At 71.7% G+C, this 112,632-nt stretch carries 103 protein-coding genes, 1 tRNA gene and 1 riboswitch (2 of these 105 only partly in view); of the genes, 68 read left to right on the top strand and 36 right to left on the bottom strand.

Features of this window, described 5'->3' with window-relative positions; genetic code table 11:
• From ABD481_RS02730 to ABD481_RS02715, 4 genes are all read left to right on the top strand, one after another.
• On the top strand, positions 1–507 hold the 3' portion of the coding sequence (locus ABD481_RS02730) for an MFS transporter (protein ID WP_344663864.1). It extends 1,038 nt beyond the left edge of the window; the window shows 507 of its 1,545 coding nt (coding positions 1,039–1,545); its start codon lies beyond the left edge, outside the window; the stop codon is at positions 505–507.
• A gap of 100 nt (positions 508–607) precedes the next feature.
• On the top strand, positions 608–1,255 hold the full coding sequence (locus ABD481_RS02725) for a futalosine hydrolase (RefSeq protein ID WP_344663863.1): 648 nt from the start codon (positions 608–610) through the stop codon (positions 1,253–1,255).
• Positions 1,256–1,263: 8 nt separating this feature from the next.
• Positions 1,264–2,085 carry a 1,4-dihydroxy-6-naphtoate synthase gene (locus ABD481_RS02720; RefSeq protein WP_344663862.1) on the top strand — a complete coding sequence of 274 codons (822 nt, stop codon included), beginning with the start codon at positions 1,264–1,266 and terminating at the stop codon, positions 2,083–2,085.
• Positions 2,086–2,168: 83 nt separating this feature from the next.
• Entirely contained in the window at positions 2,169–3,020 is an 852-nt protein-coding gene (locus ABD481_RS02715) for a hypothetical protein (RefSeq protein WP_344663861.1), read from the top strand.
• An 82-nt stretch (positions 3,021–3,102) separates the two neighbouring features.
• Here ABD481_RS02715 and ABD481_RS02710 read toward each other — a convergent pair whose 3' ends face one another.
• Positions 3,103–5,451 carry a helicase-associated domain-containing protein gene (locus ABD481_RS02710; protein ID WP_344663860.1) on the bottom strand — a complete coding sequence of 783 codons (2,349 nt, stop codon included), beginning with the start codon at positions 5,449–5,451 and terminating at the stop codon, positions 3,103–3,105.
• Between the two features lie 103 nt (positions 5,452–5,554).
• Here ABD481_RS02710 and ABD481_RS02705 point away from each other — a divergent pair, with 103 nt between their 5' ends.
• Positions 5,555–6,559 carry a hypothetical protein gene (locus tag ABD481_RS02705; RefSeq protein ID WP_344663859.1) on the top strand — a complete coding sequence of 335 codons (1,005 nt, stop codon included), beginning with the start codon at positions 5,555–5,557 and terminating at the stop codon, positions 6,557–6,559.
• A gap of 54 nt (positions 6,560–6,613) precedes the next feature.
• Here ABD481_RS02705 and ABD481_RS02700 read toward each other — a convergent pair whose 3' ends face one another.
• Positions 6,614–7,288 (bottom strand): sucrase ferredoxin, encoded by a 675-nt coding sequence (locus ABD481_RS02700; RefSeq protein ID WP_344663858.1) that lies wholly within the window; start codon positions 7,286–7,288, stop codon positions 6,614–6,616.
• 123 nt (positions 7,289–7,411) lie between these two features.
• Positions 7,412–7,705, bottom strand: coding sequence for a hypothetical protein (locus tag ABD481_RS02695; RefSeq protein WP_344663857.1), 294 nt, complete (start codon positions 7,703–7,705; stop codon positions 7,412–7,414).
• Positions 7,706–7,771: 66 nt separating this feature from the next.
• Here ABD481_RS02695 and ABD481_RS02690 point away from each other — a divergent pair, with 66 nt between their 5' ends.
• The 6 genes from ABD481_RS02690 to ABD481_RS02665 all read left to right on the top strand — a co-directional run bounded on the left by ABD481_RS02690 (position 7,772) and on the right by ABD481_RS02665 (position 12,107).
• Positions 7,772–8,389 (top strand): HAD family hydrolase, encoded by a 618-nt coding sequence (locus tag ABD481_RS02690; protein WP_344663856.1) that lies wholly within the window; start codon positions 7,772–7,774, stop codon positions 8,387–8,389.
• A gap of 147 nt (positions 8,390–8,536) precedes the next feature.
• The gene (locus ABD481_RS02685; protein ID WP_344663855.1) at positions 8,537–8,932 is read left to right on the top strand and encodes a cold-shock protein; all 396 of its coding nucleotides are present in this window, start codon (positions 8,537–8,539) and stop codon (positions 8,930–8,932) included.
• Between the two features lie 76 nt (positions 8,933–9,008).
• A complete protein-coding gene (locus tag ABD481_RS02680; protein WP_344663854.1) occupies positions 9,009–10,208 on the top strand; it encodes a trans-sulfuration enzyme family protein in 1,200 nt (399 codons plus the stop codon).
• A gap of 60 nt (positions 10,209–10,268) precedes the next feature.
• Complete coding sequence (locus ABD481_RS02675; RefSeq protein ID WP_344663853.1) at positions 10,269–10,766, top strand: hypothetical protein; 498 nt, start codon at positions 10,269–10,271, stop codon at positions 10,764–10,766.
• Positions 10,767–10,851: 85 nt separating this feature from the next.
• The gene (locus ABD481_RS02670) at positions 10,852–11,466 is read left to right on the top strand and encodes a MarC family protein (protein WP_344663852.1); all 615 of its coding nucleotides are present in this window, start codon (positions 10,852–10,854) and stop codon (positions 11,464–11,466) included.
• Between the two features lie 29 nt (positions 11,467–11,495).
• The gene (locus tag ABD481_RS02665; RefSeq protein WP_344663851.1) at positions 11,496–12,107 is read left to right on the top strand and encodes a DUF7003 family protein; all 612 of its coding nucleotides are present in this window, start codon (positions 11,496–11,498) and stop codon (positions 12,105–12,107) included.
• A gap of 69 nt (positions 12,108–12,176) precedes the next feature.
• Here the strand turns inward: ABD481_RS02665 and ABD481_RS02660 are convergent, their stop codons facing one another.
• Positions 12,177–13,718 (bottom strand): DHA2 family efflux MFS transporter permease subunit, encoded by a 1,542-nt coding sequence (locus ABD481_RS02660; RefSeq protein ID WP_344663850.1) that lies wholly within the window; start codon positions 13,716–13,718, stop codon positions 12,177–12,179.
• Positions 13,719–13,831: 113 nt separating this feature from the next.
• Here ABD481_RS02660 and ABD481_RS02655 point away from each other — a divergent pair, with 113 nt between their 5' ends.
• Entirely contained in the window at positions 13,832–14,488 is a 657-nt protein-coding gene (locus ABD481_RS02655; protein WP_344663849.1) for a TetR/AcrR family transcriptional regulator, read from the top strand.
• 53 nt (positions 14,489–14,541) lie between these two features.
• On the opposite strand, the gene ABD481_RS02650 is transcribed toward ABD481_RS02655, so the two are convergent.
• On the bottom strand, positions 14,542–15,366 hold the full coding sequence (locus tag ABD481_RS02650; RefSeq protein WP_344663848.1) for an alpha/beta fold hydrolase: 825 nt from the start codon (positions 15,364–15,366) through the stop codon (positions 14,542–14,544).
• Positions 15,367–15,506: 140 nt separating this feature from the next.
• Between ABD481_RS02650 and ABD481_RS02645 the strand changes: the two genes are divergently transcribed.
• The gene (locus ABD481_RS02645) at positions 15,507–16,367 is read left to right on the top strand and encodes a helix-turn-helix transcriptional regulator (protein ID WP_344663847.1); all 861 of its coding nucleotides are present in this window, start codon (positions 15,507–15,509) and stop codon (positions 16,365–16,367) included.
• A 25-nt stretch (positions 16,368–16,392) separates the two neighbouring features.
• Here the strand turns inward: ABD481_RS02645 and ABD481_RS02640 are convergent, their stop codons facing one another.
• Entirely contained in the window at positions 16,393–16,776 is a 384-nt protein-coding gene (locus tag ABD481_RS02640; protein WP_344663846.1) for a hypothetical protein, read from the bottom strand.
• A 311-nt stretch (positions 16,777–17,087) separates the two neighbouring features.
• On the opposite strand from ABD481_RS02640, the gene ABD481_RS02635 reads away from it, so the two are divergent.
• From ABD481_RS02635 to ABD481_RS02620, 4 genes are all read left to right on the top strand, one after another.
• Positions 17,088–18,605 (top strand): beta-N-acetylhexosaminidase, encoded by a 1,518-nt coding sequence (locus tag ABD481_RS02635; protein ID WP_344663845.1) that lies wholly within the window; start codon positions 17,088–17,090, stop codon positions 18,603–18,605.
• A gap of 146 nt (positions 18,606–18,751) precedes the next feature.
• Positions 18,752–20,404: a DNA repair helicase XPB gene (locus ABD481_RS02630; RefSeq protein ID WP_344663844.1), complete on the top strand. Its 1,653-nt coding sequence runs from the start codon at positions 18,752–18,754 to the stop codon at positions 20,402–20,404.
• Between the two features lie 179 nt (positions 20,405–20,583).
• Positions 20,584–22,725 (top strand): HelD family protein, encoded by a 2,142-nt coding sequence (locus ABD481_RS02625; protein WP_344663843.1) that lies wholly within the window; start codon positions 20,584–20,586, stop codon positions 22,723–22,725.
• A gap of 70 nt (positions 22,726–22,795) precedes the next feature.
• Positions 22,796–23,803: an SPFH domain-containing protein gene (locus ABD481_RS02620; protein ID WP_344663842.1), complete on the top strand. Its 1,008-nt coding sequence runs from the start codon at positions 22,796–22,798 to the stop codon at positions 23,801–23,803.
• Positions 23,804–23,891: 88 nt separating this feature from the next.
• Here the strand turns inward: ABD481_RS02620 and ABD481_RS02615 are convergent, their stop codons facing one another.
• Together ABD481_RS02615 and ABD481_RS02610 are read right to left on the bottom strand one after the other, a co-directional pair.
• Complete coding sequence (locus ABD481_RS02615; protein ID WP_344663841.1) at positions 23,892–24,413, bottom strand: hypothetical protein; 522 nt, start codon at positions 24,411–24,413, stop codon at positions 23,892–23,894.
• A 68-nt stretch (positions 24,414–24,481) separates the two neighbouring features.
• Entirely contained in the window at positions 24,482–25,180 is a 699-nt protein-coding gene (locus ABD481_RS02610) for a copper homeostasis protein CutC (protein ID WP_344663840.1), read from the bottom strand.
• A 109-nt stretch (positions 25,181–25,289) separates the two neighbouring features.
• On the opposite strand from ABD481_RS02610, the gene ABD481_RS02605 reads away from it, so the two are divergent.
• Positions 25,290–25,652 (top strand): DUF4389 domain-containing protein, encoded by a 363-nt coding sequence (locus ABD481_RS02605; RefSeq protein WP_344663839.1) that lies wholly within the window; start codon positions 25,290–25,292, stop codon positions 25,650–25,652.
• 39 nt (positions 25,653–25,691) lie between these two features.
• On the opposite strand, the gene ABD481_RS02600 is transcribed toward ABD481_RS02605, so the two are convergent.
• Complete coding sequence (locus ABD481_RS02600) at positions 25,692–27,014, bottom strand: PTS transporter subunit EIIC (RefSeq protein WP_344663838.1); 1,323 nt, start codon at positions 27,012–27,014, stop codon at positions 25,692–25,694.
• A 71-nt stretch (positions 27,015–27,085) separates the two neighbouring features.
• Positions 27,086–27,844, bottom strand: a complete 759-nt coding sequence (locus ABD481_RS02595) for a GntR family transcriptional regulator (RefSeq protein WP_344663837.1) — start codon at positions 27,842–27,844, stop codon at positions 27,086–27,088.
• A gap of 209 nt (positions 27,845–28,053) precedes the next feature.
• Here ABD481_RS02595 and ABD481_RS02590 point away from each other — a divergent pair, with 209 nt between their 5' ends.
• The 5 genes from ABD481_RS02590 (at position 28,054) to ABD481_RS02570 (ending at position 31,721) form a co-directional block, all read left to right on the top strand.
• Entirely contained in the window at positions 28,054–28,284 is a 231-nt protein-coding gene (locus ABD481_RS02590; RefSeq protein WP_344663836.1) for a PTS sugar transporter subunit IIB, read from the top strand.
• 87 nt (positions 28,285–28,371) lie between these two features.
• The gene (locus tag ABD481_RS02585; protein ID WP_344663921.1) at positions 28,372–28,821 is read left to right on the top strand and encodes a PTS sugar transporter subunit IIA; all 450 of its coding nucleotides are present in this window, start codon (positions 28,372–28,374) and stop codon (positions 28,819–28,821) included.
• Positions 28,822–28,924: 103 nt separating this feature from the next.
• A complete protein-coding gene (locus ABD481_RS02580) occupies positions 28,925–29,191 on the top strand; it encodes an HPr family phosphocarrier protein (RefSeq protein ID WP_344663835.1) in 267 nt (88 codons plus the stop codon).
• Complete coding sequence (gene ptsP, locus ABD481_RS02575) at positions 29,184–30,962, top strand: phosphoenolpyruvate--protein phosphotransferase (RefSeq protein WP_344663834.1); 1,779 nt, start codon at positions 29,184–29,186, stop codon at positions 30,960–30,962. The genes ABD481_RS02580 and ptsP overlap by 8 nt, the downstream gene beginning before the upstream one ends.
• Positions 30,963–31,094: 132 nt before the next feature.
• A complete protein-coding gene (locus tag ABD481_RS02570; RefSeq protein ID WP_344663833.1) occupies positions 31,095–31,721 on the top strand; it encodes an HD domain-containing protein in 627 nt (208 codons plus the stop codon).
• An 80-nt stretch (positions 31,722–31,801) separates the two neighbouring features.
• On the opposite strand, the gene ABD481_RS02565 is transcribed toward ABD481_RS02570, so the two are convergent.
• Positions 31,802–32,389 carry a helix-turn-helix domain-containing protein gene (locus ABD481_RS02565; protein ID WP_344663832.1) on the bottom strand — a complete coding sequence of 196 codons (588 nt, stop codon included), beginning with the start codon at positions 32,387–32,389 and terminating at the stop codon, positions 31,802–31,804.
• A gap of 78 nt (positions 32,390–32,467) precedes the next feature.
• On the opposite strand from ABD481_RS02565, the gene ABD481_RS02560 reads away from it, so the two are divergent.
• The 3 genes from ABD481_RS02560 (at position 32,468) to ABD481_RS02550 (ending at position 34,285) form a co-directional block, all read left to right on the top strand.
• Complete coding sequence (locus tag ABD481_RS02560) at positions 32,468–33,469, top strand: NAD(P)/FAD-dependent oxidoreductase (protein ID WP_344663831.1); 1,002 nt, start codon at positions 32,468–32,470, stop codon at positions 33,467–33,469.
• 69 nt (positions 33,470–33,538) lie between these two features.
• Positions 33,539–33,811 (top strand): DUF4031 domain-containing protein, encoded by a 273-nt coding sequence (locus ABD481_RS02555; RefSeq protein ID WP_344663830.1) that lies wholly within the window; start codon positions 33,539–33,541, stop codon positions 33,809–33,811.
• 60 nt (positions 33,812–33,871) lie between these two features.
• On the top strand, positions 33,872–34,285 hold the full coding sequence (locus tag ABD481_RS02550; protein WP_344663829.1) for a helix-turn-helix domain-containing protein: 414 nt from the start codon (positions 33,872–33,874) through the stop codon (positions 34,283–34,285).
• A 158-nt stretch (positions 34,286–34,443) separates the two neighbouring features.
• Here the strand turns inward: ABD481_RS02550 and ABD481_RS02545 are convergent, their stop codons facing one another.
• The 6 genes from ABD481_RS02545 to thrC all read right to left on the bottom strand — a co-directional run bounded on the left by ABD481_RS02545 (position 34,444) and on the right by thrC (position 42,406).
• Positions 34,444–37,362: an ATP-binding protein gene (locus ABD481_RS02545; protein WP_344663828.1), complete on the bottom strand. Its 2,919-nt coding sequence runs from the start codon at positions 37,360–37,362 to the stop codon at positions 34,444–34,446.
• A 108-nt stretch (positions 37,363–37,470) separates the two neighbouring features.
• Positions 37,471–38,010 (bottom strand): Uma2 family endonuclease, encoded by a 540-nt coding sequence (locus tag ABD481_RS02540; protein WP_344663827.1) that lies wholly within the window; start codon positions 38,008–38,010, stop codon positions 37,471–37,473.
• 212 nt (positions 38,011–38,222) lie between these two features.
• Complete coding sequence (groL, locus tag ABD481_RS02535) at positions 38,223–39,845, bottom strand: chaperonin GroEL (protein ID WP_344663826.1); 1,623 nt, start codon at positions 39,843–39,845, stop codon at positions 38,223–38,225.
• A gap of 400 nt (positions 39,846–40,245) precedes the next feature.
• Entirely contained in the window at positions 40,246–40,449 is a 204-nt protein-coding gene (locus ABD481_RS02530) for a cold-shock protein (protein WP_344663825.1), read from the bottom strand.
• Between the two features lie 356 nt (positions 40,450–40,805).
• Positions 40,806–41,081: a MoaD/ThiS family protein gene (locus tag ABD481_RS02525; protein WP_344663824.1), complete on the bottom strand. Its 276-nt coding sequence runs from the start codon at positions 41,079–41,081 to the stop codon at positions 40,806–40,808.
• A 62-nt stretch (positions 41,082–41,143) separates the two neighbouring features.
• Complete coding sequence (gene thrC / locus ABD481_RS02520) at positions 41,144–42,406, bottom strand: threonine synthase (protein WP_344663823.1); 1,263 nt, start codon at positions 42,404–42,406, stop codon at positions 41,144–41,146.
• A 15-nt stretch (positions 42,407–42,421) separates the two neighbouring features.
• A riboswitch (SAM riboswitch) is annotated at positions 42,422–42,553 on the bottom strand.
• Between the two features lie 145 nt (positions 42,554–42,698).
• On the opposite strand from thrC, the gene ABD481_RS02515 reads away from it, so the two are divergent.
• On the top strand, positions 42,699–43,685 hold the full coding sequence (locus ABD481_RS02515; RefSeq protein ID WP_344663822.1) for a glucosyl-3-phosphoglycerate synthase: 987 nt from the start codon (positions 42,699–42,701) through the stop codon (positions 43,683–43,685).
• Here ABD481_RS02515 and ABD481_RS02510 read toward each other — a convergent pair.
• Positions 43,651–44,406 carry a helix-turn-helix domain-containing protein gene (locus ABD481_RS02510; protein ID WP_344663821.1) on the bottom strand — a complete coding sequence of 252 codons (756 nt, stop codon included), beginning with the start codon at positions 44,404–44,406 and terminating at the stop codon, positions 43,651–43,653. The genes ABD481_RS02515 and ABD481_RS02510 overlap by 35 nt on opposite strands.
• A 116-nt stretch (positions 44,407–44,522) precedes the next feature.
• On the opposite strand from ABD481_RS02510, the gene ABD481_RS02505 reads away from it, so the two are divergent.
• Both ABD481_RS02505 and ABD481_RS02500 read left to right on the top strand, forming a co-directional pair.
• A complete protein-coding gene (locus ABD481_RS02505) occupies positions 44,523–46,016 on the top strand; it encodes an MFS transporter (RefSeq protein ID WP_344663820.1) in 1,494 nt (497 codons plus the stop codon).
• 380 nt (positions 46,017–46,396) lie between these two features.
• On the top strand, positions 46,397–46,549 hold the full coding sequence (locus ABD481_RS02500) for a hypothetical protein (protein ID WP_344663819.1): 153 nt from the start codon (positions 46,397–46,399) through the stop codon (positions 46,547–46,549).
• 51 nt (positions 46,550–46,600) lie between these two features.
• On the opposite strand, the gene ABD481_RS02495 is transcribed toward ABD481_RS02500, so the two are convergent.
• Positions 46,601–46,942 (bottom strand): DUF3263 domain-containing protein, encoded by a 342-nt coding sequence (locus ABD481_RS02495; protein WP_344663818.1) that lies wholly within the window; start codon positions 46,940–46,942, stop codon positions 46,601–46,603.
• Between the two features lie 140 nt (positions 46,943–47,082).
• Here ABD481_RS02495 and nagA point away from each other — a divergent pair, with 140 nt between their 5' ends.
• The 6 genes from nagA (at position 47,083) to ABD481_RS02465 (ending at position 52,466) form a co-directional block, all read left to right on the top strand.
• Positions 47,083–48,252: an N-acetylglucosamine-6-phosphate deacetylase gene (gene nagA / locus ABD481_RS02490; protein ID WP_344663817.1), complete on the top strand. Its 1,170-nt coding sequence runs from the start codon at positions 47,083–47,085 to the stop codon at positions 48,250–48,252.
• 658 nt (positions 48,253–48,910) lie between these two features.
• On the top strand, positions 48,911–49,105 hold the full coding sequence (locus ABD481_RS02485) for a DUF2304 domain-containing protein (RefSeq protein WP_344663816.1): 195 nt from the start codon (positions 48,911–48,913) through the stop codon (positions 49,103–49,105).
• A gap of 53 nt (positions 49,106–49,158) precedes the next feature.
• Complete coding sequence (locus tag ABD481_RS02480; protein ID WP_344663815.1) at positions 49,159–50,772, top strand: ATP-binding protein; 1,614 nt, start codon at positions 49,159–49,161, stop codon at positions 50,770–50,772.
• 175 nt (positions 50,773–50,947) lie between these two features.
• Entirely contained in the window at positions 50,948–51,583 is a 636-nt protein-coding gene (locus ABD481_RS02475) for a hypothetical protein (RefSeq protein ID WP_344663814.1), read from the top strand.
• A gap of 272 nt (positions 51,584–51,855) precedes the next feature.
• Complete coding sequence (locus tag ABD481_RS02470; RefSeq protein WP_344663813.1) at positions 51,856–52,107, top strand: hypothetical protein; 252 nt, start codon at positions 51,856–51,858, stop codon at positions 52,105–52,107.
• A gap of 113 nt (positions 52,108–52,220) precedes the next feature.
• On the top strand, positions 52,221–52,466 hold the full coding sequence (locus ABD481_RS02465) for a DUF2630 family protein (RefSeq protein ID WP_344663812.1): 246 nt from the start codon (positions 52,221–52,223) through the stop codon (positions 52,464–52,466).
• Positions 52,467–52,593: 127 nt separating this feature from the next.
• On the opposite strand, the gene ABD481_RS02460 is transcribed toward ABD481_RS02465, so the two are convergent.
• Both ABD481_RS02460 and ABD481_RS02455 read right to left on the bottom strand, forming a co-directional pair.
• Complete coding sequence (locus ABD481_RS02460; protein ID WP_344663811.1) at positions 52,594–55,158, bottom strand: ABC transporter permease; 2,565 nt, start codon at positions 55,156–55,158, stop codon at positions 52,594–52,596.
• Between the two features lie 3 nt (positions 55,159–55,161).
• A complete protein-coding gene (locus ABD481_RS02455) occupies positions 55,162–55,935 on the bottom strand; it encodes an ABC transporter ATP-binding protein (protein WP_344663810.1) in 774 nt (257 codons plus the stop codon).
• A 410-nt stretch (positions 55,936–56,345) separates the two neighbouring features.
• Here ABD481_RS02455 and ABD481_RS02450 point away from each other — a divergent pair, with 410 nt between their 5' ends.
• Together ABD481_RS02450 and ABD481_RS02445 are read left to right on the top strand one after the other, a co-directional pair.
• Positions 56,346–56,948: a hypothetical protein gene (locus ABD481_RS02450; RefSeq protein WP_344663809.1), complete on the top strand. Its 603-nt coding sequence runs from the start codon at positions 56,346–56,348 to the stop codon at positions 56,946–56,948.
• A gap of 82 nt (positions 56,949–57,030) precedes the next feature.
• The gene (locus ABD481_RS02445) at positions 57,031–57,717 is read left to right on the top strand and encodes a hypothetical protein (protein WP_344663808.1); all 687 of its coding nucleotides are present in this window, start codon (positions 57,031–57,033) and stop codon (positions 57,715–57,717) included.
• Between the two features lie 30 nt (positions 57,718–57,747).
• Here ABD481_RS02445 and ABD481_RS02440 read toward each other — a convergent pair whose 3' ends face one another.
• Positions 57,748–58,263, bottom strand: a complete 516-nt coding sequence (locus ABD481_RS02440) for an Rv1352/Rv1906c domain-containing protein (RefSeq protein WP_344663807.1) — start codon at positions 58,261–58,263, stop codon at positions 57,748–57,750.
• A 488-nt stretch (positions 58,264–58,751) separates the two neighbouring features.
• On the opposite strand from ABD481_RS02440, the gene ABD481_RS02435 reads away from it, so the two are divergent.
• The 5 genes from ABD481_RS02435 to ABD481_RS02415 all read left to right on the top strand — a co-directional run bounded on the left by ABD481_RS02435 (position 58,752) and on the right by ABD481_RS02415 (position 61,574).
• A complete protein-coding gene (locus ABD481_RS02435) occupies positions 58,752–58,949 on the top strand; it encodes a hypothetical protein (protein WP_344663806.1) in 198 nt (65 codons plus the stop codon).
• Positions 58,933–59,445, top strand: coding sequence for a DUF6879 family protein (locus ABD481_RS02430; protein WP_344663805.1), 513 nt, complete (start codon positions 58,933–58,935; stop codon positions 59,443–59,445). Before ABD481_RS02435 ends, ABD481_RS02430 begins: the two co-directional genes overlap by 17 nt.
• Entirely contained in the window at positions 59,391–60,272 is an 882-nt protein-coding gene (locus tag ABD481_RS02425) for a helix-turn-helix domain-containing protein (RefSeq protein ID WP_344663804.1), read from the top strand. The genes ABD481_RS02430 and ABD481_RS02425 overlap by 55 nt, the downstream gene beginning before the upstream one ends.
• Positions 60,273–60,371: 99 nt before the next feature.
• On the top strand, positions 60,372–60,677 hold the full coding sequence (locus ABD481_RS02420; RefSeq protein ID WP_344663803.1) for a hypothetical protein: 306 nt from the start codon (positions 60,372–60,374) through the stop codon (positions 60,675–60,677).
• A gap of 18 nt (positions 60,678–60,695) precedes the next feature.
• Positions 60,696–61,574, top strand: coding sequence for a tyrosine-type recombinase/integrase (locus tag ABD481_RS02415; protein WP_344663802.1), 879 nt, complete (start codon positions 60,696–60,698; stop codon positions 61,572–61,574).
• 31 nt (positions 61,575–61,605) lie between these two features.
• Here ABD481_RS02415 and ABD481_RS02410 read toward each other — a convergent pair.
• Positions 61,606–61,678: transfer RNA gene (locus tag ABD481_RS02410), tRNA-Thr, on the bottom strand.
• Positions 61,679–61,809: 131 nt separating this feature from the next.
• On the opposite strand from ABD481_RS02410, the gene ABD481_RS02405 reads away from it, so the two are divergent.
• A complete protein-coding gene (locus ABD481_RS02405; protein WP_344663801.1) occupies positions 61,810–62,523 on the top strand; it encodes a ribonuclease H family protein in 714 nt (237 codons plus the stop codon).
• Positions 62,524–63,084: 561 nt separating this feature from the next.
• Here ABD481_RS02405 and ABD481_RS02400 read toward each other — a convergent pair.
• Positions 63,085–67,476 (bottom strand): type VII secretion EssC family protein, encoded by a 4,392-nt coding sequence (locus tag ABD481_RS02400; protein ID WP_344663800.1) that lies wholly within the window; start codon positions 67,474–67,476, stop codon positions 63,085–63,087.
• Between the two features lie 132 nt (positions 67,477–67,608).
• Between ABD481_RS02400 and ABD481_RS02395 the strand changes: the two genes are divergently transcribed.
• Entirely contained in the window at positions 67,609–68,337 is a 729-nt protein-coding gene (locus ABD481_RS02395) for a prepilin peptidase (RefSeq protein WP_344663799.1), read from the top strand.
• 113 nt (positions 68,338–68,450) lie between these two features.
• Here ABD481_RS02395 and ABD481_RS02390 read toward each other — a convergent pair whose 3' ends face one another.
• Positions 68,451–68,987, bottom strand: coding sequence for a hypothetical protein (locus tag ABD481_RS02390; RefSeq protein ID WP_344663798.1), 537 nt, complete (start codon positions 68,985–68,987; stop codon positions 68,451–68,453).
• 332 nt (positions 68,988–69,319) lie between these two features.
• Entirely contained in the window at positions 69,320–69,574 is a 255-nt protein-coding gene (locus tag ABD481_RS02385) for a hypothetical protein (RefSeq protein WP_344663797.1), read from the bottom strand.
• A gap of 323 nt (positions 69,575–69,897) precedes the next feature.
• Between ABD481_RS02385 and ABD481_RS02380 the strand changes: the two genes are divergently transcribed.
• From ABD481_RS02380 to ispF, 3 genes are all read left to right on the top strand, one after another.
• A complete protein-coding gene (locus tag ABD481_RS02380; protein ID WP_015796693.1) occupies positions 69,898–70,380 on the top strand; it encodes a CarD family transcriptional regulator in 483 nt (160 codons plus the stop codon).
• Positions 70,381–70,612: 232 nt separating this feature from the next.
• Positions 70,613–71,512 (top strand): 2-C-methyl-D-erythritol 4-phosphate cytidylyltransferase, encoded by a 900-nt coding sequence (gene ispD, locus ABD481_RS02375; protein WP_344663796.1) that lies wholly within the window; start codon positions 70,613–70,615, stop codon positions 71,510–71,512.
• Positions 71,509–72,027 (top strand): 2-C-methyl-D-erythritol 2,4-cyclodiphosphate synthase, encoded by a 519-nt coding sequence (ispF, locus tag ABD481_RS02370; RefSeq protein WP_344663795.1) that lies wholly within the window; start codon positions 71,509–71,511, stop codon positions 72,025–72,027. Before ispD ends, ispF begins: the two co-directional genes overlap by 4 nt.
• A gap of 171 nt (positions 72,028–72,198) precedes the next feature.
• Here ispF and ABD481_RS02365 read toward each other — a convergent pair whose 3' ends face one another.
• Positions 72,199–73,833 carry a phytoene desaturase family protein gene (locus tag ABD481_RS02365; RefSeq protein WP_344663920.1) on the bottom strand — a complete coding sequence of 545 codons (1,635 nt, stop codon included), beginning with the start codon at positions 73,831–73,833 and terminating at the stop codon, positions 72,199–72,201.
• A 153-nt stretch (positions 73,834–73,986) separates the two neighbouring features.
• On the opposite strand from ABD481_RS02365, the gene ABD481_RS02360 reads away from it, so the two are divergent.
• The 3 genes from ABD481_RS02360 to ABD481_RS02350 all read left to right on the top strand — a co-directional run bounded on the left by ABD481_RS02360 (position 73,987) and on the right by ABD481_RS02350 (position 76,391).
• A complete protein-coding gene (locus tag ABD481_RS02360; RefSeq protein ID WP_344663794.1) occupies positions 73,987–75,348 on the top strand; it encodes a tetratricopeptide repeat protein in 1,362 nt (453 codons plus the stop codon).
• Positions 75,349–75,479: 131 nt separating this feature from the next.
• Positions 75,480–75,746, top strand: a complete 267-nt coding sequence (locus ABD481_RS02355; RefSeq protein WP_344663793.1) for a hypothetical protein — start codon at positions 75,480–75,482, stop codon at positions 75,744–75,746.
• A gap of 48 nt (positions 75,747–75,794) precedes the next feature.
• Complete coding sequence (locus ABD481_RS02350) at positions 75,795–76,391, top strand: hypothetical protein (protein WP_344663792.1); 597 nt, start codon at positions 75,795–75,797, stop codon at positions 76,389–76,391.
• 138 nt (positions 76,392–76,529) lie between these two features.
• Here the strand turns inward: ABD481_RS02350 and ABD481_RS02345 are convergent, their stop codons facing one another.
• A complete protein-coding gene (locus ABD481_RS02345) occupies positions 76,530–77,759 on the bottom strand; it encodes a Bcr/CflA family multidrug efflux MFS transporter (protein ID WP_344663791.1) in 1,230 nt (409 codons plus the stop codon).
• Positions 77,760–77,824: 65 nt separating this feature from the next.
• On the opposite strand from ABD481_RS02345, the gene cysS reads away from it, so the two are divergent.
• The 7 genes from cysS to ABD481_RS02310 all read left to right on the top strand — a co-directional run bounded on the left by cysS (position 77,825) and on the right by ABD481_RS02310 (position 87,514).
• On the top strand, positions 77,825–79,234 hold the full coding sequence (cysS, locus tag ABD481_RS02340; RefSeq protein ID WP_344663790.1) for a cysteine--tRNA ligase: 1,410 nt from the start codon (positions 77,825–77,827) through the stop codon (positions 79,232–79,234).
• Positions 79,235–79,381: 147 nt separating this feature from the next.
• Complete coding sequence (rlmB, locus tag ABD481_RS02335; RefSeq protein ID WP_344663789.1) at positions 79,382–80,398, top strand: 23S rRNA (guanosine(2251)-2'-O)-methyltransferase RlmB; 1,017 nt, start codon at positions 79,382–79,384, stop codon at positions 80,396–80,398.
• Positions 80,399–80,496: 98 nt separating this feature from the next.
• A complete protein-coding gene (gene speB, locus ABD481_RS02330) occupies positions 80,497–81,480 on the top strand; it encodes an agmatinase (RefSeq protein WP_344663788.1) in 984 nt (327 codons plus the stop codon).
• A gap of 43 nt (positions 81,481–81,523) precedes the next feature.
• A complete protein-coding gene (locus ABD481_RS02325; protein ID WP_344663787.1) occupies positions 81,524–82,372 on the top strand; it encodes a PHP domain-containing protein in 849 nt (282 codons plus the stop codon).
• A 102-nt stretch (positions 82,373–82,474) separates the two neighbouring features.
• Positions 82,475–83,305 (top strand): carbon-nitrogen hydrolase family protein, encoded by an 831-nt coding sequence (locus ABD481_RS02320; RefSeq protein WP_344663786.1) that lies wholly within the window; start codon positions 82,475–82,477, stop codon positions 83,303–83,305.
• Positions 83,302–85,020, top strand: coding sequence for a flavin monoamine oxidase family protein (locus ABD481_RS02315; RefSeq protein WP_425559095.1), 1,719 nt, complete (start codon positions 83,302–83,304; stop codon positions 85,018–85,020). The genes ABD481_RS02320 and ABD481_RS02315 overlap by 4 nt, the downstream gene beginning before the upstream one ends.
• A 100-nt stretch (positions 85,021–85,120) precedes the next feature.
• Positions 85,121–87,514 (top strand): TolB-like translocation protein, encoded by a 2,394-nt coding sequence (locus ABD481_RS02310; protein ID WP_344663785.1) that lies wholly within the window; start codon positions 85,121–85,123, stop codon positions 87,512–87,514.
• Positions 87,515–87,589: 75 nt separating this feature from the next.
• On the opposite strand, the gene ABD481_RS02305 is transcribed toward ABD481_RS02310, so the two are convergent.
• The 8 genes from ABD481_RS02305 to ABD481_RS02270 form a co-directional block, all read right to left on the bottom strand.
• Positions 87,590–88,483 (bottom strand): IclR family transcriptional regulator, encoded by an 894-nt coding sequence (locus tag ABD481_RS02305; RefSeq protein ID WP_344663784.1) that lies wholly within the window; start codon positions 88,481–88,483, stop codon positions 87,590–87,592.
• 7 nt (positions 88,484–88,490) lie between these two features.
• Complete coding sequence (locus tag ABD481_RS02300) at positions 88,491–89,624, bottom strand: GDSL-type esterase/lipase family protein (protein WP_344663783.1); 1,134 nt, start codon at positions 89,622–89,624, stop codon at positions 88,491–88,493.
• A 10-nt stretch (positions 89,625–89,634) separates the two neighbouring features.
• Entirely contained in the window at positions 89,635–90,438 is an 804-nt protein-coding gene (locus ABD481_RS02295) for an SDR family NAD(P)-dependent oxidoreductase (RefSeq protein ID WP_344663782.1), read from the bottom strand.
• 25 nt (positions 90,439–90,463) lie between these two features.
• A complete protein-coding gene (locus ABD481_RS02290) occupies positions 90,464–91,600 on the bottom strand; it encodes an LLM class flavin-dependent oxidoreductase (protein WP_344663781.1) in 1,137 nt (378 codons plus the stop codon).
• Positions 91,601–91,729: 129 nt separating this feature from the next.
• Positions 91,730–94,015, bottom strand: coding sequence for an alpha-N-acetylglucosaminidase (locus ABD481_RS02285; RefSeq protein ID WP_344663780.1), 2,286 nt, complete (start codon positions 94,013–94,015; stop codon positions 91,730–91,732).
• 179 nt (positions 94,016–94,194) lie between these two features.
• On the bottom strand, positions 94,195–96,141 hold the full coding sequence (locus ABD481_RS02280; RefSeq protein ID WP_344663779.1) for a hypothetical protein: 1,947 nt from the start codon (positions 96,139–96,141) through the stop codon (positions 94,195–94,197).
• A gap of 186 nt (positions 96,142–96,327) precedes the next feature.
• Complete coding sequence (locus ABD481_RS02275) at positions 96,328–98,394, bottom strand: arabinofuranosyltransferase AftB family protein (protein ID WP_344663778.1); 2,067 nt, start codon at positions 98,392–98,394, stop codon at positions 96,328–96,330.
• 132 nt (positions 98,395–98,526) lie between these two features.
• Positions 98,527–99,621, bottom strand: a complete 1,095-nt coding sequence (locus tag ABD481_RS02270) for an ABC transporter ATP-binding protein (protein WP_344663777.1) — start codon at positions 99,619–99,621, stop codon at positions 98,527–98,529.
• Between the two features lie 432 nt (positions 99,622–100,053).
• Here ABD481_RS02270 and ABD481_RS02265 point away from each other — a divergent pair, with 432 nt between their 5' ends.
• From ABD481_RS02265 to ABD481_RS02215, 11 genes are all read left to right on the top strand, one after another.
• Positions 100,054–102,255 carry a hypothetical protein gene (locus tag ABD481_RS02265; protein WP_344663776.1) on the top strand — a complete coding sequence of 734 codons (2,202 nt, stop codon included), beginning with the start codon at positions 100,054–100,056 and terminating at the stop codon, positions 102,253–102,255.
• Positions 102,256–102,328: 73 nt separating this feature from the next.
• A complete protein-coding gene (locus ABD481_RS02260) occupies positions 102,329–102,469 on the top strand; it encodes a hypothetical protein (RefSeq protein WP_344663775.1) in 141 nt (46 codons plus the stop codon).
• 103 nt (positions 102,470–102,572) lie between these two features.
• On the top strand, positions 102,573–104,654 hold the full coding sequence (locus ABD481_RS02255) for a hypothetical protein (protein ID WP_344663774.1): 2,082 nt from the start codon (positions 102,573–102,575) through the stop codon (positions 104,652–104,654).
• Between the two features lie 87 nt (positions 104,655–104,741).
• A complete protein-coding gene (locus ABD481_RS02250) occupies positions 104,742–105,953 on the top strand; it encodes a nucleotide sugar dehydrogenase (RefSeq protein ID WP_344663773.1) in 1,212 nt (403 codons plus the stop codon).
• Entirely contained in the window at positions 105,950–106,723 is a 774-nt protein-coding gene (locus ABD481_RS02245; RefSeq protein WP_344663772.1) for a glycosyltransferase family 2 protein, read from the top strand. The genes ABD481_RS02250 and ABD481_RS02245 overlap by 4 nt, the downstream gene beginning before the upstream one ends.
• Before the next feature lie 70 nt (positions 106,724–106,793).
• On the top strand, positions 106,794–107,828 hold the full coding sequence (locus ABD481_RS02240; RefSeq protein ID WP_344663771.1) for an NAD-dependent epimerase/dehydratase family protein: 1,035 nt from the start codon (positions 106,794–106,796) through the stop codon (positions 107,826–107,828).
• Between the two features lie 211 nt (positions 107,829–108,039).
• Complete coding sequence (locus ABD481_RS02235) at positions 108,040–108,726, top strand: glycosyltransferase family 2 protein (protein ID WP_344663770.1); 687 nt, start codon at positions 108,040–108,042, stop codon at positions 108,724–108,726.
• Between the two features lie 5 nt (positions 108,727–108,731).
• On the top strand, positions 108,732–109,166 hold the full coding sequence (locus ABD481_RS02230) for a DUF2304 domain-containing protein (protein ID WP_344663769.1): 435 nt from the start codon (positions 108,732–108,734) through the stop codon (positions 109,164–109,166).
• A complete protein-coding gene (galE, locus tag ABD481_RS02225; protein ID WP_344663768.1) occupies positions 109,163–110,140 on the top strand; it encodes a UDP-glucose 4-epimerase GalE in 978 nt (325 codons plus the stop codon). Before ABD481_RS02230 ends, galE begins: the two co-directional genes overlap by 4 nt.
• Positions 110,137–111,384, top strand: coding sequence for an acyltransferase family protein (locus tag ABD481_RS02220; RefSeq protein WP_344663767.1), 1,248 nt, complete (start codon positions 110,137–110,139; stop codon positions 111,382–111,384). The genes galE and ABD481_RS02220 overlap by 4 nt, the downstream gene beginning before the upstream one ends.
• Before the next feature lie 78 nt (positions 111,385–111,462).
• Positions 111,463–112,632: the 5' portion of a hypothetical protein gene (locus ABD481_RS02215; RefSeq protein WP_344663766.1), read on the top strand. 528 nt of this gene lie beyond the right edge of the window; 1,170 of the gene's 1,698 nt are visible here — the first part of the coding sequence; the start codon lies at positions 111,463–111,465; its stop codon lies off the right edge, out of view.

The raw sequence follows: 112,632 nt of genomic DNA, 5'->3' as shown, positions 1-112,632 counted from the left end.
TACCACCCGCTGGCCGGCTACAAGGACCTGGTCGCGATCGGCATGATCGCCACCGCCGCGGCCGTCGGCAACGCGCTGGGCACCTCGATGGGCTCGATGCTCAAGGCCCGGGCCCCGGAGGGCGTGATCTCGGCGATGCTGGCGCTGACCACCGGCGCGGTGCTGGCCTGCGCGTTCTACTACAACCTGATCACGGTGCTCACCGTGGCCGCGGTGTCGGCGATGAGCGCCTCGCTGGCCAAGCTGTCGCTGGACGCCCTGCTGCAGCGTGACACCCTGGAGCGGGTCCGCACCTCGGCGTTCGCGCGCTCCGAGACGATCCTCCAGCTGTCCTGGGTGATCGGCGGCGGCCTGGGCATCGCGATGTCCTTCCCCGGCAACGGCAACGGCACCCTGGCGTTCATCGTCGCGGCCGTCGCGCTGCTGGCCGTGTGCCTGGTGACACTGAAGGCGCTGGCGGACTTGCGGTTCGTCGCGCCCAACCCCGCGCAGAGCTTCGGGGTCTGACGGACGGCACCTACGGGAACACGGTCCGCGCGCGGACCGTTTGTCCGCCGTGCGGACACTCGACCACGCAAACCACCCACAGAACAACGGGGAGTGACGAATGTACGAGTTCTTGCTGGCGGCCGCCGTGGAGGCCGAACGGGAAGCGCTGCAACAGCGCGCCCACGGCCTCACGGTGATCGTCACCGGCGCCGGACCCGCCGCCGCGGCCACCGGCGCGGCCTGGGTCCTGGCCACCGAACCCTACGAACTGGCGCTATCGGTCGGGATCGGGGGCGGTTTCGCCCCGCGCGCGCCGATCGGCTCGGTGGCGGTGTCCACCCGGGTGGTGGCCGCCGACCTCGGCGCCGACTCCCCGGACGGCTTCCTGCCGGTCGAGGAGCTGGGCTTCGCCCCGCGGGTGGAGCAGCCCGACGAGCGCTGGAGCAAGCGGATCGCGACCGCGCTGAGCGAGGCCGGGCTGAACGTGGTGACCGGCACGGTGCTGACGGTGTCCACGGCCACCGGCACCGCGGCCCGGACCGAGGAGCTGGCGCGGCGCCACCCGGACGCGGTGGCCGAGGCGATGGAGGGCTTCGGCGTGGCCAGCGCGGCGACGATGGCGGAGCTGCCGTTCGTGGAGATCCGGGCGATCTCCAACACGGTGGGCCCGCGGGACCGGGAGGCGTGGCGGATCGGCGCCGCGCTGGAGGCCCTGACCACGGTCGGGCAGACCCTGAGCGCCTTGCAGGCGCCCGACGTCGCATAATCGGCGCTATGCCTGAAGCGCACCCGAACGTCCTGCCCGACAAGCTCTCCATCGCCTATTCGCCGTGTCCCAACGACACGTTCGTGTTCCACGCGCTGGCGCACGGCCTGGTGCCCGGCGCCCCGGCCCTGGACGTCACGTTCGCCGACATCGACGTGACGAACTACTGGGTGCAGGAGGCGGACGCGCCTGACGTCCTGAAGATCTCCTATCCGGCGCTTCCGCTCGTGGCGGACCGGTACGAGCTGCTGCACTGCGGCGGCGCCCTGGGGCGCGGGTGCGGGCCGCTGGTGCTCTCGCGGGGCGCCTTGGACGCCGAGGCCCTGTCCGGCGGCGTGGTGGCCGTGCCGAGCCTGCTGTCGACCGCCTATCGCCTGTACGAGCTGTGGGCGGCCCGGAACGTCCCGGGCGGCATGCAGGTCGAGGTCCTCCCGTTCCACGAGATCATGCCGGCGGTGGCGGCCGGCGAGGTGGCCGCCGGGCTGGTGATCCACGAGGCCCGGTTCACGTACCAGAACTTCGGCCTGACCTGCCACGCCGACCTCGGCCAGTGGTGGGAGGCCGAGACCGGCCTGCCGATCCCGCTGGGCGCGATCGTGGCCCGCAAGGCGTTGGGCGAGGCGGCGCTGGCCGAGCTCAGCGGGTTGATCCGCGCGTCGGTCGAATACGCGTGGGCCGATCCCCGGGCTTCGCACGAATACGTGATGGAGCACGCGCAGGAGATGGATCCCGAGGTCGCCGAGCAGCACATCGGGCTGTACGTGAACGAGTTCACCCGCGACCTCGGGCCGGACGGCCTCGCCGCGGTGGAGGCGCTGCTGGCACGCTGAGCGCCGGGCGGCACCTCCGCATCGGGCTCCGCGCGGACGCGGAGCCCTTTCAGGGGTTTTCCACAGCGGTTCGAGGGGGCGGCATGACGGCGTATCCGGGGTTCGCAGTGATACTCCAGCGGGTGCTGGAGCATCGGGGCGCCGACGAGGACTGGCTGGCCGACTCCTCCGGCCTGGCCCCGGCCGCGGTGCGGGCGGTGCTGGACGGCGCGGTGCCGGATCCGGAGCAGCTGCACGTGCTCGCTCACGCGCTGGGCTACCACGTCGAGGACCTGTTCGTCCTGGCCGACATCCCAGTGCCGGTGGAGCTGACGCCCTTGGACCCGCAGGCGAGCGGCCCGGTGAACGGTCTCGTGGAGCGGGTGGACCTGCTGCCGCCGGACCAGCGACGGACGATCCACGCCTTGGTGGCCGGCCTGCCCCAGGAGCCGCGACCGGTCCCGGACGGTCGCGTTCGACCCGTCCCCAGCGTGGCGGAAGCCGGTTTCAGCGCGGCGCTGATGACGCTGCTAATCCACAATCGGAACCTGGGTTCGCGCGTCGCGTACGCCATGGCCTGCATGACGCACGGCCGCATGTACCTGGCCCGGACCACTTACCGCTCCATGACTGACCGCCCGACACAGCTGAAACCCGACTGGATTCTCAGTATCGCGGCCGTAGTGGGCATTCCGGCCGGGGACCTGTCGGCGATGACCGGCGTCCCGCTGCCGGAGGAACCGCTGCGCGGCGAGCGGCGGACCGCGGAGCTGAGGGACCTGCTCTGGAACTGCCGGCGCCTGACGGCCGACCAGGCCACGCAGGTCCGTGACACGGCGGACGCGATGTTCGTCCCGGTCCCGGAGGACGCCTCCAAGGAGGAATGGAGGCGGTACTACCGTGCTGCCGACGGCGTCTGGTGGGGCGCGCCGCGGGTTCCGGAGGACCAGGACTGAGCGTCCGAGCAGACCGCTCCGTCGCCGGACGTACGACCCTGCCGACCGTGCGACCTGCCGGCCCTACGACCTGCCGGCCGTGTTATCCGCCGGCCGCCAGATCCTCGGCCAGCGCCACCACCGCCGCGGACCCCGGCAGCGCGGGCCGCTGCACCGCGTAGGGGTGGAACGAGGTCGCGCGCCGCGACCGCGGCGTCGCCACCACCGGCGTGGCGCCGCTGCCGTCCTCGTTCTCGGCCATCGGGGCGTAGCCGTTGGCCCGCAGGCCCTCCAGCAGCTCCTCCGGCGGCAGTTCGGAGACCGCCACGCCCGGGGCGATCCGGCGCAGCCCCAGGCCGCCGGTGCGGCGGTCGGCGAGCATCTCGGACAGGGCCGCGTCATTGTCGGCGCGCACGTAGCTGACGGCGGCGCCGACGCGGATCCGGCCGTGGCGGCGGGCCACGTCGTCGACCAGGTAGGTGAGCGCCTGCGGGATCTCGTGCAGGGAGTGCTCGGCGAGGAAGGCGTGCAGGTCGTCGGCGGCGCGGCCGGCGTCGAAGGCGCGGCGCACCGAGGCGGTGGTGAAGCGGTAGACGGTCGCGGCGCCGGCCGACTCGATGTCGGCGACCAGCGCCATCTCGCGGGCCACGTCGGGGGCCAGCGGTCCGGGGGCGATCGCGGTCAGGTCGCCCTGGATCAGGACGTGCCGCACCGGGTCGGGCAGGGCCGCGGACAGCGCGGCGGCCAGGGCGTCGCGGGGCAGGCCGAGCAGCGCCGCGCGGCCGTGCGCGGACAGGATCCCGGCCGCGCCGCGCACCGGCGCGACCAGGCCGAGCCACACCGCCTCGCGCAGCGTCCAGTCCACCAGCTGCCGCACCGCCGGGCCGCTGCGGCGCGGCCGCTCCCAGAACAGCCGGTCCACGAGCGCGTCGACGGCGGCGGTGCCGCCGGCCGGCAGCCGGTCCAGCTCGCCGAGCAGGTCCCGGCGCAGTTCCGGGACGGCCCAGGAGGCGACCTCCGGCGACAGCGGGGCCACCTGCCGGTTGCGGTCGTCGGGCACGCCGACCCGCCCGGCCGCGCGGTCCGACACCAGCCAGGCCGCCGCCAGCTCCGCCCAGCGCCGGTCCGGCGTCAGGTCGAGCCAGCGGTCGTAGGCGGGCGTCGGCAGCCAGAAGCCGGAGGCCAGGTCGGCGGCCACCAGCCCGGCGGAGTAGGCCAGCTCGGCGAAGAACGCCGCCTCCTCCTCGGAGACGTCGAGCAGCAGCGCGGTGCGGCGCAGGTCCCGGATGCCGGCGCCGCCGGAACGCAGGACGCCGGGCGGGCCGGAGGCCCAGGCGTCGAGCAGCTCCTCGACGCGGCGCGGCGCGGCGGTCGCGGCGGCCGCCGCGGCCTCGTCGGCGTGCCGCGCGTCGTGCCGGGCCACCGGCACCGCCGGCGGATCGGCGGCCAGGTCGCGGTGCAGGCCGGAGCCGAAGACGTGGCGCCGCAGGAAGAACGCGATCTCGCGGGGCAGCACGACGGTGTCCTCGGTCCAGCGGCCGAGGATGCCGCGCTCCAGGAGCCATTCGAGCGGGGAGCCGCCGTCGGCCGCGGTGCTTTCGGGGGAATCCCCTAGCGGCTCGGCATCGGGGCCGGGGGCCGCGTCGGGATCGGCGGCGGGAGCGCCCGGCCGGCTCCCGCCGATCCAGGGCCCGACCCGGCCGAACGGCGGGCCCCACACCAGCTTCTCCAGCACCGCCTCGGCCCCGGCCGGGGCCTGGTCCAGCACCGCCCGCATGCGCGGCGGGTCGGCGGCCAGCGCCGCCAGCGCGCCCACGGCGGTCACCGGGTCCGCGGTCGCGTGCAGCCCCAGGCGCCGCAGCACCCCCTGGAGCCAGGCCGGGGAGGAGTTGTTCAGCGCCGAGACCAGCGGCGGGCCCAGGCCGACCGGGTTCTCCCCCAGCGCCTCGCGGGCGTTGACCAGCGGCCGCAGGCCCTCGTCCGGGCCCCAGACCAGGGCCGCGTCCCGGAGCGTGGCGACGGCCTCGGGCACCCGGCCGTCGTCGGGCACGCCCAGCAGCGCCGTCGTCGAGGCCGCCGTGACCGGCTCCGGGGACACCGCCAGGGCCTGGAGCACCTGGAGGGTGAACGCGTCCAGCCGGTCCATCGCCAGGGCCACCGAGGCCCGCTGCGAGGCCCGCTCGGCCAGCGCCGCGATCGAGGCCGGGGGCGGCACGGCCAGGTCCGGCCGGGCGGCCAGCAGCTCGGCCAGCCGGTCCGCGGACCAGGACCGCAGCTCGTCGGCCAGCGAACGGCGGCGGACGACGGGGGCGCCCGCCGGCGCGGCCGGCGGCCCCGCCGTGTCCGAACTCTGAGACACACCGCCCGGCGCCGGGTCCCCCACGGCGCGCGTCTTCGCCCGCGCACCTGCGCGGGTGGTTTCTGCGGAATGGCCGGGCTGTTCGGTGGGCATCACCCATAACGGTAGTCGAGTCCCGGCGATCACAGCGTCCGCATACGATACGCATGCGGGCAGTGGGGCTCGTGTCAGCAGAACAGGCAGGGGGATCCCAGCGGTGACGGCCGAGACCGACCAGGAGATGTTCCGCTACCTGGCCGAACTGTCCACGCTGGCGGAGGGCCGCATGTCGCCCACGTCGCGGAACCAGCTGGTCTCGCGCACCCGCGCCGAGATCGAGTCCCGGGTGTCGGCGCGCAAGGCCACGAAGGCCGCCGACGTCCGGCAGATCCTGCTGGGCCTGGGGCGGCCCGAGGCGCTGGTGATGGCGGAGGCCAACAAGGACCCGCTCTACGGTGCCCGGGAACGGCAGCGCCGCGGCGCCGACGTCGGCGTCAACGCCTACGGCGCGGCTTCGGTGTTCTCCCCGGAGGTGGACCCGGCGGTGGGCCGCCTGGTGACCCCGGAGACCGTCGGCAACCCGCCCTCGGACCGGTACGGCGCCTCCGGCTCCGGCGGCGAGTCGCTGCCCGGCCCGGAGATCCCGGCCGAGCCGGACCCGTTCGGCGCCGGGAGCGCGGACTGGAACTACGGCAGCGAGGCCGAGGAGTCCGGCGGCGGGGGCGGCGGCGGCGCCGGACCCCAGATACCGATCGAGGCCGGCGGCAGCTTCACCCCGGCGTCCACGCCGGCGGCGCCGGTGTCCGTGCCCGCGCCGATGGCGCCGGGCCCGCTGATGCGCCGCACGGCCCAGGGCCATGCCCAGGGGCTCGCGGCGGTCGTGGTGCTGTGCCTCGGCGCGATCGTCAACGCGGTGGCGATGTCGCCGTACACGATCGCCATAGTCATCGTCGGCTACCTGCTGGCCGTGACCTCGTACTCGTTCACCCCGGGCGAGAAGCGGTTCGCCCTGATCGGGGTGCCGATCGGGGCGCTGCTGTTCTACGCGTTCGGCCTGTTCCTGGCCCGCGGCCGGTCCACGGGCCACAGCGGCCCGCTGGACTCCAGCGACACCTGGCAGGCCGCCAAGGACGGCCTCACCGCGGTGCCCACGATGCTCGGCCTGCTCGGCGCGCTGTACCTGGTGTGGCGGTTGTTCAAGGCGGTCGCCAAGTCCGGTTGAGCACGGTCCGGTTGAACCCAGCCCGGTTGAGCCCGGTCCGACCGGGGCCGACCCTCACGCCGGGCCGACTCCGGCCCGGCCGCGAAAGTGCGCGGGCGTCACCTCGCCGCGCAGGCAGGCCGCCGCGACGTCGGCCGCCGAGGCCCGGTCCAGCAGCCCGTGATAGGTCCCGTCCGGCAGGCAGGCCAGGTTCGCGGCGAACTGGTCGCCGCCCAGATGCGTGGTCTCCCACACCGGCAGTCCGCGTCCGGCCAGCTCGCGCGCGACCGGCGCGCCGTAGCGCGCGCAGCACGCGTCGCGCTTGCCGTGCGTGCACACCAGCAGCAGCCGTTCCCCGACCGGCGCGCCGAATCCCGGCGCGGCGCCGCCGGGCAGCGCCGCCAGGTCCAGCTCGGCCAGGTCGCCGAGGTCGCCGGTGACGCGCCGTTCCAGCCAGCGCCCGCCGGGCGGCCCGCCGGCCACGTAGACGGTCCGAGCTGCGGCCGGGGCGCGGCCGGCCCGGTCCGGGCGGCGGATCAGCTGCGGCCGCACGTCGTAGGCCGGCGCCACGGTCAGCACCTCGGCCGCGGCGTCGGGCAGGTCGGCGGGCCAGCCGAAGGCCGGCCACGGGCCGGGGTGCTCGACGGCCAGCCAGGCCTTCGCGCGCGGCGGCGCGGTGCCCGCCATCGGCTCACGGACCGCACGGCACAGGGCGGCGCAGCCGCCGAGGACGGAATCGCAGACGGACACGGACGGATCTCCGGCGGTGGTGCGTGGGCCTGTGAGGGTAGCCTCACCTTACCCCGGAGCGTCCCGCCCTATCCGCGCCGACCCCGTCCGCTCGGCCGAACCGGTGACCGGCGCCGGCCGCCGTCAGGCCAGCGCGTCGTTGAGCACCCGGCGCAGGATGCCGCCCACCGCGAGGTAGACCAGCGTGGCCAGCCCGTAGTTCAGGAACACGTTCAGCTTCGGACTGTCCGGGGTGAACAGGTCCTTGAACCAGGTGGCCAGCCAGCCGGCCCAGTCCGCGTCCGTCCGGACGATGTCGTTCCCGCCGTTGGCGTCCAGCAAAACGAAGATGATGTGCAGGATCAGGATGATCGCGATGATGACGGCTGCCACGAACACCAGATCGCCAGCCGCGCGCTTGCCACCAACTCCAGCCATGGCCCCCCGATAACCCGTTCGAGTCGGCGAAAACTCCCCGCGGCGGCCGGGCAATATGCTCCTCCCATGATCGCAGCACCCTTCACCGTGGGCTTCGACCTCGACATGACCCTGATCGACTCCCGGCCCGGCGTGCACGCCACGATGACCGAGCTGTCCCGCGAGACCGGCGTGCACATCGACGCCGACGCCGTCGTCGGCCGGCTGGGGCCGCCGCTGGACGAGGAGCTGGCGTACTGGTTCCCGGCCGAGGACATCCCGGCGGTCGGCGACCGCTACCGGGAGCTGTACCCGGAGTTCGCCATCGAGCCGACCACGGCCATGCCCGGCGCCGCCGAGTCCTACGCGGCGGTCCGGGCCCGCGGCGGCCGCGTCCTGGTGGTCACCGCCAAGTACGGCCCGAACGCCGCCCTGCACCTGGAGCACCTCGGCCTGGTGCCGGACCTGCTGGTGGGCTGGCACTGGGGCCCGAAGAAGGGCGAGGCCCTGCTGGCGCACGGCGCCACCGTCTACGTCGGGGACCACGTCGCGGACATCCGCGGCGCCCGGGCGGCCGGCGCGGTCGCGGTCTCGGTGGCCACCGGACCGGTGCCGGCCGCGGACCTGGAGGCCGCCGGAGCCGACGTGGTGCTGGCCGACCTGCGGGGTTTCCCGGCCTGGCTGGACGGGTATCCGACCGCCTGATCGACGCGCCGTCCGCCGGCGGCGCCCGCCCCCGGGAGGGCTCCGGCCGCCGCCCCGGATAACGCTGCCCACGGGGGACGTTCCCTCGTTACGCTTACCCCGCAAGAGTGAAACACCGACGACGACAAGCAGACGCGAGGGTCCACCGTGCCTACCGGCAAGATCAAGTGGTACGACACCGAAAAGGGTTTCGGCTTCATCACCCGCGACGACGGGCCCGACGTGTTCATGCACTCCTCCGCGCTGCCCGCCGGCATGACCGACATCAAGGCCGGCCAGCGCGTGGAGTTCGGCGTGGCGGCGGGCAAGCGCGGCGACACCGCCATCGGCGTGCACCTCCTGGAGACCCGGCCGAGCGTGGAGACCGCCATCGCGGCCCGGGACCGCAAGCCGGCCGAGGAGATGGTGGTCATCGTCGAGGACGTGATGAAGCTGCTGGACGGCATGTCCGAGACGTTCCGCCGGGGCAAGTACCCCGACCGGGCCACCTCCCGGAAACTGGCCGGCGTGCTGCGCGCGGTCGCCGACCAGCTGGAAAGCTGAGCCCGGCGGCGCCGAGCAGGCCACCGCATCGTGAACGGCCCTGCCCCGGACCCGGCATCGCTCGCATAATCGCAGCATGAACGCCGATCGGAACATAGCCCGGGTAACCGCCACAGCAGCCGTCCACGCCGGACGGACCACCACCAATCCGACGCCGCCGATCGACCTGTCGGCGACGTACCACCTGCCCGGGGTCGACGCCGGCGGCGAGAGCTATGCCGAGCTGGTCGCCGGCCGCGGCCCGACCGCCGACGGCGGCCTGGTCTACCAGCGGATGTGGAACCCGACCACGGCCGGGTTCGAGCAGGCGCTGGCCGAGCTGGAGGGGCTGCCGGAGGCGGTGTCCTTCGCCAGCGGGATGGCCGCGATCAGCGCCTGCCTGCTGGCCGCCACGGCGGTCCCGGCCGCCGCCGGGAAGCGGCACGTGGTGGCGGTGCGGCCGATCTACGGCGGTACCGACGGGCTGCTGAGCAAGGGCACCCTGGGCACCGAGACCACCTGGGTCGACGACGTGGCGGGCATCGCGCGGGCGGTCGCCGCCCGGCCGGACACCGCGCTGGTGGTGGTCGAGACCCCGGCCAACCCGACCGCGCGGCTGCTGGACCTGGACGCCGTGGCCGCGGCCAGCGGCGACGTGCCCTACCTGGTGGACTCCACGTTCGCGACCCCGGTGCTCCAGCAGCCGGCCCGGCACGGCGCCACGCTGGTCGTGCACAGCGCGACCAAGTACATCGGCGGGCACTCCGACGTGCTCGGCGGCGTGGTGGCCACCACCCCGGAGTGGGCGGCGCGGCTGCGCGAAATCCGGATCCAGACCGGCGCGCTGCTGCACCCGCTGGCCGGATACCTGCTGCACCGCGGGCTCCAGACGCTGCCGCTGCGGGTGAAGCGCTCCTCGGAGACCGCGCAGACGATCGCCGAGTGGCTGGCGGCGCATCCGGCGGTGGAGCGAGTCCACTACCCCGGGCTGCCCGGCGGGGACCCGGACGGCCTGATCGGCCCGGACCGGCAGCAGCTGCTGCCCGGCGCGATGATGTCGTTCGAGATGCGCGGCGGCTACGACGCGGCGGCGACGGTGGCCGAGAACGTCCGCCTGATCCTGCACGCCGCCTCGCTGGGCGGCGCCGAGTCGCTGATCACGCACCCGGCCTCGCTGAGCCACCGCCACGTGACGCCGGACGCCCGGCCGGACGCCGGGCTGCTGCGCTTCTCGGTGGGGCTGGAGGACGCGCCGGACCTGATCGCCGACCTGGAGACGGCGTTCGGGAAGCTGTAGCGCCTCACCCGTTTCCCAGCCCGGCATGCGGGAACGCGCGACGTGTCGCATAACTGCCTCATGAAGGCAACCGAGCCGATCCGCCTCGACTGGCTCTGGGCCCTGGTGCGCGCGCTGCTGGGCTGGACCTTCGTGTGGGCCTTCCTGGACAAGCTGTTCGGGCTGGGCAAGGCCACGCCGACGAGCAAGGCCTGGATCCACGGGGGCTCGCCGACCACCGCCTACCTGACGAACGTCAAAGGGCCGTTCCAAGGGTTCTTCCACGGCCTGGCCGGCCAGGCCTGGGCCGACTGGCTGTTCATGATCGGGCTGGCCGGGATCGGGGTGGGGCTGGTGCTCGGCATCGTCATGCGGGTCACCGCGGTCTGTGGTGCGCTGTTGCTGGTGTTCATGTGGATGGCGTCGCTGCCGATCAGCAGCAACCCCTTCCTCGACGACCACCTGATCGACGCCCTGGTCGTCCTGGGGATCGGCTTCACCACCCTGGGCTGGCAGTTCGGGCTGGGACGCTGGTGGTCCGGGACGCCGCTGGTCCAGCGCTATCCCTGGCTGGCCTGAGGCGCCCCGGCGATCAGTACTCTTGGACAAGCCCGCTTCGGCGGACCCGTGATCGCCGGTCCTGAAAGGTGGTAGGTCGTCCAGCGTGTTCGACGCGAAACTCTTCCTTGAGGCCTACATCACCCTGTTCGTGATCATGGACCCGCCGGGCACCCTCCCGATCTTCCTGGCGCTGACCAACGGCAAGTCCAAGGCCGAGCGGACCCGCGCGGCGTGGCAGGCCGCCCTGGTCTCGTTCTGCGTGATCTGCGTGTTCGCGCTGTTCGGCCAGCAGATCCTGGACTACCTGGGCGTGACGCTGCCCGCGCTCCAGGCCGCCGGCGGCCTGCTGCTCCTGCTCATCGCGCTGGAGCTGCTGACCGGCAAGAGCGAGGAGCCGTCGAACGCCAACGAGTCGGTGAACGTGGCGCTGGTGCCGTTGGGCACCCCGCTGCTGGCCGGCCCGGGCGCGATCGTCGCGGTCATGGTGTTCTCCAAGCGGGCCGGCACCGCGCACCTGGCCGGGATCGACGCGGTGGCCCTGGCGATCGTGGCGATCCACCTCACGCTCTGGTTCACGATGCGGTTCTCGGTCCCGGTGATCCGGGTCATCAAGGACTCCGGCGTGACCCTGGTGACCCGGATCGCGGGCCTGCTGCTGTCCGCGATCGCGGTGCAGATGGTCGCCGATGCGGTGCGGGCCTTCGTCAAGGCCGGGTGACCTAGGAATCGATCACCTAGGCTTTCCCTGTGAGTTTCGGACAGCAGTTCCTCGACCAGGTCGACGCCTCGGCGCAGGACTTCACCTTCCCGTTCCTGGACCACGGCAACTACCACGCCGTCGACGTCCGGCTGCACGTCTACCGCGACGAGAAGCGCTGGGCCGTGGTGATCGAGACCGTCGGCTACAACGCCGGCGCCCGGTCCGTCACCGACGCCCTGACCGGCTACGGCGTCCGGGCCGGCAGCCAGCTCCAGCGGGTCGAGAACCTCGACGAGCTGCTCGACGACGACGGCAACTACGTCGGCGGCAAGCCGCTGCGCGTGCGCGGCCAGGACCTCCCGGTCGAGGCCGGCCCCGGCGAGTACTTCCCCGAGGTGGTGCGCGAGCTCGTGCCCGCGCACCGCGACCTGCTGCTGGCCGACGAGGCGGAGCTGCGGGCCCTGGTGCCGGCCGACCTGCCGGAGGTCCTGCGCCTGGAGTCCTGGCACCACCCCGACGTGCTGGTCGAGCGGCCGAGCCGGGAGGAGGCCTTCCAGCTGATCGCCAAGGTCCTCGACACCGGCAACCCGCACGAGTACCGGCCGACGCGGTCGCCGAACACGCACTGGGCGAACTGGCCGGAGTCGGGCACGGCCTGAGCGCCGGAGCCGGGCCGGGGACCGCCTGAGCGGCGGAGCCGGGTCCGGCTGCGGCGCGCCGAGCAAGGATCAGGCCGCTGCCGGGACCGGCTGCTTCTCGGCGGCTCCGTTCGGTACCGGGATCGAGGCCGGGGTCCGGGCCAGGGCTTCGCGCATCGCCCGGGCCCCGGGCAGGAACGCCGCCGCGACCAGGGTCACGGCCGTGCAGCCGAGGGCCCACCAGAACGTCGCGCCGTAGGCGGATGCCGCCGTGGCCGCCGTCGGGGTGCCGCTGCCGAGGCCGCGCACCAGGATCACCGCCAGCACCGCGGTCCCGATCGAGCCGCCGACCCGGTTCAGGATGTTGAAGGTGGTGGTGGCCTGCGGGATCAGGTCGCGGCGCAGCGTCGAGTAGCCGGCGGTGATCAGCGGGGCCATCACCAGGCCGAGTCCGAGGCCGCGCAGGAGCAGCGGCACGGCCAGTGACAGCGCCGACGTCGACGCGCCGACCAGGGCGAAGGGGATCGTGGCGACGGTCGCCAGCGCGGTCCCGGCCACGACCAGCACCCGCGGTCCGACCCGGTTCGTCAGCCGGCCCGCGACGAACGTCGACACCGCCGTACCCAGTCCCTGCGGCGCCAGCACCAGTCCGGCCCGCAGCGGGGAGAACCCGTGCGCCTGCTGGTAGTACAGCGGCAGCAGGAACATCGCGCCGAACAGCGTCGCGCCCATCAGCAGGGCGTTGAGCATCGCGACGCTGAACGCCTTGTTCAGGAACAGCCGCAGGTCGAGCAGCGGCGTGACGGTGGTGCGCAGGCTGTAGACCACGAACAGCACCAGCAGCACCGCGCCGCCGGCCATCGGGAGCCACGCCGCCGACGAGCCGAACCCGCCGTGGTCGCCGGCCGCCGAGCAGCCGTAGACCAGGGCCGCCAGCCCGGGGGCGATCAGCGCGAAGCCGCGTACGTCGAACCGCGCGGCACCGCCGCCGGCCGAAGCGGCTGCCGCCGACCCCGCCGCTCCCGCCGGCCCCGTCGCCCCCGCCTCCACGGCCGGCACCCACCGCCGTACCAACACGATCGCGAGTACACCGATCGGCAGGTTGATGAAGAAGATCCACCGCCACCCGAGCCCGGCCAGCAGCAGTCCCCCGGCCGCCGGGCCGAGCACCGGCAGCAGCGCCATCGGCACCGACATCACCGCCATCACCCGGGCCATGTACCGGGGCCCGACGTTGCGCCCGAGCAGCGCCTGGCCCACCGGCTGGATCAGCCCGCCGCCCAGGGCCTGGACCACGCGGAACGCGACCAGGCTCGGGATCGACCAGGCCAGCCCGCACAGCAGCGAGCCCGCCAGGAAGGCCCCGACCGCGACCAGCCACACCCGGCGCCCGCCGAAACGGCCCATGGCCCAGCCGGACAGCGGCACCACCACGGACAGCGTCAGCAGGTAGGCGGTCGACACCCAGGCCACCGCGGACAGCGTCGAGCCGAACCGCTCGGCCAGGGTCCGCGTCGCGGAGGCGACGACGGTCGCGTCGAGCATCGCCATGGCCGCGCCCAGCACAAGGGCGCCGCCGATCCTGAGGTACTCGCGGGGCAGCCGATCGGCGGCCCGGTCCCGAGCGGACATGGTCTCTCCTCCCCGATGGACTGAGCAGTCCATTGTTTTAGACTCTACAGTCCAAGAGATTAGACTCGATAGTCTAATTCTGGCAACCGGCCCGGCAGGAGAGAATGACCGTCATGACCGCGACCGCCCCCGAACTCCAGGGCAACCCCCGGAAGCGCCGCGCGATCCTGGACGCCGCGGCCACGGTGTTCCTGCGCGAGGGCTTCACCCGGGCGAGCGTCGACGCGATCGCCGCCGACGCCAACGTCTCCAAGCAGACCGTCTACAACCACTTCGGGGACAAGAACGGCCTGTTCATGGCGGTCACCGACGCCGTCCAGGACGAAGCGGTCCTGCGCATCATGGACCTGATGGACACCGGCTTCCCGGATCCGGCGACGCTGACCGGGCCCGGAGACCTGCGGGCCGCCCTGCTGCGCCTGACCGGCGAGTGGACCCGCGCGGTGTACACCGGACGGCTCGTGGACCTCCGCAAGCTGGTCGACTCCGAGGCCGAGCACCACCCGGAGCTGCGCGAGCGCTGGTTCGCCAACGGCCCGGGACGCACCTACCCGCGCCTGAACCGGCTGCTGACGGAGCTGGCGCGCGCCGGGCTCCTGGACGTCCCGGACGCCGTGCTGGCGGAGCCGGACCTGCTGGCCCACCAGCTGACCGCGGTCACCGGCACGGACGTGCGGCAGATCCGGCCGGAGATGGATTTCGAGGCGGAGTTCGACCGGCGGGTCGCCCGCGGGGTCGACTTCTTCCTGCGGGCCTACGAACCGCGCTAGACCGGCGCACCGGGCCGATACCGCGCCGCGGTCAACGCTCAGCCGGCAGCGAATCAGGCCAAGAACTCGCGCACCACAGCGACCAGTTCCTCCGGCCGCTCGATCCGCGCGACGTGGCCGGAGTCCAGCTCGGCATACCGGCTGCCGGGAATCGCCGCGTGCAGATCCTTGGCGTTCCGGACCGGGACCAGGCCGTCGTCCGCGCAGCCGATGACCAGCGTCGGCGCCGTGATCCGAGGGATCAGGCCGCTGAGGCCGTCGTGGCGGATCGCGTGCCGCACCGCGTCGAGCTGACGGGCCCGGCCGGGCGTCGAGGCGAAGGCCCGGGCCAGCTCGTCGACCGCCGGGCGGCCGATCTCCTGGAGGTACCGACGGCTGAACGCGGTGAGCATGGCGAACTGCGCGAAGTCCTCGGGGCGGTCGGCGAGCGAGCGGAACAGGTCCATCGTGTTCCGCATGTACTCGTCGCGGTTGTGGGCCCAGCCGGACAGCGGAACCAGGCGGCGCACCAGGTCGGGGCGGCTCCCGGCGAGCGCGACGACGACGCCGGCCCCGAGCGAGTGGCCGAGGACGTCCATCGGCGCCGGGACGCCGAGTTCGGCGCCCGCGTGCTCGATGACCGCGGCGACCTGCTCGGCCAGCGTCGCGACGGTGAACGGGGCGTCGTCCTCGACCGCGTCGCTGCCGGACAGGTCGGGCAGCACGACGGTGAAGTCGTCCGTGAGCCGGCCCAGGAGGCGGTCCCAGGTGACCGATCCGGCGCCGGTGCCGTGCACCAGGACCAGAGCCGGACCGGAGCCGAGGACGCGATAGCGGACGGCGGCCGATCCCACGGTCAGGGTCCTGGTCTCGGCGGTGATCATCTCTGTTGTGGTCATGGCCTCAGCCTGCGCCGCCGGCGGCCGCGGCGAAATCGGACCGCGTTGCCTAGGATCGGCGATCCCAGGCTGGCGATCCCAGGCTCCGGACCGTCCGGCCCCGCCCGCCGCAGTCGGCGATCCTGGCGCAGGATGAAGGCATGTCCTTCGATCGCCGGGAACTCGCCGACTTCCTGCGTCGCGCCCGCGAGCGGCTCACGCCCCCGGAAGTCGGGCTGCCGGAGGGTCCGCGCCGGCGCACACCGGGACTGCGGCGGCAGGAGGTGGCGGAACTGGCCGCCATGTCCGCCGACTACCTGATGCGCCTGGAACAGGCGCGGAGCCCGCAGCCCTCGCCGCAGATGCTCGCCGCCCTGGCCCGGGCGCTCCGCCTGACCGGCGACGAGCGCGACCATCTGTACCTGCTGGCCGGCCATCGCCCGCCGGCCGGGGAACTGGCCGGGCACCACGTCCGGCCCACGCTGCTGCACCTGCTCGACCAGCTCGCCGGGGTCCCGGCGCAGATCCTCACCGACCTCGGGGACGTCCTGGCGCAGAACGCGCTGGCGGAGTCGCTGTTCGGCTGCATGTGCACGATCGAGGAGGGGCCGGACCGGAACGTGGCGTGGCGGTGGTTCACCGATCCCTTCGTCCGCGAGGCGTATCCGGAAGAAGACTGCGAAGGGCGGAGCCGGGAGGTGGTGGCCGATCTGCGCGCGGTCGTGGCGCGGCGGGGCACCGATCCGGCGGCCACCGCGCTGGTGAACCGGCTGCACGAGGCCAGCGAGGAGTTCACCACGTTGTGGGAGCGGCACGAGGTGGCGCTGCGCCGACGCAGCCGGACCCGGCTGGCGCATCCGGCGGTCGGGCTCGTCGAGTTCGATTTCGAGGCTCTGTTGACGCCCGCGGAGGATCAGAAGGTGCTGCTCTACACGCCGCCGACGGGGTCACCGTCGTGGGCGGCCGTGGAGACGCTGAGAGTGGTGGGACCGGAGACGGCACATCGGCGGCACCGCGGCTGAGAGGGCTCGAGAGCGGCCCGGAGCCTTACGGGTGCGACCCGATGGCCACCGATATCGAGCCGTCGAGAGGACACGTCCACAACGGGGTCCGGCGGCCGCGGGTGGCCATCATCGGGTGGCTGTGGCTGGGGACGCAGGGCGGCCATTCGATCACCCGGCCGCCGATCCCGAGGTTGGCCTGGACCAGGCGCTGGGTCTGGGCGGCCAGGTACAGGGTGCGGGAGTCGGTGTCCAGGATCGCCGCGCCGAGCGTCAGCAGTCCCACCTTGACGCCGGAGACGATCAGTTCGGCGGTGGCGCCGAGGCGGGGGTCCGAGCCGGAGGCGTCATCAGCGAGCTGACAGTCCAGACCAGCCGCGCGCAGGTCGCGGGCCACCGGTTCAAAGGCCTCCACCAAGGACTCGTCCACGCTATCTAGCGTATGCGTGGAATCCGCAGATGCACAGACCCTTTGCACGTGCAGTTCTCAGCCCTTGCCGAGGGTGTCCGAAAAGTGATCAGTGTACTGTTTCCGGGGTGTCAAGAGTTGATGACTGGACGGAATCGTGGCGGGTGGCGGCCGGTGGAGTCCGTGTCGTGCCGCGCATGGACAGCTGAGAATTTGTCTGGACCACTGCCGGACAGCCGGACGCGATTCTGATCGCTTGTTCGCAGATTCGCTCAAAGACACGCGGAAAAGTTTTCATTTCATCGATGAACGATCCGTGAGATCTTGTCGCCATGGACGCTCCTGAGATCTCGATCATTCCGAAGCCTCTGCACATCGAGCGCGGGGCCGGGGAACTCCTGTTCAGCTCCGAGACGCCGGTGACGCTGCGGGACGGCCTGCCGGAACTGGGCCCCGAGGGGTACCGGCTGACCGTCGACGACAGCGGTGTCACCTTCGAGGCCGGAAGCCCGGCCGCCGTCCTGCACGCCGAGCAGACGCTGCGGCAGCTGCTGCCGCCGGCGGCGCTGCGGGAGGCCGGCGACGGCGGGCCGTTCCCGGTCCCGCACGTGCAGATCATCGACGCCCCCCGGTTCCGGTGGCGCGGCGTGCTGCTGGACGTCGCCCGCCACTTCCTGCCCAAGCGGGAGGTGCTGCGGTTCCTGGACCTGATGGCGCTGCACAAGCTGAACGTCCTGCACTGGCACCTCACCGAGGACCAGGGCTGGCGGATCGAGATCAAGCGCTACCCGCGGCTGACCGAGATCGGCTCGTGGCGCACCGAGAGCATCGGCGACGGCAAGCCGCACGGCGGCTTCTACACCCAGGACGACATCCGGGAGATCGTCGCCTACGCCGCCGCGCGGAGCATCACGGTCGTCCCGGAGATCGACGTCCCCGGGCACTCGATGGCCGCCATCGCCGCCTATCCCGAGCTGGGGAACCAGGACGTGCCCTCGGCCGCCGAGCCGCGCGCGGTGTGGACGCTGTTCGGCGTGGCCACCGAGGTCCTGAACGTCGAGGACGCGACCGTCGAGTTCTACAAGAACGTCATGGACGAGGTCTGCGAGCTGTTCCCGGGCGAGTACCTGTGCCTGGGCGGGGACGAGTGCCCGAAGGACGAGTGGAAGGCCAGCCCGCGGGCCCAGCAGCGCAAGGCCGAGCTCGGCCTGGAGACCGAGGAGGACCTCCAGGCCTGGTTCCTGCACCAGGTCAGCGCGCACGTCGCGGCCAAGGGCCGCAAGCTGCTGGGCTGGGACGAGATCCTGGAGGGCGAGCTGTTCCCGGGCACGGTCGTCTCCTCCTGGCGCGGGACCGAGGGCGCGGTCGAGGCGGCACGGCGCGGCCACGACACGCTCACCAGCCCGTTCAACTGGACGTACTTCGACTACCGGCAGTCCGACGCCGACGGCGAGCCCGGGGCGCCGTGGGCCGCGCCGACCTCGCTGGAGCGGGCGTACGCGTTCGAGCCGGTCCCGGAGCAGATGCCCACCGAGCACGCGCGGCACGTCATCGGCTCCGAGGCGGCGCTGTGGAGCGAGTACATGTCCTCGCCGCGGATCCTCGACTACCAGGCGTTTCCGCGCCTGGCGGCCTTCTGCGAGACCGTCTGGTCGGCCGCCGAGCGGGACTTCACCGAGTTCCAGGGGCGCCTGGTGCGGCATCTGGAGCGGTTGGACGCGCTCGGGGTCGAGTACCGGCCGCTGGACGGGCCGCGGCCGTGGCAGAAGCACCCGGCGCCGCGCTGGCGCTCGAATCCGCTCACGGAACAGGCGGAGCAGAACGAGCAAACCGAGCAGACCGCGGAATAACCACCCCCGGGGCACGCTTGATCTCTTCGTTCGCCGAGCTAACCCCGACCGCGCCGGCCGCGCGCGGTCGGGCCGCGTGCCCAAGCACCACCCGAAGCCGTGCGACACTAGTAAATCTCGCTCGGCGACCTCGGAGGTGCCCCCAAGTGCCCGACGGCCCCCTCATCGTCCAGTCCGACAAGACGCTCCTGCTCGAAATCGACCACGCGCAGGCCGACGACTGCCGCCGCGACATCGCGCCGTTCGCGGAGCTGGAGCGCTCCCCGGAGCACATCCACACCTACCGCGTGACCCCGCTCGCCCTGTGGAACGCGCGCGCCGCCGGCCACGACGCCGAGCAGGTCATCGACGCGCTGATCCGCTACTCGCGCTATCCGGTGCCGCACGCGCTGCTGGTCGACATCGCCGACACCATGGACCGCTACGGCCGGCTCAAGCTGCTCCAGCACCCGGTGCACGGCCTGGTCCTGGAGACCACGGACGTGCCGGTGCTGGAAGAGGTGGTGCGCCACAAGAAGGTGCAGCCGCTGATCGGCACCCGCGTCGACGAGCACACCATCAAGGTGCACCCGTCCGAGCGCGGCACCCTGAAGCAGGTGCTGTTGAAGGTCGGGTGGCCGGCCGAGGACCTGGCCGGCTACGTGGACGGCGAGCACCACGAGATCGCGCTGCGGCAGGAGGGCTGGACGCTCCGGCCCTACCAGAAGGAGGCCGCCGAGGGCTTCCGGCACGGCGGCTCCGGCGTCATCGTGCTGCCCTGCGGCGCGGGCAAGACCATCGTCGGGGCGGCGGCCATGGCCGGCGTGGAGGCCACGACGCTGATCCTGGTCACCAACACCGTCAGCGTGCACCAGTGGCGCAACGAGCTGCTCAAGCGCACCTCGCTGACCGAGGACGAGATCGGCGAGTACTCCGGCGCCCGCAAGGAGATCCGGCCGGTCACGATCGCCACCTACCAGGTGCTGACCCGCAAGACCAAGGGCGTCTACGCGAACCTGGAGCTGTTCGACGCCCGCGACTGGGGCCTGATCATCTACGACGAGGTCCACCTGCTGCCCGCGCCGGTGTTCCGGTTCACCGCGGACATCCAGTCGCGCCGCCGGCTGGGCCTGACGGCGACGCTGGTGCGCGAGGACGGCATGGAGGGCGAGGTCTTCTCGCTGATCGGCCCCAAGCGCTTCGACGCGCCGTGGAAGGACATCGAGGCGCAGGGCTACATCGCGCCGGCGGACTGCGTGGAGGTGCGGGTCACCCTGACCGACCACGAGCGGCTGCGGTACGCCAGCAGCGAGCCGGAGGAGAAGTACCGGCTGGCCTCCACCGCGGACACCAAGGCCAAGCTGGTCGAGGCCCTGGTGAAGAAGCACACCGGGGAGCCGACGCTGGTCATCGGCCAGTACCTGGAGCAGCTGGACAACCTCGGCGCGCGCCTGAACGCGCCGGTGCTGAAGGGCACGACGCCGGTGAAGGAGCGGGAGCGCCTCTACGAGGGCTTCCGGACCGGCGAGATCCCGACGCTGGTGGTGTCGAAGGTCGCGAACTTCTCGGTGGACCTGCCGGAGGCCAGCGTCGCGATCCAGGTGTCCGGCACCTTCGGGTCCCGGCAGGAGGAGGCCCAGCGCCTCGGTCGCGTGCTGCGTCCGAAGGCCGACGGCCGGGGCGCGCGGTTCTACGCGGTGGTCTCGCGGGACACCGTGGACCAGGAGTACGCCGCGCACCGGCAGCGGTTCCTGGCCGAGCAGGGCTACGCCTACCGGATCGTCGACGCCGACGACGTGTTCGCGGGCAAGGACATCTGAGGACCTCCGCCGATTTACCCGTGCCGGGCAGGGCCTGCTAGGCTGCTGCGCCTTGCCCGGCACGTACGGCGGTTCCGCCTCTTACGGAACCTGCGCGGACCTCTGCCTGAAGAACTTCCCAGCGACACCGCGCCGATGCGCCGTGTGCGCTTCTGTCTCTCTTTCTTCAGGAGTCCGGCATGCCCGAAATCAGCGACGATCCGATCGTCGCCAAGGAGCAGTCCCATCTCGACGAGTCCCGTGCCGCGCTCAAAGCGATGCGGGAAGACGCGCTGACGCTGCGCGCCCAGGGCGGCAACGCCGTCTCGACGGAGAACCTGCTGGCCGCGCTGCGGACGCGGGCCAAAGCCCTGATGGACGATCCGAGCGTCCCCCTCTTCTTCGGCCGGCTGGACTACGGCGACGTCGCGGACGCCGGCGAGTTCCGCGACGAGCACTACTACATCGGCCGCCGGCACGTGCACGACGCCACCGGCGAGCCGATGGTCATCGACTGGCGCGCCCCGGTCTCCACGGCCTTCTACCGGGCCACGCCGAAGGCCCCGATGGGTCTGGACCGGCGGCGCCGCTTCGGGTTCGCCCACGGCGCCATCACCGGCTACGAGGACGAGCCGCTGGCCGGACCGGCGGCCGCCGCTGCCGGGCCGGCCGGGACCAGCCGGATCCTGACCGAGGAGATCGAGCGGCCGCGCTCCGGGCCGATGCGGGACATCGTCTCGACGATCCAGCCGGAGCAGGACGAGATCGTCCGGGCCGACATGAGCGTCAGCGTGTGCGTGCAGGGGGCGCCGGGGACCGGGAAGACCGCCGTGGGCCTGCACCGCGTCGCCTTCCTGCTGTACGCGCACCGGGACCGGCTGCGCCGGGGCGGATCGCTGGTGATCGGGCCGAACAAGGAGTTCCTCAAGTACATCGAGCAGGTGCTGCCGGCGCTGGGCGAGATCGAGGTCGGGCAGACGACCGTCGACGACCTGGTGGCCCGGGTGAAGGTGACCGCGCAGGACCCGCCGGAGTCCGGCGTGGTCAAGGGCGACGCGCGGATGGCCCAGGTGCTGCACAACGCCATCTGGTCCCGGCTGCGCCGCGCGCAGGACGCGCTGCCCGACGGGATCATGGTCGTGCGCGGGTCGCGCCGGTGGCGGGTGCCGGCGTCCGAGATCGACGAGCTGATCGAGGCGACCAAGGAACGGGACGTCCGCTACGGGGCCGGGCGCGCCATGCTCGCGCCGCGGATCGCGCACGCGGTCCTGTACCGGATGGAGGCGGCCGGGGAGACCACCGACGACCGGACGCAGAACGCCGTGGCGCGCACCAGCGAGGTCCGCAAGGCGGTGGACCTGCTGTGGCCGGCCATCGACCCGGTGAAGGTGGTCTTCGAGCTCTACTCCGACCCGGAGCTGCTGGCCCGCGCCGCCGAGGGCGTGCTGTCCGACGCGGAGCAGGCCGCGGTGCTGTGGACCGCCACGCGTCCCAAGGCGCCGCGCACGCCGGGGACGGCGAAGTGGTCCAGCGCGGACGCGGTGGTCATCGACGAGGCCCACGACCAGCTGGACCGGCTGCCCTCGCTGGCGCACGTGGTGCTCGACGAGGCCCAGGACCTGTCGGCGATGCAGTACCGCGCGGTCGGGCGCCGGTGCTCGACCGGCAGCGTGACCGTGCTCGGCGACATCGCGCAGGGCACGACGCCCTGGGCCACGCCGTCCTGGGACGAGACGCTCAAGCACCTTGGCAAGACCGACGCGGTGGTGGAGGAGCTGACCCTCGGCTTCCGGGTCCCGCGGCAGATCATCGAGTTCGCAGCCAGGCTGCTCCCGGCCGCCGCGCCCGGGCTCCGGCCGCCGACGTCGGTGCGCCAGCAGGGCGGCTCGCTGGAGATCGACGCGGTCGCCGACGCCGCCGACCTGGTCGCCACCCTGGTCACCGCCGTCGAGCTGGCCCTGGCCGCGCACGAGGGCTCGATCGGCCTGATCGCCGCCGACGCCCGGATCGCCGAGGCCGCCGCCGCGCTCGCCGCCGCCGGGTTCGAGCACACGGTGCTGGGCTCGGAGCCGGCCGCGCCGCCGCTGGAGGGCGCCACCGCGACCGAGGCCGAGCTGGTGGAGTCGCTGCTGGCCGGGACGCCGGGGCCGCGGCTGGTCCTGGTCCCGGCCACGCTGGCCAAGGGCCTGGAGTACGACCAGGTCCTGGTGCTGGAGCCGGCCGAGATCGTGGCCGCCGAACCGCGCGGACTGCGGCGCCTGTACGTGGTGCTGACCCGGGCCGTTTCCCGATTGCACATCCTGCACAGTGAACCTCTGCCGGAGCAGCTGACGGCGGTCTGACCGGCGGAGTATCGTCGCCCCCTGATTCGGCCCGGGGCCGACCCGGGCCCAGGGGGATCAGGAGTCGGACATGAGACTTTCGGTAGGGGGGCGCGGCCCGCGGTTCTTCGCGGTGGTCGCCGCCGGGCTCACCGCGCTCATCGTGGCGCTGTCGCTGTTGTCCTCGTTCGTCGACGGCTGGGACCGGACCGACGCAGGGCAGATCGCGGTGGTCCGCCACGGCGGCTGGTTCGGCGACCGCAACATCCGCGCGGTGATCGACCCGTCGTCGTCGCTGCGCTGGACCGGCATGTGGAGCGTCGTCCACAAGTACCCGGCGCAGCAGCGCTTCTACACCATCACCTCCGACGCCGGGCACGGCGACCGCCCCGGCGTCGACGTGGTCGAGACGCCCTCCAGCGACGGCGTCCAGATGGGCATCGAGGGCACCTTCTACTTCAGCCTCAACCTGGACCACCAGGTGATCTCCGACTTCGACAACAAGTTCGGCACCCGGCAGTTCCTCGGCTCGGACGGCAAGGCGCACTACGCCTACGACAGCGACGCGGGCTGGTCCGGCTTCCTGGACCAGATCATCCGGCCGGTGATCGACAACGACCTGCGCGAGCAGATCGGCGACTTCCGCTGCGCCGACCTGGTCTCCTCGTGCGCGCTGGTGCAGAACAACCCCAACGCGCAGACCGGCGGCAGCCAGCCGGGGGCGAACAACTCCAACATCGCCAAGATCCAGGACGCCATCAACCAGTCCCTGGAGGCCGATCTCAAGGCCACCCTGGGCAACGCGTTCCTGACCAACGTCCACTTCAACCTGGTCCGGATCACCCTGCCGGCCAACGTCCAGGACGCGGTCAACAAGGCCCAGGCCGCCTACGCGCAGGTCAGCGAGGCCCAGGCCCGGGTCGCGCAGGCGCAGGCCGACGCCGACGCCAACGCCGCCCGGCAGAAGGGCTACGAGGCCTGCCCGGCCTGCGCCCAGATCGACATCATGAAGGCGATCCCGCCGAACGTGACGACCTTCGCGCCCGGAGCGGGCTTCGCGGTGACGCCGGGAGCGCCGACGGCGAAGCCTTCGCAGTGAGCTGCGAAGGCTGGGCCGAGAGCGGCTCCGGGGGCGGGGTTGGGGCCCGGCGAATCAGGGCTTGATCCGAATCAGGGCTTGAACCGAATCAGGGCTTGACCTTCAGCCCGGGGTGGACGCGGGCCATCGTGGCGACGACCTCTTCCAGGGGGACGGTGAACAGTTGCTCCGGCAGCCACATCGGCCCGCGTCCCTGCCGCATCGCGGACTTGGCGTACCGCTTCACGGCCAGGCCCGAGCGCGCGACGTAGGCCTCGGGGTCACGCAGCTTGAAGTCGATGGCGCGGCGGTTCCCCGCCGCGTCCCTGGAGATGATGCGGACCGAGACGATCTCAGACCACTTCGCATAGGAGCCGTTCCAGATCCGCACCTCGTCGGCGGTCAGCACGACGACCGGCCGTTTGCGCGCGACGCGGACGATCAGTTTGACCTGCCACCCCGCGATCAGCACGGCGAGCGCCCCCGCGATCACGACGCCCGGGCCGTGGCCGGCCACGGCCATCCAGCCCAGCGCCACGACCCCGAGCCAGCCGAACACCAGCGTCTGGAAGTTGGTGCCGGCCGGCATCTGGTACTCCACGGGCTCCGCCGCTATGTGATCAACCGTCATGGCGCCACACACTAGTGCGGCCTGCGAAGTGTCGCAGGGCTATTCCATGACGGCCCGGCGCCGGGCCGTCAGCCCAGCAGTTTCCGCCACTCGGCGACCTTCTCCGCCTCCACCGGGGAGTCCCAGGTGCCGTCGGCCCGGACCGCGGTGCCCACGTGGAAGGCGTCCAGCCCGGCGGCGCGCAGCGACGGCAGGGCCTCCTGCGCCAGGCCGCCGCCGACCAGGATCCGCGGGCCGCCGAGGCCGCGCTCCCGCTCGGACTCCGCGCGCAGCACGTCCACGCCGTCGCCGGAGGCCGGGAAGCCGCCCGAGCTGAGCACCGTGTCCAGGCCCGGCAGGGTGCGCACCGCGTCGTAGACCGCGTCGCGCTGGTTGGTCGCGTCGATCGCCTTGTGGAACGTCCACTTCGCGCCGCCCAGGGCGTCCAGGACCGCGCGGACCGCCTCCAGGTCGACGGTGCCGTCCGGGTCGAGCCAGCCCAGGACGAACTCCTCGGCGCCGGCCCGGCGCAGCGCCTCGGCGGTGTGTACGAGCTCTGCGACGCCCTGCACCCCGCCGGCGGAGAAGCCCTCGCGGCGGCGGATCATCACGCGCAGCGGCACGGTGACGGCCGCCCGGATGGCTTCGAAGGCCTCCACGCTCGGGGCGAACCCGGCGTACCGCATCTCGGAGACGAGTTCCAGACGGTCGGCGCCGCCGGCCACGGCGGCCCGGGCGTCGTCGGCGTCGACGGCGATGACTTCCAGCAGGGGCGTCGGATCAGACATACGTGGCAGCCTGCCATGGATCGGAGGTCTTGACGAACATGGCGCGGGGGTCTGCAATGGGGCCCGACAGCTATCCGACAGACAGTCCAATAGCGGAAGGCGGGGCGCCATGGCCTCCACCGGCACGACCGGCTCCAGCGGCACGACCGGCACCCCCGGCACCGCCCAGGGGCCGCCCGCCCCCGCCGAGGGGTTCGTCACCGCCGTGTACCCGGCCGACGGCCTCAACCGGGTGCTGCCGCTGGTCAAGTGGCTGACCGCGATCCCGCATCTGGTGATCGGGACGATCCTGTTCCTGAGCGCGGTCCCGGTGGTCTTCCTGGCCGGTGTCGCGATCTTCTTCACCGGCGAGTACCCCGAGAGCCTGTTCCGCTACACGACCGGGGTGCAGCGGTACATCAACCGCGGCGTCAGCTATGCCATGACACTGACGACCGACAAGTACCCGCCGTTGTTCCGGCTCTCGGAATAGCCCGGCGGCCCGGCGTCCGGCCGGGCTCGGACCGAGTCGCTAGGCCGGCGCCAACTCGTCGAGCTCGGCGTCCGGTTCCCGGCCCGGCGTCTTCAGGTTCAGTGCCTTGATCGCGAAGGTGAACAGCCCGTAGTAGACCACGAAGTAGATCGGCCCGATGATCAGGATCAGCCACGGTTTCGTGGCCTTGCCCCAGTTCAGCAGGAAGTCGATCAGCCCGGCCGAGAAGTTGAAGCCGTCCTTGCAGCCCAGGCCCCACATCAGCGACATCGAGATGCCGGTCAGCACCGCGTGGATGGCGTACAGCACCGGCGCGACGAACATGAACGAGAACTCCAGCGGCTCGGTGACGCCGGTGACGAAGGACGTCAGCGCCGCCGAGATCAGGATCGAGCCCGCCACCTTGCGCCTGGTGGGCAGGGCCGAGCGCCACATGGCCAGGGCGGCGCCGGGCAGGCCGAACATCATGATCGGGAAGAAGCCGGTCATGAACAGGCCGGCGGTCGGGTCGCCGTTCAGGAAGCGCGCGATGTCGCCGTGGAAGGTGCCGGTGGGCGTGGTGAACGTGCCGAACTGGAACCACGGGAAGGCGTTCAGGATGTGGTGCAGGCCGAACGGGATCAGCGAGCGGTTCAGCGTGCCGTAGATGAACAGGCCGATCTGGCTGTTGCGGGTGATCCAGTTGGACAGGTCGTTGATGCCCTGGCCGATCGGCGACCAGATCCAGCCCATCAGCACGCCCAGGATCATGCAGGCCACGGCCGTGATGATCGGCACGAACCGGCGGCCGCCGAAGAAGGCCAGCCAGGTCGGCAGCTTGATCTTGTAATAGCGCTGCCACAGCAGGGCGGCGCTGATGCCGACCAGGATGCCGCCGAGCACCCCGGTCGGGTTCGGCTTGGTCAGGTCCAGCGCCAGCTTCAGGCCGCCGACGTCCACCGCCGAGTTCACATCCTGCGCCGCGTCCTTGATCACCACGCTCTGGACCTGGTCCTTCAGCGCGGAGCCGAGGAACATCTGCATCGACACCGCGTGGTAGACCAGGTAGCCGACGATGGCCGCGACCGCGGTGCTGCCGTCGGACTTCTTGGCGAAGCCGATCGCCACGCCGATGGCGAAGATGATCGGCAGGTTGCTCAGCAGCGCGTTGCCCGCCGTCGCCATGATGGTGGCGATGTTCTTGATCAGCGTGGTGTGGAACCGGCCGAGCATGTCGTCCTGGCCGAACCGGACCAGCAGGCCGGCCGCCGGGAGCGTGGCGATGGGCAGCATCAGGGACTTGCCGATGCGTTGCAGCACGGCGAACGCCCTGCTCCCCCACCCCGGCTGCTTCGGGGCCGCCACGGCGGCGTCTGCGCTCATCAGATGGTCCTCTCGGGTGTGCCCCACGTGGTGCGAGCCCCGGGACCGGCGATGGCGCTGCCTGGACCCGGCTACGGGTTGCGGACTATCGGACGCGCCGCCTGCGCGAGCGGCACCCACAGCTGGTACCGGTCCGCGCGATAAGCAGACGTCGCATACTCCACTTGCACATCCTCGGCAAAAGAACGCCTCGCCATCACCAGAACTACGCCGTCAGAGCGAATGCCGAGCAGCGGAGCGTCCTCCGCGGCCGTCGTCGCCGCCTCGATCGACTGTTCGCCCCAGGTGAGCACGATCCCGTATTCGTCGGCCAGATACCGGTACAGCGACTCCGGAGCGCCGGCCTCCACCAGGCCCGGCACGATCCGCTCGGGCAGATGGGTGCGCTCGATGGCCATCGGGATGTTGTCGGCGTAGCGCAGCCGCACCAGCCGGACCACCGGCTCGCCGGACTCCACCTCCAGATGCGCGGCCAGCGCGCTGGAGGCGTGGATGCGCTCGAAGGACAGGGTGCGGGAGCTGGCCGTCATGCCGCGGCGCCGCATGTCCTCGGTGAACCCGACCAGGCGGATCTGGACGTCCATCTTGGGCTGCGCCACGTACGTCCCGCGGCCGAGCCGGCGCTCCAGGCGGCCGTCGGCGACCAGGGCGTTGATGGCCTGCCGGACCGTCATCCGGGACAGGCCGTACTGCTCGGCCAGGTCCCGCTCGGACGGGATCGGCGATCCGGGCTCCAGCCCGTCGGCGATCATCCGGCCCAGAAGATCCTTGAGCTGCAGGTGTTTGGGCACGGAGCTGGTCGGGTCGATCCCCGAGGCCTCATCGCTCATGTCACCGGACTAGACCACTGGCGCCACATCGGTGTCAACTACAAGGCAGGCGTTCGCACGACCGCCGCGGCTGGGCCGGCTAGCCCCACAGACGGCGCAACTCCGGAGCGGTAGTCAAGCCTTTGACTGTTTAGTGGGATAATGTCCGAAGTATCACCAACCCGGGCCGCACGCGCCGCGTGCGGTCCGGCGGAGTAAGGAGAGTTCCCGTGAGCAAGGCCGAGCAGATCATCGCCGGGCTGGGCGGCGCCGACAACATCGTCGAACTGGAACCGTGCATCACCCGGCTGCGCACCGAGGTGCGCGACGGCTCCAAGGTGGACGAGGCCGCGCTGAAGGCCGCCGGCGCGCACGGGGTGATGAAGGTCGGGAACAACGTCCAGGTGGTGGTGGGCCCGGAAGCGGACTCGCTGGCCGACGACATCGAGGACCTGATGTAGAGCTCCGCCGCCCTCCGCGCCGCGGCGATCGTCGCCCGTGGTGCGCCTCCCCCGGCGACCGCGCCCCGAGCACCACTTGTGAGCACCATGGACATCTACATCTCCTCTCCGCTTACCGGTACCGCCATCGGCCTGACCGAGGTCCCCGACCCGGTGTTCGCGGGACAGATGGTGGGACCCGGCGCCGCCGTCGACCCGGCCCGCACACCGCAGACCGCGGTCGCCCCGATCGCCGGCCGCCTGGTCAAGCTCAAGCCGCACGCCTTCGTGGTGCAGTCCGCGGACGGCCGCGGGGTCCTGGTCCACCTGGGGATCGACACGGTGAACCTGGACGGCGAGGGGTTCGAGCTGGTCGCCACCGAGGGCGACGAGCTGCGGGCCGGCCAGCCGGTGGTGACCTGGAACCCGGCCGTCGTCGAGGCCGGCGGGCTGTCCCCGGTCAGCCCGGTGATCGCGCTGGACGCCGAGGCGGCGGCCATCGACGTGATCGTCGACGGGAACGTGGTCGCCGGCGACGAGCTGTTCCACTGGCGGTGAGCGCCGAAGCAGGACGCGAAGCAGGACCCGAAGCAGGACCGCACCACCCGCGCGAGACCGGGCCGACGGGCCCGGCCCGCCGACCCGAGGACAAGGACTTGATATGGCAGAGCGCACCGTGACCGTGGCCTCCAAGGTCGGGCTGCACGCCCGCCCGGCGGCGGTCTTCGTCAAGAAGGCCAGCGAGCTGTCGGTGCCGGTGACGCTGGCCAAGGACGGGAGCGAGCCGGTGAGCGCCAAGTCCATGCTCCAGGTGATGTCGCTGGACGTGCGGCACGGCGACCGGGTGGTGGTGGCCGCCGAGGGCGACGGGGCGGCGGACGCCGTCGAGGAGCTCGCCAGACTCCTGGAGACCGACCTCGATGCCTGAGCAGGACGCCCCGCCCGGGGACGCGCGCGCCGAGTACGAGGGCGTGGGCGTCGGCACGGCCGCCGTGGCCGGGCCGGTGGCGCGGATGGGCGAGGCGCCGCCGGAGCCGCCGGACGTCCCGGCCGCCGGCGCTGCCGGGACCGCCGACACCGCCGACTCCGCCGACTCCGCCGACATCGCCGACGCCACAGCCATCGCCGACATCGCCGACGACGAGCGGGCCAAGGCCTTCGCCGCGCTCGCCGCCGTCGCCGCCGACCTGCGCTCACGGGGCGCGGCGGCCGGCGGCGACACCGCCGACGTGCTGGAGGCCCAGGCGATGATGGCCGAGGACCCGACCCTGGAGGAGGGCATCGCGGCCCGGACCGCCGCCGGCAAGACCGCGGGCCGGGCCATCCACGAGACCTTCGCCGAGTACCGCGAGGTGCTCGCCGGGCTCGGCGACTACATGGCCGGCCGGGTCGCGGACCTCGACGACATCGGCGCCCGCGCCGTCGCGGCCGCCACCGGCGTGCCGATGCCGGGGCTGCCGCAGAGCACCGAGCCCTACGTCCTGGTCGCCTCCGACCTGGCGCCGGCCGACACCGCCCTGCTGGACCGGCACCTGGTGCTGGCGCTGGTGACCGCCGAGGGCGGCCCGACCTCGCACACCGCGATCCTGGCCCGCGCGATGGGCATCCCGGCCGTGGTCGGCGCGGCCGGCGTGCTGGCCCTGACCGACGGCACGCCGGTGCTGGTCGACGCGGCCGACGGGACCGTGGTGGCGCACCCGACCGACGACGAGCTCGGGGCCGCGGTGGCCCGCTCGGTCGCGGCCTCGGCGGCGGCCGCGGTCAGCGGCCCGGGCCGGACCGCCGACGGCCTGCCGGTGAAGCTGCTGGCCAACATCGGCGGCGCCGCCGACGTCCCGGCGGCCCTGGCGGCCGGCGCCGAGGGCGTGGGCCTGTTCCGCACCGAGTTCCTGTATCTGGACTCCGACCGGCCGCCGGCGTTCGAGGCCCAGGTGCAGGCCTACCGCGAGGTCTTCGAGGCGTTCCCGGAGGGCGCCCGGGTGGTGGTCCGCACCCTGGACGCCGGCGCCGACAAGCCGCTGCCGTTCGTCCCGCTGGGCGAGGAGCCGAATCCGGCGCTGGGCGTGCGCGGCCTGCGCGCGTTCCGCGCCTTCGACGGCCGGAACGAGCCGGTGCTGCGGACCCAGCTGCTGGCGATCCGCGAGGCGGCCGGCACGGTGGCCGCCGAGGTCTGGGTGATGGCGCCGATGGTGGACGAGGCGCCGGAGGCGGAGTGGTTCTGCCGGCTGGCGGCGGCCTGCGACCTGGACGTGGCCGGCGGCCGGGTCGGCGTGATGGTGGAGACCCCGTCCTCGGCCCTGACCGCGGGCGCCATCCTGGCCGGGCCCAGCGGCTTCGCCTCGATCGGCACCAACGACCTGACGCAGTACACGATGGCGGCCGACCGCATGCTCGGCGCCCTGGGCCCGCTCCAGGACCCGTGGCACCCGGCGGTCCTGAAGCTGATCGGCGCGGCCGGGGCGGCCGGCGAGGCCGCCGGCAAGCCGGTGGGGGTCTGCGGCGAGGCGGCGGCCGACCCGCTGCTGGCGTGCGTGCTGGTGGGGCTGGGGGTGCGGTCGCTGTCGATGGCGCCGTCGGCGCTCGGCGAGGTGCGGGCGGCACTGGCGGGACGGACGCTCGACGCGTGCGTGGCGATGGCGGCCCGGGCCTCCGGGGCGGCGACGGCGCGGGAGGCGCGGCGGGCGGCGGCCGGAGGGTAGGGCGGGGTGCGGCGGAGGGCAGGGCCGAGGCAGAGCGGGACCGGCGCGAGTCCCGAGGCCGATCCGTACCCGACCGGCGGTGCCGGAGGCCGTGCGCGTTGCGGCGCTGATCGATCGGCGTAGGCTGCGACCATGGCGAAGTCGCTGCACGAGCGCTGGCTGGAACTGGCGGGCATCACCCCGGAGAGCATCCGCCTGGGCGACGACTTGGTCGCGCGGTGGTCCGAACCCCATCGGCGCTACCACACGCTGGAACACCTGACCCGCGTCCTCGACGGCGTCGACGAGTTCGGCGACCACGCCGACGACGTGGCGGCCGTGCGCTACGCGGCCTGGTTCCACGACGCGGTCTACGACGGCGGCGAGTCCAGCGCCGACAACGAGGAACTGAGCGCCCGCCTGGCCGAGGACGAACTCCCGACCTTGCAGCTGCCCGACGACCGCGTCGGCGAGGTGGCCCGGCTGGTCCGCCTCACCAAGGGCCACGCGGCCGACGACGGCGACCGCAACGGCGCGGTGCTGTGCGACGCGGACCTCGCCGTCCTCGGCGGCGACGCGGACGACTACGCCGCCTACGCGCAAGCGATCCGGCAGGAGTATGCGGAGATCCCCGACGACCTGTTCCGCCCGGGACGGGCCGCCGTGCTGCGCGGACTGCTGGAGCTGCCGGCGCTGTTCCGGACGCCGGTGGCCGTGGAGCGGTACGAGGAGCGGGCGCGGGCGAATCTGGCTGCTGAGATCGCGGAGCTGGAGCGGTAGCGGGCTGAGCGGCAGCAGGCTGAGCGATCGCGGGCTGAGCGGTAGCGGAGCTGGAGCGATAGCGGCCGAGCAGCAGCGGGCTATGAACCAGAACCGTCACCGGCGCCCCACACGCCTCGGGAGCGGGCCCGGACATGCACTCGCTCCCCCTGCGGACCGAACAGGGTCAGCACCTCGGTCGGTCCGGGTCCCGCCGAGTCGAACCAGTGCGGGACATGGGTGTCGAACTCCATGGCGTCGCCCTGGACCAGCACCATGTCGTGCTCGGCCAGCACCGCGCGCAGGCGGCCGCTGAGGACGTACATCCATTCCCAGCCCTCGTGGGTGCGCAGCTCCGGCACCACCTCCCCGTGCGGGGGCGGGAGGAGCATCTTGTAGGCGCGCAGGCCGCCGGGCTCTTTGGTCAGGGGCACGATGACGCGGCCGTGGGGGTGCTTGCGGGGCGGCGGCGTCCGGCCGACGAGTTCGTCCAGGGAGGCGTCGTAGAGGTCGGCCAGCGGGAGCAGGAGTTCCAGCGTGGCACGGCGGGCGCCGTTCTCCAGGCGGGAGAGTGTGCTCACTGAGATGCCGGTCTCGACGGCGGCGTCGGCGAGCGTCAGGTGCTTCGCCCGGCGGGCGGCGCGGAGGCGGTCGCCGAAGGCGGGCGTCGGATCCTGGGGGTCGGCCATGGCCCCAGTCTTCGCCCCACTTTGCCGAAGTGGCAACTTTTCTTGCCCGCCGGAGCCGTCCGAGCGCATCCTCGCGGCATGAGCACCGAGACCACCGAGAGCACCGAGACCGCCGACCAGCACTACGACCAGCGCTACGACGTCATCATCATCGGCGGCGGTCCGGCCGGACTGTCGGCCGCGCTGATGCTGACCCGCGCGCGCCGCCGCGTCCTGGTCGTCGACGCCCACGCCCAGCGCAACGCCAAGGCCGGCCACATGCACGGCTACCTGTCGCGCGACGGCATGCCGCCGCTGGAGCTGCTGGAGGTCGGGCGCGAGGAGGTGTTGTCCTACGGCGGCGTGGTCGTGACGGATTTCGCCGAGCGGGTCGAGCGCACCGCCTCCGGCTTCACCGTCACCCTGGCCAGCGGCTGCGTGCCGACCGCGCGGCAGCTGCTGATCACCACGGGACTCACCGATGTGCTGCCGGACGTGCCGGGCGTCGCCGAGCTGTGGGCGCGGGACGTCCACGTGTGCCCGTACTGCCACGGCTGGGAGGTCCGGGACGGCGCCCTGGCCACGCTGGCCACCGGCCCGATGTCCACGCACCACACCCTGCTGCTGCGGCAGTGGAGCGCCGACTTGGTCTACTTCCTCGACGGGCAGCCGCTGGACGACGCCGACCGGGCGAAGCTGCGGGCGCGCGGGATCACCGTCGAGGAGCGCCCGGTCGAGCGGCTGGTCGAGAACGAGGGCCGACTCACCGGTGTGGAACTGGCGGACGGGACGGTGGTGGCCCGCGAAACGCTGTTCCTGGTGCCCGGATTCCGGAGCAACAACGCGCTGCTGGACAGCCTGGGCTGCGACTCCGACCCGGAGACCGGCTGGCCGGTCGTGGGACCGGGCGGACGGACGTCGGTGGCCGGGGTGTGGGTGGCGGGCAACGTCGCCGACCCGTCGGCGGGCGTGATCGCGGCGGCCGGATCGGCGACGATCACGGCGGGGCAGATCAACGCCGCGTTGGTGGAGGCGGACGTGGAGGCGGATCTGAAGGCGGATCTGGCAGCGGGGCTGGAAACGGCGGGCAAGTCCGCGTAGCGGCGCCGAATCTCAACCTCCCCGCGCCGTCACCGGACCTTCACCCGCGCGATGTGCTTTGATGACCGAATGATCCTCATCGACCCGCCGACGTGGCCCGGCCACGGTCGTCTGTGGTCGCATCTGGTGAGCGACGCCTCGTTCGCGGAGCTGCACACCTTCGCCGACCGCATCGGCGTGCCGGCGCGGGGATTCGAGCGGGATCACTACGACATTCCGTCCCACCTCTACGAGACGGCGGTCGCCGCCGGAGCGCTGCCGGTGGCATCGCGGGAGCTGCTGCGGCGGCTGACCGAGGCCGGGCTGCGGCGCCCCAAGCGTGCTCGGCGCCCGCACGGGTAGAGGGAACGGAAGACAGCCGTGGAACGAGTCAACCTATCCGGGGTCCGAAGCGTATCTAAGATGATGGATGCGAAGCAGAAAACACTGACGCTGCTGATCAGCGGGCTCACCGATCGGGCGGTCGCGCACCGGTTGGGACTGAGCGAGCGCACCGTGCAGCGGCATGTCCGTGCCCTGATGGAGGGCGCCGACTGCCGCAACCGCATGCAGCTGGGCCGGCACGCCGCGTTGACCGGCCTGCCCGAGCTCGGCGCCGATCCCGACCCGGAGCCGGAACCGACCGGCACCAGGCCGGACGGCGAGACCCGGCGCCTGCTGGAGCTGATGCTGACCGACACCCACTGGGCGACGCTGCGCTCGCTGCACCTGAGCACCCGCAGCATCGAGCGGCGGATCAGGGATCTGATGACGCTGGCGGGAGCGCGGAGCCGGGTGCAGCTGGGGTGGCGCGTGACGCGGTGGGAGTGGCTTTAGCGGCCTGCGCGGACGGTTCCCGCCATGCCCGCCCGCCTTGCCCGCCGTACCCGCCGCCGGGGGATCAGCGGCACCCGCCGCCGCGAGCCCTGCCGATAGACCGGTCCGCAAGCCCCGGTCGCCGGACCCGTTGCCAGGCCGACCGCAAGCCCCCGCCGCTAACCCCGCCGCTCCCGGCGGCCCCCGCCGATCGCCAACGACCGCCACCGGCTGGCCCGCCGCGTCGTCCCGACCGCCTTCGCCTCGGCCTCCGCCTCGGCCAGCGCCGCCGCCGCGCGGTCCCCCGTGGCCCGCAGCGCCTTCGCCAGGTCGGCCAGGATCTCAGCCTCCTGCCACGGCTCCTCGTAGCGCGCGGCGGTCGCCGCCGCCTCGCGGTACAGCCGCACCGCCTCCGGGCGGCCCTGCGCCATCCATACCGAGGCCTGCATCCACCGCACGCGCATCAGGCCCCACGGATCGTCATAGCGCGCAGCGAGCGTCGCGGCGTCCTCCAAGTGCTGGTCGGCGACGTCCAGCCGGCCCTCCTCGCGGCGCGCCCAGGCCAGCACCCGCAAGGTGTAGCTCTCCCATAAGCCCAGCCCCAGCTGCTGGAACGTCTCCAACGCCGGCAGCACGTACTCGACGGCCTCCTCCACCCGCCCTTGTTCCAGCCGGAGCATGCCTATGCGCCGTCCGACCACCGCGGTCCAGTAGCGGTAGCCGGAGTTGTGGAAGGTCTCGTACGCCTGCCGGATCAACGCCTCGGCCTCGATCGGCCGGTGCTGACGCAGGCGCAGCATGCCCAGGTCGAAGACCGCCGACGCCCGCCAGTACCAATGGCCGAGCGCCGTCAGCGTGTCCACGGCCGAGGTGAGCTGCTCCTCGGCCTCGGTGAACTTGTAGCGGCGGTTGAGCAGGACGCCCAGATCCCGCCGCGCGCGAGCGGCTTCGGCAGGTTGCCGCACGTCCCAGTCGGCGCCCTGCTCGACGGCGTCGCCGGCGAAGAGTTCGAGCGCCGTGCGGATGGCGTCCTCGGCGTCCGAGAAGCGCCGAAGCCCTGCGTACGCCTCACAAAGGTCGCGCAGGACGCGGGCCTCGGCGAGTTTGTTGCCCAGCGCACGGGACAGTTCGAGGGCGTTCTCAAGGTCGTGGACCGCGGCGGCGAAGTGGCCTGCGAAGTAGTGGCTGCGGCCGATCCAACGGAGCGTGTAGGCCTCGCCGGGACGGTGGCCTATCTCCTGGCAGAGGTGCAAGGACACGGTGAAGTGCTGTTCGGCCTCGTCGAAGCGGTCCTGGTAGTGCCGCAGCACACCGTAGCCCTGCTGGATGATCGACTCCGCGCGCTGGTCGCCGCGGCGGGTGGCGGCGGACAGGCCGGCGCGCAGGACGTCGTCCCAGCGGTTCCACACCGTGTAGACGGTCTCCAAGACCCGGGCCAGGACCACCGACATCTCCCAGCACAGGTCCCACAGCTGGTGCTCGTGCGCGCGCTCCACCATGCGGCCCACACGGCGGCAGTCGCCGAGGAGCCAGCGGGTGGGACCGTACTCGGCGTAACGCAGCAGGTCGGGGTCGTCGACGTGCCAGTGCTCGGCGTGGGAGGGCAGGGTGCCCCCGGCCCGTCCGTGGCGGGGGACGGTGGGATCGGTGAGGTGTTCCGCGTATTCGGCCAAGGTCAGGAAAGCGCCGCCGAGCCGGGCGAGGGCCGCGCGCTGTTCTTCGGCGGTCTCCTCGGCGGTGAGGCACTCCTCGGCGTACTCGCGGACCAGGGAGTGGAAGCGGTACTCGTTGCCGTTGGAGGTGCCGCGGGCGGCGCGCTCCAACAGCTGCGCCTCCACCAGGTCCTCCATGACCAGCGGCGCCTCGGCCACCGGGATGTCGAGCAGCGGGGCCGGGGCCCACTCGCGGAGCGAGACCGAGGGGAACAGCGTCAGCAGGCGGAACGCCTGGCGGCTGCGCGCGCTCAGGTCGGCGTAGGAGACGGCGATGGCGTCCCGGACGCGGACGTCGCCGGAGCGGAACTCGTCCAGGCTGAGACGGCCGGCGAGTTCGGCCAGCGTCCAGTGCTTGTTGGCGCCGAGGCGGGCCGCGACCAGGCGAAGGGCGAGCGGGAGGCCGCCGCACGCGCGGATGATCTGCCGCGCGGCGTCGGGCTCGCCGGCGACGCGCTGCGCGCCGACCTGGCGGATGAGGAGTTCGCGCAGATCGTCCTCGTCGAGCCCGCCGACGGTGAACGGATCCGCTTCGAGCAGTCCGAGGGGACGCCGGCTGGTGATGACGGTCGCGCAGCCGCGGACCCGGGCGAGCAGCGGCCGGACCTGCGCCGCGGACTTGGCGTCGTCGAGGACGACGAGCACCCGGCGCCCGACGAGCCGGTCGTGATACAGCCGCCGCCGCGCCTCCTCCTCGGGCGGGACCTCCCCCGCGCGCACGCCGAGCGCCGCGAGCAGCCGGCCCAGGGAGGTCGCCGGATCCGGGGCGTCGAGGCTCGTGGTGCCACCGGTCCCGGCCGCGCCGAGCGACAGGTAGAGGACGCCGCCGGGATACTCCTCACGCACCTCCTCGGCGAACTGGACCGCGAGCGAGGTCTTCCCGACGCCGCCCATGCCGTACAACGCCAGGACCGGCGCGCCGCGCCCGTCGTTGGCGGTGCGGGCGAGCATGGAGCGCAGCTGCTGGAGATGCGGACGCCGACCGATGAACTGCGGATCGGCCGGCGGAAGCTCCAACGACGTGGTGGTGGTGTCGGCGGCATAAGGCGCCTGACCGGCTGGATACCCCGGCCCCTGATCCTGGCGCGGCCACGCGGGACCCCGCGCCGACCCGGAATCCGGGGACTGATTCGTCCCCTCGACGATCAGCCACTCGGTCCCGATGGCCAGGATGCCGGTGATCAGCGACACGGCTATCAGCGCCAGCGTCCAGACGACGAGGTTCCCCCGCGTCGACACCTGAAGGATGATCGACCCCGAGGTGACGATGGTGTTGCCGATGACGAGGATGAACCGGCGCCGTTGGCCGGGGGTGAGGCGGACCAGCCGTCGCGGATGGTTCAGCCATCGGAGCACGCGATGGCGGCCGGGCGACGCTGGGACCATGGCTCTCCCGTCTCACAGGGCTGATGCCTTCATTAACCCAGAGATCGGAGAGGACGGGCAAGGGTTGCCCAGGGCCGCGACCGGGGCACCGGGAAACGGCGGCGCGGGTCAGCGAGCGAAGTTGGTCAGAGTGAAGGAGAACGGGGCGGGAAGTTCGAGATCCTCCCCGAACGGGACCCGGACGTCGGCCCCGTAGTCCCAGGCCTCGACATCGGGCCGGCTGAACAGCACGGATTCTCGCCGACCCCGGTCGACAAGCAGGTAGAGCGGGATACCGGCCGCGGCATAGGCCTTGCGCTTCGCCTCCCGGTCGTCGATCGGCGCGGACGAAGTCACCTCCAGCACGAGCAACCACCCGGCGGGTGTGCCCCACGAGGGCTCGTCGACGAAAAGGCCGCGCTCGACGACAGCCAGATCCGGGATGAAGTTGCCGAACGGGGTGCTCAACCCTCGGTTGGCCGAGAAGTCGAAAGGGATGGCCGACTTCCGCAGGAGCTGCTCGGTGATCCGGCTGATCGCATGCTCATGGTTGCCGACCGGCGGCGGATTCACGATGATCCTCCCTGCGATGAGCTCAGCGCGGTACTCAGGGCCGAGCTTCGCGTCGAACTCGAGGAAGGCTTGCCGTTCTTCCGCCGTGACCGTCATGAGTGGCTCCTTGCCGCCGCCGTGGGCATCGGAGTGTCCCGTCGTCGTCACACTCCGAGCATAGACTCACACCCCACGGGCGGCGCGAGGGAAGCGAACCGGAAATTATCACCCGCACGGGTAAAAATCCGTTCGAAAACACCGAAGGCGGCCCCGGCCGAAGCCGGGACCGCCTTCCGTCACGCTGTTCGCGCGGAACTCCGAGCCGGGGCTCAGAAGTCCATGTCGCCGCCGGGCATGCCGCCGGCCGGGGCCGCGGACTTCTCCGGCTTGTCGGCGATGACCGCCTCGGTGGTCAGGAACAGGGCCGCGATGGAGGCCGCGTTCTGCAGGGCGGAGCGGGTGACCTTGGCCGGGTCCAGGATGCCGGCCTTGATCATGTCGACGTACTCGCCGGTGGCGGCGTTCAGGCCGAAGCCGGACTCCAGGCCGCGCACCTTCTCCACCACGACGCCGCCCTCAAGGCCGGCGTTGACGGAGATCTGCTTCAGCGGGGCCTCCAGGGCCAGGCGCACGATGTTCGCGCCGGTGGCCTCGTCGCCGGTGAGGTCGATCTTCTCGAACGCCTTGTGGCCGGCCTGCAGCAGGGCCACGCCGCCGCCGGCGACGATGCCCTCCTCGACGGCCGCCTTGGCGTTGCGCACCGCGTCCTCGATGCGGTGCTTGCGCTCCTTGAGCTCGACCTCGGTGGCCGCGCCGGCCTTGATCACGGCCACGCCGCCGGCCAGCTTGGCCAGGCGCTCCTGGAGCTTCTCGCGGTCGTAGTCGGAGTCCGACTTCTCGATCTCGGCGCGGATCTGGTTCTTGCGGCCCTCGATCGAGTCCGCGTCGCCGGCACCGTCGACGATGGTGGTCTCGTCCTTGGTCACCACGACCTTGCGGGCCTTGCCCAGCATCTCCAGGCCGACGGAGTCCAGCTTCAGGCCGACCTCCTCGGAGATGACCTGGCCGCCGGTCAGGATCGCGATGTCGCCGAGCATGGCCTTGCGGCGGTCGCCGAAGCCGGGGGCCTTCACCGCGACCGACTTGAAGGTGCCGCGGATCTTGTTCACGACCAGGGTGGCCAGCGCCTCGCCCTCGACGTCCTCGGCGATGATGACCAGCGGCTTGCCGCTCTGCATCACCTTCTCCAGGATCGGCAGCACGTCCTTGACGTTGCCGATCTTGTTGTTGGCGATCAGCAGGTACGGGTCGTCGAAGGACGTCTCCATCCGCTCCAGGTCGGTGGCGAAGTACGGGGAGATGTAGCCCTTGTCGAAGCGCATGCCCTCGGTGAGCTCCAGCTCCAGACCGAAGGTGTTGCTCTCCTCGACGGTGATGACGCCTTCCTTGCCGGCCTTGTCCATGGCCTCGGCGATCATGTCGCCGATCGCGGTGTCGGCGGCGGAGATCGAGGCGGTCGCGGCGATCTGCTCGCGGGTCTCGACGTCCTTGGCCATCGCGGACAGCTCGGCGGACACCGCCTCCACGGCGGCCTCGATGCCGCGCTTGAGCGCCATCGGGTTCGCGCCGGCGGCCACGTTGCGCAGGCCCTCGCGGACCAGCGCCTGGGCCAGCACGGTGGCGGTGGTGGTGCCGTCGCCGGCGACGTCGTCGGTCTTCTTGGCGACCTCCTTGACCAGCTCGGCCCCGATCTTCTCGTACGGGTCCTCGAGCTCGATCTCCTTGGCGATCGACACGCCGTCGTTGGTGATCGTGGGGGCGCCCCACTTCTTCTCCAGGACGACGTTGCGCCCGCGCGGGCCGAGGGTCACCTTGACCGCGTCCGCGAGCTGGTTCATGCCGCGCTCGAGGCCGCGCCGGGCTTCCTCGTCGAACGCGATGATCTTCGACATTGTGGTACAGACCTCCCACACCAGGGATTCCTTGGCGAACCGCCAGGCGCCCGCGACGGACGGCCCCGCCGCACCGCGCGGTCCCTGCCGGGCGGTGGCGGAACCTCGCCTGAGAGGTTCTCATGGTTGGCACTCTCGGTGTGAGACTGCCAAGCTCAATGATTAGCACTCTCCCCCGGCGAGTGCAAGCCGGTGCGGGGGCGGACCGCGCGCACCACCGCCGCCGGGCGCACGACCAGAGGTCCGGGGGGCGCACGACAAGAGCCCGCTCCCGGTGCTGCGGGAGCGGGCTCTGGCCGTGTGTGGTGCGGAGTCCTCCGAAGCGGGCGGCGGCAGAAGCCCGAAGGTCGCGACCCGGGTGGGGGAAGTCAGCGCCGGTGGCGCGGACGTGAGCGAGCGGTCAGGCGGTGACCCGGACCATGTCGGCCTGGGGGCCCTTCTGGCCCTGCGAGATCTCGAACTCGACCCGCTGCCCCTCCTCCAGGCTGCGGTAGCCGTCCATCTGGATCGCGCTGTAGTGGACGAAGACGTCCGACCCGCCGTCGACCGCGATGAACCCGTAGCCCTTCTCCGCGTTGAACCACTTGACGGTGCCCTGAGCCATTCCGTACTCCCCTTGCTGCCGGCTCTAGAACGGAGTGGGCTACCCCCAGTGGAACACCCACCCCATTACCGGCCCGCACCCCGCGGGCCAGGGTCTGCGTTCGTCGCCGTACCACCCGCCGTACCAAGAGGGTTGAGCTGGAGGGATCTCGCCGAATCGTTCGACCGGCGCTGAGACTAGCCAAAGTGACGCACGGTACAACAGGTCTAAATCCCAGGGATTCTGGCCGGGATGGTAAGAGGTGCGCGGACAAATACGGACCGATCCCCGCGTATCCGCTGCCCGTGAACACGGTGAGTAGATAACGATACGGGAACCGGTCCGCGGCCCGGGACACCGGGGGGGTGCCTAACGCATCAGCCCCCTGCGACCGCCGGGATGATCGAGACGTTGCCGCCCTCGGGCACCGCGGTGCCCAGCCCCTCGGCGAACCGCACGTCGTCGTCGTTGACGTAGACGTTCACGAAGCGCCGCAGCTTGCCCTCCTCGTCCAGCACCCGGGCCCGGATCCCGCCGTGGTCGGCCTCCAGCTGGTCGATCACCTCGGCCAGGGTGCCGCCCGCGACGGACACTTCGGCCTGTCCGTCGGTGTATGTGCGCAGGATGGTGGGAATCCGTACGGTGATGCTCATTCACATGCTCCTTACTTGGTGCGCACGCGGGCGCGGAAAGATGTGCGAATCGCCGGACGGATTCACAGCGTCGCGCGGAAGGCGTCCAGCGAGGGCTTGATGACCGCGGTCGGCCCGCAGTCCGACACCGCGTCCAGGGTCTTGAGCCCGTCGCCGGAGTTGATCACCACGGTCACCGCGTCCGGGTCCAGGCGGCCCTCGTCGGCCAGCTTCTTGAGCACCCCCACGGTCACCCCGCCGGCGGTCTCGGCGAAGATGCCCTCGGTGCGGGCCAGCAGCTTGACGGCGGCCCGGATCTGCTCGTCGGTGACGTCCTCCACGGCGCCGCCGCTGCGCCGGGCGATGTCCAGCACGTACGGCCCGTCGGCCGGGTTGCCGATCGCCAGCGACTTGGCGATGGTGTCGGGCTGCTTCACCGGGCGGATCACGTCGATGCCGTCCTTGTAGGCCTGCGACACCGGCGAGCACCCGGAGCCCTGGGCGCCGATCACCTTGTAGGGGGTGTCCTCGACCAGGCCGAGCTTGATCAGCTCCCGGAAGCCCTTGTCGATCTTCGTCAGCTGCGAGCCGGAGGCCACCGGGACCACGATCTGCTCCGGCAGCCGCCAGCCCAGCTGCTCGGCGATCTCGTAGGCCAGGGTCTTGGAGCCCTCGGCGTAGTACGGCCGCAGGTTGACGTTGACGAAGCCCCACCGCTCGCCGAGCTCGTCGCCGATCAGCTCGCTGCAGAACCGGTTCACCTCGTCGTAGGTGCCGTCGATGGCGATCAGCCGGCCGCCGTAGACGGAGGCCACGACGACCTTCTCCTTCTCCAGGTCCGACGGGATGAACACGCAGGCCTCCAGGCCGGCCCGGGCCGCGGCGGCGCCGACCGCGCCGGCCAGGTTGCCGGTGGAGGAGCAGGACAGCGTGGTGTAGCCGAAGGTGCGGGCGGCCTCGACGGCGATCGCCACGACGCGGTCCTTGAAGGAGTGCGTCGGGTTGCCGGAGTCGTCCTTCACGTACAGGTTGGACAGGCCCAGCTCGCGGCCCAGGTTCTGGGCGCGGACCAGGCGGGTCCAGCCGGGGTTGGTGTTCGGGCGGCTGGCGACGTCCGCCGGGACCGGCAGCAGCGGCGCGTAGCGCCAGATGGACGCCGGCCCGGCCTCGATCTGCTCGCGGGTCACGGTGCCGAAGTCGTAGGAGATCTCCAGGGGGCCGAAACACTCCTCGCAGGCGAATTTCGGACCGAGCTCCGTGGTGTGCCCGCACTCGCGGCAGGACAGGTGCACGGCCGGGCCGAAGGGCTGGGTGGTGGCGGGAGCGGACAGCAGGGTGCTGGACATGGCGAGAGGTTCCTTTCCTCATCTTTCCCACGACACGGCGGCTGCCGCGTGGGCCGGAGTTGGCACCGCACCGTGCCGTCGAAGACGGCATAACGGATGGTTGCCGGAGCGTCACAGGGCCGGTCCCTCAGCTCCTCTGGATGAGCGCTTTATTCAGTTGTCGTTCAACGAGCGTAAGGCCCCGGGGCCCGAGCGGTACCAGTCTGTCCGGATCCCGAGACAACCTTCCAACAGATCGTTCCCTTAACCTTGAGGTGGTCGATGGTACCTATTTTCAGGAGTGGAGAGCCCGGTGCTGGAAGAGGTGGAGCGGTGGCTTGCCGTGCGCTCCTCGAAGGCGTCGGACTGGCCGCTGGAGCGGCTCCTGACCGCCAAGCACGACACCGCCGCCGGTCCGGTCCGGATCAGCGTGGTGCTGCCCGCCCTGGACGAGGAGGAGACGGTCGGCGCGATCGTCACCGCGATCCGCGAGGACCTGATGGAGGCCGCGCCGCTGGTCGACGAGCTGCTGGTGGTCGATTCCGGCTCCACCGACCGGACCGCGGAGAACGCCGCGGCGGCCGGGGCGAAGGTGCTGCACCGCGACGAGATCCTGCCGGCCGTGCCCTCGGTGCCGGGCAAGGGCGAGGTGCTGTGGCGGTCCCTGGCCGCGACCACCGGGGAGCTGGTCTGCTTCGTGGACGCCGACCTGCGGGAGTTCTCCTCCACGGTGGTGACCGGCGTGCTCGGGCCGCTGCTGGCCGATCCGGACGTGCACCTGGTCAAGGCCATGTACGACCGGCCGCTGGTGGCCGGCTCGGCGGTGCTGCCGGCCGGCGGCGGCCGGGTCACCGAGCTGGTGGCGCGGCCGATCCTGAACCTGCACTGGCCGCTGCTGGCCGGGTTCGTGCAGCCGCTCGGCGGGGAGTACGCGGCGCGCCGCTCGCTGCTGGAGCGGCTGCCCTTCCCCACCGGCTACGGCGTGGAGACCGCGATGCTGATCGACACCCTGGCGCTGGTCGGGCTGGACGGCATGGCGCAGGTGGACGTGGGCGTGCGCCTGCACCACCACCAGGACGACGCCGGGCTGGGCCGGATGGCCAGCGAGATCATGCAGGTGGCCTGGGAGCGGCTGCACCGCGAGGGGCGGATAGTGCCCGGCGACGACGCGGTCGAGCCGCACACCCTGATGACCCAGTTCCACCGCGAGGCCGAGGGCTTCGCGCCGCGCTCCACCGACGTGGCCGTGGTGGAGCGCCCGCCGATCAGGACGCTGGGTCCGGGTTCGACGGCATCCTGAAGCAGGAGACCAGGCCCTCCAGCCGGATCCCATTCGGGTCCCGGGGCCGGGAGTCGAACTCCTTGACCAGGGCTTCCAGCCGATCCTGGAACTCGTCGGCGGCGTCCGCCGGCAAGGTGGCGGACAGGAAGTACAGCGCGCCGTGCTTCTTGGCGTCCTCGGTGTCCGCCGGGATGTCCTCGGTGTCCAGATGCCGCAGGAACCGGCGGGTGTAGTCGCCGATGTTCTCGCTGATGATCCGGGCCATCGCCTCGCGGGTCTCGTCCGGATGCGCGGTCGGGTCGATGGTGACGGAGGCCTGCGCGGCCCGGTAGCGGGTCTCGACGATGCCGGAGACCACGCGGGTCTCGGCCACCTCGATCAGCCCGGCCTCCAGCAGCACCTTCAGGTGCCGGTACAGCTTGGTCTGCGGCTCGGCGAGCTCCTCGGCCAGCTCCTTCGCCGACTTCGGCACCCGGTCCCGGGACAGCGCGCGCAGGATCCCCAGCCGGGTGGTGTCGGCCAGCGCCTTGATGGTGTCGACGTCGGTGACGGTGCGCACCACCTCGTCGATCAGCGGCCGCAGCCCGGCCGCCTGGTCCCGGGCGTCGGCGGCCCGCGCCGTGGCGTCGGCGACCGCCGCTGACACGTCGCGCCGTACCCCGCGCAGGTCGGCCCGCAGGTCGGCGCTCAGCCCGCCGAGCACCCCACCCAGGTCAGGACCTTTTTCTTTGCTGCCCATGGGATCCATCTTGCCAGACGCTCACGGTTGCGTCATCATTCACTCAAGCGTGAATGGTCGCTCGACCGTGAATGCTCGCGCCAACGAGAACGTTCATGATTAGGGGAGGATTCACGATGACCGCAACGACACTCGGGCCGACGGAGGCGAAGACCGGGACCGGCGCGGCGGGCGACGGCGCGGCGGCGATCGACGCCCGGCCCGCCGAGACCGCGCCCACCCGTCCGGCGGCACCGGGCGATCCGGCGCCGACGCGGCCGGAGGGACCGGACGACGGGGCCGGGACCACTGAGGGCGGGACCGCCGAGGGCGGGAGCGGCCAGGACGGGACGGCCCGGCGCGGAACCGGCGAGCCCGCCGAGCGGCCGGTCCCGCTGCGCCGCAACCGGAACTTCAACCTGCTGTGGGGCGGGTCGGTCGCCGCGGTGCTCGGCCTGTCCACCGCGGACATCGCCTACCCGCTGGTGATCCTGGCGCTGACCCGCTCGCCGCTGTCCGCGGGCCTGTTCGCCACCGTCCAGCTCATCGCCTCGGTGCTGGCCACCCTGCCGGTCGGCCAGCTGATGGACCGCCACGACCGGCGCCGCCTGCTGCTGCTGTCGGAGTCGGTGCGCACCGTCGCGGCCGGCGGCGTGGCCCTCGCCTACTTCACCGGGGTGCTCAGCCTGTGGCAGCTGCTGGCCACCGCCGCGCTGCTCGGCGCGATCCAGCCGTTCGCCGGAGCCCGCACCCTGATGATCCGCCAGGTGGTGGCCCCCGAGCAGGTGCCGGACGCGCTGACCCGCGAGCAGCTGCGCAACCACGCCTGCGAGCTGACCGGCCCGCCGCTGGGCGGCGCGCTGTTCGCGGTGTCCCGGGCCCTGCCCTTCGTGTTCGCCACCGCGACCAGCGTGCTGTCGCTGCTGTCGGTGCTGTTCCTGCGCCTGCCGGCGGCCGACGGCGCGGCGGCCGGCGCGGGCACCCGGCCCGGGCCCGGGGCGGGCGGCGGCCGGCCCGAGGGCGGCGTCCTGCTGGGCATCAGGACCATCCTGCGCGACCCGGTGATGCGGGCCACCGCGCTGAGCCTGTGCCTGGTGAACATGGCCGGCTACCCGATCTTCCTGAGCCTGGTGGTCCGCATGCAGCAGCAGCACGCCGCCTCCGGCACCACCGGCCTGGTGGTGGCCGCCTCCGCGGTCGGCGGGCTGATCGGCACGCCGCTGGCCAAGCCGCTGCTGCGGGCGCTGCGCCCGGGCTGGGTGCTGATCGTGGCCTGCCTGGTCTTCGCCGTCGCCAACTTCGGGATGACGTTCTTCACCGCCCCGCTGGCCGACGCCCTGTTCCTGGCCGCCGGCGGCGCCGCGGTGCCGTCCGCGGTGGTGATGGTCAACGTGCTGATCCTGCAGGCCGTGCCGGACGACCAGCGCGGCCGCACCGCCGCCGCGCTGGAGATGTTCCTGCTGGCCGGGATCCCGGCCGGGACGCTGTCGGCGAGCGCCGCGCTCCAGTGGCTCTCGCCTACCGCGACGCTGCTGGGCCTGTCGCTGGTGATGACGGTGGCGGTGCTGTACGCGGTGTCGCAGCGGGCGCTGCGGGCCGCGCAGTGGCCGGACCCGGAGCGGACGGCCTGACCGGGTCCGATCCGCCCGCTGGGACCGGGGAGTGCCGGACGGCGCCGTGTGGGGCGCCGGTTCCGGCACTCCCCTTGCCGTCGGCCTTCGTCCTCTTGTTGTTCACGCCGAGGGTCCGGTTGTTGTTCACGCCGGGGGTCCGATGGGAAGGGTGCGGTGGAGAGGGGGTCCCGTGCGAGGACGACAGGGTCGACGAGGACGGTGTCGGAGCGGGCGCCGGGTGCGGGTGCCGCGCGGTGCGGGGCAGCGGCTTGGCGGGATGCGGGGCGGGGTGCTGGGCCGAGTGCCGGGCCGGGTGCTGGGCCGGGTGCTGGGCGGGATGCCGAGCGTGCGGGCGGCGCGCCGGGGGCCGGTGCGCGGCCTCGGGGCGGGCGCCCACGGTGTCGGCGGCCTTCACGATCCCGACGGCCGGCACCGCCGGCCTCGGCGCGGCGGCCGAGCCTCCGAACAGCCCGAGTCCGGCCAGCAGCCCGGCGCCGCAGACCGCGGCGACCGCCAGCGCCATCCGCGGCCGGCTCATCGTCCGGCCCTGACTCACCAGTCCCAGCGGATCCCGGTATCCGGGACCGGCGCCGCGGTCCCGGTCACGCAGCTCGGCCCCGGTCATGCCCCTCATTAGACACAGGCTCGGGGTCCGGGTCCGGCTCCCCGCCGATGTCGGAGACCCGGTTCACCCGTCCGGACCTGGCGCGCTGCCGGGCCGCGCGCAGCCGGCGCAGCCGCTTGACCACTTCGGGCTCGGCGGCCAGCGCCGCCTCCTCGTCGAGCAGCGCGTTCAGCATCTGGTAGTAGCGGGTGGCCGAGACGGCGAACCGCTCGCGGATCGCCTGTTCCTTGCTGCCCGCGTGCCGCCACCACTGCTTCTCGAAGGCCAGGATCGCGCGATCCCGGTCCGTCAATCCGCCCCCGGGCTCACTCGGTTCCATGCCCGACAGCCTACGGCGGCCGACCCACGCCGCACCGGCGCCGCCCCATGGCGTACCGTGGGTCCGATCGGTTACAGGTCTATACCAATCAAACACCGTCCTATGAACCAGGCTCCACCCACCGTCCTGACAGGTTTGCGATGACACTGCTGACGAACGCCCGGATCGTCCTCCCCGACGGCGTACGCCCCGCCGGCTGGCTCCGCATCGACGGCCAGCGCATCGCCGAGGTGGGCCCGGCCGGCTCCGCCCCGGACCCGGCCGGCGCCCATCCGCACGAGCCGTCCGTCGACCTCGGCGGCCGTTTCCTGCTGCCGGGCTTCGTCGACATGCACACCCACGGCGGCGGCGGGGCGGCGTTCAGCTCCGGCGACGTGGACCAGGCGGTGCGGGCCGCGGCCTTCCACCGCGAGCACGGCACCACGACGATCATGGCCTCGACGGTGTCCACCGAGCTGGACGTCCTGGAGGGCTACCTGTCCGATCTGGCCGGCCTGGTCGAGGACGGGCTGCTGGCCGGGCTGCACCTGGAGGGGCCGTTCATCTCCAAGGCCCGCTGCGGCGCGCACGATCCGGCCCTGCTGCGCAGCCCGGACCCGGCGCTGCTGCGCCCGCTGCTGGCGGCCGGCCGCGGCACGGTGAAGATGGTGACCCTGGCCCCGGAGCTGGACTACGGCATCGAGGCCACGGCGCTGCTGGCGAACTCCGGCGTGATCGCCGCGGTCGGCCACACCGACGGCGGCTACGGCGTCACCAGCGAGGCCTTCACCCGCGGCGCCCGCGTGGCCACCCACCTGTTCAACGCGATGCCCGGCGTGCACCACCGCGAGCCCGGCCCGGTGGTGGCCGCGATCGAGGACGAGAACGTGATCGTCGAGCTGGTCAACGACGGCATCCACGTGCACCCGGCGGTGATCGGCATGGTGTTCAACGCCGTCACCCCGCACCGCGTGGCCCTGATCACCGACGCCATGGCGGCGGCCGGCCAGCCGGACGGCATGTACCGGCTCGGCGCGCTGGACGTCGAGGTCGAGGCGGGCGTGGCCCGGCTGGCCGGCGGCGGCTCCATCGCCGGCAGCACCCTGACCATGGACGTGGCGCTGCGCCGCGCGGTCCGCGAGCTGGGCCTGCCGGTCGAGGAGGCGGCGGTGTCGGCCGCGCTGACCCCGGCCCGGGCCCTGGGCCTGGACCACGAGCTCGGCTCGATCGAGGCCGGGAAGTACGCCGACCTGGTGGTGCTGGACGACGAGCTGGAAGTGCGCGGCGTGATGAAGCGCGGCGACTGGTCGGTGGCGGTGGAGAAGCAGTAGTAGGTGGAGAAGCAGTAGCAGTAGCAGTAGCCGGTCGGCGGGCCGCTCGGCCTTGCGCCCATTAATAGGTGTCCGCCGGCGCGATACAGGTATTTCAGTACAGGCATTTCAGGGCTTGTATTCAGTACGGACAGTTCGGCACCGGCCGCCCGCGGGCGTTCCCGGCCGTCGAGAGTCGCCCCTGCCCTCGTCCGAATGCCCGACCCGGGTTGCGCATCCCGGGTTCGGACCGACGGTATTCGCCGGGCGAATGCCGCCGCGACCGAGGAAACGGCCGGGCTCCCGGGGCACCGCGGAACTCTGAATCGCCGCGCGAGGACTCCGGCCCACCCGCCGCTCTCCCATCAACCCCATGATCACCACCGCCCACTCCGGTTCGGAGCGAGGCCGGAGGTTTCAGGGCCCGGATCAGGGCCAGATGCGCCGCTCGGGTGAATCTACCCGGCTATGAGGGCCTTCTCAGCTATAAAACCCGATTCCGCTGGGCGAGAATCCAAAAGTGAGCTTCATCTGAATCTGGTTTTCATCTCCCCTCGGGAACGAATGGCTTCGCCGATCCGGGCGAGCGCCACTCTCCATAGCCGCCCACATCACTAGGCAGAGATTCACGCACGGCGACCGAAAGACGCCGCGCACTCGCAGGCGAAGGAGCGCTGTCATGGTCTTCTCGGTATCCGGTGTGCTGCTGCTGGGCATCATCACCTTCATCCTGTTCCGCAAGGACGGACTCAAGGTCTCGCACATGATCGTCTGCATGCTGCTCGGCTTCTACCTGGCCTCCACCTCGATCGCCCCGAACATCAAGCAGAGCGGCGCGTCCATCGCGAGCTTCATCAGCAACCTGCACTTCTAGCGGGCGGCCGAGCAGGCAGTATTGAGCGCCGAGATTTAAGGAATCGAACACACATGGCGGGATCGGTGGGTTCGGAGAACCCCATCCAGCGCCTGGTCCGCGGCTTCCGTGAGCATCCGATCACGGAGGCCGCCGGCCGTTGCACCACCAGCACCCGGCACGTGAGCAAACGGGCCAAGGCGCGGGCGCTGGACATCGGGCACCCGCTGGTGGTGCTGGTCCGCGGCAGCAAGCAGATGGCCGCGGACGCCAAGACCTACTGGGCCGAGGCCGGCGGGCACGAGAAGCACAAGGAATGGCGGGACCTGGTGGTCTTCGTCTTCGCCGTGTGCGCCGTGGCCGCCGGCTTCCAGCCGTACGGGGTGCTGCTGCTGATCGCGGTCTGGGCCGCGGCGGCCACCTACCTGGGCCGGGACCGTCCGGACCCGGGCAAGGACCCGGAGACCGACGCGCACATCGCGCGCCTGCAGTCCGCCTACAACGGCCTGGTGCCCTACCTGATGGACACCCACGACCCGGACGAGCGGTTCAAGCCCGGCGGCGGGTACCGGTCGGGGTTCACCGAATGGGAGTTCGACGAGGCCGACCGGCTGGTGGCCCTGAAGATCGAGTACTCGCCGTTCTTCAAGGACGGCGAGGCCGACGCCCGGGCCAAGGTGGAGCGGGCCCTGGAGGGCAAGATCGGCCAGGCCAACGAATACCTGTACGACTGGGACGAGGAGGGCAACAAGCTCTCGGTCCGGATCCTGCCGCCGCTGCCGACCGGGATCCCGGCCCAGCCCTGGAAGGTCGCCGAGATCGAGTACGTGCTCGGCTTCACCGACCCGACCTCCACCGCCCGGCTGATCCCGGTGCAGCTGACCGGCGAGCCCGGCGGCGAGGTGCCGGTGGTGGAGCTGGCCCCGGTGGTGTGGCGGCACGGGCGCTTCGCCGCCGAGCCGCACCTGCTGGTGGCCGGCGTGCTGGGCAGCGGGAAGTCGAACCTGCTGCGCTCGCTGGCCGCGCAGGCGCTGGGCCACGGACACCTGGTGACCGCGGTCGACGCCGAGCACACCGGGCACTTCGACGAGTTCACCGGCCGGGACGGCGTGATCCGGGTGGAGTCCGCCGCGGCCGCCGCGCTGGACCTGCTGGACTGGGTCGCGGCCGAGTCCGGACGGCGGGCCGAGCGGCTGCGGGAGCTCGGCGCGAACGACGACACGCTGATCGCCGAGCTGGCCAAACCGCTGTGGGTGTTCGTCGACGAGCTGCCGGCGCTGGGCGAGGCCGCCTCGCGGGCCGGGCTGGCCGACCCCCAGGACATACTGGCCGACCTGATGCGGGCCGGGCGCACGACCGGGATCACGGTGGTGCTGTCCTGCCGCGCCGAGCGGGTCGGCGAGCTGCGGGCGACGGTGCGCAACCAGGCGCACGCCCGCGTCGGCCTGGGCCAGCTGCCGCCCGCCGCCTCGACCGCGCTGTTCGGCGGGACCCTGGAGATCGGCGGCCCGGCGGTGCTGCCGCCCGGACGCGGTTTCGCGCGGGTCGGGGGCGGCCCGGTGGTCCGGCTCCAGGTGCCGGTCGCGGCGGACGTGGTCGGCGCGCTGCCGGTGCTGGTCGGCGCGCTGGTGGAGGACGGGGACCCGGCCGAGGAGGTCGGCGGGCTCGGGGAGCCGGAGGACGAGTAGGGGCCGGTGACGGATGGGACAGTGGCGACGGGCGGTGCGCGAGCGCCGCCCGTTGCTGTGCGGGCGGGGGTTTTTTGCAGGCTTAAGCGCCGATTGCTCCAGGGTGAGGACTGTCACGGGCCAAGTTGTTCATATTCGAACTGGTCGCTCATCCGATTGAAGTACGTTAGGCGCCATGAGTATCCCCAAGCGCGCCGCGGCCGCCGCCGCGGCGACGGTGACGGCCCTGGTCCTGACCGCCTGCTCGTCGTCCGGCTCCACCGCGGGCGGCTCGGCCGGCGCCGGGACCACCCCGGCCTCGTCGAGCTCGCCGGCCGCCTCCGCCCCCGGCGGGGCCAGTGGATCCTGGGACCGGAACCCGGACCAGTCGGCCACGGCGAAGAAGGCCGGACTCCAGATGCTGGGCAACGAGATGCTCCAGGTGCACTACCACGCGCACCTGGACGTGATCGTGGACGGCCAGAAGATCACCGTGCCGCAGTACATCGGGATCGACGAGAACCAGCAGACCATCACCGCCCTGCACACCCACGACCCGTCCGGGATCCTGCACATCGAGTCCGGCGAGGACATCCCGTTCAAGCTGGGCCAGGTCTTCACCGAGTGGGGGCAGCCGCTGAGCACCACCCAGGTCGGCCCGGTCGCGCTGAGCGGGGACAAGGTCGTGAAGCTGATAGTCAACGGCAAGGAGATCGCCGGCGACCCGGCGGACTACGTGCTCAAGGCGCACGACGAGGTCGTGGTCTGGGTCGGGGCGAAGGACCAGACGCCCCAGGTTCCGACGTCGTTCACCTTCCAGGCCGGTTTGTAGGACCGGACTCCGCCGATCGCCGTTGCCGGCCTACGCCAAGTGACGGAGGCGTCCAGACGTCCTGGAGACAGACTTCTGCGACGCCCGGCGGGCCGGATCCGAGGACCGGCAGGTCAGGACGTTGATCAGACAGAACCCTGATCCAGTGTGAGATTCTCCACGCGGCACGGCGGGATAACGGAACACCCAACCTCTGTGCCGCGTGGGGCACGATGCGATACCTTCTAAGGGTGGCGATGTCTCAGGCAAGCGGTCCGACGGGGGTGGGTCAGATGACCCCGCCGCGGCGGGTCGGCGTGCCGCCGCTGAGCCTCGGCGGGCAGGCCGTCGCCGAGCGGCTCGACCGGCACTTCGCAGCGATCGTCGACGCTCCCGCGGCGCGGGGCGACGACAACGCCACCGAGGCCCTGGAGACCATGATCGCGGTCCTGCCGCGCACCGGGGTCGCCCGCGCGAAGCGCACCGAGCGCGGCCTGTGGCTGCGGGCGCCGTTCCGGCGGCTGCGGCGCATCATCGGCCTGTAAGCCTCCTTCGGCCAGGTTATTCTCGGCCGCGTCTTCCTTTGGCCAAGCCTTCCTTCGGCGCCGGTCGGAGCCCAAATTCTGCGGCGGGCGCACGGGCGGATTACGGTTGTCCCATGGCTGACACGACCAACGACGCCGGCATCGGGGCGCGGATCAAGGAGCTCGTCGCCGAGGAGCACCGGCTGCGTACGCACCCGAATCCCACCGACGAGGACATCACCGCGCTGCGCGCCGCCGAGAACGAGCTGGACCAGTGCTGGGACCTGCTGCGGCAGCGGCGGGCGAAGACCGAGACCGGCGGGGACCCGGCCGACGCCAAGGCGCGGTCGGTGCCGGAGGTCGAGGGCTACTTGCAGTGAGACGCGCCGAAGGGCCCGGCGGCACCATGCCGCCGGGCCCTTCCGTGTCCTCGCGCCCGCGTTCCCGGTCCCGGTCTCTGTCCCGGTCCCGGTCCCGGACTCTGCGCGTTCCCGGTCGCAGACCTTGTCAGGCCTCGGTGATCGCCGCGGCCACCGTCTGCCGCGCCGCGCGCCGGGCCGGGACCACCGCGGCCAGCGTTCCGGCCAGAGCCCCGGCCAGGACGTAGAGCAGGAGCTGCACCACCGGGATGGTCAGCGTCCCGCTGCCGGTGGCCTTGCTGAACATCTGCACCAGCGCCCATCCGAAGGCGCCGCCCAGCACGATGCCCAGCGCCACTCCCAGCGTCGCCATCAGCATGGCCTCGGTGAGGAGCATGCGCCGCAGCTGCGCCTTGGTCAGGCCCAGGGCTCGGAGGAGCGCCGATTCCCGGGTGCGCTCCAGGACCGACAGCGACAGCGTGTTCGCGATCCCGATCAGGGCGATGAGGACGGCCAGCGCCAGCATCCCGGTGAACAGGGCGAGGACCTGGTCCAGCCCGCTGGAGAGCTCCTTCTTGTAGTCGGCGACGCTGTTGACGGTGAGCAGCGGGTCGTCGCCGACGGCCTGCTCCACCGCGGTCCGCGAGGCGGCCGGGGTCTGGCCGGGCTTGGCGAGCATGGTGACCGTGTCCGGTCCCGGGGAGGCGACCAGCTTCAGGAAGTCCGGGACCGACAAGGCGGATTCGGGCATCCCGATGCCGGAGTCGCTGTAGGTGGCGACCACCTTCAGCGAGACGGTGCCGCCGTCCTTGCCGGTGACCGTGACGCTCTGGCCGACCGCCGTCTTCAGATCGGCGAGCTGGTTGTCCTGGAGCGCGATGGTGCCGGGCACCACGTCGCTGATCGAGCCCTGCTTCATGATCGGGTTGACCAGGGTGTGGTAGCCGACGGCGTCGATCGCGCCGGTCTGCTCCCGCTGGCCGTTGATCGTCGTCCTGCCGCTGTACTGCGCGGCGACGGTGGACAGCGAGGGCAGGCTCTTGAGCTTGGCCACCATGTCCGCCGGGACGGCGCGGTCGGGCTCGGCCACCACCTGGTAGTCGAAGGGGAAGTGCTGCTCCAGGGAGTCGGTGGCGGAGGCCTTGATCGAGGCGGTGACCACGGTGAACATCGTCACCAGCGTGATGCCGATGGTCAGCGCGGCGGTGGTGGCCGCCACCCGGCGCGGGTTCCGGCCGGCGTTGGCGGTGGCCAGCCGGGCGGTGGGGCCGAGCTTGCTCGGGAGCCAGCCCAGGGCCCGGATGATCGGCGCGGTGATCACCGGGCCCAGGGCCAGGACGCCGATGAAGACCACGCCCGCCCCGCCGGTGAGGACGAAGAAGCCGTTGTCCGGATCCTTCGCCTGCATGCCCAGATAGCCGATGACCAGGCCGACCACGGCCACGGCCAGGCCCAGGGCGACGCGGATCCGGCCTGCCTTGCGCGTCACCCGGGTCTCGCCCTGCTGCGCGGACAGCGCCTGCACCGGGGCGACCCGGGTCGCGGCGCGCGCCGGGAACAGCGCCGAGCCGACGGTGAGCAGCAGGCCGAGCCCGATGGCGTAGAGCGCCGACTCCGGCTTGACCACCAGGTGGTCGCTGGGGACGTCCAGGCCGATGCCGCTCAGCAGCGCGCCCAGGCCCTTGGACAGGCCGATGCCGGCCAGGAACCCGGCCGCCGAGGCCAGGGCGCCGAAGACGAAGGCCTCGATCAGGGTGCTGCCGAACACCTGGCGGCGGGTGGCCCCGACGCAGCGCAGCAGCGCCAGCTCGCGGGCCCGCTGGGCGATCAGGATCTGGAAGGTGTTCTGGATGACCAGGGCCGAGACCAGCGCGGCGATGAAGGCGAAGACCAGCAGGATCTGGCCGAAGCTGTCGCTGTAGCCGGTGGCCTTGTGCGCCAGCTCGGTGCGCAGCTGGTCGCCGGTGTAGATCTGGTCGCCGCTGCCGTCCAGCGCCGGCAGGTCCTTGAGCTCGGCGACCAGCTTGCCCTGGCTGACGCCGCCCTTGGCGCGCAGGGCGATCTGGTCGTAACCGGGCCGGCCGGTGACGTCGAGCGCGGTCGCGGTGTCGAAGCCGACGACGGACCGGCCCTGGTAGGTCTGGTCGACGGAGTTGTCGAAGAGGCCGACGACGGTGAAGATGCGGCGCTTGTCGTCGTGGTCCACCACGGTCAGGCGGTCGCCGACGGCGAAGTGCCGGTCCTCGGCGGTGATCTTGTCCAGCGCCACCTCGGTCGCCGCGGTCGGGGCCCGCCCGGCGGTGAAGTCGAAGTAGGCCAGCGAGCCGTCGGCCGGGAAGGCGATGCCCAGCCCGGTGCGGCCGGACTGCTTGAGCAGCTTGCCGGACTGGTCCAGCACCGGCGCCGGGCCCAGCACCCGGCCCTCGGCCGAGGCCACGCCGGGCAGCCGGCGGATGGCGTCCAGCGCCGCCGGGCTGACGGCGGCCTCCTGGCCCTGGCGGTCGTCGGCGGCCAGCTGCACGCCCTTGGCCGGGACCACGGCGGCGTCGACGTTCTTGGCCAGGCGGGCGAAGCTGGAGAAGAAGGACTCCTTGATGGAGTCGGTGAAGATCAGGGTGCCGGCGACGAAGCCGACGCCGAGCAGCACGGTGATCGAGGACAGCAGCAGGCGCGCCTTGTGCGCCCGCAGATTGGCCAGCGCGGTCTTGAACACGGCTCACTCCCCGGCGGTGACGCGGTCGGGGCGGATCATCCGCAGCTGCGCGGTGACCGAGTCCGGCGTGGGGCCGACCAGGTCGCCGCGCATCCGGCCGTCGGCCAGGAACACCACGCGGTCGGCGGCGCAGGCGGCGGTGGTGTCGTGGGTGACCATCACGACGGTCTGGCCCAGCTCGCGCACGCTCATCCGCAGGAACGCCAGCACCTCGGCGCCGGCCCGGGAGTCCAGGTTCCCGGTGGGCTCGTCGGCGAAGACCACCTCGGGCCGGCTCATCAGCGCCCGCGCGCAGGCCACCCGCTGCTGCTGGCCGCCGGAAAGCTCGCCGGGCCGGTGCTTGAGCCGCGAACCGAGGTCCAGCACCCCGATCACCTGGTCCCACCACTGCTTCGGCGGCTTGAGGCCGGCCAGGTCCAGCGGCAGCAGGATGTTCTGCTCGGCGGTGAGCGTGGGCAGCAGGTTGAAGCTCTGGAAGATGAAGCCGACGCGGCGGCGGCGCAGTAGGGTCAGCGCCTTGTCGTTGAGCTCGGTGAGCTCCACCCCGCCGATCCGGACCGAGCCGGAGGTGGCGGTGTCCAGACCGGCCAGGCAGTGCATGAGCGTGGACTTGCCGGACCCGGACGGGCCCATGATGGCGGTGAACTCGCCCTGGCCGAAGCCGACGGTGACACCGTCGAGCGCGCGCACCGCGGTGGCGCCGGTGCCGTAGGTCTTGACCAGGTCGCGGGCCTGGACGGCGGCGCCGCCGGGCGCGGCGGCGTGCTGTGCGGACATGATGGAACCCCTCCGGAAAGCAGGTGGTGAAGCCGGGATGTGCCGTGGCTGCGGGGCGGATCCGGCCCCAGTGGAAAGGTAGGTTCCGGCGGGGGTCCCGGTCGTCGCCCGACGGGGTGGTGGCGGCGTCACCGGATGGCGGTGGCCCGGGGGCGCCGGATACGACTTGGGTGGGGGGCGGGTGTGCGACTCAAGTCGGGCCGGACGCGGGCGGAGGCGCTTGATCTGCGCAAACGCCGGGAGCGGTTCCGGACCCGGTCCGCCGTCCACGCACTGGACCCGCCGCCCGCGCGGATCGGGCCAAGCCGGGGCGAAAGCCACCCGTTGGAGTGATCTCGGCCGCGAAAGCGCTGATCAAGTAGCCCTCAAGGGCTTACGCTCTACGCGCCGATCCCTGGGAGGGAGGGACGATGCGACGTTGTCAGCACTTCTGCGGCTGCGAGGGGAACCCGGTCGGCCGCGACCCGGACACCGGACTGCTGCTGTGTGCCGGGTGCCTGGGGCGTTCGATCCTGGGCACCGACTGCTCGCTGGCCCGCCGGTACTTCGTGCATGTGCCGGCGCGCTTCGGCGAGGGTCCGTGGGCCGAGCCGCCGCCGCTGCGGGACGGGGACCGGACGGCGGTGCCCGCCGAGTTCGAGGGGTTCTTGACGGTGCGGGTCGGGGGCGGGGCGGTGGAGTGGGATTTTTTGCCGTTGGCGGGGGTGGCGGGTGCGGCTCTGGCGGACACGTCGGAGCCCGCTGAGTCCACGTCGGCGGCCCGGACCGGGAGCGATGCCAGTAGTGCCGGTAGCGCCGGTGGTACCGGCGGTGCCAGTACCGGGCTGCCAGGGATTCCCGGCGTTCCGCGCCCTGCCGGCGTACCCGGGGTAGCGGTGGGGGTGGTCGCCGGCTGCGTCCGTACCGGAACCGCCGCCGCCACCAACCCGGCCCGCCCCCCGAAGGACCCGCCGCCCGGCCCGCTGCCGCCCCCGCCGGGCCGCCCGGTCCAGCCGAACCCGCCCCGCCGCTGAGCATCTGGTCGATCGGCGGCCCGCCGGATAGCCTTGCGGATGGCCTGAACGGCAATCAAGGCTCTCATTCGCAGGGGTGGACGTGACGGGCGCGCCGGGCGGGCGCGGGAGCGGCCGCCGCATCGGAAGCGGCCGCCACCGCGGCCGCTTCGCGGAGCACGCCAAACCGCTGGCGGCGGTGCTGCTCGGCATCGGAGGCGTACTGGCGGCCACCGCCGGCATGGTGACCCTGCTCTGCTCGGACCCGGCCGGGGACCCGTCGTCGGCGGTGACGACGACGATCGCGGACCCGGGCGGGGACGTGGTTGGTGGGGACACGGCTGGTGGGGAGACGGTTGGTGGGGACACAGTCCTGACACCGTCACCCACCTCCCCGACAACACCGCCACCACCCCAGTGGCAAGGCATCCTCCAGATCGACACCACCGGCCTCACCCTGGCCACCATCCCCCCGTCCCCCGACCACTCCGGCACCCCCGACCTCAGCACCGACACCTGGACCACCGCGACCTTCACCGCCGACCGGGGCGCCGCCCGCTGGACCACCGCCACAGCCCCGACCCCCTCCGCCTGCGAGGCCCTGCTCCAACCCCAGAACACGCAACAGGTGACAGCCGTCGACGGCGACGTGTTCTGCATCCGCGTCGCCCACATGTCGTACGACACAGGCCGGCAGTACGCGACGGTGAAGGTCCTGGCACAGGGGCACGACGCGGCGGGCTCGCCGGTCGTGCGGGTGGAGGCGACGGTGTGGCCGGACCTGGGGTGATGGGTACGGGCGGAGCGGGAAGCCCATGCCTCAGCCGATCTTGACCCAATCGGAACAACCGGAAGTCTTGAATGCCTTGTCGGTACTGGCAATCTTCACGGTGGTCTGACCCTTGGGGTTGTCATTGGCGATAATCGAATTGAGGCCACCGTCCAGATCGCGCTCACGTTCCCAGTAGCAGTTCGGGAAGGACGAGTCAGAGGGACCAGTGGTCTTGTACAACCCGGCCTTGATATCGGTGCCGACGACGTAGGTACCGTCCCCGACCCCGGCGGGAGCTGCGGAACTGGGCGCGGGCGCGGTAGTGGTCACGGTGACGGGCGCCGCAGGCTGGGCGGTAGTGGACGCGGTAACGGTGACTGTGGCGGTGACCGACACTGTCGCCGCAGCTACTGAAGGCGTGTCGGTAACCGGATGACGAACCGCGGTTGTCGCCACGGACGCCGCAGCCTTGGCACCATTTGTGTCGCCGCAGCCGGCCGTGACGCCGACGGCCAGCGCAACAACAGCAAGGGCCGCACAGAATGAAGTGCAATTCTTGATCATGACCTCCCCTGACCTGATGAACGAGCGCTCGAAAACTACTCGTCGCGGTCGGTCGATCACATCGGGAGATACCCGCTCGAACATCTAGGCGTTGGCGGAGCCACCGAAGGGACTCGGCTTGCCGTTGACCCGATTCACCAGGAAATGAGCCGCTGAGGGGACTCGAACCCCTAACCACCTGTTATGTCTGGCTTGTCGCCCAGTACCCAGCGCTCCGACCCTGATCGGTCTGACCAGTGGCCGCCCTACCGCGACGCATCGGAAGCATGGAGGCCCGTCCGGTCCCTTCAGGCCCCTTCGGGTGACGAAATGTGTACGACGCCAGCGCACGAGCCCCCGGCCCGACCGGGGGCTTTGTGCTGTCTGGAGACTCCAGCCACGAACGTGCATAGAGATCTATGCGGGAACGTGACTCGTCGTTGACCGACTCCGAGGAGCACGCCTAGCCTCACCAGTGGTGATCAATCCACTACGAGCCAGGGGAAAGCGTGAAGCTGACCAAACTCTCAGGGCCGGACTGCGACAACGACGACTGCCCGGCTGTCTTCATCAGCGACCGGGGGACGATCGTCGTACAGGGGGACGGCGTGAGCCACGCTGACGGCCTCCGTCTCGGCGCCGGAGAACAGGCCGTCGAGATCTCGGCAGACTTGCTGAGGGAGGCGCTGAGTGCGCTTGGTGGGTGAAGCCTGGAGGGCCTACGCGAAGAACTTCGAGCGGTCGGCGTTCCGGTTGGAAGTCCAGCCGACGTACACCATGCCCACTGAGCAAGACAGCGTGCGCCGGTTCCTGGCAGGCGAGCCAGTACCCGAAGGCCACAACTCCGAATGGCACGCGACGGTGCGCGCCAACATCGCAGCGGGCAAGACCATGCAGCGGGTGAGGGTCGTGCGCCAACCTCTAACCGACTACCAGCGCTACGGCTTCGCCTGGTCTGTGCCGGGGAACGTCGCTGCCGGGGAAGACATCCGGGTCTTGGACCTGACCGGAGAGTCGTTGCCCCCGCTCCCCACATTCGACTTCTGGCTGTACGACGAGAAGACCGTGGCGCGCCTCGACTACAACATGGACGGTACGCAGATCGGCCGTGAGCTGGTCGAAGACCCCGACCTCACGCAATACTTCGAATGGCGCGACTACGCATTGAAGCACTCCGTTCCGTTCTTGGAGTTCTTGAACTGATCGAGCCAGAGGAGCAAGCTCAACAGCGATCCGACCTGGCCGCAGCCCTCAAAGAGCTGCGGCTGGCTTCTGGCCTGTCCGGAGAACGCCTGGCAGTGCGGACCGGGATGAGTCAGACGAAGATCAGCCGGATTGAGACCGGCCGGACTCTGCCGTCCGTCTTCGACGTACAGGCCATTGTCAGGGCTCTCGAAGTCCCCAAGCACGAAGCCGACGAGTTGTTGACGTTGGCACGATCCGCCAACACGGAGTTTCACGACGTTCGTTCGTCACGTCGCCGTGGTCTTGAGCACCGACAGCGGGAATTGGCGAAGCTCGAACAGGACTCGCACGAGATCAGATTCTTCCTGCCGACCATGTTGACCGGGCTCCTACACACGCCCGAATACGCCCGAGCCAGCATGACGAATCCGCAGGCAGCGGCCACTGCGAAACGGCTCGAACGTCAGGGCATCCTCTACGACCGTGAGAAGCGTTTCACGTTCTTGATGACGGAGAGCGCCGTACGCTGGCCGATTCTGGGTGCCGAAGGAATGGCAGTGCAGACGGACCACCTGGCATCCGTCGCCAACCTCACGAGCGTCCGCATGGGGGTGATCCCAACGAAGCCGGTCTGCCCGCTGCCATCCCTGTTGAGCGTCTTCGTCGTCTATGACGAGCGGCTTGCCACCGCCGAGACATACGGCGGACTCGTAGTGATGCGCGACCCTCGCGACGTGGCTATTCACCTCGAACGGTTCCGACTGTTCGAACAACACGCGTTTTGGGGTACGGAAGCAACCGACCTTTTGGCCTCGATCGCGGCGGAGTTCCGCGCCCGCGCCTGAGCAAACTATGCGAGTACGTGACTAGCCCTTTCCGGCCTTCGACCTGCGTCGTTATGGTCTAAAAGATCTGAGGCGCCCAGAGGGGAACAGGCCGTAACGATGACAAGCCACGCAATCACCGCCGTGAAGCCGATAACCGGTCCGTCAGAGCCCGGCCGCTACTTCGTCGCCAACCAACAGCGCGTGCCGGTGGCCATGCTCAAGCCCGGACAGTGGGTGCACCTGGACCCCGACTCGGCATGGCACGAGGTCGCGAAAGTGGGGCGGCCCTACGACGCTCCGGTGCCAGGGACGGCCGCCAAACAGTGGCGCAAGTTCGTCACGGTGGAGTTCGCCAACATCCCGGATCAGACGTTCCTGGCCAGCTCGAAGCTGTGGACGCGCAACGATGAGGAAGGCAACTAGGAGAAGCCGGCGACTGGCATGGCGTTTCCGAGTAGTCAGACCAAGATGGTCCCGGCGCTCGTCCCCGAGGGCGCGTTCGTCTTCCGTGATCACGTCGGTTGGGTCCAGGTCGAACGGGTCGAAGAGTGCGGGCCGTTCGTGAAGACCTTCAACATGGGTCATGCGGAGCCGATCCAGTTCCTCAACACCGAGGACGTGTTGGGCAAGTCGCCGTGCACATCAATCGAGCTGCCGAAGGCGGAGCGTGAAACGAAGGAGCCCATCAGTCCCGCTGATCTCAACCGCATAGCTCAGGCCATCGACCTGCGGTATCACGCCTTCGTCATCGTGGCGGCCGGTACTGGCATGCGCTTCAGCGAGTTGGCGGGGCTCACGGTTGATCGAGTGGACTTCCTTCGCAAGACGATCCGCGTGGATCGCCAGCTTGAGCGCGAGGTTCAGGGTCATGGCTTCACGTCGCCCAAGACAAAGGCCAGCATCCGCACCATCCCTGTACATCAGAGCGTCATCGAAGCGATCTCGGCTCACATCGCCCGGTTCGGCAAGGGCGAAGATGACGTGATCTTCTCTGCCGAGGGCGGCAAGAAGCTTCGGTACTCCAACTTCCGGCGTCGTACGTGGGTGTCTGCTGTGGGACAAGTGGCCGGACTCCCGAGCAAGACCGGGATTCACGCCCTCCGCCACTCCTACGCCTCGATTCTCATCGAGGGCGGGGAACAGCCCAAGGTGATTCAAGAGCGATTGGGTCACGCCTCGATCGTCGAGACGATGAACACCTACGGGCACCTGTTCCCGTCGAGCGCCGAGAGGACCCGCGCGATACTCGGTTCCGCGCTCGTTGTCAGCCCGCGTGGTGACGAAATGTGTACGACGAAGGACGCCGAAGAAGCGGCGTGAAGCTCCGCCGCTGGTCAGACCATATTCAGAGAGCCGCTGAGGGGACTCGAACCCCTAACCACCTGTTTACAAGACAGGTGCGCTGCCAATTGCGCCACAGCGGCCGGATTCCGTCATCGGCCGGGGGCCTGACGGGTCCGCCGCCATGGTACCGAACCGGGAGGGTGTTGCCCCAGTCAGTTCTGGTGGGGGTCGGATGCCGTGGGGGTGGTGGGGTTTCTGTCACCATGGGTGGATGTCCAGCGGGAAACAGCGGCTCATCGGGGCCAGTGACGGGGCCACTAAAGGGAATCCGGGGCCGTCGGCGTGGGCTTGGGTGCTCGCCGACGGGGACGGGGCGGTTCTGCGGTGGCGGGCCGGGCCGTTGGGGGACGCCACGAACAACATCGCCGAGCTGACGGCTTTACGGGAGTTGCTGTTGGAGATCGGGCCGGGGGTGGAGTTGGAGGCCCGGTTGGACTCGCAGTACACCATCAACGCCGTGACGAAGTGGCTGCCGGCGTGGAAGAAGAATGGATGGCTGACCGCGGCCAAGAAGCCGGTGGCGAACGCGGAGCTGATTCGGGAGATCGACGCGTTGCTGGCGACACGGGACGTGCGGTTCGTGCACGTCGCCGCGCACCAGGTGAACGGGGACCGGTACAACGACATCGCCGATCGGGCGGCGAGCGCCGTGGCGGTCAGCCAGAAGGGCTTGTCGGGGACCGGGGTCGGGGAGGTGCCGGGGACGCCGGATCGGCCGGTGAAGGCGGCTCGGGCGGCGACGGCGGCTGGGGCTACGGCGAGCGGGTCCGGAGCCGGAGCCGGGGCCGGCTCCGCAGCCAGTAAGAAGCCGATCATCATCAAGGCGAAGTTCGCCGGCACCTGTTCCTGCGGGCGCTCCTACGCCGCCGGAGAGAAGATCGCGAAGCTCGCCGGAGGTCGGTGGGGTCACCCCGACTGCGCCTGAGCCGGAAAGGCCAGGCGAGGCGATAGAAGACCCATCACCCGCGAAACCAAACCACCAGAACGCCAAAAGCGGCGGCGGCCGGGACCGAAGTCCCGGCCGCCGCCGCGCTAACTGCTCTAATCACTCAGCCGGCCGACCGAACCCGGCCGCCAGCCTGGGCCAGCCACAATCCCGAACCGGCCGCCGACCGCCGCCAGCTCGAACTGATCGCCGCCAAACACCGGTTGCCGTTCCAAACCGGCCACCAGCCCGAACCGGCCGCCAACCAAATCCGGCCACCGATCCGAACCAATCGCCGCCAAGAACCGGCCGCCGGTCCGAACCGACTACCGCCAGGAACCGGCGACCGGTCCGAACCGACTACTGCTAGGAACGGCCACCGTTCCGAACCGATAACCGCCAGAAGACCGGCCACCAGCCCGAACCGGCCACCGACCAAACCCGGCCGCCGGTCCGAACCGAGTACCACCAGGAACCGGCCACCGGCCCGAACCAATCACCACCAGCAACCGGCCACCATCCCAACCCAGCGGCCGTCCCAACCCCGCTTCAACACCCCCATCAATCCGTCGGCACCTGAATCGTCCGCAGCTCCCCATCCCCCAGATGCAGCAGCGCCCGCCCCGGCACCACCTGTCCCCCGACCAGGCTCCGCGGAATCCGCGTCCCGATCAGGTCGCCGTCCATCGGCGACTGCGGTGACAGCAGCGCGCCCCGGCGGCCCTTGCGGGCGTCGACGTGCCAGCCGCTGAAGCCGGAGTTGAGGTCGTCCGGGGAGCCGCCGATCACCAGGGCCTGGCCTCGTTCGGCGCCGTAGGTGATGATCTCCTTCAGGACCGTGCCCGCGGGGGCGTCCTTGACCATCTCGGCGTCGTCGATGAGGACTGTCACCGGGCGGCCGGATGCCTGGGCCAGTGCGGTGCGGAGGTCGTCCTCGGAGAGGTCGGCGCCGTTCTCGAACACGGCCAGGACGCCTTGGTCCGAGCCCATCTTGCGGAGCGGGGAGGGGCGGGGTGCTATCAGGATCACCGCGGAGCCCTGCACCACCAGGGAGCGGGCCATCGCCTGGAGCATGGTGCTGCGGCCGGACTTCGGCGGGCCGGCGATCACGAAGGCCGGGATGCCGTCGCCCAGGTCCGGGCCGGAGCCCACCAGTTCGTCGCCGCCGACGCCGACCAGTGCCCACAGCTGCTTGCCGGAGGACGCCTCCTCGCGCAGTTCCCAGGCCTCGGCCAGGGAGATGCGGCTGGGCAGCACGTCGACGCGGAAGGGACGCCGGGGGCGCGGGATCGCCGCGTCGCGGGCCTTGGCCTGTTCGGCGATGGCGGTCAGGGCGGCGGCCTGGGCCTGGCCGGAGACGTCGGCGGTGAGCAGCGCCACCTGGGTCTCCAGGCCGGAGTCGGCGCGGAACGCGCGGCCGATCGCCATCTCGTCCGGGATCTTGCGCGGGTGCAGGCCGATCAGGCCGAAGTCCTGCTTGTCCGGCAGCCGGAAGGACAGCTTGTCCTCGGTCAGCGAGCCCAGGCGGCCGGAGAACACCTGACGGTCGCCGGTGATGATCAGGTGCACGCCCGCGCCCTGGCCCTCGCGCATCAGCTTCTGGATCTGGTCCACCAGCACGCCGCCGTCGATCTCGCCGAGCGAGCCCAGGAAGCCGTCCCAGCGGTCCAGGAACACCAGGATGTGCGGCAGCCGCTGGTCCGGCGACACCGACATGCGCTGCTCGACGATGCCGGCGAAGCCCTGCGCCGCCAGCCGCTCCTGCCGACTGGCGATCTCCTGGTTCAGCCGGCTGATCAGGCGGATCGCCCGCTCGGTCTGCTGCCGCTGCACCACCGCGCCGCAGTGCGGCAGCGCGGTCAGCGGCAGCAGGGCGCCGGAGCCGCAGTCGATGCCGTAGATGTGGACGTCGGCCGAGGACTGGGTCAGCGCGATCGCGCCGGCCATGGTCCGCAGGATCTGCGAGCGGCCGGAGCGCGGCGCGCCGCCGATCAGCATGTGGCCCAGGGAGCCGAAGTCCAGCACCGCCGCGCGGCGGGCCTGGAGGGCCGGCAGGTCGTCGATGCCCCACGGCACCGGCGCCAGGTCGTGCCCGCCGTGCCGGCGCACCGGCGGCACGTCCGAGAGCAGCACCGTGTCCTGCAGGGCCGGCAGCCACGGCGAGTGCTGCGGCGGGATCTGCATACTGGCGTTGGCCTCGCGGATCGCGTCGACCAGCACCTTCAGGTCGGTGATCTCGGCGTCCTCCTCGGCCTTCGGGCCGTCGGGCTTCTTCGGCGGCGCCGCGGCCAGCGTGCCCCAGTCCACCCGGGTGCTCCAGACCGAGGCCTGGCTCACCACGTTGGCCCCGGGGCGGCGGCCGCCGACGCGGCCGGCCTGGAACGGCACCAGCGAGTTGGCGCCGAGCCGGACGTAGGCGCGGCCGGGCGTGGACTTGGAGATGAAGCCGGCCGCCGGGTCGTCGATGACGTCCGTGGACTCCGGCCCGTCGGTCACCCGCAGCGCGATCCGCAGGTTGGTGTTGGCCCGGATCTCCGGCGAGACCACGCCGGAGGGCCGCTGGGTGGCCAGCAGCAGGTGGATGCCGAGCGAACGGCCTCGCTGGGCGATGTTGACCAGGCCGGTGACGAAGTCCGGCAGCTCCCGCACCATCGACGCGAACTCGTCGATCACGATCAGCAGCCGGGGCATCGGCGCCAGATGCGTGTTCTTCTTGCGGATGTCCCCGTAGTCCTCGATGTCCTTGGCGCCCGCCTCGGCCAGGATGTGCTCCCGGCGCTTCAGCTCCGCGCCCAGCGACTCCAGCGCCCGCTCCACCAGGTGGTTGTCCAGGTCGGTGACCATGCCGACGGTGTGCGGCAGCTGGACACAGTCCTTGAACGCCGAACCGCCCTTGTAGTCGACCAGCACGAAGGTCATCGCGGTCGGCTTGTTCGCCACGGCCAGCGAGGCCACGATCGTCTGGAGCAGCTCGGACTTGCCGGCGCCGGTGGTGCCGGCGATCAGGCCGTGCGGGCCGTCGCGGCGGATGTCGATGCCGAACGGCCCGTCGAAGGACTCGCCCAGCAGCGCCATCGTGGTCTCGCCGCCCATCGCCCAGCGCGCGGCCACGGCCTGCGCGGTCGGCGGCTCCAGGCCGAGGACGTCCAGCAGGCGGGCCGAGCTCGGGATGCCGGCCGCCTCCTCGTTGCCGGAGACGTCGCGGACCGCGGCCAGGCCGCGCACCAGGCGCTGGCACCAGACCGGCGACACCGCGTCCGGCCGCACGCCGCGCATCATGTCCGCGCCGACCTGCTGCACCCGCAGGCCCTGCGGCTCGACCACGACGATGGCCTGGCACTCGCCGGGCAGGAAGCGGTCCTCGCCGTCCAGGCAGATCGCGTAGATGCCGACCAGCGGGCCCTGCTGGAGGATCTGGATGACGCCGGGCATCGAGCGCAGCCGGCGCGAGCCGTCCAGGATCACCACGACGTCCGGGTCCTTGAAGCCGACCTTCTCGCCGGAGTTCTTCTGGAGCTCCTTCATGCGCGCCGACAGCTGCTGGGACAGCTCGGCGATGCGCTGCGCGACGGTCTCGGCGTCGGTGCCGATCAGCACCGAGGTGTTCTGCCCGGCGGTCGGCCGCAGGTGCGGCAGCCAGCGCATCCACTCCCAGTCCTGCTGCGCGTGCGAGTCGGTGAGCAGCACGAACTGCACGTCGTCCGGGCTGGACAGGCCCGCGGTCTGGGCCACCAGCCAGCGGGCCAGCGCCCGCGGCGTGCCGGACGGGCCGGCCAGGCCGATGACGCCGCGCTCCTTCAGCGGGATCTTCACCGGGGCCTCGGGCACCGTCCACGCCACCTGGCGCCGGTGCTCGTCCTGCTCGGGGTCGTCCAGCACCACTTCGGAGTCCTGGTCCAGGGTGCCGACCCGGAGCAGCAGGTGGTCGGCGTCCCGGCGGCGGCGCTCCCACAGCCGCTGGCGCGGGCCGATGCCGATGTCCAGCAGGGTCGCCGGGTCCGGGCACTCCTGCCGCCGGTGCGCCCGCTCCAGGGCCAGCGCGTCCCGGGCGTCCTGCTCGATCCGGGCCTTCTTCTGCTCGTAGTCGGCGACCTGCTGGGCGAAGGTCTTCTTGCCGGTCTTCTTGTCCTGCGCGTAGTTGCCGAGCATCATCATCGGCGACATCGCGGCCATCAGCAGGTACTGCGGGCGCTGCATCACCAGCGCCATGACCACGGCCATCATCACCGGCGCCACCAGCATGACGACCGGGAAGGGGCGCTTGTGCTCGTCCTTGACCGGGCTCGGCAGCTTGAACTTGGTCTGCCGGTCCGGCGGCAGGATCCGCGGCGGCCGGTTGTAGTCCAGGAACGCGCCGTCCTCGGACGGCGTCAGCGCGGCGTCCGGCGGCGTGTAGTAGCCGACCTCCAGGATCGTGGTCCCGATGACCAGCTGCATCCCCGGCTTCCACTCGGCCTCGCCGGCCAGCGGCTGCTGCTCCAGGGTCGCGACCACCCCCTCGTAGGGGGCGACGCGGATCATCCCGTGCACGTCCAGGCTGACCCGCAGCGCGAAGTCGGCTATGCCGGGGTCGTCGATCTTCACGCGGTTGCGGCGCGAGCGCCCGATGTCCGCGTAGCCGGGGTTGATCCGGTGCACGCCGCCGGCGTCCGGACCGCCGGCCACCCGGACCTCGACGGTGCCGTAGGGCTCGGCGGGCAGGCAGCCCGAAGGGTTGTGGAGCGACACCACCGACCCCTCCCGCAGCGGGGAGGACGCCAGCGAGTGCCGCTGGTCTATCAGGTTGCCGTCCACGAACAACAACGGGGGCGAACCCGGATGTGGTCCCGTCGCCCCCAACATCCGGCCCAGCTGGTCCGCGACCTGCGGAATCGTAGACTCCCCGTCCGCGTCCAGCAGCGCGTCCATCCAAGCACCCTGGACCGGATCCACCACTGTCAACGTCATACGCATGGTTCGGAAGTCTACGGTCCGCGCCCGCACGGGATAAGGTCCGCCCTGACAGGCCCGGATTCCGGGCCGGATCCCCGTTCCGCAGCCCCCTCACCTAAGGGTGCTCACGGACACTCCGCAGGAGGAGGGCCCATGGAGGTCGGTGTGGCGACGGCGCTGGTCGGAGCCTTGTTCGCCCCCGCACTCGCCCGCACCGCGTACCAGATGTCAGTGGACGCGGACACCCCCGCCCGCGGTACCTGCCGGCACTGCGGAGAACGCCTTCCGAGCGGCCGCGTCCGTTTCACCCTGTGGACAGGGCGCTGCCACTATTGCCGCACGCACCTGGGTCCGCGGGTGTGGCTGTCCGCGATCGTGGCCGCGCTCGCCACCTTCGCGGTGGGATTCCGGGTCGGCAACGATCCGGTGCTGCTGACGTTCATGGTCTTCGCACTGGCCTGCGTCCCCCTGGCCTTCATCGATCTCGCGGTGCGCCGGCTGCCGAACCAGCTGACGTATCCGCTGGCCGCGCTGGGGGTGTCAGGCCTGTTCACCGCCGCCTACCTGTCCCGGGAGTTCACGCCGTTCCTCAGAGGGCTGATAGGGGCGGCGCTGGCCGGCGGCCTGTTCATGGCGCTGGCGTATGCCCGCCCGGACGGCGAGGGCATGGGCCTGGGCGACGCGAAGCTGGCCGGCATCCTCGGCCTCTTCCTCGCCTGGCTCGGCTGGAGCGAACTCGGTCTGGGCCTGCTCGCCGGCACCAGCGCGGCGGCCGCCTTCGGCGTCTACATGCTGCGCACCGGCCGCATGTCGCGCCGCTCGGCCCTGACCTACGGCCCGTTCCTGATCATGGGGGCGTTCCTGGCCATCCTGATCGGCTGACCGGACACGGACCACGCCGGACAGAACACAGAACCTGGAGTACAGAACCCGGATACGCAAAAGGGCCGCCCGCTCAGCGGACGGCCCACGCGCTGGAGGCTGGAAGCCGGAAGTCAGCTCGTCGCCGACGGCTTGTACTGCTCGTAGACCCCGGTGTTCGGCTCGGTCTGCGCCGCCACGGTGATCGCCGCGCCGCCCGCGAGGGTCAGCGACACCGGCGAGGTGTGCCCGGCCTTGGAGCCGGAGTTGGCCAGCACCACCTTGGACCCGGTGGCCAGGTTCAGGGCCCCGTGCGGGGCCACGGTCAGCGCGGAGCCGGTCAGCGGCACCGACTTCCCGTTCAGCGTGATGGCGGTGACGCTGGTGGCCTGGTCGCCGTTGTTGACGACGGTGCCGGTCACCTGCGCGGCGCCGGACGCCGGGTCCACGACCACGACCATGTTCAGGGCCTGCACGTCGCCGGCCGAGCCGGCGGCGAAGTTCGGCTGGATCTGCAGCGTGGCGGCGCCGGGCCCGGCGGCGCAGCCGGCCGCGGTCAGGGCGGTGCCGGCCACGGCGGCGGCGACGAGGACGGAACGCGTCCGGACCGGCGCCCCGATGCGGTTCCTCGACGGGCGGTGGCGGGAGGCGGGCGAGAGGGTGATCTTCACGGCGGAACGGCTCCTAGACGGTCCTACGGCTCACGGGCCTCCACCGCCGGAGCTCCGGTGGCGCCGCCAAAAGTGCGACTTCCGGACCACCCGATCAACGATGGCGACGACGCCAGTCTAAAAGGGCCTCGGATCCGCTCACGGCCCGGGGCCGGGTGCGGGGACGTGATATTGGCGACTCGGGTCCGCCGGGCGCGCCGGAGACGGACGGGACCGGTCCGCACATAGCGGCGTCGAACCCTGCCCGCGCCTGTTGAACGACCGCCGCGAGCAGGCACGCGGCACACCTGGACCGGTGATCGGCGCGTGCGGTCACGCGCCGGCCCGCCGACCTACCAGGGCAGTGCGTAACGGAGCATCCGGCCGAGCCACCGGCCGCACCGGGCGACCGCGCGTCCGGGTGCCCCGGCCGCCGACCGCCAGCGCGCCCGGGTCCGGGCCCGCGCGACCTCGCGCCGGTAGGCCCGCACCTCGGAGTCGAGCTCGGAGATGTCATCAGGGCAGACCACGACCTGGAGGCCGTCGTCGGCCGGTTCGCCGAAGGAACCGAAGGAGGAATCGCCGTTGTCGCGGCCTGGACTGTTCACCTAGCTGCACCCCACCCCACGCGTTGTCGTCGGGAGCCGTAGCGCCATTGTGCGCTTCGGAGAGGCTTGTGCCCAGAGCGGAGGGGTCGGCAATCACGCTTGATTCCACGATTTCTCGAGACCCTCACGAACCGCTCGGCATTCAAGATCAAGCACGGCCGAAAACGGTGATCCGAGATGTCCATCCGATGGCGATTGAGCTGCGCGAGCACGCCGCATACTGGTTTGTCAAGCCCCCACGGGTACGCTGACCTGCGCAAACGGTCTTCAGAACGGGCGTGCAGCGTGGTATCCTGGAGAGCCACGGAAGGGGCACATATCACATGACGTTCAAGGTTGGCGAGACCGTGGTCTATCCCCATCACGGGGCCGCGCTCATCGAGGATATCGAGATCCGCGTGATCAAGGGCGAGCCGAAGGAATACCTGGTGCTCAAGGTGGCGCAAGGTGATCTCACAGTACGCGTGCCCTCTGAGAAGGCCGAGTACGTCGGCGTGCGCGACGTGGTCGACCAGGGCGGGCTGGAGCGCGTCTTCGACGTGCTGCGCGCGCCGCACACCGAGGAGCCGACCAACTGGTCGCGCCGCTACAAGGCGAACATCGAGAAGATCCAGTCCGGCGACGTGATCAAGGTCGCCGAAGTGGTGCGTGACCTGTGGCGCCGGGACCGCGACCGCGGCCTGTCGGCCGGCGAGAAGCGGATGCTGGCCAAGGCCCGGCAGATCCTGGTGAGCGAGCTGGCGCTGGCCGAGGCCACCAACGAGGACAAGGCGGACGCCATCCTCGACGAGGTCCTCGCCTCCTGACGGCCCGCCCGGGCCGAGCGCACCTGGGGCCCCGGCTTCCGGCACGTTCCGGCACGGTTCCGGATTCGACAGGACTTCGGGTTCGACAGGACTCCGGATACGACACGGTTCGAGATATCGCTTGTTCTGAATGTCATTGCCACATTGATAGTCTCAGCATGAGCAGGTTTTCCGGCCCCGCGGCATTGCGCCGTCGGGGCCGGCGCCTTGTTCTGCACTAAAGTCCCGCACCGTGAGCATGAGCACCGCCGATCCCGACCTTCCCGGCCCGGCCGCCGATCCCGATCCCGGCCCCGATCCCGGCCCCGGCCCCGCACCGGTCGCCGCCGACCCCGGCTCCACCGCCGCTCCGGCGCCGCCCGAGCCCGCGCCGGCCGTCGCCGCGCCGACAACCACCGCACCGCCAACCACCGCGCCGACCCACCGCGTGGCGGTCGTCGTCCCGGCCGCCGGCCGCGGCGAGCGGCTCGGTCCCGGCGCTCCCAAGGCGCTGCGCGAGCTCGGCGGCCTCCCGCTGCTGGCGCACGCCGTCCACACCCTGCTCGCGGCGCCCTCGGTGGACGTGATCGTGATCGCCGCCCCGCCGAGCCCGGAGGGCGTGGCCGAGGTGCACCGGCTGCTGTCCGGGCTGGCCGACCTGGCCGAGGCCGCCGGGCACCGGGCCGACACCCGCGTGGTCCCCGGCGGCGCGACCCGGCAGGAGTCGGTGGCCCTGGCGCTGGCCGCGCTGCCCGAGGACTGCACGACCGTGCTGGTCCACGACGCGGCCCGGGCCCTGACCCCGGTCGACCTCGTCGAGGCCGTGATCGGCGCGGTGCACGGCGGCGCGGCGGCGGTGATCCCGGTGCTGCCGGTGGCCGACACCGTCAAGGCCGTCGAGGGCGACCTCGTCACCGCCACCGTCGACCGCTCCGGGCTGCGCGCCGTGCAGACCCCGCAGGGCTTCACCCGCGAGCTGCTCGCCAAGGCGCACGCCGCCGCCGACCCGGCCGCCCCGGCCACCGACGACGCCGGCCTGGTCGAGGCGCTCGGCCTGCCGGTCCGGACGGTGCCCGGCCACGCCGAGGCCTTCAAGATCACCACCCCCTTCGACCTGGTCCTCGCCGAGGCCGTGCTCAGGAGACGCCGATGACCGCCGACCGGCAGCCACCCCCGCCCCGGCCGCTCCTGCCGCTGGTCGGCGTCGGCGTCGACGTCCACGCCTTCGAGGCGGGGCGCGAGCTGTGGATCGGCGGGCTGCACTGGCCCGGCGAGACCGGGCTGGCCGGCCACTCCGACGCCGACGTCGTGGCGCACGCCGCCTGCAACGCCCTGTTCTCCGCCGCCGGGCTCGGCGACCTCGGCGCCCAGTTCGGCACCAGCGACCCGGAATGGGCCGGCGCCTCGGGGCTGAAGCTGCTCGCCGAGGCCGCCCGGCGGGTCCGCGCCGCCGGGTTCGAGATCGGCAACGTCTCGGTGCAGCTGGTCGGCGTCCGGCCGCGGGTCGGCAAGCGGCGCGCGGAGGCCGAGCAGGTGCTGACCGAGGCCGCCGGGGCCCCGGTGCGGCTGTCCGCCGCCACCACCGACGGGCTCGGCTTCACCGGCCGGGGCGAGGGCCTGGCCGGGATCGCGACGGCGCTGGTGTTCCCCGGCCCGGCGCCGTCGTGACCGGGTCCGCGCCCGGGCGGGGCGATCCGGGCCGCCCGGGGCGTCCCACGCCCCCACGAACCGCCCCACACCCGCCCACAACGGCCCCACGATCAGCCCACGTTCGTGGGCGTAATTCGCGGACCCGGCACAACGCCGAAACCCCGTGTGCTAGGAATGGAAACGTGAACCTCATATCCCGCTGCTGCGCCTACGACCCGCGTCGGCGACGCGGTCGAGAACTGCACGTGCAGCGTTGTGGCCGGGGATTCCGGACACACCGCCTCCGCGGCGCGCGCCAGCGCCGCAGATGAGGACGTTGTCGATCCCGGTCTCGACGCCCCACTTGCCCACCTGGTCCGCGCGCTCGGCGTAGGGCCAGGCCAGGTCGCGGTGGAAGATGTGCCCGCCCGGCATCGCCAGCTCGGCCTCCAGGTCCTCGGTGGTCTTGGCCTCCAGACAGGGCTTGCCGTCGGCGTCCACCGCCAGGCAGTCCGCGAGCGGCTCGGCCAGATAGGCGTCGAGCCCGGCCAGCGCGCGCCGCACCATCTCGTCCTTGTCCGCCGCGCCCGGCAGGGTGTGCAGCGAGAACAGCGTCAGGGTCTGCACCTCGGGGCGCTTGACCAGGTCCTTGCCCAGGATCGAGCGGTCGGTCAGGGTGTGGCAGTAGACCTCGGAGGGCAGCGGGTCCGGCAGCTGCCCGTCATGGGACCTCTGATACGCCGCGCGCAGCTGGGCCGCGCTCTCGTCGATGTGGAAGGTGCCGGCGAAGGCCACCTTCGGGTCGGCCCCGGACTTCAGGCGCGGCAGATGGTCCAGCAGCATGTTGATCTTCAGCTGGGTGCCCCGCGGGTGCGGGCCGCCGGGGCCGCCGCGGCCCAGCAGCCGGGTCAGGACCGCGGGCGCCACGCCGGCCAGCACGTAGCCGGCCTGCACGGCCTGCTCCCGGCCCGCCGCGTCCCGGTAGGTGACCTCGGCGCGGCCGCCGCCGGCGTCCGGGTCGATGTGCAGAACCTCAGCGCCGGTGAGGATCCGGGCGCCGGCGTCGGCGGCCGAGCGGTGCAGGGCCTCGGCGACGCTGCCCATGCCGCCGACCGGGACCCGCCACTCCCCGTCGCCGCCGCCCATGACGTGGTACAGGAAGCAGCGGTTCTGCTTCAGGCTCGGGTCGCCGGCCCAGGAGTCGGTGCCGATGAGCGCGTCGGTGAGCACCACGCCGCGCACCGCGTCGTCGCCGAAGTAGCGCTCGACCGCGGCGCCGATCGGCTGCTCGAACACCCACTCCCAGGCCTGCGCGGCGCCCTCCTCGCGGGCCAGCGCCTCCAGCTGGCCGCGGCCGAGCAGCGGGTTCAGCAGGGTCGGGGCCAGGGCCCGGGCCAGCCGCCCGAGCTGGTCGTAGAAGCCCCGCCAGGCCCGGAAGTCGGCGTCGCCGCCGGTCAGCCGGCGGAAGCTGTCCTCGGTCGCGGCGCCGGGCCGGCGCTCCACCAGCAGGCCGGTGTCCCGGCCGGCGCGGCGCACCGGGGTGTAGGAGGAGACCGGGCGGCTGCGCAGCTCGACGACCAGCTCCAGGTTCCGGACGATGGTGTAGGGCAGCAGCGAGACCAGGTAGGAGTAGCGGGACAGCCGGGCGTCCAGGCCCGGGAACGGGGTGGCGCTCACCGCCGCGCCGCCGACCTCGTCGCGGCGTTCCAGCAGGGTGACGTGCAGGCCGGCCCGGGCCAGATAGGCCGCGGCCACCAGGGCGTTGTGCCCGCCGCCGACCACGACGACGTCGTGGCGCGAGGCGCCGGGGCGGGGCGTGCGCTCGGCTCGTTCAGGCAGTGCCACGGTCACGTCGGGAGTCCTTCCCTCTCTAACCCCGATCTTCCCACGTCGCACAGTACTTAACTTCTTGCATCTTTCCTGACGGCGACGCGGTGAGGTATACCAGGCGTTTGACAGTCGGTGCGGAGTACGCGGTCGGCAGGGGTGGGCGGGGTCGTGGACGAGACGCACGAGCAGCGGGCCTGGCGGCCGGCGGCGGAGATCGAGGCCGAGGTCGTGGCGGCCATGGCGGCGGCCGGGGAGGTCCTCGCCGCGGACTCCGGCGATCCTGGCGATCCCGGCGACGAGCCGACCGAGAACCCTGACATGAGGGAAACCATGCTGGTGGAGCAGGTGATGGAGCCCGCCGCCGGCGAGGACGTGCCGGCACCGCGGGCGCAGGCTTCGCCCCCGGTTTTCGGGGCGCCGCCGGATCCGGCACCGACCTCGCCGACGAATCCGGGCCCGGCACCGAGCCCGGCACCCGGCCCGGCCCCGGCCGGGTCCGGCCCGACCCCCGAGCAGATCTCCCGCCACATCGCCCGCGCCGAGGCGCTGTCCGAGCTCGGACGGCGCCAGCAGGCGCTCGACGTCCTCAACGAGCTGATCGTCTCCGGCTGCGAGGACGTGCGGGTCTGGCGCGCGCTGGCCGGCATCTACCTGGAGACCGGCGACGGCGAGAAGGCGCTGCGGGCCGCGGACTGGGTCGTGACCTTCGCCCCCGGCGACGAGTGGGGCCACCGCCTGCGCGCCTCGGCGCTGCGCCTGCTGGACCGGCCCGCCGAGGCGGTGTCGGCGGCCGAGCAGGCGGTCGAGCTGGGCCCGGACGTGTGGCAGAGCCGGGCCAGCCTGGCCGCCGCGCTGGAGGCCAGCGGCGACCTGTCGCAGGCCGCGGAGGAGGCCCGCAAGGCCGCCGCGATGGCCGCCGAGCTGGACCCGGACTACGCGCCGGAGGCCAGGCAGTTCGAGGAGGCCGTCACCAAGTCGGTGGCGGAGGTGCAGGCGCCCGGCGGCCTGGTCGCCGATCTGGAGGCGGTGCTGGCCTCCCGCCCCGGCCCGGACGACGAGAGCCTGGCCCACGTCGGCAGCCTGGTGCTGCGCTCCATGGAGTTCAGCGCGGCGGCCGGCTGGCTGGTGGCCTTCGGCGGCGTCGCCATCCCCGGCTTCAACATCAGGTTCCTGATCCCGCTCGCGGTGCTGCTGGTGCTCGGCGTGTTCCTGGTCGGCCCGGCCCGCAAAGCCGGCCGCGACCTGTGGCGCTACCTGGTCGAGTACCTGTGGCAGGACGCGAAGACCCGGACCGCGCTGATCATGACGGTGGCCGCGCACGTATGGATGATCACCGGCAGCTCGATCGGCCACCTCCAGGGCGGCTCCACGCTGACCGTCGGCCTGCTCAGCCACCTGATCGGGCGCGGCGCGCTGCACCGGAAGGCGCCGGAGCTGAGCCCGGTGAAGCGGGGCGGCGGCGGTGCGGCCGCGGCGGCCGCGGCCGCGAGCGCGGCGGCAGCCGGAACCACTGCCCCGGCCGGGCCGTAGCGCGGTCGGGGCGTAGGGCGGTCGGGGCGTAGGGCGGTCGGGGCGTAGGGCGGTCAGGTCGTCGCAGCGCAGTCAGGCCGTTGTCAGGTTATAGAAGGCCGGGGAATTGCGTTCGTTGCACGATCAGGCTCGTGCCGACCTGCCTGTTGGGACGGATGCCAGCAAGCCGTTCACGTCGCCAGCGGACGCCATGGCTGACCACACGACTGCGGAAGCTGGGGATCAGCAATCGGGACATCCGGAACTCCGCCCTGATCGACATCGCTTCGGACATGCCGCCGGTCGTGTTCAGCAAGCTGCTCGGACTCCGCCAGAACACGGCGGACAACTGGCACCGGGAGGCTGAAGGGTTTGGCGCCGAATACGCGGCGAGCCTCAACCACCAACAGCGGCGGTGACAACATGCCGCGTTCCGGGTTGTCGGCCGTAATCTCTAGCCTGCGGGCATGGGATTCAACGGAGAGGTCCTGGTCGGTCGAGGCGAAGCCTTCATCGGCGCGATCGACCGGTTCTGGAACTGGTACGAAGAGGTCCTTGCTGACTGGCCGCTGCGCGATGGATGGCACGCGGTGCATGTCCGGACGCCAGCCTTCGGCGACGAGTTGGCAGAACTCGCCCAGGCAGTCGACGGCCCAATACTGGCCTGCTGGGTTTTCGAGAGCGATCTGGGACATGTTCGCGGCATCAGCGACGCCGGGCAGTGGGAAGCCTGGCTGAACCCGGCCTATGCGGCACAGCTTCACGCCATGACGGCCGTGGACGAGGAGAACAGCGACGGCTCCTATCCCAGCGGGACGCCACGCCGTCAGGCTCGACGCGAGCAGCTCGAAATGGAGTACGCCGCAGAACTCGACGCCGACCGGCCTGCCGCTGCAAGAGCCGCAGCCGCGTGGGCTGCACAGTCCGGGCTGCACGTTGATGCAGCCCACCTTGAGGAGATCCTTGCGACCCGATGGGAGCTGTTCGCACAGCGAGGCTTCTTCGCGATGCTGGCCGTGCTCGGCTTGGCCGACCCGAAGGATAAGGGCAGTGAAGCGGGCTGAGACCGACTTGCCTCGGCTCCAGGCCTTCCCGATTGCCCGACTTCGAACGACAGCGCTAGCGCCTGAAGCTCTATTCAGCACGTTCTGATAGCCGTTACTACCAGTCCGCAGTCAGACCGCAGTCAGGCCGCAGCGCGCTCAGGCCACGAGCGGCTCCGCGACCAGTTCGACGCGCGGCGTCCGCACCAGCAGCACCCGCATCAGCACGGCGCCGAGGCTGAGGGCGAAGATGACCACGGCCATCGGCAGCCCGCTGCTCTTGCCGCCCAGGCCGACCAGCGGTGCGAACACCGCGCCCAGCAGGAACTGGCCGGTGCCGATCATCGCGGACGCGGCTCCGGCCACCGCGGGGGCGTAGCCGGACAGGGCCAGCGCCGTGATCTGCGGCATGATCAGGCCGATCGCGCTGACCATCAGGAACAGGCCGAGCAGGGTGCCCGCGAGGTTGCCGCCGGCCAGGACCGTGGCCGCCAGCAGAACGGTGCTGCCGGTCAGCGACAGCGCCAGGCCGGAGCCCAGGATGCGGGCCGAGGGGATCCGGCCGACCAGCCGGCCGCCGACCTGGCCGGCGATCATGATGCCCAGCGCGTTGGTGCCGAAGACGTAGCTGAACTCCTGCTTCGTCAGGCCGTGGATGTCCTCCAGGACGAACGGCGAGCCGGAGATGTAGGCGAACATCGCCGCGAAGGCGAAGCCGCCGGTCAGGATGTAGCCCATGAAGCGGCGGTCGCGGGTCAGGACGCGGAACGTACGCAACGTGGCCGGCAGCCCGCCGCCGCCGGCGTTCCGGGCCTCCTTCGGGAGCGACTCCTTCAGGCCGAACAGCGTGGCGAGCAACAGCGCCACGCCGATCAGGGCCAGCACCACGAAGACGCCGCGCCAGCTCATGAAACGGGTCAGCTGGCCGCCCAGGACCGGGGCGAGGATCGGCGCGAGGCCGTTCACCAGCATCAGCGTGGAGAAGAACTTGGTGAGCGCGTCGCCCTGATAAAGATCCCGGACCATCGCGCGGGAGATCACCAGTCCGGCCGCTCCGGCGAATCCCTGGAGAAACCGCACCGCGGCAAGGGAGAACACTTCCGGAGCCACCGCGCAGAACGCGGAAGTGACGGCATAAGCGATCAAGCCGATGACGAGCGGCTTTTTCCGCCCCCAGGCATCCGACATGGGACCGGCGACCAGCTGGCCCACGGCCAGGCCGATCAAGCACGAGGTCAGCGTCAGCTGGACGTTCGACTCGGGGGTGTGGAAGGAATGCGCCAGATCCGGCAGCGCGGGCAGGTACATATCCAGCGACAGCGGACCGAACATGGAAAGCGCCCCCAATATCAGGAGCAGCTTCCTGGGGGCGCGCTGAGCGGTCGTCACGCTCCTATGGAAGCACGTCAAGCGAGAAGAAGATTTCGACTACCACGCCCCGGTATCCTGGGGCAATGACTCTCCGCCTGTATGACACAGCCGCGCGGGCGACGCGCGAGTTCGTACCCGTCACACCAGGCAAGGTCTCCATCTACCTGTGTGGCGCCACCGTCCAGGCGCCACCGCATATCGGCCATGTGCGCTCGCAGCTGTCCTTCGACATCGTCCGGCGCTGGCTGGAGTACCGCGGCCACGAGGTCACGTTTGTGCGCAACGTCACAGACATCGACGACAAGATCATCCGTCGGGCCGGCGAAGAGGGTGTGGAGGCCTGGCGGGTGGCGCAACGGAACGAGTACGCGTTCCAGAGCGCCTACCGGCTGCTCGGCTGCGCCGACCCGTCGGTGGAGCCGCGGGCCACCGGGCACATTCCGGAGATGGTCGCGATGATGCGCAAGCTCATCGAGGACGGCCACGCCTACGCCGCCGGCGGCGACGTCTACTTCCGCGTGCGCTCCCTGCCCGAGTACGGCGCGCTGGCCCACTTCAGCGTCGACAACCTGGAGGAGCAGCCGCTCGACGACGTGGCGCCGACCACGCACAAGGAGGACCCGCACGACTTCACGCTGTGGAAGGCCTCGAAGCCGGGCGAGCCGTTCTGGGAGACGCCGTGGGGCCCCGGCCGCCCCGGCTGGCACCTGGAGTGCTCGGCGATGGCGCACCGCTATCTGGGCCCGGCCTTCGACATCCACGGCGGCGGCGTCGACCTGATCTTCCCGCACCACGAGAACGAGCAGGCGCAGTCCCACGCCTTCGGCGACCAATTCACGAAGTACTGGATGCACAACGGCTGGGTCACGCTCAAGAACGAGAAGATGTCCAAGTCGCTGGGCAACTCGGTGCTGGTCTCCGAGCTGGCCAAGCGGTACCGGCCGATCGTGCTGCGCTACTACCTCGGCACCCCGCACTACCGCTCGATGATCGAGTACACCGAGGACTCGCTGCGCGAGGCCGAGGCCGCCTTCAACCGCATCGAGGGCTTCCTGACCCGGGCCCTGGAGACGGTCGGCGGCACCTCGGCGGCCGCCGAGGTGCCGGCCGCGTTCGCGGAGTCGATGGACGACGACTTCGGCGTGCCCGGCGCGGTGGCCGTGCTCTACACCACCATCCGCGAGGGCAACACCGCGCTCGCGGCCGGCGACAAGGAAGGCGTCGCGGCCCATCTGGCCGCGGTCCTGAAGATGCTGGACGTGCTGGGGATGAACCCGCTGGCCCCGACATGGGCCGGGACGGCGGGCGCCGCCGGGGCCGGCACCGATCTGCGGCCGGTGGTCGACTCCCTGGTCAAGGTGGCCCTGGAGCAGCGGCAGGCGGCGCGCGAGCGCAAGGACTACGCCGCCTCCGACGCCATCCGCGACCGGCTGGCGCAGGCCGGCGTCACGGTCGAGGACACCCCCACCGGGCCGCGCTGGACCGTCGCTTAGCCCCGGCGAACGGTCCGCCCCGGATCACCGGGGCGGACCCGCCAAACCGTGCCCCCTCCCCGGCTCACGTAGCGTGGAGCGGGGCACGGTCATTCACGCTGCATGCCAGCTGCTCGGCAGCTGAACGAAACGAAGGTTGGAAAAATTATGGCGAGCAAGGGCGGCGGCCTGGGCGGCCGGGCGAACAAGCCGGGGGCCTCGAATTCGCGCAAGGGCGCACAGAAGGGCTCCGGCGGTCAGCGCCGCCAGGGGCTGGAGGGCCGCGGCCCGACGCCGAAGGCGGAGGAGCGCACCGGACACCCGGCCAAGCGGCGGGCGACGTCGGCGGCCAAGCGGGCCGCGGTGAGCAGCCGCGGCGGCGCGCAGCGCGGCGGGGCGGTGCCCAAGTCGGTGCGCCGCGCCCCCGGCAAGGACGGTCCGGAGCAGGTCGCGGGCCGCAACTCGGTGGTCGAGGCGCTGCGCGCGAACATCCCCGCCAAGGCGCTCTACGTGGCCCAGTACATCGACGCCGACGACCGGGTCCGGGAGTCGATGAAGCTGGCCACCGATCAGGGTGTGCCGCTGCTGGAGGCGCCGCGCCACGAGCTGGACCGGATGACCAACGGCACGCTGCACCAGGGCCTGATGCTGGTGGTGCCGGCGTACGAGTACGCGTACCCCGACGACCTGCTGGAAGAGGTCTACGCGGCGTCCGAGACCCCGCTGTTCGCGGCCCTGGACGGCGTCACCGACCCGCGGAACCTGGGCGCGGTGCTGCGCTCGGTGGCGGCGTTCGGCGGCCACGGCGTGATCGTGCCGGAGCGGCGCGCCGCCGGGATGACCGCCGGCGCCTGGAAGGCCGCGGCCGGCGCCGGGGCCCGGGTGCCGGTGGCCCGCGCCGGGAACCTGACGCGGGCCCTGGAGGCGTACCAGAAGCAGGGCGTGCTGATCGCCGGCCTGGCCGCCGACGGCGCCGTGGCGCTGCACGAGCTGGAGGCCGCCACCGACCCGCTGTGCCTGGTCATCGGGTCCGAGGGCAAGGGCATGTCGCGGCTGGTGTCCGAGCTCTGCGACGTCACGGTGTCGATCCCGATCGCCTCCTCGACCGAGTCGCTGAACGCCGGCGTCGCGGCCGGGATCGCGCTCTACGAGGTGAACCGGCGGCGGGCCGAGGCCCGAGGCTGAGCAGCACAAGCACCACAAGCACCACAAGCACCACCGGAACGAAAAGCACCACCCGCACCACCCGCACAACGCGCACCACCACGCAAGGAGACAGCTCAATGGCGAGCACTGAAAGCGGCGGCCCGGAGCGTCCGGCGCCGATAGGCCCGGTCGACTCCTCGAAGACCCCGCGCTACGCGGGCTTCACGACCTTCGCGCGGCTGCCGCGCCTGGACCAGCTCCCGGCCGGGGAGAAGGCGGACGTCGCGATCCTGGGCGCGCCCTTCGACTCCGGCGTCTCCTACCGCCCCGGCGCGCGGTTCGCGCCGGCGGCGGTGCGCGAGGCGTCGAAGCTGCTGCGGCCCTACCACCCGGGCCTGGACTTCTCGCCGTTCCAGGCGGTGCAGGTGGCCGACGCCGGCGACATCTCGATCAACCCCTTCCACCTGGAAGAGGCGATGGGCCAGATCGAGGCGCACGCCGACGAGCTGGTGCGGGCCGGCTCCAAGCTGGTGACGATCGGCGGCGACCACACCATCGCGCTGCCGCTGCTGCGCACGATGGCGCGCGAGCACGGCCCGGTGGCGCTGCTGCACTTCGACGCGCACCTGGACACCTGGGACACCTACTTCGGCGCTCCCTACACCCACGGCACGCCGTTCCGCCGCGCCTTCGAGGAGGGCCTGCTCGACACGGCGGCGGTGTCGCACGTCGGCACCCGCGGGCCGCTGTACAGCAAGCAGGACCTCACCGACGACAAGCGCATGGGCTTCGGGATCGTGACGTCGGCGGACGTGATGCGCCAGGGCGTGGACGCGGTGACGCAGGCACTGCGGGAGCGCGTCGGCACCCGGCCGCTGTATGTCTCGATCGACATCGACGTGCTCGACCCGGCGCACGCCCCGGGCACCGGCACGCCGGAGGCCGGCGGCATGACCAGCCGCGAGCTGCTGGAGATCCTGCGCGGCCTGGACGGCATGAACCTGATCGGCGCCGACGTGGTGGAGGTCGCGCCGGCCTACGACCACGCCGAGATCACTTCCGTCGCCGCCTCCCACGTGACCTACGATCTTGTGACGCTGCTGGCCATGCAGGGACGCTGAACACAGGGACGGCGACGCGCCGCCCCGCAGAGGGGGGATACCGGTGCTGCCACCCGACAACCACGTCCACAGCGAGTTCTCGTGGGACGCCTTCCGAGGCTCGATGGAGGCGACCTGCGAACGCGCGGTCGAGATCGGCCTGCCGTCGCTGGCGTTCACCGAGCACGCGGATTTCAGCGTCTCCACGCTGCCGCCCGACTTCGTCCTGCCGGAACAGTGGGAGCCGCACACCGCGCACCACCCCGACGGAGCCAGGGTCCTGACTCCCCCGGACCTCGACCTGGCCGGGTACCTGGAGACGCTGGAGCGGTGCCGGGACCGGTTCCCCGGCCTGCGGATCCTGTCGGGGGTGGAGCTGAGCGAGGCGCACTGGTTCCCGGAGCGGACCGCGGACCTGGTGCGGCGCGGCGGGTTCGACCGGGTCCTCGCCTCGCTGCACACCTCGTCGCGGCGCGACGAGGCCTATGAGGACGTGTCCTGGAGCCTGCAGCAGGCCGACCCGGTGGTCGTCTACCGGGCCTACCTGGCCGAGGCGGTGCGGCTGATCGAGGAGTTCGACGGGTTCGAAGTGCTCACCCACATCGACTACCCGGTCCGGTACTGGCCTCGTGACCATCACGGCTTCGATCTCACGGAGTTCGAGGCGGACATCCGGCTGGTCCTGCGCACCCTGGCGCGCGCCGACAAGGTGATGGAGTTCAACACGCGCCTGCCCCTGGACCCGCGCGTGGTCGGCTGGTGGCGCGAGGAGGGCGGGAAGGGCGTGTCGTTCGCGTCCGACGCGCACGTTCCGGAGGCTGTCGGGCACGGTTTCCAGGAGGCGGCCGCCGTGGCGCGCGCCGCCGGGTTCAAGCCGGGCGCCGATCTGTTCGAGTTCTGGGTGCGCGACTGAGCCGGAGGTCCTCGCCGCACGCGACCGAATGTCGAGGTGGCCGCACCACCCTCTCCACCGTGGCGAGATGCGGCTTCGCGGCCGCCACCTAGGCTGGACGGCATGAGACTGCGGCTGGCGTGCTTCCAAGCTCCGGCGACGGATCGCCCGGACGGTTCCCCGGATCCGGTCGCGGACCGCGAGGCCAACCTGGCCGCGCTGGACGAGGCGGCCGGCCGGGCCGCCGCCGAGGGCGCACAGCTGATCATCACTCCCGAGATGTACCTGACCGGCTACAACCTCGGCGCCGAGGCGGTGGCGTCGGTCGCCGAGGGACGGTTCGCGGAGTCGGCGCAGGCGGTCTCACGGATCGCGCTGAAGCACGGGATCGCGGTGCTCTACGGCTATCCGGATCTGGACGGCGACGGCGTGGTCTTCAACGCCGTCCAGCTGATCGGCGCGGACGGGCTGCCGTTGGCGAACTATCGCAAGACGCACCTGTTCGGCGAGGTCGATCGCGCCGCCTTCGCGCCCGGGGACGAGTTGGTGGTGCAGGCCGACCTGGACGGGGTCCGGGTGGGGCTGATGATCTGCTACGACGTCGAGTTCCCGGAGACGGTGCGCGCGCACGCCGACGCGGGCACCCAGGTGCTGCTGGTGCCGACCGCGTTGATGCGGCCGTACGAGTACGTGCCGCGGCAGATCGTGCCGGCCCGGGCGATCGAGTCGCAGCTGTTCGTGGCGTACGTGAACCGGGTCGGCGTGGAGCGGGACTTCGTCTACGCCGGGGAGTCGCGGGTGGTCGCGCCGGACGGCCGCGAGCTGGCGGTCGGCTCCGACCACGAGGAGCTGCTGATCGCCGATGTGGACCTGGCCGATCTGGCCGCCTCCCGCGAGGTGAACACCTACCTGCCGGACCGGCGCACCGACCTTTATGGGGAGAAGAAGAAGTGACGTCCGCCGTCCCGGCGACCGTGCACGAGGTCACCGACCATGTGCACTGCGACTCGCAGAAGCCGATCACCATGTTCGGCCCCGATTTCCCGTTCGCCTACGACGACTACGTCGCGCACCCGGCGGGCCTGGGGGCGGTACCGGAGGCGGCGCACGGCACCGAGGTGGCGGTGATCGGCGGCGGGCTGTCGGGCCTGGTGGCGGCGTACGAGCTGCTGCGGCTGGGGCTCAAGCCGGTCGTGTACGAGGCCGACCGGCTGGGCGGGCGGATGCGCTCGACGCCGTTCCCCGGCGTGCCGGGCTCGATCGCGGAGATGGGCGCGATGCGGTTCCCGCCGTCGTCGACGACGCTGTTCTCCTATCTCGACCGGGCCGGGCTGCGCACCGAGGCGTTCCCGAACCCGCTGGACGCCGCGACCCCGTCGACGGTGATCGACCTCAAGGGCGTCAGCCACTACGCCACCACCCTGGAGGACCTGCCGGCGGTCTACCACGAGGTCGCCGACGCCTGGGCCGACGCGCTGGACGATCCGGCGCACGGCGCCGAGTTCTCGGCGATGCAGCAGGCGATCCGGGAGCGGAACGTGGCCGCCGTCCGGGAGATCTGGGGCCGCCTGGTGCCGCGGCTGGACGACACCTCGTTCTACGGCTTCCTGGCCGCCAGCCCGGCGTTCAAGTCCTTCCGACACCGGGAGGTGTTCGGCCAGGTCGGCTTCGGCACCGGCGGCTGGGACACCGACTTCCCGAACTCGATGCTGGAGATCCTGCGGGTGGTCTACACCGGCGCCGACGACCACCACCGCCGGGTGGTGGGCGGCTGCCAGCAGCTGCCGCTGGCGCTGTGGTCGCGGCCCCCGGAGGACGCCGCGCACTGGCCGGCCGGCACGTCGGTGGCGGCGCTGCACGAGGGCGGGGTGCCGCACGGGGCCGTGACCCGCATGTACCGCACCGCACGCGGCATCACCGTCGCCGACGCCGACGACGAGATCCGCACCTATCCGGCCGCGGTGTTCACCGCGCAGAGCTGGATGATGCTGTCGAAGATCAAGGTCGACGAGACCCTGCTGCCCACGGACGTGTGGACCGCGGTCGAGCGCACGCACTACATGGGCGCCTCGAAGCTGTTCGTGGTCGTCGACCGGCCGTTCTGGCTCGACCCCTCCCCCGCCGACCCGGCGCGCGACACCATGTCGATGACCCTGACCGACCGCATGCCGCGCGGCGTGTACCTGCTCGACGACGGCCCGGACCGGCCCGGGGTGATGTGCCTGTCCTACACCTGGGTCGACGACTCGATGAAGTTCGTGCCGCTGTCGCGGGAGGAGCGCCTGGAGGTCGTCCTGGCCTCGCTGGCCGAGATCTACCCGGGCGTCGACATCCGCTCCCACATCATCGGCACGCCGCTGACCGTGTCCTGGGAGACCGAGCCGTACTTCATGGGCGCGTTCAAGGCGAACCTGCCGGGCCAGTACCGGTACCAGCGGCGCCTGTACACCCACTTCATGCAGGACGGCCTGCCGGCGGCCCAGCGCGGGCTGTTCCTGGCCGGGGACGACATCTCGTGGACGGCCGGCTGGGCCGAGGGCGCGGTGACCACGGCGCTGAACGCGGTGTGGGGCGTGATGCGGCACTTCGGCGGATCGACGAGCCCTGAGAACCCCGGACCAGGGGATGTGTTCGACGAGATCGCGCCACCGATGCTGGACGAGGCCTGAGCTCCGGCAGTCCGAAGGTCACGAATCGGTCACGGCCCCCAACCTGAGCCGGACTCCGACGTCGTACAGTGTGCGGACTCGGAACTTCGAAAGGCACGGCATGGACCAGCGGGGCACTCGGGGCGGACCGCCGGAGCGACAGCACCACTATGACGAGCGATACGGGGAGCCGTTCGACGACCGGTACGAGCACGAGGAGCCGTACGAGGAACCGTACGGGCGCGGGGACGGTTATGAACACGAGGACCGTTACGGACGCGAGGGTCGGTACGAGCGCGAGGAACAGTACCGGAGCGAGGAACGGTACGGGCGCGACGACCGCGACCGCCGTCCCCGTACGGCCTCGGCACCGCCATCGGCGGCCCGGCCCGGCAAATCCAAGGCCCTGATCGCGACTGGCATCGCGCTCACGGTCTTCGCGGTCGGCGCCGTGGCCGTCGTCACGAGCGGAGTCCTGAAGAAGGACGACAAGGCTCCGGCGACCGCGGCCTCGCCGCCCGCCGCTCCGCAGTCCGGAGCCACACCGTCCGCCGCCGCAGCGGCCGCGGCCCTGTACTCCGACCAGGTTCCGACAATCAGCGACGGCACCGATACCGTCCGCGTCAACCACCGCGAGGTGAAGTTCCCCTCGAAGGTCACCGGTGCGGTCTGGTCGCCGAACGGCACCCGGCTGGCCTACCTGGACGGCGACGGGAACGTCGCGACGGCCCTTCCGGACGGGACGGACGTCCGGGTCCTGACCAAGAAGAAGGCCGGGGTCCAGCGGGCGAACGTGGCCTGGGAGGGCTCGGGCGAGGCGGTGTACTGGGACTCGCGCACCGGCACCGGCCGCTGGCTGATCGCCCACAGCGCGATCACCGCGGCGCCGCAGATCGAGAGCAATCTCCAGACCTGGGCGAGCGAACAGGGCGACAAGCAGCCCAACTCCGAGTACGCCGCGACGTCGACGCGCGCCGACGCCATCGGCGCGCGGCCGGACACCCCCGACGTCTTCCGCATCGGCGACACCATCTTCGAGGACGCGTACGTCCGCGCCGGTCTCGACCCGGACTCCAACGGATACGGCGGGTGGGGCTGGACGACTGTCGCGAACGGCTCCGACCCCGCGGTCGCCCCCGACGGCCGGGTGGCTTATGTGGGTTCCGACGGCCAGGTGTGGGTCGCCGCGGCCTCGGAAGGGCTCAGCCTGAAGCCGGTCCGGATCACGTTCGGCGCCGACCATCCCGCGCACCCGGCCTGGTCGCCGGACGGCACCCGGGTGGCCTTCGGGACCAGGACGGATGTGGAGTCGGTGGCGGCGGACGTCCCGCCCGGCGCCACCGCGAACCCGACGCGGCAGGAGGATCCCAAGCCGGGCGTCCCCAGCTACCAGCGCACCGCGCTGGCCCCGGCGGTGCTGGCCTTCGACGGCGCCGATCCGGTCAGCGAGGCGGTCAGCCTCTCGCAGGCCGGGTGGACCGACTACCGCAGCGCGTACCGGACGGCGGTGGCGGGGGCGTCCGGAGCGGTGCTCGTCCCCGCCGACGCGCCCTCCGGCGTCCTGACCGCCGCGGCCGTGTTCGCCGGAGAGAGCGGCCTGGCTCTGTACCCGGTGAGCGGCGGAACCGTTGATCCGCGAGTGACCGCCGAGCTCACGCGGCTGTTCGGGCAGCACGACAAGCGCACCTTCGGGGTCGTCTACTTCGGGCCCAAGGTTCCCGACGGCGTGGCGGCCGCGGTCACAGCCGCCACCGGGCGCGCGCCGGTCGCGAACACCTCGGACGACGTGTACGGCATGGACTTCCTCGCCGAGGGGCTCCACAACCAGGACAACCTGAACCACGACCCCGGCGCGACCGGCACGGCGCCCGCCGTCCCCGCGCCGCTCACCCCGGCGACGGTCACCCTGGTCGTCGCCGACGACGACCGGCCGGCGCTGCTCGCGGCGCTCGGCGTCGTGGCGGCTGCCCAGAACGACGGCAGCCGGGACTATCGCATCGTCCTGACCAAGGGCTCGACCATGCCGGACGCCGCGAAGCCGATCCTCAATGCGGTCAAGGGCCAGCAGGTGGTGGCGATCGGCGCGCACGGCGCGGCAGCGCTGGCAAGCAGCTGGACCGGCAAGCCCGTGTTCAAGGCCACCACGTTCACCGGGGCAACGCCCGCCGCCCTGGCCGAGACAGTCGCGAAGAATCTGCGGTCGGTGGCCGAGGCCGGGTCCCCAGCCGCGACGCTGACCACCGCCGCGGTCCTCCCGGTGCCGACCGACGCCACGTGGAGCAGCGAGCTCCTGATGGCCGCCGCGGGTACTGGGCCGGTGCTGTTCAGCGACAGCGGGTCCGCGCTCGGCGCCGGGGCGCAGGCCCTGCTCAAGCCGACTCTCGCGGCCCTGATCCACGTCGCCACCATCGGTGACGGAAAGGCGCTGGCGACGAATCTCGGCACCGAGTTGGGCGCTCCGCTGCCGTTCCCGGTCCTCACCGACCCGAAGGCGCCGGCCGCCGCCGGGAACTGAACGCGGGCGACGACAAGAGGGACAAGAGCGGCGTGCGGATCCCGATCCGCACGCCGCTCCGTCTTGGCCGGGTTCTCAGTCCAGCAGCCCGCTCACCCGCAGGTCCGGATGCCGCCCCCGCACCGCGAACGTGATCTCGCGCGTGGTCGCGGTCAGCCGCGCCGCCAGATGGCCGATGTCGGCCCCGCTGAGCGGCTTCTGGAAGCCGTACAGCGTCAGCACCATCGCCACCCGCTCGTCCGGGCCGAACACCGGGGCGGCCAGATGGCCGATGCGGTGGGCGCCGGTCCCGAAGTCGTCCATCAGGTACGAGGTGTGCGACAGCTCGGCCAGCAGCGGCGGCACCGCCTCGTGGTCGTCGAGGGACTGGCCCAGGCGGACGCCGAGGACGTCCGGTTCCAGCCCCACCGAGTACCCGCGCCGCCGCACCGCGCGCACACCGTTGCGGAAGCGCTCCAGCTCCGGCCCGCTCAGCGGCTTGCCGACCGCGCGGTCCAGCCAGGTGTCGACCTCGTCGGGCAGCGACCAGGCCATGAACACGGTGCCGATCGGGGGCGCCAGCGGGATGCGCTGGCCGACGCGGACGTGCGGGCCGAACGGCACCACCTCGCCGGCCACCGCGAGGAACACGATCTCCTCGCCCATCGCCGAGGACACCACGCATTGCAGGCCGGTCTCGGCGGCCAGGTGCTGCATCGGGGCGCGGGCGAACTCCACCAGTTCCAGCCGCCGGGCGGCGGCCGCCGAGCCGAGGGCGATCAGGGCCGGGCCCAGGGTGTAGGACTTGTCGCGGGGATTGCGCAGCAGGAAGCCGGATTCGGCCAGCGCGGTGAGCATCGCGTGGGCGGTGGCCTTGTTGATGTCCAGGCGGCGGCACATCTCCGACAAGGAGAAGGCCGTGTCGGGGTGCGCGGCGAGCAGGTTCAGCACCGCCACCGTGCGGTCCACCGCCGGGGCCGGACGGGCCATGGTCCCTCTATCCCTTTGCTCTGTGGGCCTGATCTGCTCTGGAGGCCTGGGCCGTCCCCGGGGCCCCGGCCGCGCCGAGGGCCAGTTCGGCGATCCGGTCCCCGAACACCCGCGCCATGATCCGGTGGCCCTCGTCGCCGGGGTGGATGCCGTCGGCGAGGTGCTCCCGGCGCAGCACCGGCCCGCCGGGGACCAGGTACAGGGCCCGGTCGCCGCGCTCGCGGCGGCTGTGCACCACGTCCTCGATCGCCTCGCGCAGGTCCTCCAGCGTCGCGCCCAGCTTGTTCGGCGTCTGCTCGGCGTCGGGGCGCAGCACCGGGGAGCAGACCACGATCGGCACGTCCGGGTGGCCCTCGCGCACGACGCGCAGGAACGCGTCCATGCCCGCCATCATCATCGTCGCGCTGTGCGGGACCCGGGTCCAGCAGTTGGTGCCGTGGTTCACCGAGATGACGGCCGGCGAGTCCAGCGCGGCGATCTGCTCGGCCGACACGATCTCGCCGCGGGCCGCGCCGGCGTAGCCGAGGTTGACCACGTCCAGGCCGTGGGCCCGGCCGGCCAGGGCCGGCCAGGACAGCGCCGGCTCCGACGCCGACCAGCCCTCGGCGATCGAGTCGCCGTAACAGATCCAGCGCGGCTGCTTCGGAGCGGGGCGCAGTTCGCCCTGCGTCGCGCGCAGCGACACGATCTCCGGCTTCATGCCCTCGGGCAGGTAGACCGTGACCGGCAGCGCCGGATCGGCCTGGGCCAGGTCGAGCATCGCCATGCCCTCGCCGAACATGGCGTCGGCGTGGGTGATGAACTGCTCGCCCTGGTAGGCCGCGAAGAAGGTGCCCGCGCCGTCGCCCCGGTAGCCGAGGTCGGCGGTCCGGGTGCGGTAGGCGATCTGCACCGCGCGCGCCGCCCCCTCGAACTCCAGCCGCACCCCGACCGGGATGGTCGCGGTGCCCCAGGTGTCGATGGGCAGCCGGGAGAAGTCCGCCGGATCGGCCCGGGGATAGGCCGCGCCCTGGCCCGCCGGCCAGGCGCAGCCGGCCAGATAGGGCTCCACGGACGCGGGCCGGGAGGTGCCGCCGCGCCGGCCCCGGTCGGCGTTCGATACCTCGGTTCGCGCGTTGCCCACGCCGCTGTGCGCCGTCATCGGTTCAGTATCAGTCCTCTCCGGGCAAGGAGTACCCGAACTTGGCCGAGACTCCGCCGTCAACGACGATCGTTTGCCCAGTGATATACGACGAAAGGCCTCCGCACAAGAACAAGATTGCTTCCGCGATGTCCGGCGGAAACGCCGATCGGCGCAGCGGAGCGTTGCGCGCGCCCCGTTCCTTCTCCGCCTCGGAGAGGTATCCGGCCACCCGCGGCGTCATGACCAGGCCCGGAGCGACGGCGTTGACGCGCACGCCCTTCGGCCCCAGCTCGACGGCGGCCGTTCGCACCAACGACATCAGCGCGGCCTTGTAGGCGCCGTACGCGCCGTGTGAAGGCGCGGACTGCATGCCGGAAACAGAGGCGACGACCGTGAGCACTCCGCCACCGCCGGCGATCATCCGCGGGGCGCCGAGCCGGACGGCGTTGATCGCGTGCTGGAGCACGATGCCGTGGTGCCAGTCCCAGGCGTCCTGGCCGGTGTCCAGCAGCCGGGCGTACTTGGCCATGCCGATGATGTCGACGATGCCGTCGATCCGGCCGAGCCGGGTCTCCGCGTCCTGATACAGCCGGGCGGCGGACTCCGGGTCGACGGCGTCGCCGGCCCAGGCCACGCCGTCGACCTCCTTGGCGATGTCGTCGGCCAGGCCGGCGTCCAGGTCGACGCAGAAGACGCGGGCGCCGACCGCGGCCAGCGCGTGGCAGGCCTGCCGGCCGATGCCCTGGCCGGCGCCGAGCACGACGAAGTTCTTGCCGTCCAGGCGCAGCAGGCTCGCGTAGTCCGGGACGGCGCTGTCATCGGTGCGGGTCATCGTCGATCAGCCCTCCGGTCGCGGATCAGGACGCCGGCTTGAGGGAGGCGTCGACCCCCTCCTTGGCCAGGGCCGGCAGCACCTCCTTGCCCAGCAGCTCGATGGTCTTCATGACCGACTCGTGCGGCAGGTAGCCGAACTGCACGTAGCAGATCAGCTGGTCGACGCCGAGCTCGGCGTACTTGAGCATCTTGGTGTAGCACTGCTCGGGGTCCCCGACGACGATCATGTCGTGGTCGTTGAAGGACTTGGGGTCGAAGTTCCCGTCGGCCTGCTGCATCAGGTACGGGAAGACCTTGTCCCGCTCGTGCTGGGTCAGGTGCGGCAGCTCCCACTCGGCGGTGAACTCGGCGATGTTCTTGTACCACCACCAGACCGAGTCCCAGATGCCCGACTCCTCGCACTTGGCCATCGTCTCCTCGCAGTGCACGAGGGTGTAGGCGGCGACCCGGTTGGTGGTGACGCGGGTGATCGGCCTGGGGTCGGCGGCCGCGGCCCGGTACAGGCGGATGTGCTCGGCCATCTTCTGGATCGGCTGCAGGATGGAGAAGGACAGCAGCCCCAGGCCCTTGGCCCCGGCCACGGCCGAGGAGCCCTCGGAGGTGGCGGCCATCCAGCACGGCGGGTGCGGGTCCTGCACCGGCTTGGGGGTGACCATGCGGCGCGGGAAGTCCAGGTACTTGCCGTGGTACTCGAAGTACTCGCTCTCCCACATGCCGACGACCGCCTCGATCGCCTCCTCCCACTGCTCGCGGGAGTTGTCCCGGTCCACACCGAAGGCGGTCTGCTCCATCGGCGTGGAGCGGCCGGTGCCCCATTCGACGCGGCCCCCGGACAGGATGTCGGCGGTGGCGACCTTCTCGGCCACCCGCATCGGCGGGGTGAAGGCGTGCGGCATCAGGGTCACGCCGAAGCCCAGCCGGATCTGCTCGGTGCACTGGGACAGCGCGCCGATGATCACCTCGGGCGCCGGGGAGTGCGAGCGGCCCTCCCGGAAGTGGTGCTCGACGTGCCAGGTGGTGTGGAAGCCGAGCTTGTCGCCGAGCTTGATCTGCTCCAGGGCCTCGCGGTAGGCCCGCTGCTCGGCCTCGCGCTGACCGTACGGGTGGGGCTTGGCCCAGGGCTTGGGCACATCGATCTCGTACAGCAGGTCGAGCTTCATCCTCGCGCCTCCACGATGCCTCGTTTGCCGCGGCAAACGCACGGTCCGCCGGTCCGAACGGACCGTATGCCGAATCTGATGGACCGTCAATAGTCATCTGAAGTGCAGCTCAGCCCTGGTTCGCGCGGGTCAGGGGGCGGTCGCCAGGGCCAGCACGGCGTTCGCGGCGGCAAACGGATCCCCGGTCGCGGTGGTCGGATACCCGGTGCCGGACCGCGCCCAGGCGTCGTCCGCCGCGTACCAGTCGGCCGCGGCCAGATCGGTCGCCGCGCCGGTGATCACCGTCTCGTAGGCCGCGAAGTGCCGGCGCCAGCGCGGCAGGTAGACGTCGGCCACCAGCCCGGCCAGCTCGCGGGCGCCGTAGTTGTGCAGCGCGGCGGCCGGCTTGCGGCCGCCCCAGGTGGTGATCAGCGAGCGGGCGTCGTAGCCGCCGGAGCGCAGCCAGGTGCCGAGCAGGAAGCGCTCGTCGGTGGCCAGCAGGGCGTCCAGCAGCCGCATGGCGTCCAGCCAGCGGCCGGTCAGCTCCCGGTAGCCGGCCAGGTCCCGGCCGACGTAGGCGGCCTTGATCCGGGGCAGCAGCACCCGCGCGTGGTTGGCCAGCGCCTGCCGGGTGAAGTCCACGACGTCGTAGCGGTAGGCGTCGGCCGCGCGCAGCGCCGGATCGGCGCGCAGCAGCGCGAGCACGCCGTCCTGGAACGCCGCGCCGTCGTAGCGCATGCCGGGGCCGTCCGGCGCCGCGGCGGTCGCCGACAGGTCGGGCCAGGCGCAGAACAGGCTGTCCTGGGCCTGGCTGAACGGGCCCGGGGCCAGGGCGTAGGCGGTCCGGGCGAAGGCCTGCCAGGCCTGGGCCGCGGCGTCGTCGCGCCGGCCGTAGCGGCGCGCGGCGTACCGGTCGAACCAGTCGGCCAGGTCCACCGGGTCGGCCCGCCAGGCCAGCTCGGTGAACAGCTCGAAGGCCGCCGGGTCGTGGCCGGAGGCCTCGGGCAGCCAGGCGGTGCCGGCCAGCGCCGACCCGGGTCGGGCCAGCGCCTTGGGATAGCGGTCGGCCCAGGTCGGGGCGTTGGCGCCGAGCAGCGAGCGGCCGCCGAAGTTGGTGATGGTGCCGAAGGCGTACGCGGTGCCGCCCCACTGGCCCTCGCGGTCGAAGGTGTCGCCCCGGTCCGAGATGCCGTCGACCACCAGGACCCGGCCCGTCCGGCAGGCCGCGAGGCCGCAGGCGCGCACCGCGTCCAGGACCTCGCGGCGCGGGTTGTCCTGCCAGCCGAGCATCACCCAGGTCGCCCCGGGGCGCGCGGTCTGCAAGGCCGTCATGACGGCGACGGCGGCCGCGCCGATCGGCACGCCGCCGCTGGTCCCGCCCTCGTGCAACAGGTCCATCTTGTAGGCGGTGCCGGAGCCGTACAGCTCGTCCTGGTGCCGGTAGAACGACTCCGCGATCCGCGCGTAGAGCGGATCGCGGGTGTCGAGCCAGTCCGGACGCTGATAACCGTCCCAGTCGCCCTGCGGGACCACCGGGGCGCCGGGATGGCGCCGCGCGAAGCCGGGGGGCACCATCCCGGCGTACCCGGGCAGCACCGGGGCCAGCCCGAGCTCGCGCAGCCGGGCCACGATGTCCCGGACCAGGCTGACGCCGGCCGCCCGGACCTCCGGCGGGGTCGGGCCGGCCACGCCCTGCAGGTTGGCCAGCAGCCACCACGGCTGGTAGGCCGGCGCCGGGAGCCAGGCGTCCAGTTCCTCGGGCTGGTAGCCGAACTCGGCGAACACCCGGCGGTACACCTCGTCCTGGCCGAGCGGGACCAGCACCTCGTTGCAGCCGTGCAGGGCCAGCACGTCCAGCAGGCGCTGCCAGTCGGCCCAGGTCCGGTAGGCCCCGGCGTAGCCGTTCTCGGTGTCGTTCAGGGCGAAGCGGTGCTGGACCACGGCGGCGCCGGAGACCGCGGTGGAGGGCGCCGGGAGCCGCTCGGGGAGCTGCCCGAGGCTGTCACCGGGCAGCGAGACCGTGACGCCGGCCAGGTACTTGAGATACCAGCCGGCGCCGGCCAGCAGCGCCGCCGTACTGGTGCCCTCGATCGCGACCGCGACGTCCGGCGCGGGCCGGGACGGGCCGGTGATCCGGTACCGGTCCACCTCGTCCCGGGCCGGGACGGCGACCAGGTCGATCTGCTCGGCGTGCGCGGGCAGCAGCCGCCGCAGCGCCTGCCGGGCCGGCGTGGTGTCGAACGCCTCCGGCGGCGGCTCCAGGCGCGCCGCCATCGGCTCGGCCGTGCCGCCCGGAGCGGTCCCCGCGTCCACCGGCTCGGCCGGGGTCATCCGGGGTCGCCCGAGATCCGCCGCGCCGACCACTCCGGCCAGCACCGCCGCACCAGTGGCGACCCCATAGCCCAGTACCTTCCGCCGCTCGAACGATTCCGCCATGTTCCCCGCCCACCCGTCCCCGGGGCTCCCGGGGCCTTCCGAGTAATGCCTGCCGTATCGCCTGCCATATACAGAAGGTGCGAGGACGGGGTCCGAGTTGCCGCCGAGATCGATTCGATATCAAGCGACGGACCCGGCACGCGAGGCGCGCCGGGTCCGTGCGGGGTCCGAACCACAGGTCAGGAGGGGTCGAACACCAGGGCCGTGACGATGCCGGTGGCCTTGGCGTCCCAGATCGGGTACAGCGTGGTCGCGGTACCCCGGTGCTCGACGCCGGCCTTGTCCTTCACCGTGAACACCACGTCCTCGCCGTAGGCGGTGGTCTGCCGCTCGACGATCCGCAGCGTGTCCGGCACGACGGTCTGGTTCAGGGTGATGCCGTTGCCGAAGCCCTCCTGCATCCAGAGGTCCTGGCCGGTCGCGTTGACGTGGGTGATCGCGGTGCCGTCCGGATCCCGGTCGGCCCACCCGGGCTGGTCCGGCGACAGCGGCCGGTACCGGATCTCGTGGACCCAGTCGAAGCCGCCCTGCAGGCCGGAACGGTTCTGCGCGGCCAGCGCCGCCTGGGTGAAGGCGGCCTTCAGCGTCACCTCCGCGCCCGGCTTGGCCAGCGGCGTGACCGCGTAGTCGTGGCCGCCCTGCGCCGCGGCGAACGACGGCGAGGCGGGCGCCGGGGCGCCGGAGGACCAGGAGCCCGCCGCCGTGATGCCGATGACCGCCGCCAGCACCGCGGAGTTCAGGAGCAGCTGCGGCTTCCAGCGATCCGGGCGGGGCCGGTCCAGGCCCAGCCAGCGGCCGACCGGGGTGGCGGCCGCGGAGCCGTACGTCCGGGCCAGCACGGGCGCCACGGTGCCGGTCACAGCGCCGGTCCAGGCCGCGGTCCGGCCCGAGGGCCCGCGGCCGTGGACCGCGGCCGGGGCGGGCGCCGGCGCGAACGCGGTGCCCGGCCGGTCGCCGAGCACCTGCGAGACCAGCGATCCGGCGGCGACCGCGGCGGCGGGGAACATCATCATCTCGTACCGCATCAGGGACGAGAACCCGATGCCCGCCGTGATCAGGTACGTCGCGCCGACCGCGCCGACGAACACCGCGGCGGCGTCCGAGGCGAACCTCACGACCACGGTGATGCCGGCGGCGATCAGCAGCGCGTACAGGATCCGGTCGGAGTGCCACATGTACGTGGTCGCCTGCTGGGTGACCACCTTCAGGTAGTGGATGAACTGCCGGAAGACGCCCCAGGTGGTGGTCTGGCCGCGGCCGATGACCCCGGCCGTGTCGGTCTTGGCCATCGTCATCATCGCGACCTGCGCGATCCCCATGACGGCCGCGGTGACCGCGAACGACCCGGTCCAGCGGTTGCGCCAGGAGCGCTCCCGGACCAGCGCCCATAGCCAGCCGGCCCCGGCCATCGCCGGAGCGAGCACCCCGACCTGCCGGGTCAGCGCGATGAACAGCGTGAACGCGCCCAGCCAGACCAGGTTCGCTTTACCGATGCGTCTCTCGATCGGCAGATTGGCGACGATCACCGCCGCCATCCCCATCGCCAGCGTGTCCGTCCCGGCCCATGAGAAACCCCAGATGGGCTGGACGAAGCTGAACATCCCGGCGATCGCCAGGGCCACGGCTGGTCCGTAGAGGCGTTGCAGGACCCGCGCGGTAACCCACAAAAAGAGCACGTCGCCGAAGATCGGTATCACCATCGCGCCCGCCGACATGCCCATGGTCCAGACGAACGGCACGGAGAGCACCGGGTACATCACCCGGGTCCGCACCATCTGCCAGGTCGGATCGTTGTCCGCGAAGTACCAGGGCGCCAGGCTCCAGTCCGGCGAGATCTCCCGCTCGATGCGCACCGAGTCGCCGAGCGAGTGGCCCATGTCCAGCGAGATCATCGGCAGGTAGTACCGGCTGTCGGGCGGATGGTTCCACTCGTGCCGGTCGTTGACCTGCATCCACATCGTCACGACGAACATCGGGAAGATCAGGAGCAGCACTCCGAGGCGCACCCCGAACAGGTCGCGGCGCAACTGGCGCGCCAGCCACCCGGGAGCGCCGTCCGCGGACGACTCGCGCCCGGGCAGCGGCTCGGCCGCGTCCGGCTCCGCGAGGAAGGTGTCCGTGATCATGCTTGCCACTCCTCGGTTCGGCGGCGTCCCCGCGGGACCCGCGTCCGGTGCGCCCTCCACGAGGAAGAGGGCGGATACGTCACCGGAGGTTGCACACTGCATGGTAGACCGCGCCGCCCGGGATCAGATCCCACTGTTCGCCGGTGTTCGTCGGCGATGGCGGCGCGGCCCCGGTCCGTCGCCGGACTATTTGCAGAACTTCTTCTCCGCCGCGATCGGATCCGCCGGGATCCGCAGCGAGGTGTAGTCGAAGGAGTTCGTCAGGTTCGAGAAGAACCGGCCCACGGTCATCGGCTTCTCGATCGAGTCGAGCAGGTCCTTGACCTGGCCGCACTGCAGCGTGTGCCGGGCCGCGGCCAGCGCCGGCGCGGTGACGCCGGCCCGGGCGGCGGTGCGCACGGTCGTGGCGTCGGCCGCCGGATCGGCGTACAGCGCCAGGTTCCAGACCTCGGGGAGCAGCTTCTCGTGGCCGGCGGCACCGCGCACCGGGATGTCCATGTGCGCGCCGATGGTGTTGCTCAGGCCCCAGACGTCGACGATGGTGCCGTCCAGCGGCACCAGGTAGCCGGCGACCCCGAGGGTCCCGATCACCGACGCCACCGAGCCGCCGACGCCGGGCGCCAGCGGCACGTTCGGCTGCGTGATGTAGTTGTTGTCGAAGACCATCTCCCGCTGCCCCGACGCCAGCGCCTTGTTGATCGCGTGGCGGTGGATGTTGAGGTCGCCGGCGTTCATGTGGATCTCCGCCGAGTCGGGGTTCGCGTGGCCGGTCCGCTCGACATAGACCGCGTTCTCGTCCCAGACGTACCAGAGGTTGTGGCCGTGGGCGCTGGGGGTCCACTTGTACGACGACGGGAAATCCGCCACGCCGAACGCCGTCCAGGCGGCGAAGCCGACGATCGCCGGGGCGGTCAGCCGGCTCAGCGGGACCAGCAGCATCGGCAGCAGGCCGAGCACCACGACCGGGATCCACATCCGGCCGTGCATGAAGTCGCCGCCGACCTTCAGCACGTAGACGCCCTGCAACAGCGCGGCGGTCAGCGGCGCGGCGACGACCACCAGCAGGCGGCGCGACGGACGGGCCCGCCACAGGTAGCCGACCGCGAAGACCAGCGCCAGGACCGCCGGGAACCACATCGCGTACGGCTTCTCGAAGTTCGCGAAGTAGACGATGCCGCGCCACCACAGGTCGGAGCCGGCCTCCTTGGTCACGCCGGGCATCGGCACCAGCAGTCCGTAGTAGCCCATGCGGAACACCTGGTAGGCGCCCGGCAGGAAGCCGGCGGCCAGCAGCACGGCGAGCGCGCGGCGCCAGGTGAACCGGGTGATGACCACCAGGGCCACCAGGAACACCGCCATGGTCAGCCCGAGGTCGGGGCGGACCATCGGCCCCAGGCCCAGGAACACCGCGCTGCCGACCAGCCGGCGGCGGCGCAGCGCCGGCGCGCCGGCCTGGAGCAGCAGGTGGGCCCGGACCAGCAGCCGCCAGGCCACGGCGATCCAGAACAGCTCCAGCCCGGTCTCCAGGCCGGAGGTCGCGAACACCCAGAACGGCGGCAGCACCAGCACCGCCAGGATCCCGAACGGCAGCAGCGGGATCCGGCCCGGGTTCGAGGCCCGCACCAGGGCCCGGCAGGTGTCCAGCGCGATCAGCACGCCGGCGATCGCCAGCGCCAGGCCGAACAGCACCGCGACCTTCCCGAGGTCGCGGTGGCCGCCGGTGAGCACGTCGGCCAGCACCAGCAGCCACTGCCACAGCGTCGAGGTCGAGGTCTCCACCCGCTCCCCGGTGTTGATCACCGGGCCGTTCCCGGCCAGCACCTGGCGCACCGGGCGCAGGAAGATCAGCCCGTCGTCGGTGATCCAGCGGCGGGACCATCCCGAGCGGGTGTAGTAGCCGGCGCAGACCAGGATGACGGCGGTGTCGAGCCACCAGGTCCGGCCCCGGTCCAGGACCCGGCGCGCGCGCTCGGCCAGACGGCCGGCCCGCGAGCCGCCGGCGGGGCCGGCGGATGCGGGGTCGGAGGCTTCGGGGTCGGCAGCCTCGGGGTCGGCGGTTTCGGAGTCGGAGGCGGCGGCCGAGCCGGCCGGGGCCTCGGCGGTCGCGACCGATCCCGCGTCCCGGTCGGTGCCCTCGGAACCGTCGGAGCCCGCGGCCCGCGCCGCCGTCTCCTGCCCCGCCTGCGCCGGGATCGCCGCTTCCGGTGCCTGTTGTTCCTCGGTCACCGCCACGGTTGGTGAATCGGCTTCCACTGCCCCTCCGTTTCGCCGCGTGCCTAGTCGCGCCCACCATCACAAGAATGCGCGGACACCCCGCCCAGGTTGCAGGCGGGGTGTCCGCGAGGTGTCGGTGCCGCCGGGTAACGCTGTTCCCGGCACGTTACATCAGGCGTCGACGCGCTCCCCAGAGGTGGCCGAGAACAGGTGCGTCTCGCTGCCGCGCGGACGCACGTACAGCGTGTCGCCCTTCATCGGCACGGCGCGGGCGTCCACGCGCACGATCAGGTCCACGTCGTGGTCGCCGACCACGGCCGAGCAGTAGGCGAAGGCGTCCGCGCCGAGCTCCTCGACCAGGTTCACGGTCGCCGCGATCGCGCCGTCGGCGCTGCCGACGAAGTCGAAGGACTCCGGCCGCACACCGACGGTCAGCGTGGTGGCGCCGCCGCCGGAGGCCACGCCCAGGGCGTCGCGGGAGATCGGGATGGTCAGGCCGTCGAACTTCACGCCGCCGTCGACGATCGGGACCTCGATGAGGTTCATCGCCGGGGAGCCGATGAACCCGGCGACGAACACGTTCGCCGGCTTCTCGTACATGGCGCGCGGGGTGTCGCACTGCTGGAGCAGGCCGTCCTTCAGCACCGCCACACGGTCGCCCATGGTCATGGCCTCGACCTGGTCGTGGGTGACGTAGACGGTGGTGATGCCCAGGCGGCGCTGGAGCGAGGCGATCTGGGTGCGGGTCTGCACGCGGAGCTTGGCGTCCAGGTTGGACAGCGGCTCGTCCATCAGGAAGACCTTCGGCTCGCGCACGATCGCGCGGCCCATGGCGACACGCTGACGCTGACCGCCGGACAGCGCCTTCGGCTTGCGGCCGAGGTACTCGGTCAGCTCCAGGAGCTTGGCCGCCTCCTCGACGCGCTTGCTGATCGTGGCCTTGTCGATCTTGGCGATCTTCAGGGCGAAGCCCATGTTCTCCGCGACGGTCATGTGCGGGTACAGCGCGTAGTTCTGGAACACCATCGCGATGTCCCGGTCCTTCGGCGGCAGGTGCGTGACGTCACGGTCGCCGATGTAGATGCCGCCGCTGGAGACCTCCTCCAGACCGGCGAGCATGCGCAGCGAGGTGGACTTGCCACAACCGGAAGGGCCGACCAGAACCAGGAACTCGCCGTCGGCGATCTCCAGGTTCAGCTTGTCGACGGCGGGGCGCTCGGCGCCCGGGTAGACGCAGGACGCGTCCTGGTAAACGACACCAGCCATGGTGCACTCCTTTTCAACCGGCAGGAACGTGCCGGACGATCCGAGTTGGAAAGGCGGTCGGGCGCGGGTCGCGCTCGGCCGTAGGAGTGACGGTACCTCGCCGAGGGCGGCCTTGTCACCGGCCTCTGAGCTGCCGACTCTCGGTGATCGGGACAGCACTCGCGCCCGCCCGTGGACCCGCCGCCGCTCGGCGGCCGGAGCGAAGGGGCCGCAACCGGCGACGACGCCGACACGAAGGGTCACCGCCGCCGGCGCCTTGCAACCTGCCGGGCGCACGAAGAGTCTCAAATGACTGAGGGCGCCGCGCGAGGCATTAGGGCCCCGCGACGCCGCAGTCGGCACGGGCTCCGTCTACGATGAGGCCTCACTGTGCGCGGGACGCATTGCGCTGCGGCAGCCACACATCACGCGCTGATCTTTCCAGGAGCCTGCATGACCGCCGACGTCGCACAACCACCTGCCGAGGCGCACCCCGGCGTGCACGGTATGGTCCGGCTGATACGCCAGGCCGCGGCCGACCCCGCCGCGCGGCCCACGCTGCTGCACCGCGTGGTCCTGGTCATCGCCACATTCTCGATGTTCTCCACGCTGATCGGCGCCTCGGGCCCCACGGTCCGCTTCCCGGCGCTGGGCATCGCGGTCACCGCCGCCATCTGCGCGCTGGTCGCCGTGGTGGTCGCGGCGTTCACCACGCGCACGATGCGCTGGTTCGGGCGGGCGGAGATGCTGCTCGCCGTGCTGGCGGTGGTCGGGCTGAGCCTGTGGATGCTGGCGAACATCTTCAACTTCACCGCGTACCGCAGCGACGAGGAGATCTTCGTCCAGTACTCGGCGGACCTGCTGCGGCACGGCCACAACCCGTACAGCGCGGACCTGATGCCGGCCTACGCGCAGTACCCGTCGCCGTTCCCGACCAAGCTGCTCGACGGCACGATCACGCACCGGCTGGACTACCCGGCGCTGCCGACCCTGCTGACGACGGTGCTGACCATGGCCGTGGGCACGTTCCACACCGTGGCCCTGCTGTGCACGCTGGCCCTGGTGCTCACCGTCTTCGTGATGTTCCGGCTGCTGCCGCGCGGCCTGCGCTCGCTGGGCGCGCTGCTCATCTCCGGCGTGCCGGTGCTCGCCACCGGCGCGGCCGGCGGCCTGCTGTTCGCACTGGTGATACCGCCACTGGCGTTCGTCGCCTACCGCTGGCAGCACATCGGCGAGCGGGGCCGGCTGACCGGGATGGACCTGGCCAAGGCGGCGGCGGTCGGCGCGGTGGTCTCCACCACCCAGGTCGGCTGGTTCCCGATCCCCTTCCTGTTCCTCGGGATCTACCTGTGCCGCCGGCGCGATCTGGGCAGCCGCCCGGCCCGCCTGATCACCTTCAAGTTCATGGGCGTCGCGGCCGTCACGTTCCTCCTGATCAACGTGCCCTTCATCATCTGGAGCCCGAAGGACTGGCTGCGCGGCGTCTTCGCCCCGCTGACCCAGCACGCGGTCCCCGAGGGCGAGGGCCTGATCAACCTGATCCAGTCGCTCTCGCTCGGCTCGGGCAACCTGAGCTACTACACCTACGCCGGCGGCCTGGTGATGGTCGGCCTGCTGGTCGCGTACTGGCGGCACTTCGACCGGCTGGGCACCGCGTGCTTCGCGCTGCCGCTGATCGGCCTGCTGTTCCCGACGCGCTCGTACTGGACCTACTTCATCGCCTACAGCGCGGCGTGGGTCGTGGAGCTGCTGAGCAACGACCCCGAGCCGGCCACCGCGGCGGACGCGGCGGCCATTGAGGCGGAGGACGACGAGACGGCCGACGGCGGCCGTCCGGCCGCGCCGCCGAAGCCGGCCCTGCTGACGCCGCGCCTGCCCTGGCTGACCAAGTCCGCGGCCATCACCGCCGCCGCGTTCCTGCCCGCCGTGATCGTCTTCGGCGCGGCGGTCTCCTCGCAGCAGCCGCTGACCCTGTCGCTGGACAACTACCAGACGTCGGCACAGCTGGGCACGGTCCAGACGGTGACCCTGACGGCGACCAACAACTCCGACGAGACGCTGTCGCCGCACTTCATGGCGATCCACAACAACGGCATGGTCAGCGCGACGTGGAACATAGTGGCGGGCCCGGAGAAGCTGCGCCCGCACAGCAAGGCGCAGTACACGGTGACCGCGCCGAGCTCCTCCTCGATGCCGCTGCTGCTGGGCGGTCTGAAGATGCAGGCGGTCACGGACGCCCCGGCGACCGTCAGCTACAGCAAGTCGCTGAACACCCAGCCCTATGTCACGGTCCTGGTCTCGGAGACCCCGGTGCTGCCGCTGCTGGCGCCGGGCGCCAGCACGGTCCTGACCGCCAAGGTGCAGAGCGCGTTCGGCGAGCCGGTCGAGCGGGCCGGGATGCGCGTGTGCCTGGACCAGGCCAAGTTCACCAACAGCAGCACCGACTTCGACGACGCGGCGATAAGCGCCTCGCCGGCCGGCGACAGCCAGCGCTGCGGGTTCACCGACAAGAAGGGCAAGGTGTACTTCACCGTCAAGAGCTCCGGGGCCAGTGCCGACGGCGGCAGCCACCAGTACTACTTCCAGAGCTACGGGATGCAGGGCAGCTACGGCCGCTTCGGCTACTCCACCTTCCTGTCGGTGGCTTGGCAGTAACCGCCGCGCCGAACCCGTCTCCGGCCGTAGCATGGCGTTTCCACGCCACGGCCGGAGCAGGGGGTTCGGACTCATGACGCCATTCACGGACGCATCGGACGACCTCGTCGGCCCGGTGCGTCCGTTCTGCTGTGCGGAGTACTCGGCGAGCGCCGGCCGCTCCGCCGACGACCGCACCGACGACCGCACCGACAACCGCGCCGACCGTTCCTGAACCGCCGAGCCACTCCGCACTTCGGCGCCCCGCGCCGCGTGCCTGCCAGCCTCGAAGTCCCCGGCGAACGCTCGCCGTCATAGTCGAACCTGAGGTACCCCCGATGGAAACGACCGTCAGCCCCTCCACCGCCGACCGGGAGCAGGAGCGCGACCGGTCCTTGTCCGACCGGATACCCCGGCTCCCGGTGTCCCGCCTTCCGCCGGTGCTGCGCACCCGGGGCGCGGCGGTCGCCGGACTGCTCGCCGCGGCCTGGATCCTCCCGCTGCTCGCCCACCTGCTGCACGCCGATCTGCTGATCCTGGCGGCGGCCGGGCTGGGCACCGCCTCGCTGCTGCGGGTCGGCAGCACCCTGCTGGACCGCCTGATGATCACCGCCGGCCTGCTCAGCGGGGTCCTGATCGTCCTGGGCCTGCTGTTCTCGGTCTGGCCCTGGGGCCTGGCCCCGGTCCCGGTCGGCGGCACGCTGCTGTCGCTGCTGGTCGCGGTCGGCGCGGCCACCGGCCGCCGCCCGCGGCTGCCGCGCCGGGTGCTCGCCAGCGACCTGATAGTGCTGGCCGCCCCGGTGCTGTCCTACCGGGTGGAGAGCGGGCCGACGGCCGGCAAGAGCTTCGTCAAGGCCCTGGCTTACACGTCCTCCCGCGAGGACTCGTTCAACCACTTCGCACTGTTCGACGCCGCCCGGCACGTCGGCGGATACCCGTTCCTGCACGGCGGCGCCTCCGCGCGGTTCGTCATGCAGGGCAACCAGTACACGTATCCGGCCGGCTCGCACTACCTGTGGGCGCTGTTCGATGTGTTCCGCCGGTCGACCACGACCCCGGATGCCAGTGTCCTGGCCTTCACCCGCTACCACCAGTACGAGATGCTCGCCATGGCCCTGGCCTGCATGGCCGTGGTGTGGTCCGCGCGCTGGATCGCCGGGCCCGCGATGGCCGGGTGGCGACGGGTCCTGATCTGCGGGACCGTCGGCGCGATGGCGGTGTACGGCGAGCTGTCCACGCTCGACTGGCAGGGCTTCGACGCCGAGGTGCTCGCCCTGGGGCTGCTCGCGGTCGCCACCGCGATCCTCGTCCGGCCGCCGCGCGACGTCCGGGAGCAGATTCTGCTGATCGGCGCGCTGATGGCCGGGATCAGCTTCGTCTACAGCCTCTTCGCCATTTTCATGGGGGTCGGGGTGCTGGCCGCGATCGCGTTCTACTGGCGCCGCCTGCTGCGCCACTGGATCCTGGTCGTGGTGGTCGCGGTCGTCGTGCTTCCGATCTCTTACATACCGTTCTACGAGGCGAAGGCGCACTCGGGAATCAGTACCGGTCCACTGTTCCTGCAGGGCGGCGCCTACTGGGCTTTCTCGCGCGCCGCGTCCGTCGGCTTCGCGCTGATCGCCTTGTCCGGCCTGGCGACCCGGGCCGGCCGCCGGTCGCCGGCCTGGTGGGTGCTGACCGCGTTCGTCGCGGCGGCCTGCGCGATCGCCGTCGGCAGCGAGTGGTACGGGCACTCCCGCATCGGCCAGCCCGGCTACTACAGCTCCAAGATGGTGGAGGCGGCGTGGGTGGTGTCGCTGTGCGGCTTCGGCGCGATCGGGCTGTTCCTGAAGCCGGCGCCCCGCACCGAGCGGCCCCGGCTCGGCACCCGGCGGCTGCTCGACCTGCCGCCGGCGGCCGCGGCCCTGGCCGTCGCGCTGATCTTCACCCGCGCCGTGCCGCTGGTCCCGCTGGACTGGCAGTGGGGCCAGCCGGTGCCCTCCGGGCTGACCGCCGGAGCGGTGTGGCAGAAGGGCCTGATCCCCTCGGAGTGGGCCAAGCCGACCATCGCCTACGCCAAGGCCCTGCCGCTGGGGGACGGGGTGCCGACGGCGACGATCTTCTCCGACAACGGGCACGACAACCGGCACCTGACGATGTTCCTGGCCGTGCTCAACGGCGATCTGGGGCTGGTGGACGTCGAGGGGCTCGGCGGCCGCGGTATCGACGGCCTGGCCTCGGTCAAGCTCGACCCGGAGGACCAGCTGTCCGACCGCACCGGGGTCTATCTGGACCGGCTCGAACAGTGGATCAGGGAGCAGCCGCCGGGGCTGCGGATGGCCGTGTCGAACCGGCTGGTCGCCGACGCCCTGAAGGCGTTCGCCGCGCAGCACCCCGAGCTGCGGCTGGCCGTCGTCGTGGTCCCGCGGTTCACCGGCTGACGCCCGCGCCGCTCGTCGACGGGCACTGATGAAATAGGGTGGGCCGACGCGTCATCGCCGAACCCGCAATCGTTCACGAGGGAATCCATGGCCGAAACCACTCAGCACGGCTTCGCCCACGACGTCGTGGTCATCGGCGGCGGCGGGCACGTCGGCCTGCCGCTGGCCATCGCGCTGGCCGACCGCGGCGCGTCGGTGGCCGTCTACGACGTCAGCGCGCAGGCCGTCGCGGCGGTCAACGAGGCCCGGCTGCCCTTCGACGAGCCCGGGGCGCAGCCGCTGCTGGCCGCCGCGGTGGCGGGCGGGCGGCTCACCGCCTCCACCGACCCGGCGGTGGTGGCCGGCTGCGAGCACGTGATCGTGGTCATCGGCACGCCGGTGGACGAGCACCTGAACCCGGACCAGACCGCGATCCCCCGGGCCCTGGAGGCCTGCGCACCGCACTTCCGGGACGGCCAGATCCTGATAATGCGGTCCACCGTCTACCCCGGCGTCACCGCGCTGGTGGAGCAGATGATCGACCGGCTCGGCGTCGACATGGACGTGGCGTTCTGCCCGGAGCGGATCGCCGAGGGCCGGGCCATGACCGAGCTGTTCGAGCTGCCGCAGATCGTCTCCGGCCGCACCGAGCGGGCCCGGACCCGGGCCGAGGCGCTGTTCCGGCGGCTCACCGACCGGATCGTGCACCTGAGTCCGGAGGAGGCCGAGCTCGCCAAGCTGTTCACCAACACCTGGCGCTACATCAAGTTCGCCGCGGTGAACCAGTTCTACATGATGGCCAACGACCGCGGCCTGGACTTCGAGCGGATCCGGGCCGGGCTGGCCCAGGACTACCCGCGCGCCGCGGACATGCCCGGCGCCGGCTTCGCCGCCGGGCCGTGCCTGTTCAAGGACGCGATGCAGCTGGCGGCCTTCCACAACAACAACTTCACCCTCGGCTACGCCGCGATGACCACGAACGAGGGCCTGCCGCTGTACGTGGTGGACCGGCTGGACTCGCAGTACGACCTGAAGGAGATGACCGTGGGCATCCTGGGCATGGCCTTCAAGGCCGGCTCGGACGACACCCGCTCCTCGCTGTCGTACAAGCTCAAGCGGATCCTGCGGTTCAAGGCCGGCGCGGTGCTGTGCACCGACCCGCTGGTCAGCACCGACCCCTCGCTGGTGAGCCTGGAGGAGGTGCTGGAGAAGGCGGACCTGCTGATCATCGGCGCGCCGCACCCGCAGTACCGCGACCTGCGCCCGACCGTGCCGGTCGCGGACATCTGGAACGTGCTGGGCAACGGGGTGCGGGTATGAGCGCCGCCGAGCCGGACCTGGGCCCGGAGCCGCGGCAGCCGAAAGTGTCGGTGGTGATCCCGGCCTACAACGAGGGCGAGCACATCGTCCCGGTGCTGGACCGGCTGTTCGACGCGGTGCAGCTGCCGTGCGAGGTGCTGGTCGTGGTCGACACGCCCGAGGACAGCACACTGCCGGTGATCGAGAAGTACGCCGCCGCCGAGCCGCGGCTCAAGGCACTGGTCAACACCTACGGCCGCGGGCCGGCCAACGCCATCCGGTTCGGCATCGACGCCGCCCGCAGCCCGGCCGCGGTGGTCACCATGGCCGACGGCTGCGACGACCCGCGCCAGATCGACGACCTGGCCCGGCTGGTGGAGCGCGGCGTCGCGGTGGCGGCCGCCTCCCGCTACATGGCCGGCGGCCAGCAGGTGGGCGGACCGCTGCTCAAGAGCCTGATGTCCGGGACCGCCGGGCGCTCGCTGGCCTGGTTCGCCCGGGTCGGCACCCGGGACGCCACCAACTCCTTCAAGGCCTACTCCACCGAGTTCGTCCGCGAGGTCGGCATCGACTCCCGGGACGGTTTCGAGATCGGGATCGAGCTGGCCGCCAAGGCCCGCCGGCTGCGCCGGCCGATCGCCGAGATCCCGACCATCTGGCTGGACCGGGCCGAGGGCGACTCGCACTTCCAGCTGCGCCGCTGGCTGCCGAAGTACCTGCGCTGGTACCGCTTCGCCTTCGGCCCGCCGCTGACCGTCGACCAAGTACGCGCCAAGTCCCGGCAGGACTGAGCGCCGCGCCGGACCCGGCGCGCGGCGCACCGGATGCGCACCCCAGCACCGATCCCAGAAAGCGAACGCCATGTCTGAGAAAGTCCTCGTGTCCGGCTCGGCCGGCTTCATCGGCGGCTATGTCGTCGAGGAGCTGCTCTCGCGGGGCCACACCGTCGTCGGCATCGACAACTTCTCCAAGTACGGCAAGATCACCAAGTCCTACGACGACCACCCGGACTACACCCTGGTGGAAGGCGACGTGCGGGACACCCCGCTGCTGACCGAGCTGCTCGCCGACTGCGACCACTTCATCGCCGGCGCGGCGCTGATCGGCGGCATCTCCTACTTCCACACCTACGCCTACGACCTGCTGGCCACCAACGAGCGGATCATCGCGTCGTCCTGCGACGCGGCGATCAAGGCGCACAACGGGGGCACCGGCCGGCTGCGCAAGGTCACCTACCTGTCCTCGTCGATGGTCTTCGAGTCCACCGAGCACTGGCCCTCGGCCGAGGGCGACGAACGCAAGGTGCCGCCGCCGCTGTCGTCGTACGGCTTCCAGAAGCTGGCGGTGGAGTACTTCGCCCGCGCCGCGTGGGACCAGTACAAGCTGCCCTACACCATCGTGCGGCCGTTCAACTGCGTCGGCATCGGCGAGTCCCGGGCCCTGGGCGACCAGGAGATCCTGTCCGGCAACGTGAAGCTGGCGATGAGCCACGTGGTGCCGGACCTGGTGCAGAAGATCGTCAAGGGCCAGGACCCGCTGCACGTGCTGGGCACCGGCGAGCAGATCCGGCACTACACCTACGGCGGCGACCTGGCGCGCGGCATCGTGACCGCGATGGAGCACCCGGACGCGCTGAACGACGACTTCAACCTCTCCACGCCGGCCGGGCACACGGTGGCCGAGCTGGCCGAGGCGATCTGGCGCAAGATCAAGGGCCCGGACGTCCCGCTGCGGCTGGTCAGCGACGACCCGTTCGAGCACGATGTGCAGCGCCGGGTGCCGGCGACCGAGAAGGCCAAGCGGGTGCTGGGCTTCGAGGCCGCCACCTCGCTGGAGGAGATGCTCGACGAGGTGATCCCGTGGATCGTGAACGCGGTGGCGAACGGGACCATCTGAGCGGACGCGGATCGCGGGGGCGGGAGCCAGGACCGGGCCGCAGTAAGTACCATGAGCGCGTCGGCGCCGCGTGGGCCCGCGGCGGCACCGGCGTCCGTCCGGTCCCGGGCCGGATGGAACCGACTTCCGATCCGGCGGCGTGTCAGACGACGGAGCGGGATCCCCGACCCGCGGTGCCCGCACCCCCAGCTCAGTGAGGAAGTCCCCGGCCATGGCCGACTACGACGACGTGTGGATCGTGATCCCGGTCTACAACGAAGGTTCCGTCATCGGCGAGGTGGTGGAGAACACCCGCAGGACGTTCCCCAACATCGTGTGCGTCGACGACGGCAGCCGCGACGACTCGGCGGCGCGGATCGCGGACACCGGCGCGCACCTGGTCCGGCATCCGGTGAACCTGGGGCAGGGCGCCGCGCTGCAGACCGGGATCGCCTACGCCCTGGCCCAGCCTTGCATGCGGTACCTGGTCACGTTCGACGCCGACGGCCAGCACCGGGTGGAGGACGCCGCGGCGATGCTGGCCGTGGCCCGCGCCGAGGGCGCGGACGTGGTGCTGGGCTCGCGCTTCCTGGAGCAGAACGAGCAGATACCGCTGCTGAAGCGGATCGTGCTGCGGACCGTGGTCGCGCTGAGCCCGACCGCGCGCAAGCTGAAGCTCAGCGACGCGCACAACGGCCTGCGGGTGCTGAACCGCGAGGCGGCCTCACGGCTGCGGATCACGATGAACGGCATGGCCCACGCCTCGGAGATCGTCGGCTTCCTGGCCCGCTCCGGGCTGACGGTCAGGGAGGTACCGGTGACCATCCTGTACACCGAGTACTCGCGGTCCAAGGGCCAGTCGCTGATCAACGGCGTCAACATATTGTTCGACCTGTCGGTCCGGCAGCGAGGGGCGTGAACGTCATGCTGATCCAGGTCATCCTCATCGCGATGTCCTTCGTCCTGTTCGTGTTCTTCATACGCAGCTCGCATTCGGTGCGGACGCAGGCGGTCAAGCGCATAGGGTTCGTGGTCTTCCTGATCCTGAATCTGGACGCGGTGCTGCGGCCGGACGACACCACCTGGCTGGCGCACCGGGTCGGGGTCGGCCGCGGCGCGGACCTGCTGCTGTACCTGCTCGTGGTGGCGTTCGCGTTCTTCTCCGTGAACACCTTCCTGCGGTTCCGGACCTTGGAGCGGCGCTTCACCGACCTGGCGCGGTCCATCGCGCTGCGCGACGCCCAGCTGCCGGCCGTGCCTGCCGCAGCCGCCGCACCCGCCGTCGTGCCGGAACTGACCGAACTGACCGAGCTGGCCGAGCTGCCGGAGTCCCCGGTGCCCACCGGTCCGGGCCGATGACCTGGCTGGTGACCGGCGGCGCCGGATACATCGGCGCCCACGTCGTCCGGGCCCTGCTGGCCGACGGCCACGACGTGGTGGTGCTGGACGACCTGTCGACCGGGTTCAAGGAGCGGGTGCCGGACGGCGTGGAGCTGGTGGTCGGCTCGGTCCTGGACCCGGCGGCGCTGGACGCGGTGCTGGCCGGCCGCGAGGTGCGCGGCGTGGTCCACCTGGCGGGCAAGAAGCAGGTCGCGCAGTCGATCGCCGAGCCGCTGTACTACTTCCACGAGAACGTCGAGGGATTGCGGGTCCTGCTGAGCGCGCTGCGCGCGCACAACGTCGGCGCGCTCGTGTTCTCCTCCAGCGCCGCCGTCTACGGGATGCCCGACGTCGAGCACGTCAGCGAGGACACCCCCTGTGCGCCGCTGAGCCCCTACGGCCTGACGAAACTGGTCGGCGAGCAGCTGATCGCCGCCGCGGCGCTCGCCCAGCCGCTGGACCACATCAGCATCCGGTACTTCAACGTCGCCGGCGCCGCCGATCCGGAGCTCGCCGACCGGAGCGTGGCCAACCTGATCCCGATGGTCTTCGAGCGGATCGCCGCCGGCCTGCCGCCGCGGATCTTCGGGGACGACTATCCGACCCCGGACGGCACCTGCGTCCGCGACTACATCCACGTCGCCGACCTGGCCGAGGCCCATGTGGCGGCGGTCCGGCGGCTGGCGGCGGAGCCCGGGGCCGGACCCGCGGCTCCGGTGGCACTCACCCTGAACGCGGGGCGCGGCGTAGGCGTGTCGGTGCGGGAGATCATCGAAGCGGTCGGCGCCGCGGCCGGCCTGCCGGATTTGACCGGCACGGTCGAGGGCCGCCGGCCCGGCGACCCGGCGCGGTCGGTGGCGGCGTCCGCGCGGATCCGCGAGGAACTGGGCTGGACCGCGCGGCTGGGTCTGGCGGAGATGGTGGAGTCGGCGTGGGCGGGGTGGCACCGATGAGCAGCCGGTCGGAATCCACGGCCCGCGGCTCGTCCCGCCTCTACACGCTGGACCTGCTGCGCTTCATCGCCGCGCTCCTGGTCGTGTCCCGGCACTGGCTGGCCGTCGGTTCGCTGGGCCTGGGCGGACCGCGCATCTTCCCGTACGGCGTGACCCAGCTGAAGCAGATCGAGCCGGAAGGCGTCGTCCACTTCGCGACCTACGGCGACCTCGGCGTCCAGCTGTTCTTCCTGATCAGCGGATTCGTGATCTGCATGAGCAGCTGGGGCCGCTCGGTCGGCCAGTTCGGCGCCTCGCGGATCTCGCGCCTGTTCCCCGCGTACTGGTTCGCGGTGGTGGCCAGCGTCCTGGTGCTGCTGACGTTCTCCAAGCTGGGCTTCCACAACTCGCGGGGCCTGCCGCACGACGTGCTGATGAACCTGACCATGACGCAGAGCTTCTACGGCGTCCGGGACATCGACCCGGTGTACTGGACATTGGCCGCGGAGCTGCGGTTCTACCTGATCTTCGCGATCGTCGTCGCGTTCGGGGTCACCTACCGCCGGGTCATGTACTTCTGCTGGCTGTGGGTCTTCGTCGCGATGTTCGGGCAGATGACCGGCAACGGCACCCTGAACGCCGTCGTGCAGCCGCAGTACGCCCCGTACTTCATCGCCGGCGTCGCGTTCTTCCTGATGTGGCGGTTCGGCCCGACCCTGCTGCTGTGGGGCCTGGTGGTGGTGGCCTTCCTCACCGCGCAGTCGCAGCTGCGACCGGATCCGGCGGCGTTCCCCGAGGTCGGCTGGTCCTACCCGCAGTGGCCGATGACCGTCGCGATCCTGCTGTTCTTCGGGCTGATGGCGCTGGTCGCGACGCACAAGCTGGACTGGATCCGCTGGGCCCCGCTGGCGCCCCTCGGCGCCCTGACCTACCCGCTCTACCTGCTGCACCAGGACATCGGCTTCACGCTGATCGCCTACCTGCACGAGCACCTGTCGTTCTGGCCCACGGTCGGCATCGCGGCCGCGCTCATCCTGACTCTGTGCTATCTGGTGCAGCGCTTCGTGGAGAAGCCGGCCCAGAGACTGCTCAAGAACGGCATGAAGCACTCCCTGGACGCCATGCGGCGCGCGGACGCGGAGTCCGGGTCCCCGTCGCGCCGGCGTCCGCCGCTCCCCCGCCAGGACGCCGCGTCCGAGGCCGAGACCCGTGTCGAACCGAGGGTCGAGCCCCTCGGCGAGCTGGACAGCTCGCTGGCGCACTGAGCCGCCGCCACCGTGGGCACCCGAACGGGCCGGCTCCCCGCTCGCCCGCCCCGACCGCCGAACCCTGATGAGGAATCCGTGACCGCGACCGCCTCAGCACCGCCCGCCGAAGCCGCCGGCGCCACGCGCGCCGTCCCCTCCGCCGTCGCCGCCCGGGCCTGGACCGCGAGCCGCGGGATGCTCCTGGAGGCGGCGGCGGCCTTCGCGGGCGCCGCCTGGATGCTGCTGTCCACCGCGACCATCCGGAACTTCGCGCCGTTGGAGCGCAACAGCCAGGTCAGCGGCCTGGCCTCGCTCCAGATCCGGTTCGTGCTGCCGGCCCTGGCCGGGGTGGCGCTGCTGGTGCTGGTCCGGAACTCCGCGCCGCGCCGGGAGTGGGCGTCGCGGGCCGTCTTCCCGCTGCTGCCGGGGCTGATGTCCGGATTCGTGGGCGGCGGCGTGCTGCTGGCGCTGCGCGGGGTCGCGCTGCCGTTGAACGGCACCGGCGGGGACGCCGGCGACATGGAGCGTTGGACCCTGATGCTCCAGCACGGGCAGATGACGCACCCGGGGTATCCGCCGCTGTACCCGCGGATCGTGTGGTTCGTGTCGAAGTTCTTCTTCCACGACAACGTCTTCCAGGGCCTGAAGTTCACCGAGATCGTCACGGCCGCCGTCCTCGGTCCGGCGGTGTATCTGGCTTGGCGGCTGTGCGCCGGGCGAGCGTGGGCCTGCGCCATCGCCTGCCTGTACACCGGCGCGCTGTCCGAGCCGTACAAGGCCTACGAGCCGGTGGTGCTGGGCATCCTGCTGCCGATCGTCATCGCCTATGTGCGGTACCTGCGGTCCTGCGCGGACCGGGACTGGAAGCGGCTGGCCGGGACGGGGCTGCTGGTCGGGCTGGGCCTCGGCGAGATCTTCATCCTGTTCTCGGGCCCGTTCTACTGGATGGCGATCGGCATCGCCGTCGCGGCCTTGGCGGTGTTCCCGTGGGCGGCCTGGCGCGACGCGCTGGTGCTGCTGGCCGCCACCGGCGCCGGCTTCCTGCTGATCGGCTGGCACCTGCTGCTCGGACTGCTGGACGAGGCGCCGGACCCGTATTTCTTCTTCCAGACCGACCAGGACCCCGGCTACCCCTTCCTGTACCTCACCGACCTGCCCGGTCCGCTGGCCAAGGGTGTGTGGCCGCCGATCGGGGAGGCCGGCGGGATCGACGTGTACGCCGCGCTGGCCGTGGTCGCCGCCGGGGTCGCGATCTGGCTGGGGATC

Origin of the sequence: Catenulispora yoronensis (assembly GCF_039531695.1) — a bacterium.
Taxonomy (GTDB): domain Bacteria; phylum Actinomycetota; class Actinomycetes; order Streptomycetales; family Catenulisporaceae; genus Catenulispora; species Catenulispora yoronensis.
The sequence above is the reverse complement of the archived record's forward strand: the minus strand, read 5'-3'. Positions and strand labels throughout refer to the sequence as shown.

Excerpts from the sequence above, each read along its gene's own strand:
- ABD481_RS02720 (WP_344663862.1), top strand. The coding sequence starts at position 1,264 with ATGCCTGAAGCGCACCCGAACGTCCTGCCCGACAAGCTCTCCATCGCC.
- ABD481_RS02245 (WP_344663772.1), top strand. The coding sequence starts at position 105,950 with ATGAGCGCCGCCGAGCCGGACCTGGGCCCGGAGCCGCGGCAGCCGAAA.
- ABD481_RS02580 (WP_344663835.1), top strand. The coding sequence starts at position 28,925 with ATGGCAGAGCGCACCGTGACCGTGGCCTCCAAGGTCGGGCTGCACGCC.
- ABD481_RS02605 (WP_344663839.1), top strand. The coding sequence starts at position 25,290 with ATGGCCTCCACCGGCACGACCGGCTCCAGCGGCACGACCGGCACCCCC.
- ABD481_RS02680 (WP_344663854.1), top strand. The coding sequence starts at position 9,009 with ATGAACGCCGATCGGAACATAGCCCGGGTAACCGCCACAGCAGCCGTC.
- ABD481_RS02240 (WP_344663771.1), top strand. The coding sequence starts at position 106,794 with ATGTCTGAGAAAGTCCTCGTGTCCGGCTCGGCCGGCTTCATCGGCGGC.
- ABD481_RS02715 (WP_344663861.1), top strand. The coding sequence starts at position 2,169 with ATGACGGCGTATCCGGGGTTCGCAGTGATACTCCAGCGGGTGCTGGAG.
- ABD481_RS02690 (WP_344663856.1), top strand. The coding sequence starts at position 7,772 with ATGATCGCAGCACCCTTCACCGTGGGCTTCGACCTCGACATGACCCTG.
- ABD481_RS02270 (WP_344663777.1), bottom strand. The coding sequence starts at position 99,621 with ATGGCTGGTGTCGTTTACCAGGACGCGTCCTGCGTCTACCCGGGCGCC.
- ABD481_RS02585 (WP_344663921.1), top strand. The coding sequence starts at position 28,372 with ATGGACATCTACATCTCCTCTCCGCTTACCGGTACCGCCATCGGCCTG.
- ABD481_RS02450 (WP_344663809.1), top strand. The coding sequence starts at position 56,346 with ATGCGACGTTGTCAGCACTTCTGCGGCTGCGAGGGGAACCCGGTCGGC.
- ABD481_RS02655 (WP_344663849.1), top strand. The coding sequence starts at position 13,832 with ATGACCGCGACCGCCCCCGAACTCCAGGGCAACCCCCGGAAGCGCCGC.
- ABD481_RS02440 (WP_344663807.1), bottom strand. The coding sequence starts at position 58,263 with ATGATCAAGAATTGCACTTCATTCTGTGCGGCCCTTGCTGTTGTTGCG.
- ABD481_RS02725 (WP_344663863.1), top strand. The coding sequence starts at position 608 with ATGTACGAGTTCTTGCTGGCGGCCGCCGTGGAGGCCGAACGGGAAGCG.
- speB (WP_344663788.1), top strand. The coding sequence starts at position 80,497 with ATGGCGAGCACTGAAAGCGGCGGCCCGGAGCGTCCGGCGCCGATAGGC.
- ABD481_RS02660 (WP_344663850.1), bottom strand. The coding sequence starts at position 13,718 with ATGTCCGCTCGGGACCGGGCCGCCGATCGGCTGCCCCGCGAGTACCTC.
- ABD481_RS02645 (WP_344663847.1), top strand. The coding sequence starts at position 15,507 with ATGTCCTTCGATCGCCGGGAACTCGCCGACTTCCTGCGTCGCGCCCGC.
- ABD481_RS02510 (WP_344663821.1), bottom strand. The coding sequence starts at position 44,406 with ATGGGCAGCAAAGAAAAAGGTCCTGACCTGGGTGGGGTGCTCGGCGGG.
- ABD481_RS02525 (WP_344663824.1), bottom strand. The coding sequence starts at position 41,081 with ATGAGCATCACCGTACGGATTCCCACCATCCTGCGCACATACACCGAC.
- ptsP (WP_344663834.1), top strand. The coding sequence starts at position 29,184 with ATGCCTGAGCAGGACGCCCCGCCCGGGGACGCGCGCGCCGAGTACGAG.
- ABD481_RS02595 (WP_344663837.1), bottom strand. The coding sequence starts at position 27,844 with ATGAGCGATGAGGCCTCGGGGATCGACCCGACCAGCTCCGTGCCCAAA.
- ABD481_RS02395 (WP_344663799.1), top strand. The coding sequence starts at position 67,609 with ATGGAGGTCGGTGTGGCGACGGCGCTGGTCGGAGCCTTGTTCGCCCCC.
- ispF (WP_344663795.1), top strand. The coding sequence starts at position 71,509 with ATGACCGCCGACCGGCAGCCACCCCCGCCCCGGCCGCTCCTGCCGCTG.
- ABD481_RS02285 (WP_344663780.1), bottom strand. The coding sequence starts at position 94,015 with ATGGCGGAATCGTTCGAGCGGCGGAAGGTACTGGGCTATGGGGTCGCC.
- ABD481_RS02465 (WP_344663812.1), top strand. The coding sequence starts at position 52,221 with ATGGCTGACACGACCAACGACGCCGGCATCGGGGCGCGGATCAAGGAG.
- ABD481_RS02710 (WP_344663860.1), bottom strand. The coding sequence starts at position 5,451 with ATGCCCACCGAACAGCCCGGCCATTCCGCAGAAACCACCCGCGCAGGT.
- ABD481_RS02265 (WP_344663776.1), top strand. The coding sequence starts at position 100,054 with ATGACCGCCGACGTCGCACAACCACCTGCCGAGGCGCACCCCGGCGTG.
- ABD481_RS02220 (WP_344663767.1), top strand. The coding sequence starts at position 110,137 with ATGAGCAGCCGGTCGGAATCCACGGCCCGCGGCTCGTCCCGCCTCTAC.
- ABD481_RS02620 (WP_344663842.1), top strand. The coding sequence starts at position 22,796 with ATGAGACTTTCGGTAGGGGGGCGCGGCCCGCGGTTCTTCGCGGTGGTC.
- ABD481_RS02635 (WP_344663845.1), top strand. The coding sequence starts at position 17,088 with ATGGACGCTCCTGAGATCTCGATCATTCCGAAGCCTCTGCACATCGAG.
- ABD481_RS02300 (WP_344663783.1), bottom strand. The coding sequence starts at position 89,624 with ATGACGGCGCACAGCGGCGTGGGCAACGCGCGAACCGAGGTATCGAAC.
- ABD481_RS02550 (WP_344663829.1), top strand. The coding sequence starts at position 33,872 with ATGATGGATGCGAAGCAGAAAACACTGACGCTGCTGATCAGCGGGCTC.
- ABD481_RS02260 (WP_344663775.1), top strand. The coding sequence starts at position 102,329 with ATGACGCCATTCACGGACGCATCGGACGACCTCGTCGGCCCGGTGCGT.
- ABD481_RS02415 (WP_344663802.1), top strand. The coding sequence starts at position 60,696 with ATGGCGTTTCCGAGTAGTCAGACCAAGATGGTCCCGGCGCTCGTCCCC.
- ABD481_RS02610 (WP_344663840.1), bottom strand. The coding sequence starts at position 25,180 with ATGTCTGATCCGACGCCCCTGCTGGAAGTCATCGCCGTCGACGCCGAC.
- ABD481_RS02695 (WP_344663857.1), bottom strand. The coding sequence starts at position 7,705 with ATGGCTGGAGTTGGTGGCAAGCGCGCGGCTGGCGATCTGGTGTTCGTG.
- cysS (WP_344663790.1), top strand. The coding sequence starts at position 77,825 with ATGACTCTCCGCCTGTATGACACAGCCGCGCGGGCGACGCGCGAGTTC.
- ABD481_RS02405 (WP_344663801.1), top strand. The coding sequence starts at position 61,810 with ATGTCCAGCGGGAAACAGCGGCTCATCGGGGCCAGTGACGGGGCCACT.
- nagA (WP_344663817.1), top strand. The coding sequence starts at position 47,083 with ATGACACTGCTGACGAACGCCCGGATCGTCCTCCCCGACGGCGTACGC.
- ABD481_RS02320 (WP_344663786.1), top strand. The coding sequence starts at position 82,475 with ATGAGACTGCGGCTGGCGTGCTTCCAAGCTCCGGCGACGGATCGCCCG.
- ABD481_RS02475 (WP_344663814.1), top strand. The coding sequence starts at position 50,948 with ATGAGTATCCCCAAGCGCGCCGCGGCCGCCGCCGCGGCGACGGTGACG.
- ABD481_RS02230 (WP_344663769.1), top strand. The coding sequence starts at position 108,732 with ATGCTGATCCAGGTCATCCTCATCGCGATGTCCTTCGTCCTGTTCGTG.
- ABD481_RS02495 (WP_344663818.1), bottom strand. The coding sequence starts at position 46,942 with ATGGAACCGAGTGAGCCCGGGGGCGGATTGACGGACCGGGATCGCGCG.
- ABD481_RS02250 (WP_344663773.1), top strand. The coding sequence starts at position 104,742 with ATGGCCGAAACCACTCAGCACGGCTTCGCCCACGACGTCGTGGTCATC.
- ABD481_RS02305 (WP_344663784.1), bottom strand. The coding sequence starts at position 88,483 with ATGGCCCGTCCGGCCCCGGCGGTGGACCGCACGGTGGCGGTGCTGAAC.
- ABD481_RS02470 (WP_344663813.1), top strand. The coding sequence starts at position 51,856 with ATGACCCCGCCGCGGCGGGTCGGCGTGCCGCCGCTGAGCCTCGGCGGG.
- ABD481_RS02560 (WP_344663831.1), top strand. The coding sequence starts at position 32,468 with ATGAGCACCGAGACCACCGAGAGCACCGAGACCGCCGACCAGCACTAC.
- ABD481_RS02380 (WP_015796693.1), top strand. The coding sequence starts at position 69,898 with ATGACGTTCAAGGTTGGCGAGACCGTGGTCTATCCCCATCACGGGGCC.
- galE (WP_344663768.1), top strand. The coding sequence starts at position 109,163 with ATGACCTGGCTGGTGACCGGCGGCGCCGGATACATCGGCGCCCACGTC.
- ABD481_RS02625 (WP_344663843.1), top strand. The coding sequence starts at position 20,584 with ATGCCCGAAATCAGCGACGATCCGATCGTCGCCAAGGAGCAGTCCCAT.
- ABD481_RS02425 (WP_344663804.1), top strand. The coding sequence starts at position 59,391 with ATGGCGCGACTACGCATTGAAGCACTCCGTTCCGTTCTTGGAGTTCTT.
- ABD481_RS02650 (WP_344663848.1), bottom strand. The coding sequence starts at position 15,366 with ATGACCACAACAGAGATGATCACCGCCGAGACCAGGACCCTGACCGTG.
- ABD481_RS02235 (WP_344663770.1), top strand. The coding sequence starts at position 108,040 with ATGGCCGACTACGACGACGTGTGGATCGTGATCCCGGTCTACAACGAA.
- ABD481_RS02540 (WP_344663827.1), bottom strand. The coding sequence starts at position 38,010 with ATGACGGTCACGGCGGAAGAACGGCAAGCCTTCCTCGAGTTCGACGCG.
- ABD481_RS02420 (WP_344663803.1), top strand. The coding sequence starts at position 60,372 with ATGACAAGCCACGCAATCACCGCCGTGAAGCCGATAACCGGTCCGTCA.
- ABD481_RS02530 (WP_344663825.1), bottom strand. The coding sequence starts at position 40,449 with ATGGCTCAGGGCACCGTCAAGTGGTTCAACGCGGAGAAGGGCTACGGG.
- ABD481_RS02280 (WP_344663779.1), bottom strand. The coding sequence starts at position 96,141 with ATGATCACGGACACCTTCCTCGCGGAGCCGGACGCGGCCGAGCCGCTG.
- ABD481_RS02505 (WP_344663820.1), top strand. The coding sequence starts at position 44,523 with ATGACCGCAACGACACTCGGGCCGACGGAGGCGAAGACCGGGACCGGC.
- ABD481_RS02570 (WP_344663833.1), top strand. The coding sequence starts at position 31,095 with ATGGCGAAGTCGCTGCACGAGCGCTGGCTGGAACTGGCGGGCATCACC.
- ABD481_RS02290 (WP_344663781.1), bottom strand. The coding sequence starts at position 91,600 with ATGAAGCTCGACCTGCTGTACGAGATCGATGTGCCCAAGCCCTGGGCC.
- ABD481_RS02615 (WP_344663841.1), bottom strand. The coding sequence starts at position 24,413 with ATGACGGTTGATCACATAGCGGCGGAGCCCGTGGAGTACCAGATGCCG.
- groL (WP_344663826.1), bottom strand. The coding sequence starts at position 39,845 with ATGTCGAAGATCATCGCGTTCGACGAGGAAGCCCGGCGCGGCCTCGAG.
- ABD481_RS02480 (WP_344663815.1), top strand. The coding sequence starts at position 49,159 with ATGGCGGGATCGGTGGGTTCGGAGAACCCCATCCAGCGCCTGGTCCGC.
- ABD481_RS02350 (WP_344663792.1), top strand. The coding sequence starts at position 75,795 with ATGGGATTCAACGGAGAGGTCCTGGTCGGTCGAGGCGAAGCCTTCATC.
- ABD481_RS02400 (WP_344663800.1), bottom strand. The coding sequence starts at position 67,476 with ATGCGTATGACGTTGACAGTGGTGGATCCGGTCCAGGGTGCTTGGATG.
- ABD481_RS02555 (WP_344663830.1), top strand. The coding sequence starts at position 33,539 with ATGATCCTCATCGACCCGCCGACGTGGCCCGGCCACGGTCGTCTGTGG.
- ABD481_RS02255 (WP_344663774.1), top strand. The coding sequence starts at position 102,573 with ATGGAAACGACCGTCAGCCCCTCCACCGCCGACCGGGAGCAGGAGCGC.
- ABD481_RS02455 (WP_344663810.1), bottom strand. The coding sequence starts at position 55,935 with ATGTCCGCACAGCACGCCGCCGCGCCCGGCGGCGCCGCCGTCCAGGCC.
- ABD481_RS02600 (WP_344663838.1), bottom strand. The coding sequence starts at position 27,014 with ATGAGCGCAGACGCCGCCGTGGCGGCCCCGAAGCAGCCGGGGTGGGGG.
- thrC (WP_344663823.1), bottom strand. The coding sequence starts at position 42,406 with ATGTCCAGCACCCTGCTGTCCGCTCCCGCCACCACCCAGCCCTTCGGC.
- ABD481_RS02295 (WP_344663782.1), bottom strand. The coding sequence starts at position 90,438 with ATGACCCGCACCGATGACAGCGCCGTCCCGGACTACGCGAGCCTGCTG.
- ABD481_RS02485 (WP_344663816.1), top strand. The coding sequence starts at position 48,911 with ATGGTCTTCTCGGTATCCGGTGTGCTGCTGCTGGGCATCATCACCTTC.
- rlmB (WP_344663789.1), top strand. The coding sequence starts at position 79,382 with ATGGCGAGCAAGGGCGGCGGCCTGGGCGGCCGGGCGAACAAGCCGGGG.
- ABD481_RS02675 (WP_344663853.1), top strand. The coding sequence starts at position 10,269 with ATGAAGGCAACCGAGCCGATCCGCCTCGACTGGCTCTGGGCCCTGGTG.
- ABD481_RS02565 (WP_344663832.1), bottom strand. The coding sequence starts at position 32,389 with ATGGCCGACCCCCAGGATCCGACGCCCGCCTTCGGCGACCGCCTCCGC.
- ABD481_RS02545 (WP_344663828.1), bottom strand. The coding sequence starts at position 37,362 with ATGGTCCCAGCGTCGCCCGGCCGCCATCGCGTGCTCCGATGGCTGAAC.
- ABD481_RS02310 (WP_344663785.1), top strand. The coding sequence starts at position 85,121 with ATGGACCAGCGGGGCACTCGGGGCGGACCGCCGGAGCGACAGCACCAC.